Source organism: Streptomyces sp. NBC_00045 (genome assembly GCF_045041095.1).
Lineage (GTDB): Bacteria > Actinomycetota > Actinomycetes > Streptomycetales > Streptomycetaceae > Streptomyces.
Genome location: NZ_CP108272.1, coordinates 515806 through 627106, shown reverse-complemented (window position 1 = coordinate 627106; position 111301 = coordinate 515806). Strand labels below are relative to the sequence as shown.

The 111301-nt window shown below is 69.2% G+C and carries 112 protein-coding genes and 10 pseudogenes (1 of these 122 cut by a window edge); 46 read left to right on the top strand and 76 right to left on the bottom strand.

Going from position 1 to position 111301, the window contains the following annotated elements:
• Nucleotides 1–288 precede the first annotated feature (288 nt).
• From OHA65_RS38690 to OHA65_RS38660, 7 genes are all read right to left on the bottom strand, one after another.
• The gene (locus OHA65_RS38690) at nucleotides 289–459 is read right to left on the bottom strand and encodes a hypothetical protein (RefSeq protein ID WP_405763636.1); all 171 of its coding nucleotides are present in this window, start codon (nucleotides 457–459) and stop codon (nucleotides 289–291) included.
• 194 nt (nucleotides 460–653) lie between these two features.
• Nucleotides 654–1217: a hypothetical protein gene (locus tag OHA65_RS38685; RefSeq protein WP_405763634.1), complete on the bottom strand. Its 564-nt coding sequence runs from the start codon at nucleotides 1215–1217 to the stop codon at nucleotides 654–656.
• A 544-nt stretch (nucleotides 1218–1761) separates the two neighbouring features.
• The gene (locus OHA65_RS38680) at nucleotides 1762–1905 is read right to left on the bottom strand and encodes a hypothetical protein (protein WP_331736583.1); all 144 of its coding nucleotides are present in this window, start codon (nucleotides 1903–1905) and stop codon (nucleotides 1762–1764) included.
• A gap of 193 nt (nucleotides 1906–2098) precedes the next feature.
• On the bottom strand, nucleotides 2099–2488 hold the full coding sequence (locus OHA65_RS38675; RefSeq protein ID WP_405763632.1) for a transposase: 390 nt from the start codon (nucleotides 2486–2488) through the stop codon (nucleotides 2099–2101).
• A complete protein-coding gene (locus OHA65_RS38670; protein WP_405763630.1) occupies nucleotides 2445–2576 on the bottom strand; it encodes a transposase in 132 nt (43 codons plus the stop codon). Before OHA65_RS38670 ends, OHA65_RS38675 begins: the two co-directional genes overlap by 44 nt.
• Before the next feature lie 401 nt (nucleotides 2577–2977).
• Nucleotides 2978–4354: a tetratricopeptide repeat protein gene (locus tag OHA65_RS38665; RefSeq protein WP_405763628.1), complete on the bottom strand. Its 1377-nt coding sequence runs from the start codon at nucleotides 4352–4354 to the stop codon at nucleotides 2978–2980.
• A gap of 127 nt (nucleotides 4355–4481) precedes the next feature.
• The gene (locus OHA65_RS38660; protein ID WP_405763627.1) at nucleotides 4482–4841 is read right to left on the bottom strand and encodes a recombinase family protein; all 360 of its coding nucleotides are present in this window, start codon (nucleotides 4839–4841) and stop codon (nucleotides 4482–4484) included.
• On the opposite strand from OHA65_RS38660, the gene OHA65_RS38655 reads away from it, so the two are divergent.
• Nucleotides 4827–5003, top strand: coding sequence for a hypothetical protein (locus OHA65_RS38655; RefSeq protein ID WP_405763625.1), 177 nt, complete (start codon nucleotides 4827–4829; stop codon nucleotides 5001–5003). The two genes, OHA65_RS38660 and OHA65_RS38655, sit on opposite strands and share 15 nt — an antisense overlap.
• 442 nt (nucleotides 5004–5445) lie before the next feature.
• Here OHA65_RS38655 and OHA65_RS38650 read toward each other — a convergent pair whose 3' ends face one another.
• The 3 genes from OHA65_RS38650 to OHA65_RS38640 all read right to left on the bottom strand — a co-directional run bounded on the left by OHA65_RS38650 (nucleotide 5446) and on the right by OHA65_RS38640 (nucleotide 6691).
• Nucleotides 5446–6012, bottom strand: a complete 567-nt coding sequence (locus tag OHA65_RS38650) for a GntR family transcriptional regulator (protein ID WP_405763622.1) — start codon at nucleotides 6010–6012, stop codon at nucleotides 5446–5448.
• A 9-nt stretch (nucleotides 6013–6021) separates the two neighbouring features.
• On the bottom strand, nucleotides 6022–6201 hold the full coding sequence (locus OHA65_RS38645) for a GntR family transcriptional regulator (protein WP_331736506.1): 180 nt from the start codon (nucleotides 6199–6201) through the stop codon (nucleotides 6022–6024).
• Between the two features lie 97 nt (nucleotides 6202–6298).
• Nucleotides 6299–6691: a hypothetical protein gene (locus OHA65_RS38640; RefSeq protein WP_331736503.1), complete on the bottom strand. Its 393-nt coding sequence runs from the start codon at nucleotides 6689–6691 to the stop codon at nucleotides 6299–6301.
• Between the two features lie 299 nt (nucleotides 6692–6990).
• Between OHA65_RS38640 and OHA65_RS38635 the strand changes: the two genes are divergently transcribed.
• Nucleotides 6991–7350: a hypothetical protein gene (locus OHA65_RS38635; protein ID WP_331736501.1), complete on the top strand. Its 360-nt coding sequence runs from the start codon at nucleotides 6991–6993 to the stop codon at nucleotides 7348–7350.
• A gap of 66 nt (nucleotides 7351–7416) precedes the next feature.
• On the opposite strand, the gene OHA65_RS38630 is transcribed toward OHA65_RS38635, so the two are convergent.
• From OHA65_RS38630 to OHA65_RS38605, 6 genes are all read right to left on the bottom strand, one after another.
• Entirely contained in the window at nucleotides 7417–8142 is a 726-nt protein-coding gene (locus OHA65_RS38630; protein WP_405763618.1) for a restriction endonuclease, read from the bottom strand.
• 36 nt (nucleotides 8143–8178) lie between these two features.
• On the bottom strand, nucleotides 8179–8859 hold the full coding sequence (locus tag OHA65_RS38625; protein ID WP_331736497.1) for a restriction endonuclease: 681 nt from the start codon (nucleotides 8857–8859) through the stop codon (nucleotides 8179–8181).
• On the bottom strand, nucleotides 8859–9071 hold the full coding sequence (locus OHA65_RS38620) for a hypothetical protein (RefSeq protein WP_331736495.1): 213 nt from the start codon (nucleotides 9069–9071) through the stop codon (nucleotides 8859–8861). Before OHA65_RS38620 ends, OHA65_RS38625 begins: the two co-directional genes overlap by 1 nt.
• Before the next feature lie 429 nt (nucleotides 9072–9500).
• Nucleotides 9501–10130: a hypothetical protein gene (locus tag OHA65_RS38615; protein WP_331736493.1), complete on the bottom strand. Its 630-nt coding sequence runs from the start codon at nucleotides 10128–10130 to the stop codon at nucleotides 9501–9503.
• Nucleotides 10127–10996: a hypothetical protein gene (locus tag OHA65_RS38610; RefSeq protein WP_331736491.1), complete on the bottom strand. Its 870-nt coding sequence runs from the start codon at nucleotides 10994–10996 to the stop codon at nucleotides 10127–10129. The genes OHA65_RS38615 and OHA65_RS38610 overlap by 4 nt, the downstream gene beginning before the upstream one ends.
• Nucleotides 10997–11274: 278 nt before the next feature.
• Nucleotides 11275–11817: an SUKH-4 family immunity protein gene (locus OHA65_RS38605; protein WP_331736488.1), complete on the bottom strand. Its 543-nt coding sequence runs from the start codon at nucleotides 11815–11817 to the stop codon at nucleotides 11275–11277.
• A 203-nt stretch (nucleotides 11818–12020) separates the two neighbouring features.
• On the opposite strand from OHA65_RS38605, the gene OHA65_RS38600 reads away from it, so the two are divergent.
• The 3 genes from OHA65_RS38600 to OHA65_RS38590 all read left to right on the top strand — a co-directional run bounded on the left by OHA65_RS38600 (nucleotide 12021) and on the right by OHA65_RS38590 (nucleotide 14878).
• Nucleotides 12021–12605: a DUF6431 domain-containing protein gene (locus OHA65_RS38600; RefSeq protein WP_331736485.1), complete on the top strand. Its 585-nt coding sequence runs from the start codon at nucleotides 12021–12023 to the stop codon at nucleotides 12603–12605.
• Nucleotides 12606–12707: 102 nt separating this feature from the next.
• Nucleotides 12708–14066 carry a DDE-type integrase/transposase/recombinase gene (locus OHA65_RS38595; protein WP_331736482.1) on the top strand — a complete coding sequence of 453 codons (1359 nt, stop codon included), beginning with the start codon at nucleotides 12708–12710 and terminating at the stop codon, nucleotides 14064–14066.
• Nucleotides 14063–14878: an AAA family ATPase gene (locus tag OHA65_RS38590; protein ID WP_331736480.1), complete on the top strand. Its 816-nt coding sequence runs from the start codon at nucleotides 14063–14065 to the stop codon at nucleotides 14876–14878. Before OHA65_RS38595 ends, OHA65_RS38590 begins: the two co-directional genes overlap by 4 nt.
• Nucleotides 14879–14994: 116 nt before the next feature.
• On the opposite strand, the gene OHA65_RS38585 is transcribed toward OHA65_RS38590, so the two are convergent.
• Nucleotides 14995–15213, bottom strand: a complete 219-nt coding sequence (locus OHA65_RS38585; RefSeq protein ID WP_331736478.1) for a hypothetical protein — start codon at nucleotides 15211–15213, stop codon at nucleotides 14995–14997.
• 251 nt (nucleotides 15214–15464) lie between these two features.
• Here OHA65_RS38585 and OHA65_RS38580 point away from each other — a divergent pair, with 251 nt between their 5' ends.
• From OHA65_RS38580 to OHA65_RS38570, 3 genes are all read left to right on the top strand, one after another.
• Complete coding sequence (locus OHA65_RS38580) at nucleotides 15465–15710, top strand: hypothetical protein (protein WP_405763614.1); 246 nt, start codon at nucleotides 15465–15467, stop codon at nucleotides 15708–15710.
• A 214-nt stretch (nucleotides 15711–15924) separates the two neighbouring features.
• Nucleotides 15925–16137 carry a helix-turn-helix domain-containing protein gene (locus tag OHA65_RS38575; RefSeq protein ID WP_331736473.1) on the top strand — a complete coding sequence of 71 codons (213 nt, stop codon included), beginning with the start codon at nucleotides 15925–15927 and terminating at the stop codon, nucleotides 16135–16137.
• Nucleotides 16138–16346: 209 nt separating this feature from the next.
• Complete coding sequence (locus OHA65_RS38570; protein ID WP_331736471.1) at nucleotides 16347–17234, top strand: restriction endonuclease; 888 nt, start codon at nucleotides 16347–16349, stop codon at nucleotides 17232–17234.
• A gap of 116 nt (nucleotides 17235–17350) precedes the next feature.
• On the opposite strand, the gene OHA65_RS38565 is transcribed toward OHA65_RS38570, so the two are convergent.
• Nucleotides 17351–18103, bottom strand: a complete 753-nt coding sequence (locus OHA65_RS38565; protein ID WP_331736580.1) for a hypothetical protein — start codon at nucleotides 18101–18103, stop codon at nucleotides 17351–17353.
• A pseudogene (locus tag OHA65_RS38560) lies at nucleotides 18083–18430 on the bottom strand (transposase); the annotation flags it as partial. The gene OHA65_RS38565 and the pseudogene OHA65_RS38560, both read right to left, overlap by 21 nt.
• Nucleotides 18431–18517: 87 nt before the next feature.
• Here OHA65_RS38560 and OHA65_RS38555 point away from each other — a divergent pair.
• The gene (locus OHA65_RS38555; RefSeq protein ID WP_405763612.1) at nucleotides 18518–18997 is read left to right on the top strand and encodes a helicase associated domain-containing protein; all 480 of its coding nucleotides are present in this window, start codon (nucleotides 18518–18520) and stop codon (nucleotides 18995–18997) included.
• A gap of 151 nt (nucleotides 18998–19148) precedes the next feature.
• Here OHA65_RS38555 and OHA65_RS38550 read toward each other — a convergent pair whose 3' ends face one another.
• Together OHA65_RS38550 and OHA65_RS38545 are read right to left on the bottom strand one after the other, a co-directional pair.
• The gene (locus OHA65_RS38550; protein WP_331736468.1) at nucleotides 19149–19748 is read right to left on the bottom strand and encodes a hypothetical protein; all 600 of its coding nucleotides are present in this window, start codon (nucleotides 19746–19748) and stop codon (nucleotides 19149–19151) included.
• 285 nt (nucleotides 19749–20033) lie between these two features.
• Nucleotides 20034–21101, bottom strand: coding sequence for a hypothetical protein (locus tag OHA65_RS38545; protein ID WP_331736465.1), 1068 nt, complete (start codon nucleotides 21099–21101; stop codon nucleotides 20034–20036).
• Between the two features lie 442 nt (nucleotides 21102–21543).
• On the opposite strand from OHA65_RS38545, the gene OHA65_RS38540 reads away from it, so the two are divergent.
• Complete coding sequence (locus OHA65_RS38540) at nucleotides 21544–22305, top strand: DUF6461 domain-containing protein (protein WP_405763609.1); 762 nt, start codon at nucleotides 21544–21546, stop codon at nucleotides 22303–22305.
• Between the two features lie 685 nt (nucleotides 22306–22990).
• On the opposite strand, the gene OHA65_RS38535 is transcribed toward OHA65_RS38540, so the two are convergent.
• Nucleotides 22991–23644 (bottom strand): hypothetical protein, encoded by a 654-nt coding sequence (locus OHA65_RS38535; protein ID WP_331736461.1) that lies wholly within the window; start codon nucleotides 23642–23644, stop codon nucleotides 22991–22993.
• Complete coding sequence (locus OHA65_RS38530; protein ID WP_331736460.1) at nucleotides 23641–24261, bottom strand: hypothetical protein; 621 nt, start codon at nucleotides 24259–24261, stop codon at nucleotides 23641–23643. Before OHA65_RS38530 ends, OHA65_RS38535 begins: the two co-directional genes overlap by 4 nt.
• 257 nt (nucleotides 24262–24518) lie before the next feature.
• Between OHA65_RS38530 and OHA65_RS38525 the strand changes: the two are divergent.
• Nucleotides 24519–25441, top strand: a pseudogene (locus OHA65_RS38525) (IS5 family transposase).
• Between the two features lie 3 nt (nucleotides 25442–25444).
• Here OHA65_RS38525 and OHA65_RS38520 read toward each other — a convergent pair.
• Both OHA65_RS38520 and OHA65_RS38515 read right to left on the bottom strand, forming a co-directional pair.
• Entirely contained in the window at nucleotides 25445–25756 is a 312-nt protein-coding gene (locus OHA65_RS38520) for a hypothetical protein (protein WP_327286486.1), read from the bottom strand.
• A 491-nt stretch (nucleotides 25757–26247) separates the two neighbouring features.
• Complete coding sequence (locus OHA65_RS38515; RefSeq protein ID WP_329317037.1) at nucleotides 26248–26697, bottom strand: hypothetical protein; 450 nt, start codon at nucleotides 26695–26697, stop codon at nucleotides 26248–26250.
• A 656-nt stretch (nucleotides 26698–27353) separates the two neighbouring features.
• Here OHA65_RS38515 and OHA65_RS38510 point away from each other — a divergent pair.
• The 4 genes from OHA65_RS38510 to OHA65_RS38495 all read left to right on the top strand — a co-directional run bounded on the left by OHA65_RS38510 (nucleotide 27354) and on the right by OHA65_RS38495 (nucleotide 30250).
• Nucleotides 27354–28583: a TIGR03118 family protein gene (locus OHA65_RS38510; protein WP_331736457.1), complete on the top strand. Its 1230-nt coding sequence runs from the start codon at nucleotides 27354–27356 to the stop codon at nucleotides 28581–28583.
• 137 nt (nucleotides 28584–28720) lie between these two features.
• Complete coding sequence (locus OHA65_RS38505; protein WP_405759528.1) at nucleotides 28721–29269, top strand: winged helix-turn-helix domain-containing protein; 549 nt, start codon at nucleotides 28721–28723, stop codon at nucleotides 29267–29269.
• 127 nt (nucleotides 29270–29396) lie between these two features.
• The gene (locus OHA65_RS38500) at nucleotides 29397–29855 is read left to right on the top strand and encodes a transposase (RefSeq protein ID WP_331736454.1); all 459 of its coding nucleotides are present in this window, start codon (nucleotides 29397–29399) and stop codon (nucleotides 29853–29855) included.
• Nucleotides 29856–30043: 188 nt separating this feature from the next.
• A complete protein-coding gene (locus tag OHA65_RS38495; protein WP_327286481.1) occupies nucleotides 30044–30250 on the top strand; it encodes a VCBS repeat-containing protein in 207 nt (68 codons plus the stop codon).
• Nucleotides 30251–30536: 286 nt separating this feature from the next.
• Here OHA65_RS38495 and OHA65_RS38490 read toward each other — a convergent pair.
• The 5 genes and pseudogenes from OHA65_RS38490 to OHA65_RS38470 form a co-directional block, all read right to left on the bottom strand.
• A pseudogene (locus OHA65_RS38490) lies at nucleotides 30537–30890 on the bottom strand (recombinase family protein); the annotation flags it as partial.
• A 139-nt stretch (nucleotides 30891–31029) separates the two neighbouring features.
• Nucleotides 31030–33201, bottom strand: a complete 2172-nt coding sequence (locus OHA65_RS38485; RefSeq protein ID WP_331736451.1) for an NACHT domain-containing protein — start codon at nucleotides 33199–33201, stop codon at nucleotides 31030–31032.
• Nucleotides 33201–33644: a hypothetical protein gene (locus OHA65_RS38480; protein WP_266793840.1), complete on the bottom strand. Its 444-nt coding sequence runs from the start codon at nucleotides 33642–33644 to the stop codon at nucleotides 33201–33203. Before OHA65_RS38480 ends, OHA65_RS38485 begins: the two co-directional genes overlap by 1 nt.
• A gap of 186 nt (nucleotides 33645–33830) precedes the next feature.
• Nucleotides 33831–34208 (bottom strand): annotated as a pseudogene (locus tag OHA65_RS38475) (recombinase family protein); the annotation flags it as partial.
• A gap of 105 nt (nucleotides 34209–34313) precedes the next feature.
• A complete protein-coding gene (locus OHA65_RS38470; protein WP_329317030.1) occupies nucleotides 34314–35183 on the bottom strand; it encodes a recombinase family protein in 870 nt (289 codons plus the stop codon).
• Nucleotides 35184–35383: 200 nt separating this feature from the next.
• On the opposite strand from OHA65_RS38470, the gene OHA65_RS38465 reads away from it, so the two are divergent.
• Nucleotides 35384–36817, top strand: a complete 1434-nt coding sequence (locus tag OHA65_RS38465; RefSeq protein WP_329317028.1) for a competence protein CoiA family protein — start codon at nucleotides 35384–35386, stop codon at nucleotides 36815–36817.
• Nucleotides 36818–37021: 204 nt separating this feature from the next.
• Here the strand turns inward: OHA65_RS38465 and OHA65_RS38460 are convergent, their stop codons facing one another.
• The 4 genes from OHA65_RS38460 to OHA65_RS38445 form a co-directional block, all read right to left on the bottom strand.
• The gene (locus OHA65_RS38460) at nucleotides 37022–37720 is read right to left on the bottom strand and encodes a hypothetical protein (RefSeq protein WP_329317024.1); all 699 of its coding nucleotides are present in this window, start codon (nucleotides 37718–37720) and stop codon (nucleotides 37022–37024) included.
• 146 nt (nucleotides 37721–37866) lie between these two features.
• Nucleotides 37867–38988: an IS630 family transposase gene (locus tag OHA65_RS38455; RefSeq protein WP_327280728.1), complete on the bottom strand. Its 1122-nt coding sequence runs from the start codon at nucleotides 38986–38988 to the stop codon at nucleotides 37867–37869.
• 149 nt (nucleotides 38989–39137) lie between these two features.
• Nucleotides 39138–40403 (bottom strand): IS701 family transposase, encoded by a 1266-nt coding sequence (locus tag OHA65_RS38450; RefSeq protein WP_327281052.1) that lies wholly within the window; start codon nucleotides 40401–40403, stop codon nucleotides 39138–39140.
• Between the two features lie 333 nt (nucleotides 40404–40736).
• The gene (locus OHA65_RS38445; RefSeq protein WP_329317022.1) at nucleotides 40737–41639 is read right to left on the bottom strand and encodes a hypothetical protein; all 903 of its coding nucleotides are present in this window, start codon (nucleotides 41637–41639) and stop codon (nucleotides 40737–40739) included.
• Nucleotides 41640–41813: 174 nt separating this feature from the next.
• On the opposite strand from OHA65_RS38445, the gene OHA65_RS38440 reads away from it, so the two are divergent.
• Complete coding sequence (locus OHA65_RS38440) at nucleotides 41814–42155, top strand: hypothetical protein (protein WP_329317020.1); 342 nt, start codon at nucleotides 41814–41816, stop codon at nucleotides 42153–42155.
• A gap of 16 nt (nucleotides 42156–42171) precedes the next feature.
• On the opposite strand, the gene OHA65_RS38435 is transcribed toward OHA65_RS38440, so the two are convergent.
• Complete coding sequence (locus tag OHA65_RS38435) at nucleotides 42172–42825, bottom strand: hypothetical protein (RefSeq protein WP_331730270.1); 654 nt, start codon at nucleotides 42823–42825, stop codon at nucleotides 42172–42174.
• Between the two features lie 169 nt (nucleotides 42826–42994).
• Here OHA65_RS38435 and OHA65_RS38430 point away from each other — a divergent pair, with 169 nt between their 5' ends.
• Together OHA65_RS38430 and OHA65_RS38425 are read left to right on the top strand one after the other, a co-directional pair.
• A complete protein-coding gene (locus OHA65_RS38430) occupies nucleotides 42995–43546 on the top strand; it encodes a sigma-70 family RNA polymerase sigma factor (RefSeq protein WP_329317017.1) in 552 nt (183 codons plus the stop codon).
• Complete coding sequence (locus OHA65_RS38425; protein ID WP_329317015.1) at nucleotides 43546–44556, top strand: CU044_5270 family protein; 1011 nt, start codon at nucleotides 43546–43548, stop codon at nucleotides 44554–44556. Before OHA65_RS38430 ends, OHA65_RS38425 begins: the two co-directional genes overlap by 1 nt.
• Nucleotides 44557–44598: 42 nt before the next feature.
• Here the strand turns inward: OHA65_RS38425 and OHA65_RS38420 are convergent, their stop codons facing one another.
• Complete coding sequence (locus OHA65_RS38420) at nucleotides 44599–45267, bottom strand: peptidase inhibitor family I36 protein (protein ID WP_405759521.1); 669 nt, start codon at nucleotides 45265–45267, stop codon at nucleotides 44599–44601.
• Nucleotides 45268–45472: 205 nt separating this feature from the next.
• On the opposite strand from OHA65_RS38420, the gene OHA65_RS38415 reads away from it, so the two are divergent.
• The 5 genes from OHA65_RS38415 (at nucleotide 45473) to OHA65_RS38395 (ending at nucleotide 50414) form a co-directional block, all read left to right on the top strand.
• Nucleotides 45473–45781: a transposase gene (locus OHA65_RS38415; protein WP_327280916.1), complete on the top strand. Its 309-nt coding sequence runs from the start codon at nucleotides 45473–45475 to the stop codon at nucleotides 45779–45781.
• Nucleotides 45778–46698 (top strand): IS3 family transposase, encoded by a 921-nt coding sequence (locus OHA65_RS38410; RefSeq protein ID WP_331730260.1) that lies wholly within the window; start codon nucleotides 45778–45780, stop codon nucleotides 46696–46698. Before OHA65_RS38415 ends, OHA65_RS38410 begins: the two co-directional genes overlap by 4 nt.
• A 311-nt stretch (nucleotides 46699–47009) precedes the next feature.
• On the top strand, nucleotides 47010–47834 hold the full coding sequence (locus OHA65_RS38405; RefSeq protein ID WP_329317011.1) for a DUF721 domain-containing protein: 825 nt from the start codon (nucleotides 47010–47012) through the stop codon (nucleotides 47832–47834).
• A gap of 109 nt (nucleotides 47835–47943) precedes the next feature.
• On the top strand, nucleotides 47944–48831 hold the full coding sequence (locus OHA65_RS38400) for a hypothetical protein (RefSeq protein WP_331730255.1): 888 nt from the start codon (nucleotides 47944–47946) through the stop codon (nucleotides 48829–48831).
• 857 nt (nucleotides 48832–49688) lie between these two features.
• Nucleotides 49689–50414, top strand: a complete 726-nt coding sequence (locus OHA65_RS38395; RefSeq protein WP_331736435.1) for a DUF4241 domain-containing protein — start codon at nucleotides 49689–49691, stop codon at nucleotides 50412–50414.
• 213 nt (nucleotides 50415–50627) lie between these two features.
• On the opposite strand, the gene OHA65_RS38390 is transcribed toward OHA65_RS38395, so the two are convergent.
• Nucleotides 50628–51251: a hypothetical protein gene (locus OHA65_RS38390; RefSeq protein ID WP_405763602.1), complete on the bottom strand. Its 624-nt coding sequence runs from the start codon at nucleotides 51249–51251 to the stop codon at nucleotides 50628–50630.
• Nucleotides 51252–51289: 38 nt separating this feature from the next.
• On the opposite strand from OHA65_RS38390, the pseudogene OHA65_RS38385 reads away from it, so the two are divergent.
• A pseudogene (locus OHA65_RS38385) lies at nucleotides 51290–51502 on the top strand (helix-turn-helix domain-containing protein); the annotation flags it as partial.
• 228 nt (nucleotides 51503–51730) lie between these two features.
• Here OHA65_RS38385 and OHA65_RS38380 read toward each other — a convergent pair.
• From OHA65_RS38380 to OHA65_RS38370, 3 genes are read right to left on the bottom strand one after another with little or no spacing between them, the layout of a single operon-like run.
• Nucleotides 51731–53065: a YcaO-like family protein gene (locus OHA65_RS38380; protein ID WP_329316994.1), complete on the bottom strand. Its 1335-nt coding sequence runs from the start codon at nucleotides 53063–53065 to the stop codon at nucleotides 51731–51733.
• Nucleotides 53062–54102, bottom strand: coding sequence for an ABC transporter permease (locus OHA65_RS38375; RefSeq protein WP_331730236.1), 1041 nt, complete (start codon nucleotides 54100–54102; stop codon nucleotides 53062–53064). The genes OHA65_RS38380 and OHA65_RS38375 overlap by 4 nt, the downstream gene beginning before the upstream one ends.
• Nucleotides 54099–55076: an ABC transporter ATP-binding protein gene (locus OHA65_RS38370; protein ID WP_331730234.1), complete on the bottom strand. Its 978-nt coding sequence runs from the start codon at nucleotides 55074–55076 to the stop codon at nucleotides 54099–54101. The genes OHA65_RS38375 and OHA65_RS38370 overlap by 4 nt, the downstream gene beginning before the upstream one ends.
• 697 nt (nucleotides 55077–55773) lie before the next feature.
• Between OHA65_RS38370 and OHA65_RS38365 the strand changes: the two genes are divergently transcribed.
• The gene (locus tag OHA65_RS38365) at nucleotides 55774–56835 is read left to right on the top strand and encodes an IS630 family transposase (RefSeq protein WP_329312110.1); all 1062 of its coding nucleotides are present in this window, start codon (nucleotides 55774–55776) and stop codon (nucleotides 56833–56835) included.
• A 1471-nt stretch (nucleotides 56836–58306) separates the two neighbouring features.
• On the opposite strand, the gene OHA65_RS38360 is transcribed toward OHA65_RS38365, so the two are convergent.
• On the bottom strand, nucleotides 58307–58534 hold the full coding sequence (locus OHA65_RS38360; RefSeq protein ID WP_405759558.1) for a hypothetical protein: 228 nt from the start codon (nucleotides 58532–58534) through the stop codon (nucleotides 58307–58309).
• On the opposite strand from OHA65_RS38360, the pseudogene OHA65_RS38355 reads away from it, so the two are divergent.
• Nucleotides 58517–59096: pseudogene (locus OHA65_RS38355) on the top strand (SLC13 family permease); the annotation flags it as partial. The gene OHA65_RS38360 and the pseudogene OHA65_RS38355 sit on opposite strands and share 18 nt — an antisense overlap.
• Before the next feature lie 46 nt (nucleotides 59097–59142).
• Nucleotides 59143–59358 (top strand): hypothetical protein, encoded by a 216-nt coding sequence (locus OHA65_RS38350; protein WP_329316990.1) that lies wholly within the window; start codon nucleotides 59143–59145, stop codon nucleotides 59356–59358.
• Between the two features lie 9 nt (nucleotides 59359–59367).
• Here OHA65_RS38350 and OHA65_RS38345 read toward each other — a convergent pair whose 3' ends face one another.
• Nucleotides 59368–60429 (bottom strand): helix-turn-helix domain-containing protein, encoded by a 1062-nt coding sequence (locus tag OHA65_RS38345; protein WP_331736431.1) that lies wholly within the window; start codon nucleotides 60427–60429, stop codon nucleotides 59368–59370.
• 346 nt (nucleotides 60430–60775) lie between these two features.
• Between OHA65_RS38345 and OHA65_RS38340 the strand changes: the two genes are divergently transcribed.
• The 4 genes from OHA65_RS38340 to OHA65_RS38325 all read left to right on the top strand — a co-directional run bounded on the left by OHA65_RS38340 (nucleotide 60776) and on the right by OHA65_RS38325 (nucleotide 65385).
• On the top strand, nucleotides 60776–61210 hold the full coding sequence (locus OHA65_RS38340) for a hypothetical protein (RefSeq protein ID WP_405763599.1): 435 nt from the start codon (nucleotides 60776–60778) through the stop codon (nucleotides 61208–61210).
• 13 nt (nucleotides 61211–61223) lie between these two features.
• Entirely contained in the window at nucleotides 61224–63503 is a 2280-nt protein-coding gene (locus OHA65_RS38335) for a hypothetical protein (RefSeq protein WP_331736426.1), read from the top strand.
• A gap of 305 nt (nucleotides 63504–63808) precedes the next feature.
• Nucleotides 63809–64504, top strand: a complete 696-nt coding sequence (locus tag OHA65_RS38330) for a hypothetical protein (RefSeq protein ID WP_329316982.1) — start codon at nucleotides 63809–63811, stop codon at nucleotides 64502–64504.
• Nucleotides 64505–64818: 314 nt separating this feature from the next.
• Entirely contained in the window at nucleotides 64819–65385 is a 567-nt protein-coding gene (locus tag OHA65_RS38325) for a hypothetical protein (RefSeq protein WP_329316980.1), read from the top strand.
• 213 nt (nucleotides 65386–65598) lie between these two features.
• Here the strand turns inward: OHA65_RS38325 and OHA65_RS38320 are convergent, their stop codons facing one another.
• Nucleotides 65599–65754, bottom strand: coding sequence for a hypothetical protein (locus tag OHA65_RS38320; protein ID WP_329316978.1), 156 nt, complete (start codon nucleotides 65752–65754; stop codon nucleotides 65599–65601).
• 160 nt (nucleotides 65755–65914) lie between these two features.
• On the opposite strand from OHA65_RS38320, the gene OHA65_RS38315 reads away from it, so the two are divergent.
• The 4 genes from OHA65_RS38315 to OHA65_RS38300 all read left to right on the top strand — a co-directional run bounded on the left by OHA65_RS38315 (nucleotide 65915) and on the right by OHA65_RS38300 (nucleotide 71833).
• A complete protein-coding gene (locus tag OHA65_RS38315; RefSeq protein WP_405763596.1) occupies nucleotides 65915–66463 on the top strand; it encodes a Tn3 family transposase in 549 nt (182 codons plus the stop codon).
• A 231-nt stretch (nucleotides 66464–66694) separates the two neighbouring features.
• Nucleotides 66695–67144 (top strand): hypothetical protein, encoded by a 450-nt coding sequence (locus OHA65_RS38310; protein ID WP_329316976.1) that lies wholly within the window; start codon nucleotides 66695–66697, stop codon nucleotides 67142–67144.
• 32 nt (nucleotides 67145–67176) lie between these two features.
• Nucleotides 67177–70521 (top strand): tetratricopeptide repeat protein, encoded by a 3345-nt coding sequence (locus tag OHA65_RS38305; protein ID WP_331736425.1) that lies wholly within the window; start codon nucleotides 67177–67179, stop codon nucleotides 70519–70521.
• A gap of 358 nt (nucleotides 70522–70879) precedes the next feature.
• Nucleotides 70880–71833: a MerR family transcriptional regulator gene (locus OHA65_RS38300; RefSeq protein WP_331736423.1), complete on the top strand. Its 954-nt coding sequence runs from the start codon at nucleotides 70880–70882 to the stop codon at nucleotides 71831–71833.
• Between the two features lie 29 nt (nucleotides 71834–71862).
• Here OHA65_RS38300 and OHA65_RS38295 read toward each other — a convergent pair whose 3' ends face one another.
• Genes OHA65_RS38295 through OHA65_RS38280 form a run of 4 tightly spaced genes read right to left on the bottom strand, consistent with a single transcriptional unit; the run spans nucleotide 71863 to nucleotide 75140 of the window.
• A complete protein-coding gene (locus OHA65_RS38295) occupies nucleotides 71863–73116 on the bottom strand; it encodes an IS256 family transposase (RefSeq protein WP_329316970.1) in 1254 nt (417 codons plus the stop codon).
• Between the two features lie 37 nt (nucleotides 73117–73153).
• Nucleotides 73154–73498 (bottom strand): hypothetical protein, encoded by a 345-nt coding sequence (locus OHA65_RS38290; protein WP_331736422.1) that lies wholly within the window; start codon nucleotides 73496–73498, stop codon nucleotides 73154–73156.
• Nucleotides 73456–74295 carry an ABC transporter permease gene (locus OHA65_RS38285; RefSeq protein WP_331736420.1) on the bottom strand — a complete coding sequence of 280 codons (840 nt, stop codon included), beginning with the start codon at nucleotides 74293–74295 and terminating at the stop codon, nucleotides 73456–73458. Before OHA65_RS38285 ends, OHA65_RS38290 begins: the two co-directional genes overlap by 43 nt.
• Nucleotides 74292–75140 (bottom strand): ABC transporter ATP-binding protein, encoded by an 849-nt coding sequence (locus OHA65_RS38280; protein WP_371647335.1) that lies wholly within the window; start codon nucleotides 75138–75140, stop codon nucleotides 74292–74294. The genes OHA65_RS38285 and OHA65_RS38280 overlap by 4 nt, the downstream gene beginning before the upstream one ends.
• 222 nt (nucleotides 75141–75362) lie before the next feature.
• Between OHA65_RS38280 and OHA65_RS38275 the strand changes: the two are divergent.
• The 4 genes and pseudogenes from OHA65_RS38275 to OHA65_RS38260 all read left to right on the top strand — a co-directional run.
• Nucleotides 75363–75750: pseudogene (locus OHA65_RS38275) on the top strand (transposase); the annotation flags it as partial.
• Between the two features lie 239 nt (nucleotides 75751–75989).
• Nucleotides 75990–76397, top strand: a complete 408-nt coding sequence (locus OHA65_RS38270; protein ID WP_327286449.1) for a YciI family protein — start codon at nucleotides 75990–75992, stop codon at nucleotides 76395–76397.
• Nucleotides 76394–77551, top strand: coding sequence for a DUF6596 domain-containing protein (locus OHA65_RS38265; RefSeq protein ID WP_327286448.1), 1158 nt, complete (start codon nucleotides 76394–76396; stop codon nucleotides 77549–77551). The genes OHA65_RS38270 and OHA65_RS38265 overlap by 4 nt, the downstream gene beginning before the upstream one ends.
• Nucleotides 77552–77673: 122 nt before the next feature.
• Nucleotides 77674–77940 carry a hypothetical protein gene (locus OHA65_RS38260; RefSeq protein WP_327286569.1) on the top strand — a complete coding sequence of 89 codons (267 nt, stop codon included), beginning with the start codon at nucleotides 77674–77676 and terminating at the stop codon, nucleotides 77938–77940.
• Nucleotides 77941–77974: 34 nt separating this feature from the next.
• Here OHA65_RS38260 and OHA65_RS38255 read toward each other — a convergent pair.
• The 5 genes and pseudogenes from OHA65_RS38255 to OHA65_RS38235 all read right to left on the bottom strand — a co-directional run.
• Nucleotides 77975–78088 (bottom strand): annotated as a pseudogene (locus tag OHA65_RS38255) (SAM-dependent methyltransferase); the annotation flags it as partial.
• Nucleotides 78089–78171: 83 nt separating this feature from the next.
• A complete protein-coding gene (locus OHA65_RS38250; protein ID WP_405763593.1) occupies nucleotides 78172–79041 on the bottom strand; it encodes a recombinase family protein in 870 nt (289 codons plus the stop codon).
• A gap of 251 nt (nucleotides 79042–79292) precedes the next feature.
• A complete protein-coding gene (locus OHA65_RS38245; protein WP_331736416.1) occupies nucleotides 79293–80162 on the bottom strand; it encodes a PhzF family phenazine biosynthesis isomerase in 870 nt (289 codons plus the stop codon).
• A 109-nt stretch (nucleotides 80163–80271) separates the two neighbouring features.
• Nucleotides 80272–80583, bottom strand: a complete 312-nt coding sequence (locus OHA65_RS38240) for an EthD family reductase (protein ID WP_327286446.1) — start codon at nucleotides 80581–80583, stop codon at nucleotides 80272–80274.
• A gap of 78 nt (nucleotides 80584–80661) precedes the next feature.
• A complete protein-coding gene (locus OHA65_RS38235) occupies nucleotides 80662–80808 on the bottom strand; it encodes a hypothetical protein (protein WP_327286445.1) in 147 nt (48 codons plus the stop codon).
• 206 nt (nucleotides 80809–81014) lie between these two features.
• On the opposite strand from OHA65_RS38235, the gene OHA65_RS38230 reads away from it, so the two are divergent.
• Nucleotides 81015–81917, top strand: coding sequence for a LysR family transcriptional regulator (locus OHA65_RS38230; protein ID WP_331736415.1), 903 nt, complete (start codon nucleotides 81015–81017; stop codon nucleotides 81915–81917).
• 11 nt (nucleotides 81918–81928) lie between these two features.
• Here the strand turns inward: OHA65_RS38230 and OHA65_RS38225 are convergent, their stop codons facing one another.
• Nucleotides 81929–82273, bottom strand: coding sequence for a hypothetical protein (locus OHA65_RS38225; protein ID WP_327286443.1), 345 nt, complete (start codon nucleotides 82271–82273; stop codon nucleotides 81929–81931).
• Nucleotides 82270–82677: a Tn3 family transposase gene (locus tag OHA65_RS38220; RefSeq protein WP_327286442.1), complete on the bottom strand. Its 408-nt coding sequence runs from the start codon at nucleotides 82675–82677 to the stop codon at nucleotides 82270–82272. Before OHA65_RS38220 ends, OHA65_RS38225 begins: the two co-directional genes overlap by 4 nt.
• 287 nt (nucleotides 82678–82964) lie before the next feature.
• Here OHA65_RS38220 and OHA65_RS38215 point away from each other — a divergent pair.
• Nucleotides 82965–83129 (top strand): annotated as a pseudogene (locus OHA65_RS38215) (site-specific integrase); the annotation flags it as partial.
• 223 nt (nucleotides 83130–83352) lie between these two features.
• Here the strand turns inward: OHA65_RS38215 and OHA65_RS38210 are convergent.
• From OHA65_RS38210 to OHA65_RS38190, 5 genes are all read right to left on the bottom strand, one after another.
• Nucleotides 83353–84753, bottom strand: coding sequence for a cytochrome D1 domain-containing protein (locus OHA65_RS38210; protein WP_327286441.1), 1401 nt, complete (start codon nucleotides 84751–84753; stop codon nucleotides 83353–83355).
• 446 nt (nucleotides 84754–85199) lie between these two features.
• A complete protein-coding gene (locus OHA65_RS38205) occupies nucleotides 85200–86072 on the bottom strand; it encodes a hypothetical protein (RefSeq protein ID WP_327286440.1) in 873 nt (290 codons plus the stop codon).
• Between the two features lie 10 nt (nucleotides 86073–86082).
• Nucleotides 86083–86532: a papain-like cysteine protease family protein gene (locus tag OHA65_RS38200; RefSeq protein WP_327286439.1), complete on the bottom strand. Its 450-nt coding sequence runs from the start codon at nucleotides 86530–86532 to the stop codon at nucleotides 86083–86085.
• 489 nt (nucleotides 86533–87021) lie between these two features.
• Nucleotides 87022–87681, bottom strand: a complete 660-nt coding sequence (locus tag OHA65_RS38195) for an NAD(P)-binding domain-containing protein (RefSeq protein ID WP_329316958.1) — start codon at nucleotides 87679–87681, stop codon at nucleotides 87022–87024.
• 57 nt (nucleotides 87682–87738) lie between these two features.
• The gene (locus OHA65_RS38190) at nucleotides 87739–88551 is read right to left on the bottom strand and encodes an inositol monophosphatase family protein (protein ID WP_331735481.1); all 813 of its coding nucleotides are present in this window, start codon (nucleotides 88549–88551) and stop codon (nucleotides 87739–87741) included.
• Between the two features lie 115 nt (nucleotides 88552–88666).
• On the opposite strand from OHA65_RS38190, the gene OHA65_RS38185 reads away from it, so the two are divergent.
• A complete protein-coding gene (locus OHA65_RS38185) occupies nucleotides 88667–89611 on the top strand; it encodes a LysR family transcriptional regulator (RefSeq protein ID WP_331735360.1) in 945 nt (314 codons plus the stop codon).
• Between the two features lie 376 nt (nucleotides 89612–89987).
• Here OHA65_RS38185 and OHA65_RS38180 read toward each other — a convergent pair whose 3' ends face one another.
• Entirely contained in the window at nucleotides 89988–90824 is an 837-nt protein-coding gene (locus OHA65_RS38180) for a helix-turn-helix transcriptional regulator (protein ID WP_329316953.1), read from the bottom strand.
• Between the two features lie 103 nt (nucleotides 90825–90927).
• Here OHA65_RS38180 and OHA65_RS38175 point away from each other — a divergent pair, with 103 nt between their 5' ends.
• Together OHA65_RS38175 and OHA65_RS38170 are read left to right on the top strand one after the other, a co-directional pair.
• Complete coding sequence (locus OHA65_RS38175) at nucleotides 90928–91638, top strand: SDR family NAD(P)-dependent oxidoreductase (protein ID WP_329316951.1); 711 nt, start codon at nucleotides 90928–90930, stop codon at nucleotides 91636–91638.
• 244 nt (nucleotides 91639–91882) lie between these two features.
• Nucleotides 91883–92014: pseudogene (locus OHA65_RS38170) on the top strand (IS630 family transposase); the annotation flags it as partial.
• A 149-nt stretch (nucleotides 92015–92163) separates the two neighbouring features.
• Here the strand turns inward: OHA65_RS38170 and ligA are convergent.
• A complete protein-coding gene (gene ligA, locus OHA65_RS38165) occupies nucleotides 92164–94212 on the bottom strand; it encodes an NAD-dependent DNA ligase LigA (RefSeq protein WP_329316949.1) in 2049 nt (682 codons plus the stop codon).
• A gap of 289 nt (nucleotides 94213–94501) precedes the next feature.
• Here ligA and OHA65_RS38160 point away from each other — a divergent pair, with 289 nt between their 5' ends.
• Nucleotides 94502–94843: a HopJ type III effector protein gene (locus OHA65_RS38160; protein ID WP_327286433.1), complete on the top strand. Its 342-nt coding sequence runs from the start codon at nucleotides 94502–94504 to the stop codon at nucleotides 94841–94843.
• A 207-nt stretch (nucleotides 94844–95050) separates the two neighbouring features.
• Here OHA65_RS38160 and OHA65_RS38155 read toward each other — a convergent pair whose 3' ends face one another.
• The 15 genes from OHA65_RS38155 to OHA65_RS38085 all read right to left on the bottom strand — a co-directional run.
• Nucleotides 95051–96907 carry a transglycosylase domain-containing protein gene (locus OHA65_RS38155; RefSeq protein ID WP_327286432.1) on the bottom strand — a complete coding sequence of 619 codons (1857 nt, stop codon included), beginning with the start codon at nucleotides 96905–96907 and terminating at the stop codon, nucleotides 95051–95053.
• Nucleotides 96908–97453: 546 nt separating this feature from the next.
• On the bottom strand, nucleotides 97454–97822 hold the full coding sequence (locus OHA65_RS38150) for a hypothetical protein (RefSeq protein ID WP_327286431.1): 369 nt from the start codon (nucleotides 97820–97822) through the stop codon (nucleotides 97454–97456).
• Nucleotides 97823–98680: 858 nt separating this feature from the next.
• Nucleotides 98681–99259, bottom strand: a complete 579-nt coding sequence (locus tag OHA65_RS38145) for a flavin reductase family protein (protein ID WP_327286430.1) — start codon at nucleotides 99257–99259, stop codon at nucleotides 98681–98683.
• A gap of 119 nt (nucleotides 99260–99378) precedes the next feature.
• Nucleotides 99379–100119, bottom strand: coding sequence for an amino acid racemase (locus tag OHA65_RS38140; protein ID WP_327286429.1), 741 nt, complete (start codon nucleotides 100117–100119; stop codon nucleotides 99379–99381).
• The gene (locus OHA65_RS38135; RefSeq protein ID WP_327286428.1) at nucleotides 100116–101306 is read right to left on the bottom strand and encodes a DapH/DapD/GlmU-related protein; all 1191 of its coding nucleotides are present in this window, start codon (nucleotides 101304–101306) and stop codon (nucleotides 100116–100118) included. The genes OHA65_RS38140 and OHA65_RS38135 overlap by 4 nt, the downstream gene beginning before the upstream one ends.
• A 1-nt stretch (nucleotide 101307) precedes the next feature.
• Nucleotides 101308–102501: a methyltransferase domain-containing protein gene (locus OHA65_RS38130; protein WP_327286427.1), complete on the bottom strand. Its 1194-nt coding sequence runs from the start codon at nucleotides 102499–102501 to the stop codon at nucleotides 101308–101310.
• Nucleotides 102498–103277: a class I SAM-dependent methyltransferase gene (locus tag OHA65_RS38125; protein WP_327286426.1), complete on the bottom strand. Its 780-nt coding sequence runs from the start codon at nucleotides 103275–103277 to the stop codon at nucleotides 102498–102500. The genes OHA65_RS38130 and OHA65_RS38125 overlap by 4 nt, the downstream gene beginning before the upstream one ends.
• On the bottom strand, nucleotides 103274–104056 hold the full coding sequence (locus OHA65_RS38120; RefSeq protein ID WP_327286561.1) for a YggS family pyridoxal phosphate-dependent enzyme: 783 nt from the start codon (nucleotides 104054–104056) through the stop codon (nucleotides 103274–103276). Before OHA65_RS38120 ends, OHA65_RS38125 begins: the two co-directional genes overlap by 4 nt.
• Nucleotides 104056–105267 (bottom strand): pyridoxal phosphate-dependent aminotransferase, encoded by a 1212-nt coding sequence (locus tag OHA65_RS38115; protein ID WP_327286425.1) that lies wholly within the window; start codon nucleotides 105265–105267, stop codon nucleotides 104056–104058. The genes OHA65_RS38120 and OHA65_RS38115 overlap by 1 nt, the downstream gene beginning before the upstream one ends.
• Nucleotides 105264–106484, bottom strand: a complete 1221-nt coding sequence (locus OHA65_RS38110) for an acyl-CoA dehydrogenase family protein (protein WP_331736409.1) — start codon at nucleotides 106482–106484, stop codon at nucleotides 105264–105266. The genes OHA65_RS38115 and OHA65_RS38110 overlap by 4 nt, the downstream gene beginning before the upstream one ends.
• A complete protein-coding gene (locus OHA65_RS38105) occupies nucleotides 106481–107902 on the bottom strand; it encodes a UDP binding domain-containing protein (protein WP_331730181.1) in 1422 nt (473 codons plus the stop codon). The genes OHA65_RS38110 and OHA65_RS38105 overlap by 4 nt, the downstream gene beginning before the upstream one ends.
• Before the next feature lie 34 nt (nucleotides 107903–107936).
• On the bottom strand, nucleotides 107937–108602 hold the full coding sequence (locus tag OHA65_RS38100) for a PIG-L deacetylase family protein (protein WP_331736408.1): 666 nt from the start codon (nucleotides 108600–108602) through the stop codon (nucleotides 107937–107939).
• Entirely contained in the window at nucleotides 108599–110026 is a 1428-nt protein-coding gene (locus OHA65_RS38095) for a pentapeptide repeat-containing protein (RefSeq protein WP_327286421.1), read from the bottom strand. Before OHA65_RS38095 ends, OHA65_RS38100 begins: the two co-directional genes overlap by 4 nt.
• Nucleotides 110023–110841, bottom strand: a complete 819-nt coding sequence (locus tag OHA65_RS38090; protein WP_327286420.1) for a sugar phosphate isomerase/epimerase family protein — start codon at nucleotides 110839–110841, stop codon at nucleotides 110023–110025. Before OHA65_RS38090 ends, OHA65_RS38095 begins: the two co-directional genes overlap by 4 nt.
• Before the next feature lie 11 nt (nucleotides 110842–110852).
• Nucleotides 110853–111301, bottom strand: the 3' end of a protein-coding gene (locus OHA65_RS38085; protein ID WP_331736406.1) for a long-chain fatty acid--CoA ligase. It continues 1078 nt past the right edge of the window; 449 of the gene's 1527 nt are visible here — the last part of the coding sequence; its start codon lies beyond the right edge, outside the window; the stop codon is at nucleotides 110853–110855.

Genomic DNA, 111301 nt, shown 5'->3' with positions numbered 1-111301 from the left:
CGTGGGGTCCAGAATCAGCCGGATCAGCGGCGCACCCCGTTTGCTGGTGGCTTCGCGGCACAGGAATGCAGCAGCGCTGCGATGACCCCGTGAGCGCCACATGCGACGGGGCCGACCCGCCCACGGCGGGCCGGCCCCGTCGTCAATCCGGTCACCGCCCGCGACGCGCTCCCATTTTGCAAACTGAGCTTCAAGCTGACGTTGTGCACTCCGCGAAAATGTCAGGCATCCGTGCGGAGAGTGCACGACATCGTGCGACGTGCACCGAACGCACCGCACCAGGTGGGCTCAGCGGCCGGCTTCCGGACCGCGGTGTGGGTCAGGACGGGGGCGGTGTGCGCGTTGGTCGTCCTCGCGCACCAGAGGCGGCGCGGTGGCGTCCTTGCGGTCGGCGTACCGGTCCATCCTGTTGCGGGCCTGGTCGGCCGCCTTCGTGAAGACGGCCTGGAGGTGGCGCAACTGCTCGTCGGTGAACTCCAGGCTTCGACGTCGGTGCGCGACTTCTTCAGGGTCCGCACGGCCGTCAGGTCGAGCACCGGCTTGTCGTCCAGGCGGTCCAGCTCGGCATCGGGATCGGCGGCTGGAAACGTTCTGCCTACGGATATGCCGTCGAGCCGATGGATGGCCGAACCTCGCTGCTGTGCCGGGGCAGGTCAGTAGCGCTTGACCAGAACCGAGTTGGAGACCTTGCGTGCACCGTTCGGGAGTTTCAGGAGCGATCCGTCCGAGTTGCGGTTTTCACTCAGCTGCCGGTAGGCGAAGTCATCCGTGAGAACGACGTAGATCGTACGGGCAGAACCTGGATCGGACGGGGACAGGTGGACGTCGAAGGTGTACGGGCCGGGCCGCCCCAAATCATCCTTGGGGTAGTAGTTCGTATGCGGCACGGGCTTGCCGACGCCATCGAGCTGCACCATCCACGTCAGGTGCCATCCCCCTTGAAGGTTGCAGTTGACCTCGGCGGTGAGAGACCCGTCCGATGCGACCGTCAGCTGCTTGGGCTCGACGGTCACGTCCAGTCCCGGCTCGTCGCCGCAACCGGGCAAGGCCTGTCCCGGGCCCACAGTGGGCGCGCCGCCGGTGGAGGGACCTGACTGTGATGCCGAAGGTCCGGGTTTCGGATCGTGGCGGTCGTCCTTGCCGCTGAACACGCCGGACCACAGCCCAAGGCACCCCACGATGATCGAGCCCGCCACAGTGAGGATCGCGGCCTTCATGGTCGCAGGCTGACTGCTCCACCAACTGCCGATCCAGCTCATACAGCCCCCCGATCCGCCGGCACCGAAGTCTTCGCTTACAGCAGCGACTTCGATGCGCCCACACCACAAGCGGAACAATTCCCCCCTACGAAGATAACAACCTTCTGTAATCGCATAGACACAGGAACGGTCTGGTGAGGGGGCCGGCTCCTTCAGCCAGGAACGGGGCATCGTGACCCGTCACACCGTGCCTCGGCCGAGCCCCTCGACGTCCCCGCGCTCGCGCCGCCTCTTCCCGCGCTTTTCGATGGTGGATAAGCGATCCGCCTTGTCCTGCACACGCTCCCGGACGACGCGTTCACGGCCAGGGCCGGACCGCCCGGCGGCTACCACCGCCGGACGCTCACAGAACCCGCCAAGGTCCACATCACCGCAGGTCGTCGGCCGAACGTACTCCGAAGGTAGGCCGAAGGTGTCCTTAGAATGTCCGTAGGTGTCCGCAGGTCACACGGAGATCCGCTACAGAGTCGGCTCGAATCCGCCCTGCTCCCAGCGCTCATCCTCAACCAGCAGCCGCTTCGGTCGGCCCCGCCCCGAACCGCGGAACGTCGTCCACGGTCACGTCCAGGCGTAGCCGTTGGAAGCGCAGCGGGTGGCGGAAGACGCCGCCGCGGTCGATCGCCCGGTCGGCGCTGATCTCCGCCACCAGCTCGGGGCCCTGGGCCTGCTGATCGGATGGAGGCGCCGGAACGACTCTCGGGGGAGCGGGGCCTTCCGGGGCCTACCCGACCCGGTCCGCGGGATGCGGATCTTCTCCAGCACGGGTCTGAACTGGGTGCAGTCCGCCCGCTGTCCTGGGGCGACGATGAGAGACAGAGGGCGGCGTCGGCCGTCGGCATTCAGGTGGAGCTTGGTGGTGAACCCGCCGCGCGAGTGGCCCAGGCCCTCACCTCCTGCACCACCTCCACCAAGCCGGCGACGAGGCTCTGCCACGGCGTCTCGACCTGACGTTCTGGCCGTTCGGCCCCCTTTGCAGCGAGGGCCGGCGGGCGGGTCAGTGCGGGCGCCGGCCGCATGCTGGGGGGCTCGGACGATGGTCGGGTCACCGAGATGTCCCAGTCGATCTCCCCGGCTGCGTCGGCCTCGGCCTGGACCTGTTGCAGCAGACGTTCCCACGTTCCGTCTGCAAACCACAGCCGGTGTCGTTCATATTCGGTCTCCGAGGGGCCGAACCGCTCAGGCAGGTCACGCCACTGAAACGCCGGTTCGCACCCGGAGCAGAATCCCATTGATCACCTGCCGGTGGTCCCGCCACCTGCCACAACGCATGTTGCTGACCGGCAGGAACGGCCACAGCCGTTCCCACTCGGCATCCACTCCTCGATTCTTATGGCCATCCTTCCTAAGGGGGCAGGCTTCCCACAGCACTCAGGATCGAGGGAGACCCATAAAGACAAGCCCCAGCAGGATGAGGACGGCGCTTGCCCCCGCCCCCTTCTTTTGCCCCGAACGCCAGTTGTCCCACCCTCTTTCCCCCGGCTTGAGATGGCAAGTCCAGCCATTCCCGCCAAGAACGTCACTAGACCAATCAATCTCATTCCCTACTCCTTCGGGGAGGAGGACTGCCGGCGGTTGCGCGGCCGGGGTCACTGAACCGGTAGGCGGTCGGCGGTGTCGCGTTCTCGCGAATCCGGGCGCCGGCGCTGGCGGCTGCCTTCCTTGTCGTGCGCAGAGTAGATGTCAGTGGCGCGCAGAGTTGTGTCAGTGGGACGGTCCTCCTAGAAGGGGGGCTCCAAGGAGTACCCGTTCTCGCCCAGCGGGATGGGCCCAGGCTTCGGTTTGGCAGCTCGCTGCTCGGCCGCCGTGGGGTGGACGGCGATCGCCTCGGCCGCCCGCCCTTGCCGAACCAAGACCTTGCACAGTTCCTCACGTGCCTTGATCGTGCCGAGGGCTCGCAGTTCGGCAGCGGCGGCGTCGAGGTGGCCGGCCGTGCTGAGGAGGTCGGCCTTGACGATGCGGGGGTCGGTCCAAGGGCGCGGGTCGGCTTCGGCCAGGGCGATCGCCTCGTCGACGCGCCCAAGGCCGGCGAGGGCCAAGGCTCGCCACCAGTGCTGGAACTCCTCGTGGTCATGGTGGGGTACGACACTGGGGTGCTCCACCAGGTGCAGTAGTTCCTCGGGGCGGTGGAGAAGCGGGTAGACAAGTGGTGCCAGGAGGTTGGAGCAGTCGTACCAGCCGAATCCGGGTTCGGCCACGACGATCGCGTCGTCCAGTCGGCCGTCCTGCAGCAAGGCTGAGGAGAGCCAGGCTCGGTACCCGACCCAGTCGTCGGCGGCGATGGCTTCGCGCATCACGGTCTCGGCTTCCTCGGCCCGGCCGTGGTCGCGAAGGGCACCGGCGTAGACGTCCAGGACGGTGTGCGCGTTCTGTCCGGTGGCCAGCTCGCGCAGCTCGTCGAGCCGACCATGACGCGCCAGAAGCCCGGCGTACGCGGCGAGCGTGTTCTGCGTGAGGTAGTGGCGTCCGGCTATGTCCTGACCCAGGATCCGGATCGCATCGTCGGTATGGCCCGCACGCTCCAGCACCTGGGCCTGGAGCTCCTGCGCGTTGGAGAAGGGGTGGTTCCACCGGCTCTCGCCCCTGGCGTGGCGCGCACTGTCGGCGTGCGGGGCGATGAGCTCCAGCACCTGCTCGTCACGGTCCAGGCCTTCGGTGATCTCCACCAGGACGGACAGGGTCCACCATCCGTCGATGTGCGGGACAAGTAGATCGACGGCCTCGTCGGGGCGTCCTGCCTTGGCAAGCAACCTGGCGAAGTCATGCCACTCGGACTTAGAGGCCCCACCGGCTGCGTCCGGGCGTGCGAGATCCAGTGCTTCCTGCGGCCGTCCCGACCGGAGCAGGATGTCGGCCTTCGCCCACAAGGCAGTCGGCCACCCGATCGCGACGAACGGCTCCATCACCTTCAGTGCCCGCCCGAACTCCCCTGCCCGGCACAACTCCTCCACCGCGCCTTCCGCGCAGAACCACTCGCCGCGTTCGGCCGCCGCCTGGATCACCAGTTCCAGGTGACCGTGCTCCAACAGGAAGTCCACGCTTCTCGGGGCGAGGCCGCCGAAGTTGCTCGCCTGCCAGGCAAGATCATCCATGTGCATGAACGGGAGCGTAGATGTACCCGCTGACACCCGCTGGCCAGGGCTCACGACCGGTCGGCTCGCCTCAGAACCGGAGGGGTGATCCGCAGGTCAACCCAATCGCTTCAGCTGAAGTGATTGGGCACAGTCAGCGACTGGTTGCATCTCGTCCAGCCGTGGTTTCAGCGGCTTCGTCGTACGCGGCGAGTGTGCGGTAGAGGGTGGAGCGGCCGATGCCGAGGTGCCGGGCGATCGAGGTGACGGACTCTTCAGCTTCGCGGCGCCGAAGGGCGACGGCGAGCATGTCGCCGTCGACGGCCGACGGGCGCCCGCCGTGGTTGCCGTTCGCCGCGGCGGTGTCCAGGCCGACCAGGGTCCGTTCGTGGATGAACTCCCGCTCGACCTCCGCCATCGCGGCGAAGACCACGAAGAGGACCTTGCCCGCGCCCTGCGGGTCGTACACCGCGAGGGCCCCCAACGACGCCGCGACTCGGTGCAGAGATCGCACGTCATCAAGCGGCGCCTCCTGGCCGCCGGGATGACCGGCTGGCAGCTTGCCGAACTCCTCGGCGTCCACGAGCACCAGATCGACCTCGAAGAACTCCCGACCTGCCCGTCCGCGTCCTGCTCGAACTCGCCTGCCGCCTCGACATGCACCCCGCCGACCTGATGCCCGGCTCCGACGACCTTTTCGAGCTGCCCCGCCACCGCCAGGTCATCGACCGCCGCCCGGCCGGCGCCGCCCACGACGCGCTCACCGTCATCAGCGCGCTCGCGCACGCGGGCGGTCCCGTCACCGCCGACGCCCTGGCCGCCGCCCTGGCCTGGACCCGCCACCGGCTCGACGCCGCCCTCCACTACGCCCGTGCTCACCCCGACGCCGGCGGCGTACTCGTCCTGCGCCAGGTCCCGCCCGGGCGTACACCGCCACCCCGCGCCTCGACGTCCTCGACTCGTACCAGGTCGACGCCCTCACCGGGCGGAAGAGGCCCCACGCGTCAGTACGCGGCCCGATCCAGCCCGCCGAGGCGGCCCTGTTCTCGTATAGCTACGGCGAGCACCGGATCCGGACTGCCCCGGCTCAGCGATCTCACCGCGCGCCCGGGCGGCCTTCAGGCAGTGCTGGACGACGGTGTCGTGGCCCCGCGCGCAGGGGCCAGCGGAAGCAGTCCGCGGCGGTGTGCCTCGCGCGTGAGGATCTCCACTTCGGCAGCAGCATTGCGGTAGGTATCCGCGGCACGTGCGAGGCGCTGCTCGGCGGCAGCAAGCTGGGCGTCGAGGTCACCGTCGGCGGGGACACCCTGCCCCGCTGAGAGCTTTCCCGTCGTGCCGGCTTGCTCCTCTCCCACAGTAGGGCGGACGAATACGCCACGACCCTTGACCGCGAAAACCAGGCCCTCCCGCTTGAGTACGCGCACTGCGTTCTGCGCGGTCGAGTTGGCGATCGTGAAGCGGTCTTGGAGCTCGCGGGCGGAGGGAACCCGCTCGCCCGGTCCGAGTTCACCGGACCGGATCTCCTCTCGGAGGGTGTCCGCTGTCCTGACGTGCGGGGGCCGGGGGTCGTGCTCGGCTTCCTGGTCCTGGGACATGCCGTGGGAGAACTGCGTGCCGCCTGCAGCAGGTGACCTGAGGCACGTGCGCATCACGTAGCTGCCGCGCCCCAAGACCGAATAGACCAAGGACTCCTGCTACAATACCCGAAGCGCGTTCTGCACCGTCGAGCTGGAGACGCCGAAACGAGCCTGCAGCAGCCGGGCCGACGGCAGTCTGCTGCCCGGGGCCAAATCCCCGACCAGGATCTCGGTGCGCAGCACCTCGGCCGCCTGGAGGTAGGGCGGCCTGGAATCCTCTTCCAGCGGCAACGTCATGCACCGACCCTACGTGGGACCCAGCGCATGAATGGCTCCCGGGTGGCGCGGACCCTCGCCGCCGGTGCTGACCTCCGGAGGACCGCCTCGCTCTCGGTCAGTTCGCGTCATTCGGGCCCGGGTCGACCTGCAGGCCAAGGCCGCCGAGCAGGTCGCGCCGCTCGTGCTCCTCACGTTCTAGGAGGCTGGCGAGAATGTGCGGGTCGTGGTGGGAGGTGATCGCTTCCCGCACGATGGAGGCGAGGATGTTGGGTGGCAAAGCCTCGGCCTGGGTGGTGGAGGTTCGGGTGAACGAGCGGTTGTCGCTGGCCTTGGTCGGGGCGGTCGGGAGCCGGTGTTCCTCGATCTGTTGCTCGGTCACCGCCAGGCGCTCGAAGATGATCTCCGTCCCGTGGGCGTCCACGGCAGCGAACGCGCTGACGTCCTCGGTAAGCGCGGAGAACAGATGGACTCCACTCGGGTCCCAGTCGGAGACGAGAAACACCTTCACGGACCGACGGTCCGCGGCGACGCGCAGCGCCGCTGCCCGTTTCGCCCGTAGACCGCTGAACCCGCTGCCCGAGTAGACCGGCCCGCAACTCGACCATCACACGTGCCCACGCCCCCGTACTGGGTCGCGGAAGAAGACGACCTGACTGCCCTGTCCAAGGACCCCGCCTGTCACCCCTCAACCGTGAGGCGGTCTTCGTCCGCCTCACCGACGTCCAGCGCATCACCCGCGCGCTCGAAGAGGAAGGCACCGCCTGATGCCGGTATCCGCAGCATCGGCCGAGAAGCTGAGAGCGGGCCATGGCCCGGCTGCTCGCTGGCAAGCCCCTGCACACCGACGGTGCCCTCACCAAGGAGAACCTCGCCCGCGAGGCTCAGGTCAGCCACGCGACCGTGCACCAAGCCGAAGACATCCTCGCCGAGTGGGACGTGAAGGTGGACAGGCCCGTCCTGCGTACGCCCGGAGAGGTCCAGCGTGACGAGACGATCGCCACCCTCCGCAAGGAGCTGCGGGAGGCGGGGCGGCAGGCCGCAGAGGCCCAGGGCTTGCTCGACGCCCTTGCCACGGTAACGGCGAACCTCTACGCGGAGAACCTCACTCTGAAGAAGCGGCTCGGCCGCAAGGGCCTGGCGGTACTGCGAGGCCCGGAACGGGAGTAGCCCCCGGCCATGCCGAAATGCGGCGTGAGATTTGGCCCGGTGAGCAGGAAGGGGGTGGGTCTGGGGTCACTGGGTCGTGCTCGGGATGCCCAAGACGTCGTACAGGTGCTGGCCGTGAGCCCATTTCTTGAGTTCGGGAGGGCCCATGAGGATGAGGTCGTGGTGCGCGGCGAAGTCGGTCGCAGGCTGGGTGAAGCCGTTGAGACCGATCATGATCGGGACATCGGCTCCATGGTGAAGGCGGGCCGTTCCGTTGAATTTCTGCAGGTGCCCCGAGCCGACCGGCGCCGCGTACTGCTTGCATTGCAAGATCAGGAGCCGGTCGTCGTGGTCGCGGGCGGTGACGTCCACGCCGAGGTCGCCGGCGCCTCCCACCCGCCGTGTACTGCGGAACCCGTCGCGGGCCAGGAGATCGGCACACGCCTGCTCGAAGCCCGTCGCGCTCATCGCGGCGAGCTGCTTCATCTTGAAGGTCAGCACATCCGGATCTACCGCCTCGCTCGGCGGAGTGCTGGAGGCGTAGTCCTCGTCCTGATCGACGTAGGCGTACGTGTCAGCGCCGAACAGGAACGAGAGCAGTTTCGCGAGGAAGATGAGCGAGACCAGTGCGCCCATGACGATGAAGCCGGTCCACCAGGGGTGATCGGCGATCAGCCCCGACAGATCTACGGTGATCCACCGGCTGACGTCTTCCGTGAGCCACTCCCACAGCATCTTGCCGATCGCCAGCGCGAGGACGGCGTACAACAGGAACTTCAGCAGCGGGTCGAGGGACCCGTCTTCGTCGAACACCACACCTCCGGGAAGTCGATGATGGGGAAGTGCCTGTCAGGCAGCACGCTTGAACCGGCCGCGACGGGCGCGTGCGGACAGCCCGAGGAGCTCGTGCAGCGCGGTACCGGTCTCAGCCCAGCGCCGGAGCTTGTCCCGGTCGACCCAGTGGACGCTGTGCCGATCGCCCCAGGCCATGGCGTCTCGGGTGAAGGTGCCATTGGTGACGACGACAGCGTGGTCGGCTCGGTGGGCCGGCCCGGCCGTCCCCTTCACCGCGTACATGACCGAGGACGCCACTTTCCCGCCGACGCGGGTGTGCTTGGCCTGCACGACGATCCGGCCGCGGTGCATGTGGTCACCGATGACGTCGGCCGCCTGGTCTCCGCCACCGCCCACGCGGCGTGCCGGCCAGCCGTCCCGGACCAGCAGGTCCCGCAGGGCGTGCTCGAACTGCCGGTCGTCCATGGCGTCGAACTCGGCCAGCGTGATCCGCAGCGCGGCCAGCCGCTCGGCGTCACGCCGCCGACGGCCCATGTCTCGCGCGATCCACCAGGCCCCAATGGCCCCTGCTAAGAGAACGAGAGCCAGCAGGAACGGCCACGCGTCCCTGCGCGCCCCGCCGGCCGCCGTGGCCATCCGGACGGCCAGGACCAGGACGGCCAGCGCAACGACAGCCGCCGAGACGACCTCGGAAGCGCCGCGTGGGCGTCGAAGGCGTAGCAGCTTGTGTCCCATTAGCGGGCAGCCGGAGAGGAGAGGGCCGGCTTCGGTTGAGCGGGCGGCGGCGTGCTGGCCGCCTCGCCGAATCCGAACAGCTGCCCCCATAACCAGACGCCGGCCGCAAGGCCGGCGATCATCCAGCCGCTCATCCGCTTCGCGCTCCGCGGCTTCGGATTACGGCGGATGTGTCCGCGGACACGGTGGAACCCGTCCGGCACCTTCGACATGGTGTCCCCTCCCGTCGGCGGGCCGCGGTCGCGGCTCGTCCTTCAAATTGATGTAGCAGCGGACACTGACAGAAACTGATGGATCATCACGGGATCTCGGAGGGCCAGGCCGCCATCAAGCCAGGCGCGTCGAACCGCCCCGCCGCCCATCCACGGTGGAACCGTGGGCTGCTGACCTCAGCGGACGGCCTTGCCGGCCCTTGCTCGGCCGTCGCTGGCCGTCCACCGCAACACTGCGACGATCCCTGACCGGATGCCTCTCACCTGCGGAGAACGGTCGCGGTCACGTCAAGCGGCACCGCGACGGTGAATGGCGGAAAGCAACGGGAGCGCGACGGGCGCTCTGTGCGCCGGTGCCGCCCCGTGCGCTCGGCTCTTTCGACCTTCTGGATTGCTTGTTACCCCTGAACGGAGCCCTTGGGCTCGGGGCTACCGGGACGACAGGGGTGCCGTCGTCAGCCAGGTCTTGATCAGCGAGGCCGGCATCCGGACCGGCTGGTACGGCGCGAGGGCTTCGGCGATGGCTTCGGCGAGCTCGTCCACCGTCTGGACCGTGTGCCGGGGCGGGGTGATCCAGATCCGGGGCTCCGCGTCGGCGCCGTCCTGGTTGGGGATGAGCTGCGCGTACAGGTGCTGGTGCCCGCCGGGGCCTTGCTCGTAGCCCCAGGTGCTGAACTTCTCCCAGCCCGGCAGCCAAAATGGGTGCGGGCCGCCGCGCGTCAGATCCGGCTTGGCTGCTCGCGGCTTCGGGGGCCGGCTGTACGACGGTCCGTAGACGATCTCCCATACGCCGTCGCTGTGCTCCAGGACATCCATCGGGACGTGCTGCTTCATCCCTCGGAGCTGCCGGCGGAACTCTTCGGGCTCGATTCCGGCGCGGGCTGCAAGGCCGGGGATGTCGGAGTCATTGAGGTTCAGGCCCATGATGTCGGGGATGTCCTCGGGACGGTACGGATCGCCTGCGGTCTCGGTGTGCTGTGCCAGGAGGAGGAACACCTGCTTGGCTGTCTCGTCGGCGATGCCAGTCTGGTGGACGTACGCGATGGCCTGCCTGCTCATGTGGAATGCCTTTCCCTGCCGTTGGCGGTGTGGTGGTTGTCCGGGCCGGAGAGGGAGCGCTCGCGAGGAGAGCTCGTGGCTTCCGTGGGGGTGCGGCTGGGTGCCTCCGCCGTCCGCTCGGCGTCGGCCTGCCGGGGCAGCGAGGTGTCGGCGGGGCGGAACTTGGTCAGACACACGCCGCACAGCAACGGCCCCCGGTCGAAAAAGAACGGGGTGACCTGCTGGCGGCGGGGTGGGGAGCACGCGCAGATGATCAGGAAGCGCGTGCCGTTCCGGTCGCTGCGTGGAGGCGCGGTGGCCTGCACGGTGGCTTGAAGCTGGACAGCGGCTGCGGCGTCGAGGGCGGCGATCACGTCGGCCCACTTCGCCGCCTCGGCGTCGGACAGAGGGCAGTGGCCCCTGCCGACCCGGCGGGAGGCACGTGAGGGCGGTGTGAGCCCGACTTCGCGGGCGAGACGGCCGTACTGCTTGTTGTGCCAGCGCTGGTCTCCGCCGCTGATGTCGGTGATGCCCCGGGCGAGGGCCAGGCCGTGCGCGGCCTGGTGCAGCAGTCCTTCCAGCATCGGGCGTCCGCCGTACCCGAGCGTGCCGGACGTGACCTGCAGTTCGATGGTCAGGGTGCCGTCACGGTCGAAGCTGCGGCCGGTGCGCAGCGCGGCGCACGCGGTGGGGTCCTGTGCACCGGCGGTGGGCGGTGTGGTGACGCAGACGTCGGGGACGTCGGCGAAACGGCGGCGGATCTCCTTCCACACGGTCTCGACGGCGCTGATGAGGACCGCGCCGTGCACGACGGGCGCGGTCGCGGGCCGGCCCTCCGTCGGCGTGTGGTTGGCGGCGTTCTCACCGAAAGGGGTTAAGTCATTCAAGGGGTGACGCCTTCGAGCTGGGCAGGCACGGACGGTCAGACGCGGCGAGCGAGGTCTTCGGGCGTAGGCCGGCCGGTGAAGCAGTGCTCGCGGTTGGTGTAGTCGACGGTCACCGTGTACTGCACGACATCGCCGTTGTTAGACGACTCTCTGCGTGGTGATGAAGCGGGGTGACGGCGACACTCCTGTTGCACACGGGCTGTTGTCGTATCCGGGGCCAGGCTGCCGCTTCGTGTGCGACGACACCGTGAACAGGAACGGGGTCGAGGTGGGGCGGGCTACCAGAGCCATCGGTCGAGGAGTTCCGCCCAGATGAAGCCCTTGTACCCGTCGAACGCGGGCGGGTCGATCTGCTTGAGTTCGGCCGCGAGCTGGCTGAGCTCGGCGAGGGCCTTGTCCTCATCCCCGTCCGGGTCATTGAGGACCTCGGACTGGCTTACGTGCCGACCGTAGTGGTGCAGGGATTGGAGCCACAGGTCGATGCTGGAGTTCGCGAACCAGCCGTCGCCGCCGGGAAGGACGTAGTAGACCGTGCCGGTCACGGGCTCGACTCCGAACGTCCACAGCAGGTCGGGGACCAGGCCTCCGTGCCGGTTCTCGGTCAGTTGGTACAGCTGCTTACCGTCTTGGGTCACGAGCTGCGGGGCTGATCCCGTCTGGACCGCCGCTGCCTCGATGAGTTGGTTCGTGTTTGGAATGCCGATGCTCACGAGCAGGGCCGTCTGGTTCTCGGGGACCTGCCAGGACGCGACGGAGGCCGCGTCGGCCCGCGTGACGTTCTCTTCGCCCGCCCATTCGACCAGGTCGTCATAGGTCAGCAATGTGAAGATCCTTCCAACGGCGCCAGCGGTCACCGTGACCCTACTGACCAGGACCGACACCCGGTCCGAGCACCCTCGGCCGGACACATCGCGGGCGCATGCAGGTTCGTCCTGAACAACATGATCCTTTGGCGTTTGGGCAGGCTGGCGGTACTTCGTCGTGCTCGGAGCGGGAGCACATCGTGGTCTGCGGAGGCTGTCGGGTGCTGATCGTCGACAACGACGTCCTGCTGGTGGAACGGCAGCTGCGGCAAGGCCGGCTGAGCTGCCCGTCATGCGGGGCGGCCCTGGCGCCGTGGGGGCATGGCAGGCCCCGGCAGATCCGGGGTGATCTTGGGGCCCGGTTGTTTCTGCGGCCGCGCCGTACTCGTTGCTCGGGCTGCAAGGTCACGCACATGCTGCTGGCGGAGGCGTTTTGGCCGCGGCGGGCGGATGCGGCCGAGGTGATCGGGGCCGGGCTGGAGATAGCCGCGTTGGGCATGGGACACCGCCAGGTCGCCGCCAGTCTGGGCTTGGCCGAGGGCACGGTCCGTGGCTGGTTGCGGGCGTTCGCCGGGCGGGCGGAGGCCGTTCGCCGGCACTTCACCGTTGCCTTGGTCGCGCTCGCCGACGACCCGGTGATGCCGGATGCGGCGCCGTCGGCGCTCGCCGACGCGGTCTCGGCGGTCGCGGCCGCCCATCGGGCGGCCGCGACGAAGTGGCCGGGGATGCTCACGGTGTCGCGGTGGGAGTTCGCCGGACGGGCGATAGGCGGCAGGATCCTGACCTCGTCTTCTACCGCTATTTGATCAACACGGGCCGCCCCTGGGCGGGATCGGAGGCTGCCGGAAGTCTTGACCGTGTCCGCCAGATCGCGGCGGGCTCTGTTCGAGACGCGAGGTGGGTTGCCTATGTCACCGACTGAGGATGAGGACCGTCGCCGGGCGGAGCGGGCCCGGCAGGTGGGCCTGTTCCGCTACGGCCTGATCCAGGACCTGATCGACATGAAGCTCACGACACGCCAGCGCGGGAAACTCGCCCGCGAACTGGCCGCGAAGGAGCACACCGACCCGTTCGGCCGGCAGGTCAAGGTGACCCGCGGCACCCTGGACCGCTGGGCCCGCCACTACCGCGCGGGCGGTTTCCCCGCGCTGGTTCCGGCCCAGCGGCAGGTCACCCCGCGGACGCCGGTGGAGGTGCTGGACCTGGCGACCGCGCTGAAGAAGGAGAACCCGGCCCGCACCGCGGCCCAGATCCAGCGGATCCTGCGAACCACGCAGGGCTGGTCGCCGACCGACCGCACCCTCCAGCGGCACTTCGCCGGTGCCGGTCTGACCGGCGCCGGCGGCGGCGAGAAGAGCGTGTTCGGCCGGTTCGAGGCCACCCGCGGCAACGAGCTGTGGACCGGCGACGCCCTCCACGGACCCAAGATCGGCGGGCGCAAGACGTACTTGTTCGCGTTCATCGACGACCACAGCCGGGCGATCGTGGGCCACCGGTTCGGGTTCGCCGAGGACACCGTCCGCCTGGCCGCCGCCCTGCGGCCAGCACTGTCTGCCCGTGGAGTCCCCGAGTCGATCTATGTCGACAACGGGTCGGCGTTCGTGGACACGTGGCTGCTGCGGGCCTGCGCGTCCCTGGCCGTTCGCCTCACGCACTCCAAGCCCGGCCGGCCTCAGGGCAGGGGAAAGATCGAACGGTTCTTCCGCACCGTCCGTGACCAGTTCCTGGTCGAGCTCGATGACGAACGTGTCGGTCAGATTGAGCATCTCGCTGAGCTGAACAGGCTTTTCACCGCGTGGGTGGAGACGGTTTATCACCGCACGGTGCACTCGGAGACGGGGCAGCCTCCGATTGAGCGTTGGCTGGGTTCGATTCCTCGGCCGCTGCCGCTGCCCAGCCCCGCTGATCTTCGGGAGGCGTTTCTGTGGTCGGAGTTCAGGACCGTGACGAAGACCGCGACGGTCAGCCTGCACGGCAACACCTACGAGGTCGACCCGATCCTGGTCGGGATGAAGGTCGAGCTGGTCTTCGACCCGTTCGACCTGACCGAGATCGAGGTGAGGACCTCGGGCAAGAGCGCGGGCAAGGCCGTCCCGCATCGGGTGGGCCGTCACACTCATCCGAAGGCGAGGCCGGAGACACCGCCGGAGCCGGCCCCGCCGACTGGAATCGACTACCTGAAGATCCTCGACGAGACGCACACAGCGAACACCGCCAAGGGCATCAACTACTCGTCCCTGATGGACGACGGGCGGGGACCGCGATGATCGACCGCGTTCAGGGGTACTTCGGTTTCACCCGTGTCCCCTTCGGCCGGAACCTGGCCCCCTCGATGCTTCATCAGCACCACTCCCACCGGGAAGCCGCCGCCCGCATCGCCTGGTGCATCAACAACCGGGCGATCGGCGTGGTCACCGGCGAAGTCGGATCCGGCAAGACCGTCGCCCTCAAGGGCGCCGTCGCCTCGCTCGACCCGGCCCGGTTCACGGTCATCTACCAGCCCAATCCCGAGGTCGGCATGCGAGGCCTCTACGACCGCATCGTCACCAGCCTGGGCGGGACCCCAAAATTCCACCTGGCCGCTCTCGCCACCCAGGCGTCCGCCGCGCTGGCCGCTGAGGTCGACGAACGGGGCAGGACGCCGGCCGTGGTGATCGACGAGTCGCACCTGCTCGACCACCAGGAGCTGGACGCGATCCGCATGCTCACCAACTACGACATGGACTCCACGACGCCGTTCGCGGTGTTGCTGATCGGCCAACCCACCCTGCGCAAGCGGATGAAGCACGGCGTCCTGGCAGCCCTGGACCAGCGGATCTCGATCAGCTATCAGATGCCCACGATGACGAGGGATGAGACCTCCAGCTACATCAAGCACCACCTCACGATCGCCGGACGAGAGGACACGCTGTTCTCCGACGACGCCGTGGAACTGATCCATCTCACCAGCCGCGGCCTGCCCCGCTCGGTCAACAACATCGCCTGGCAGTCCCTCATCGCCGCCTTCACCGAGGAGAAGGGCATCGTCGACGAGTCCTCCACCCGGACCGCCATCACCGAGACCCACGCGACAGAGTGACCACGAAGCCGACACCGTGTTCACGACGACCCCGGCGGCCTGACGGCCGCCGGGGTCGTTTCATCCCATCCCATCGACAACCAGCACGTCGCCTTCGTGCTCATCTTCAGCGTCGCTCAACAGCCGTCGGCGTCGAGGTAGCCGCGCTCGATCTCCGTGCAGAAGCGGTCGGTGGAAATGCCGAAGTCCTCAGCCTCCTGAGCGCTAACCTCCCGGACACGAGTGCTCACCCCCATCCGTACGGAGCCAGGCGGGACGTCGAGCGGAGCGGGCGGCTGTTCGGCACGGTCCTTCGCGCTGGAGACGACTAGACGCGGTCCGGGTGTCTCGGTCACCGCGGTCCCCCTGCGGCGGCAGGACGCCCACGACCGAGGGGGCCCGCCGAGCCTTTACGCCTATGACGTTGACGGGGGGGTAGGGGCAGCCCGCCGCACCGGGCGGCGCATCCAAGCACGGCGATCAGCATGGTCACGGCCCGATCGTGCCATTGAGAAGTCGACACTTCCCGTGAAACGGCAGACTCGGCGCGACGCCGCGCACATCGTGGCCGACAACCGATGGTCGCCCCCGCGCCGCGCCCCCCGAGGTGAGGCCCACCAGTCACGACGAGCCCGGGATCGGCCCGCCTTGGCCGGCCTGGACGGCCAAGCAGGCCGAGGCGATGGGTCTGCTGTGCGCCGAGTGCCGCTTCGACCTGCGCACGCCCGGCGCCGAGCGGCGGCTCGCCTACAACATCCCCACCCAGCCTGACCGCCGGCGCCTGGTGTGCGGGGACTGCTGCGGCAACGGGCTTGACGAGCTGAAGCGCCTGGTTGCAGCACAGGCGCCGTGACCGCACGGAGCGCCGGACGCCCGGCCGACCCAGCTGCGTATGCGACCCACGCCTACTGGCTTGCTGAGCGGCGGCAACCGGCCCGGTTGCCGCCGTCCTGGCCGGGCGTTCCCTCTCAGTATCTGCGCCTGGCGCCTTCGCCGAACCGGTGGCCGCCGCCAGCACTTCCCGCGATCATGGCAGTACCCGCCGCATTTCAGAGAGGCACCGGCTCATGGACAAGAAGACGCCGGCCCGTCGGCTCACGCCCGGCCCGGACCGCGACAAGCTCGCCTCTGACCTGAAGTCGAAGTACGAGGGTGGGAAGTCGATCAGGGCTCTGGCAGAGGAGACTGGCCGTTCGTACGGCGGCGTGCACCGTCTGCTGGAAGACGCCGGGGCCACCTTCCGATCCCGGGGTGGAGCCCCGCGCCGCACCAAGTCCTAAAAGTCCTACGCTGCGCGCCGCCTCGGTACCTTTCCCAAGACCCGGCGTCCCTCTCTCGATCCCGAGTCGCAAAGCACTCGGGCCCGGAGGAGATGGCGGTTCTCCGACCGGCCCTGACCTGCCGTCGGCCGAAAGATGGCCGCGTGATGTCAGTGCGCCGCGGTGGGATGACCGGTCGACGCGTTACGTCAACCGGCAAAGGAGTACGCGTGGTTCAGGACGCCAGGCACGGCGGCGAACAAGCCGGTGACGGGGAGGACCTCGTCGGCTTAGCCGAGCAGGCCGCCGGCCCGAATGAGAAGCTGAGGACAGAGCGCGTAGCGGATGCTCACATGCCGTGGCACGGTCTGGCCAGAACGGACCGGTCGGTCACGTGGAAGAAGCTGCGGCATGGCCTTCCGATCACCGGCGCTGTGATCGCAGTCGCCTCGTTGATCGGGTTCGGAGTCTGGCTGGGAGCTTGGCTGGACGACCACTGGGGGATCTACGCCGTTCTGCCCCAGGTGGCCTTCATGTTGCTGGCCGTGTGGAGCCTGGCCGGCGAGCAGCGCCGCAAGTGGGAGGAGCGGAGGTCTCGGGGGCTGCAGATGGCGCTGGAGAAGATCGATGCCCTGCACCATCGGGAGTTCGAGTTCGCGGTGCGTGACCTGATGCGCCGCGATGGTTTCGAGGCCGAACGGGTCGGTGGAGCGGGCGACGACGTATGCGACGTACGCGGTATCGATGCTGACGGCCGAATCTGGGTGGTGCAGTGCAAGCACAGGCGGGATGGCTGGGCGGGGAAGCCCATCGGTGTCGACGCCTTGCAGCAGCTCAACGGCACCGCGGAACCCGTCCACGGTGCCCGGTTCGCCCTCATCGTTACCAACGGCCGCTTCACCGGGCCGGCGCTGGAGTGGGGTGAGACGTACGGCGTGCGCTTGATCGACCGAGGACGGCTTGAGCTCTGGGCTGACGAGCGCCGGCCGCTGTGGGAGGTACTGGAAGGGGTCAAGCCTGCCCGAAGGTTGCCCGGGCAACGGCGCCGACGGCAGCCCAAGTCTGTCCGCGCGTCGGTGCCGCTCCCAAGCCGTCAGGGCCGGCCAAGGGCCCGATGAACCCACCCGGCGCCACGACCGTTGTCGGCCTTGCACCCGGCGGGGACTCGTATGCGGGTGCGGTCACGTGGTCGATCCGACGGTCTGCGCAGTCGAACTGTTCATAAGCTTGTCGTTTAACCTGCGGCCTGGGGGCCGGCCTGCTCTCCGGCAGGGATGAAGATGGCTACATAGTCTTCGAACCCCTCGTTGAGTCCCCATTCCTCACGGGTCATTGCGGCTTCGTACCGGGCTCGGGAGTCCTTGCGGCCTCTGGCGTAGACGTGGACCGTGTAGATCGCCGCTGGGTGGAGTGTCAGCGTTGGGGCATACCCCTGGCTCCCCGGAAGCCAGCCCGCGGCCGGCACGGCAGGACCGGTGGTGGGGCCGGAGATTCCCATCCGGCCCCTGTAGACCGGCCGGTACGGCCAGGAACCGAGTGATTGCCACTGCTCCGCCTGCTGCACAGGCTGAGCCTCGGCGAGCATGAGAGTCACCCAGGCCTTGTGCTCCTGGACGCAACTGACGATGGTGAGCTTGCCGGGTGTGACGATCACAGGCTCGTCGGTATGAAAGTCCGGCAGATCGTCGACACTCTCGAACCCCTGCTCGATGTACTCGGCGATGTAGAAGTGTGAGTACGCGATGCTGACGACACCGCTGACTATGTCCATCTCCGGACCGTACGCGCTGATCGCACCGGCTGAGCGCCGAGTCTCTTTAGCTTGTCGTTTCCCGCCGGGACTGGGGTCCGTCTCGTCGTCCATGAGAGGGGTGACTTGACCGGTCCAGGTCCAGGGCTCCCGGCGGGGATCCCAGGTCACTTCCGCCTTGGTGTCGTGGAAGTCGCGCGCGAGGTCCGTCACCATCGTGACGGCAGCGACGTCCACGCCGGGGCTGAGGCGGACGGCGTCCAGGATCGCGGTCCAGGAAAGTGCGACCGGTCTCCAGCGCGGCGACGAACGAGTACGGCCAGCCGGGGATCATCCGGTGCTCGTTCTTCCCCCGTCCGTAGGTGTGGCAGAACGAGCGGTCCGGCGACGTCGCAGCGTCCGGCCGCAGCCACGGACTGACATCGACGGCCAGGACCAGGCGACCGTCCGCGGCCTTCTGCAACGGCAGCCCGGCCAGGGAGCGCCGCAGTCGTGACACATCCAGGCGGCCCCGGTTGAGAGCGCCGCAGAGGGCCCGTGACCACGGCGGTGTCTGATGGCCAACCTCCGGCGCACCGACGGCCTCGACAAAAGCGAAGAGACCGCGACGACCCGGGCAGCGCAGCTCGCCGCGATCGACAAGGACTGGAAATGCCCTGGCCACTGGACTGGCAACGGCACTACCGCGTCCTCGCCGACCTGGCCGACACCGAAGCCGGCGGCATCCTGCCCGCCATCCAGCCCGGTGTCCTCTTCGAAGGCGACGACCTCGGGCGCTGGCTCCAACGCCAGGCAAACTCCTGGAGGGAGCCGTCCGAGGAGCAGCAGAACCGGCTGTCGAAGCTGGGCGTAATGCCCGCCGAGCGGGCCGCCCCGGCCCCGGCGGCCAAGGGCGCCGGGAAGATGTCAGCAGCCTTCGAACGCGGCGCAGCGGCCCTCGCGCAGTACATCGCCCGCGAAGGCCACCACCGGGTCCCCCGGGCCCACGTGGGGGAGATCCCGGTGGCGGGCGAGACCGAAAGGGTGATGGTGAAGCTGGGAATCTGGACCACGAACACCAAGACCCGCCGCGACAAACTCACACCCGGACAACGCTCCGCCCTTGCGGAGCTGGGTATGGAATGGGCCTGACGCCGCATGCGACCGCAGTACGCCGAGTGCGTTCGAAGCAATGAGGAGGGAGGGCCTACAGTCTGGCGACGAGTCAAAATACGGATCCGTCGGCGCAGCAGTCGGCCTCGACCTCGGGCTGGTCAAGGGCCGGGCTCCGTGGGCCATGGCATCAGGTCGTCAGCGTGGCTGTGGCGAGGGAACCCCGAAGGATCTGCTCGCGAGGCAGGGAGAGATCGAAAAGACGGCCCAGGATCCCCAGCAGTGTGCACCGCATCTGCTCTTCGTCTTCTTCGCCTGTGTAGCCTTCCCGGCTGGCAACGGGCAGTCCGGCCTCTGCCATGGCCGCTGTCACCTCCGCCGCCACCGCCGGGTCCCCGTCGATACCGTCATATCCCCACGACCCGTCCAGATGCAGATTGAACGAGCAGGCGAGATGCCCATCGCGGTGGTACTCGAAGAACGGCGGCACGGGCTTGCCGTTGTCCTCTTCGAACATCACCTGGAAGACGTGCGCGCCGCCCGCCGAGACCGGACCCAGCTCGTTGAACTCGCCCCACCACGCGCCGTACATGACCGCAAACGACAGGCCTATGAACTCGCCGTAACGCAGGTGCACGTCTGAGTCGACATCAAAGAGGTCAGGGTTTCCGACCTCCTCGGCCGTGTGCCCGCCAGACGCCCGGTGGACAACGGCGGGCACCCCCCAGAAGGCCGTCGCCGCGAGCCGCTCCACCAACTCGTCCGGGGTCAGCCCCCGGGCCATCACCACGTTGTATCCCCCGAAAGGAATCCAGCGGGGCGCCGCGAGCCAGGCAATCCCGCTCCCGGGTCCGACGGGATTAGTGTCTTGTGTTCGATGAGTCACCCGGACATGATCCAGGACACCACCGACAACCCGGCCCAGTCGGCTTCCCTCGGTGCCGGGCACCCCCTCGGCTGCTCCAGCCCCGAGACAACGCCGCGGCAAAACACCTTGCTGCGCAGCGGTGCATGGAGAAGCTCGGTTCTTGGAGTCCTGGCAAGGGCCCCACCCGGCGCCCGCGCTCGGCTGTGGTCATCCGTTGGTCGGGTAGGCCGTCAAGGCGCGGTCGTCGGAGAGGGCCAGTCCGGTGTACTCGTTGACCTGGTAGGGGGCGATGCCGGGTCGTGTCGGTAGGTCGGCGCCGGTACGTGCGTCCAAGGTGAGGGGGCCGTCGTTGGCCTTTGCGTAGATCAGCCCGTGCCACACTGCGGTCACCTGGGGTGCGATTCGGCCGGCGTTCTTGTCCGGCAGCTGCCAGCGGAGGGCACCGCTGGTGTCGTCGACAGCCCAGACGTAGAACTCGGGGCCGTGACCGGCGCACACGAGGGTGCTTGTGCCGTCGTGCGCGCAGTCGCTGCCGGGGAGGTCATCCGGCAGATCCCGCTTCACTTGGCCGGTGGCGGGGTCGAGGAGCTGGCGGTAGTGGACCCGATAGTCGGTCTTCTTCTGGGCCGTGGCCAGGATGAGGTGGGGCCCTGCGGGCATCACGTCGAGGTTGATGCGGTCCTCGGCGCGCCACTTCTCCGCGGCGGTGGCCAGGTCATATCCGGCTGCGGCCGAGTAGTCGCTGTCGTTCTTGTCCCACTTCTCGCCCGTCACGATGCCGCCCGTGACCGACGCCGCCCGGAACAGGTCTTTGGTCCACAGCACCCGATGGCTGTCGAGATCGACGGCATACGTGGTGGCACCGGATGAAGCCATCGACCGGGCCGTGGCGAGCGTGAGGACGGCGACCTTGCCGGACGCCCCGACGACCGTGGCGGTGACCGGGGACTGGGTTTCCTTCGCCCACTCCGGAGGTTCCAGCGGCAGCCGCCACGGGGCAGCGCCCTTGGCCGTGGGAATCGCCGTGAACTCCATAAAGACACGCGGGGCCTGCGTTCCGGCGCCTGGCTGGTGAACGAAGAACGTGGTGAGGACCAACGGTGAAACAGCTTCGGTGACGAACGGAGCCGGGAGGTTGTTCTCGAGGTTCGGAGTCAGCTTGACCAGCGGCTCGGCCTCGGATGTCGCCGCGGTCATGACCGCGCCGCTGGCCGTGTCGACCGCCAGGACACGATCGGGCAGGGCCACATATGCCGTCTCCTTGTGGAGAGCCACCGGCGTCCCTCCCCCCGGCCATCTCAGCCGACCCGCCCCCGCTTCCTTCGGCATCGGCACCCCCGCACCGGCATCGAAACGCCCCGCCGGATGGTGCGCGGCGCGAGGGGGCTTGCCGGGTGTGCCGGTGGAAGCCGGGGCAGCGCCGCCCGGCGCCGGCGCCGGCGCCTGAGTGCAGCCTGTGGCCGCCGTCGCCAAGACCGCGACTAACACACAAAACCGTTGTACAGACGTGGACTTCACCAACCGCCTCACCTTCTTCGGAGTCAAACGATCACCCTAAGGCAGGGCCCGGACATCCGCGGCGCAGCCGGCCCGTCGCCGCTGTCCTGCCGCTCCGCGCCCGCCGTTGAGTCGGATGGCCTTCCATGGGCCATGGTCTGTCAGTGCTCGTGGCTAGGGTTCCCGCAACGGGCTCATGACGGGTGTTGGGGGTGTGGTCGTGGCTGACGGGCTTCAGTGGCTGGTCGATCTAGAGGGGCAGACGTCCAGCGTGGTGTTCGCTCGCGGCATTTCGGCGGCGGAACTGGCCGTGCGCATGGGTGGTGATCCGGACGCAGCAACCGAGCCGATCACCGATGCCCAGGTGTGGGACCTCAGGATGGAGGTCTACCGACCCGGTGCCAGCGGTGACGGTGTCGTGCGTGTCGGCGAGAGCGCCGGATGGGCCTTCGCGGTGGAGTACGGGGATTCCACCGGCTCCGATCGCCTCGTGGACATCTCCCGCAACGGCGTCGAGGTCATTCAGTACTACCCGATGGCGGACCACCCCCCGGCCACCGTGGACTACGCCCGCGACGGTGCATACCTTTGCGGTTTCGGTCTCGCAGAGGAAGACGATCGGTGGGGACAGCAACCCGACCTGCTGCTGCCCGAACTCGTCGCCGCACGGATCCTCCAACCGGACGGGAGCAAGGACGCCTCCGCTCCGTACGAGCCGTACACGATCACCTACAAGCGCACCCTCTCGGTCATCGAGACCCGGTTCGGTCTCTCGCTCCCCCGTACCTGCCTCGCGGAGGGCCGCCTTCCCGCCTACGCAGTCCGAGGCACCCCTGACATGCGCACCAGGCGAGAGCCCGACTACTACGAAATCCGGGCATGGGCCACCGCCAACGGGATGACGTACACCGACAACGGAACCTGCGTCCCGCCCGAGATACGCAAAGCCTTCCAACGAGCGAGCTACAGCCAAGACCTCTGAGGCGGATCAACGCCCGCCCCCGCAAAGTCCCCGGCCGCCTCCGGCGCCAGGCGGAGTCGGTGAAAGTTCCTCGGCCGAGGGCTCGTCGCACGGCCAGGTTCTCGGCGGGGCCGAGCCGCTGGAGGGCTCTCATCAGCAGCGGGACGGGCAGCGTCCGGCGCGGATCCCCTTCGAGGAGAGGCTCCACGGTCCTGTGCAGGGCAGTCAGGTCATAGCCCCAGGTGGCAACCGCGGCAGCGCCGTCAGCCCGGTCTTTCGTCGGCGACGGTGTTTCCTCCCGCCAGGCGGGCAACTTTCTGTGGCGCCATCCCGTCCCCCGCGAACCGCACTCCCGTCCACGGCTGCCCAGAGCCGGCTGCAGCCAGGTGCTCCCCGACCTGGCGGGCCGCTTCCGGGCGCAGCGGTACCGTCCGCCCGACCGCGTGGAAGCGGCCGCGGTCGTCGTGGCGGCCGAGGACGAGGAGCTGCGGGCGGGTCAGGGTGCCGGTGATCGCCTCCGTGGTGTCCCGACGGCGAAGCCGTCTTTTTGCAGCACGTCGAACGCGGAAGCGCGCGGGTTCCGAGATTCCTGAACGTAGGGAAGCGTGAACCCGCGTGCCCGTTAATGGCTGAGGCGATCCCGCGCGCAGGTTCCGGCGAAGCTGGCGGGATTTGCTTTCCGAGCGTTCGCCGCCGATCCAACTGGCTAGCCCGCAGGCCAATGTGGGTTCGGCATGCCGTCATCGCTCATGTGCGCCCGCTGCCAGATCCCTTTCCAGTTGAACGGGGTCTCCGGGACGAACCGGTGCCGCTGCCCGCACGGACATGGCGCCAGCACCCACGCGCACCCACGGCACAGCTCCACCCAGCCGTGCCCGGTCGAGTTCGACACCAGCGGTCTCTCGTCCCCGCAGGCGGGGCAGCCGGGGAGATCGGCGCCGTCCAGAATCGCGTTCTGTCGCCGGACGTACTCGGGCAGCCGCAGCGACGGATGGCGAAACGGGTCTTCGTACCAGGCGCGGTTGGGGCCCTCCCACCAGCTCCGCAGCCACCACGGTCGCGGGTTCACTACAGTCCGCCGCCCGGCCCGCTTCTCCGCCCGGCGATGCGCGGCGTACTCCTCCGCCCGCGCGAGCCACAGCACCCGCGCCTCATACAGTTCCTCCACCGCCCGCACCAGCGCGTCCGGATCCGCCTCCAGCCGCCGGGGGATCGCGGCGCTCAGCGTGAGGTGGTGGTACGTCGCCCGGAAGCCGTACGGAGCAAAGAGGGTGATGCAGGTCCGCAGCGCACTGTGCCGACGGTGGAGGGGGAGCCCGGCATCGTGCACGTGCGCTCGGTGGGTCAGGAAGCTGGTCATGGTGTGGGTGCCAGGTCCAGTGCCCGTGCCAGGGCGGTAGTGACGGCAGCAGCATGTGCTGGCAGGTGTCGTTCCACCCAGGTTCCGGCAAGGCTGAGGAAGTCCTGCAAATCCTGCTGAGCATCGGCGACGAGCCTGCGTACCTGGTCTACCGACAGCTCGATCACCGGGCTGCCGTCCACCCCGTGAGCATCGAGCGTGAACCGGACAACTTCGTTGACGCGTTCGGCCACCGAGGATGGATCGTGGCCGAAGTATGCGCAGCCGGTACCGTCGAGCACCTCCAGCCAGTCCCGCCAGGACTCCAGTCCGTTGCAGCAGCCTGGCTCAACGAAGACGGTGTCGGTGGCGTTGTCGGTCACCCGGAAGCCGCCGGCGGCGAACAGGTCAGGCATGGTGAGCAGCCCGTGCAGGAAGGCGCTGAGCGGGTCGGTCGGACACGATTCGTGCTCCTCCTGCGGCTCGAAGTCATTGCAGTCGGCGATCCGCATAACGGCCGTGCCGACCTCCGCCGGAGTCAGCCCCCCGTTCAGCACGAGGTAGCCATATGACTCGTGCTCGCCAACGGGCCAGAGCTCGAAGTCGTCGGAAGCGGAGATCTCCAGAACGGGTTGCATAACAATCACATGGGGATGATGCCGGACCCGCTGCTTCGTCGCCACGGGCTTTCGGCTGCCGCGTTGGGCTCGGAGCGGGCCCGCTACCTGGGCAGTTTCGAGGTGCGCTCCGGGTAGGCAGTGCTGACGTAGCGCATGGCGGCCGGAGCGGGTCGGCGCATTCGGCCGCCTCATTAAGGATACGGAACGCCTAGGCAGTGTCTGATGGCTCTTGCCTGGGGTGGTGGATCTGCTGCCGTTGCGGGCATGAGCCGGTCATGGTGCGTCGGCATGAACTGACGAATACTCAGTGGGAGCGCATAGCTCCGCTGCTGCCGGAGACTGGCGGGCCGGGTGGGCGGTGGGCCGATCACCGGACCGTGGTCAACGGAGTGCTCTACCGGACACGGACCGGCATACCCTGGCGTGACCTGCCCGAACGCTACGGATCCTGGCAGACCGTCTACGAACGCCACCGCCGCTGGTCGGCCGACGGCACCTGGTCGAAGTTCCTGCGGGCATTGCAGGCCGGCGCCGATACCACCGCCCCGGACGCGGACGGCTCGTGGGCGGTCAACGCCGATTCCACCACCTGCCGGGCCCACCAGCATGCATCCGGGGCCCGGCATTCTGCCCCGGCCGACCACCCCGAAAAAGGGGCGGCACACGTGTGGATCCAGAGGGCCGCGAGGCCCTGGGACGTTCCCGGGGCGGGCTGACGAGCAAGGTCCATCTGCTGGCGGATGACCGCTGCCGTCCCCTGGTCTGGCTGACCTCGCCCGGCCAGCGCGGGGACAGCCCGATGTTCATCCCGCTCATGAAGGCCTTGAACGTGGCCCGCGCGGGAGCCGGGCGTCCCCGCACCCGGCCGGACCGGGCCCGCGGCGACTAGGCGTACTCCATTCGCGCCAACCGCGTCTACCTGCGCAAACGCGGGATCAAGGCAACGATCGCCCAGCCGGACGACCAGCGCGCGAACCGCCGCCGGCTCGGCCGGGACGGCGGCCGCCCGCCAGCCTTCGACCGCGAGCAATACCGCCGCCGAAACACCGTCGAACGCTGCATCGGGAAACTCAAGCAGCACCGGGCCGTCGCAACCCGGTACGACAAACGCGACTACATCTTCAACGGCACCCTGGCCACCGCAGCCATCGTGATCTGGCTCCGCGACCTCATCAAAGAGCCATCAGACACCGCCTAATGCTCAGCGGATTTTGGGGAAAGCCTTGTCGGGGTGGGCTGCCGCGACGTACTTCATGGCCGTCGACGGGTGAATGCCGAAGAGGCGGATGAGGTGGACGGGGTCGGCGCTCACCCGTGCCTCGTCCAGCACGCGGTCGCTCCAGAGCTGCCTCGGGGTCATGCCGATCTGGTCGAAAGCCGCGCGCAGTCCCAAGTAGCTGACCGGGATGAGCGCGGGATGGTGTGCGGTCTGGCTGGTGATGAAGAGGTGGGGGTTGGGCGCCATGGGCCGGGTACGGCGCCGTTCGTGCAGCCAGTCGGCCGCGAGCCCCATGATGAGGGGTCCAAGTACACGGTGTGGGTGTGGTTGCCGCGGCGGACCGTGAGCGTTCCGCGGACGAGATCGACGGCGGCCAGGGGCAGGCGCCGAACTTCGCTGGCCTTGATCGCGTGCACGGCCACGAGGGCTACTGCGAACCTGCCCCGCGCGCCTTGGATCTGGTGAAGGGCTCCTTGCTGGCGGTCGCTGGGCAGCGGGGTGGGGAGCCGGACGGGGGTGGACAAGGAGAGCCCTGCCATGGGGTCGAGCGGATGTTCCGGGTCGTCCTGGAACAGTCCACGTACCTCTTCCAGGTACCACCACAGCAGGGCCCGCCCCTCTTCGAAGAGGAACGCCTCCCGCTGCCGCGGGCCCGAGCCACGCGCACCTTTGCCCTGGACCAGGAAGCGGCCCCACTGCCCGGCCTCCCAATGCACATCGGCAATCGCCACCGCACACAGCTCGGCCGCCCGGACCCCCGACAGGTAGGCGATCTTCCCCATCACCTAGTCCCGGCAAGCCACCGCCTCCTTGCGCGCGGACGGCAGGGCGTCACGCCAGGCGGCGAAGGACTCCTTCATCGCCCGCTGCGACGGCGGGATCCTCAGCCCGAAGTCACCACGATGGCGGGGACGGTTGAAGGGGTCGACCGGCGACTCGACCGCCGCCCCGAACCGCCTGGCGATCTCGCAGGCGTAGCGCTGCTCCAGGAACGCGAAGTACCCGTCGATCTTGTTGATCTTGGCCCGCACGGTGGAGCGCGCTCTCTTGCCTGCACCGGCGAAGTACTGATCCAAGTGCTTCGGCGCAAGCCTCCACGGAACGGCGTCGTAGAACTCGCACAACTCGATCACTGGCTTGATCAACTGATCGATGGTCCGTGGCATCAGACCAGCGGCATCGCGGGCCCACTGGTACTCCGCAAGCGTGTCGAAGAAGTAGTCCCTCTCCTCCACGGGCCCGGTAGAGGCCGACCGTTGCCCTGCAGCGTGAACACGTCCGCCAGACCGCGATCTGGCCCGGCGCCCAGCGAGTCGAGCCCAGCCGGTCCCGCGGGAACCACTGCCAGACGACGAGTTCGTGAATCGTCCACGGACACGCAGATTACGAGCGTCACTCCTGAAATCTGCGCGTGACCGCAGGAATCTCACACCCATGAGCTACAGCCCGAACGTAGGTGTCTGACCTGCGGGCCTGCGCAGAGTCACCCAGGCAGGGCTCGCCGGAACCCGTCCGTACTCCAGATACGAAGAACGCCGGCCACCGGGCCGCCAGGGCAGGGGTGCTGCGGCCGCGGGCGGCGGCTCGGCGCTGCAACGCCTCGAACGACGGTGTCTCCAACGCCTTTGGCCGCGAGGTGTTCGCCCCCGCCGCCCCTGAACCCTTCCCGGTCAACCCGGACGACGAGCCCTGGCCTCCGGCCGCGAGACCGTTCGTAGGCGATCCCGAGCGCGACAAGCGGCGTTCGTCTGATCGTGTGTTCCCACCAGGGAATGCACCTACTCAAGTCGATGGGTGACGTGTGTCGAGTGGCGTGCGCATGTGCGCTCCACTGTGATGACTCCGACAGTACGTCCGCACCGGACACCAACGCTGGAAGAGGAGCATCACCATGACACCGCAGGCACCGGCCCACCGACCCCGCCACTTCCGGAAGCGGCTGATGGCAGCCGCGCTGACCCTGGGCACTGTCGGCGCCCTCGCCGCCGCGTCGCCGCCCCCGTCAGGGGAGCCAGGCGAGGCGCCGCAGCAGCATCACGGCTTCCGGGAAACCGATCTCGTATCCGACATCCCGGGAAGGGCAGAGGCGACCGATCCCAATCTGGCCAACCCTTGGGGCCTGGTGACCACCCGGTCCGGAAAGCTCTTGGTCGCAGACAACCACACCGACAAGGCCACGGCCTACTCGGGCGGCCAGAAGGGGCAGCCGGTCGAGATCCTGTCCCGGGTCGTGTCGTTCCCGACGGACGGCGCACCGACCGGGGTCGTGCGCAATGACAGCGACGACTTCGAGTTCAGCGGCTTCGGGAAGACCGGTCCCGCCCGCTTCCTCTTCGCGGGGGAGCACGGCGACCTGTTCGCGTACAACCCGGACGTGTCCCGGACGAACGCTGTCCTGGTCGCCCACGAGGACAGCGGCGACGAGACCGCCATCTTCAAGGGGCTGACGCTGCTCGGCGGCAGGCACGGGGCCGAGGAGGACGGAAAGGCCGAGAAGGACGGGGAGCACGGGGAGCACGGGGAGCACGGGAGGGACGGGGAGCACGGGAAGGACGGGGAGCCGAGGGTGCTCGTCGCGAACTTCCGTGACGCGCGCATCGACATCTTCAACGAGGACTTCAGGCTCGTGCCGTCCAATGGCGCGTTCCAGGACTCCAACCTTCCCGCCGGCTTCGCGCCGTTCGACGTCAAGGAAATCGGCTCGAAGGTGTTCGTGACCTACGCCTTGCAGGACGATGAGAAGGAGGACGACACCCCCGGTCCGGGCAACGGCTTCATTGACGTGTTCAGCAAGGACGGGAAGCTGCTGAAGCGCTTCGCGAGCCAGGGCGTGCTCAACTCGCCCTGGGGCCTCGAAGTGGCCCCCAAGGGGTTCGGGAAGTTCTCCGGCGACCTGCTCGTCGGCAACTTCGGAGACGGCCGCATCAACGTCTTCGACCTGCACACCGGCGCGTTCAAGGCGACCGTGGAGGACCGCGACGGGCACCCGATCGAGATCCCCGGGCTGTGGGGGCTGCAGCGCGGCACCGACAAGTCCGGCGGCAAGGAAGCCGTCTGGTTCGCCGCGGGAATCAACGACGAGAACAACGGCCTACTCGGAGTCCTGCGCGCCGAACACTGACCACCCCGCCCCCGCCCCAAGACGAGTACGAGCCCGGGGCGGGGGCACCCACGGCCGCGTCCCTGCGGGCCGATCACCGGCAAGGCCCTGGCCGCCCCTGTTGAGGGCCACTACTGATCTTTTCGTAAGTTCAGTGGGTGTGGTGGCCGTGTGGGTGGGAGGCTGTCGGGGTGGCTTATCAACCTTCACCTTCGGCTGTCGGCTCCTGTCTTCCTCCGTTGTCACGGCCTCAGTTGGCGGAGGCGCGTCGTGTTCGGGCGGTCGAGTTGTTCGAGGAGGGTGTCTCGAATGCGGAGATCGCGCGGGCGGTGGGGGTGTGTGGGGAGAGTGTGCGGCGTTGGCGGCGGGTGTGGGAGGAAGGCGGTGTTTCGGCCCTGCGGCGGCGTGCGGCCACTGGCCGGCCGCCCAAGTTGGACGAGGCCCAGGTCGAGACGGTCCGGGCCGCGTTGGAGCAAGGCGCCCAGGCTCATGGCTTCGACGCCGACCTGTGGACCCTGGAACGAGTCGGAATGGTCGTGGAGCGGGTGACGGGGGTGGTGTTGTCGAGGGCGTCGGTCTGGCGTCTGCTGACCGGCCGGCTCGGATGGAGCCTGCAACGGCCCGAGCGGCGGGCCGTCGAGCGGGACGAGTCGGAGATCGCCCGTTGGATCGCGCACGAGTGGCCGCGCATCAAAAAGGGGCCGTGAACACACGTGCCTGGATCGTGTTCCTCGACGAATCAGGCGTCTCCCTACTCCCTCAGATCCGCCGCACCTACTCGCCCCGAGGCCGGACCCACTGCTGCGGCACCGTCTGGACTGGAAGCGGGCATCGATGGCCGGGGCATTGGGCTACCACTCCACCGACCCCGATCGCGGGGCCCGCCTGTGCTTCCACCTCAAGCCCGGCAGCTACGACACCGCCGGGCTCATCGAGGTCCTGGAGCAGATGAAGGTGTTCTACCGCGGGGAGCGAGTGGTCCTGGTCTGGGACGGCCTGTCCGCCCACTGGAGCCGGGCGATGCGCGCCTGGGTTGCAGAACAGGACTGGCTCACCCTTGAACGATTACCCGCCTACGCTCCCGAGCTGAACCCGGTGGAACTGCTGTGGTCCTCGCTCAAGAAGCGTGAACTCGCCAACCTCGCCGGCGACCACCTCGCCGATGTCGCCGACGCCACAGAGCAAGGCATCCACCGCATCAACGACAACCCCCAACTTCCATGGTCCTTCCTCGCCCACACCGGCCTTGCCATCCACCCACCACACCCACCGAACTTACGAAAAGATCAGTAAGGAGGTTGACCATTTCCCTGTACGCGGGCAGGACGCGTCTCGGGCGGAGCACGCCTGGCGGTTCAGCTCATTGCGTTCAGCCGGCGTACCGAGCTCAGACATCACCAGCACCGGGAAGCCCTCGTCAGAGGTGTCCGTAATACCGTTCAGCTCCCAACACAAGCCGTCAGACCGGTCAGCAGCTTGTCGTGAGCAGTCTGGAGGGGGTCTACCCGCACGCCGGAGGCACCGGCACGCAGACGCTTGGCAGCCGGGTCCTCATCGGCAACGGCTGGCAAACGTACAACACGCTGCGCCTCGCCGACCTCAACGGTGACGGCCGCAGCGACATCGTCGGCCGCTCCCCCCAGGTGAGCTGTACGTCTACGCCAACACGTCCGGCGGAGGCAAGGTGAGTTTCGCCGGCCGTGACTACATGGGCGTGGGCTGAACCCCCTGGACGTCGTCCTCTGACGCCTGATCAGTGCGACCCGGCCCCGGTGTCCTATCCCTGACCCACGGTGCAAAGTAGCCGCTACAGCTCGAATGTCATCTGACCTGCGGCTTCGAGCGCAGTCCGACGGATTTCAGCTCGGGTGCGTGCGTGGTGGTCCCGGTCGTAGTGCAGGTGGCAGCCCTGGCACATGGCGCGGAGGTTGCCCGGGTCGCAGTTCTCCGGCGTGTGGTCGAGGTGTGCCGTGGTCAGGACAACGGTCGGGGTCCAGCCAAGGTGAGCCCAAAAGCGGCAGCGGGATGATCTTGATGGGATGACGGTCGGGGGGTGGCGACGACGGGCCGGCCGCCGACGTTGCCGCGGGCCCGGCCGGCGGCCAGGCCCTCGCGGGTGCCGGAGACGATCAGCTCGCGGATGAACTCGGCGAGCGCGGCGAAGACGTGGAAGATGAGCCGGCCGCCGGGGGTGGTGGTGTCCAGGCGCTCGTGCAGCGAGGTGAAGCCGATCCCGCGGGCGCGAAGCTCGCCGACCATGTTCACCAGGTCCTTCAGCGAGCGCCCGTAGCGGTCGAGCGCGGGCACCACCATGGTGTCGCCGCTCTGGGGGTTGAGCCAAGGTGAGCCCAAAAGCCGCCACGGGATGATCTTGGCTGAGCCGCTGCCAGGGCTGCCCCACCCTGACACTCCGGCCCGGCCGGCTGCGTCCTGGAGGGTTAGTTCTGCAGAACGGGCAGTTCCCGGATCAGGATCGGTCGTCGGCCCCGGCCTCCGCCGGACGTGCGAGGCGCTCCTGGAGCCGGGCGTGGCGGAACTGGAAGACCGCTCCGGCCTGGCGGAGGACGCCCCGCTCCTGGTGGGCGTCCTCCAGGAACGCCATCGCCCGCCAGGGCAGCCGCCCGGTCAGCGGCAGCCAGACGTGTGCCAGGACCACCCACTCGCCCCAGGCCGTCATGGAGAGGGCCGCTCCGAGACCTCCCGCGAGTGCTGTGAGGAGTGCGAACCGGATGGCCCACACCGGATCCGCATGTACCGGGACGCCCCAGAGGGAGCCTCCGAGGAACCCGACGATGAGCCTGCTTCCGACCATCACGGTGACTCCGGCCAGGGGTCCGAGCAGGAGTAGCTGCACGAGCACGTTGTTCCGGTCGGTGGCCAGCAGACCACGGGGCCGAACGGCGGAGTCGGTGTCGATCGGAGTCTCCAGCCAGGCCACGAGCCCGCTCACGAGCCCGAACACGAGCCCGAACTGAGCGCCGAACACCATCACGGCCACCAGCCCGATCTCGAACCAGCGCGAGTCGCCGACCCCCTTTCCCCACAGCCCGAACAACAGCCCGATCCCGGCTCCGCCCGCGAACCCCGCGAGGCTCCCTGTTCTGACCTGTTTGAGGATGTCCCGGACGGACCTAGTGCGCGGCGCTCCGCTCCGGCCGCGGATGCCGATCCGCATCCGCGAGGGCTCCACCGCCGCCCCTACGAACGCCCGACGGGCCCGGTGGGCGAGGCCGAAGAGCAGCGCGGCCGGAGGCCCGTTGATGAGGGCGTCCGCGAGCCCGACCAGGAGTCCTTTCGCGAGCCTGGCGGGGAAGCCCCAGCCGGGACGCGCCGCGAAGACGGTGACGAAGACGGTGTCCACGAGGAAGACGACCGCCCCGACGCATATCCCGGCCGCACAGCCGACCACGGTCATCCGGGCCGACGGGTGCATGGTCGTGCCCAGTTCCCACCATTTGAGGTCGGTCTGCTCGCGCTTCGTGAGGTGCCGGGCGAGATGGCCGAGCCAGCGGGCCGCCCGTTCGGCCTCCCGGGGCCCGTGCCCCCTGGCCCACCTGCGCGGCGCCCTTCGGTCGGGGTGCGGAGAATCCCGCGGATCACTCGGGTAGACCGCCGGCACGAGCGAGTCCAGCAGGTGCTGCTCGATCTTCTCGGGCGTCGGGAAGGCGTTCCGGTTCGCGAGATCGCCGGGATTCCTGTCCTGGTCCGGGTCCTCGTGGACCTTGCCGCACAGCCACAGCAGGAGCGGAACCGACAGGGCCTGGGCCGCGGGGCCGTCCGGGTCCCGGGTCACGGCATCGGTGAGCGGCCGCCAACGGTCCCGCTGTTGCGGGGTGGCGTGGTCGAGCAGATAGCCCGCGACCGCCTCCGCCGTCAGCGGCCGGCCCTCGACCACCGGGGCCGAGCGCAGCACGGGCCCCTTCTTGATCGCCTTGGCGTAGTCGTGGGTCCGACAGGTCAGCACCAGTGGCTCGTGCGCCGGGTAGCCGGAGTTGAGTTTCCGCAGGGCCAGCGGCCGATCGAGGTCGGGCAGTTCGTCCAGGCCGTCGAGCACCGGCAGGATGCGCCTGCGGTTCAGCAGATCCCGGACCGTCCTGGCGCTCAGGAACGGGTACGTATCGACGATCTGACGGATCAGCCAGGACTTCGGGTGTTCTTCGGCAGGTCGCCAGGAGGCCAGTGGCAGCAGGACCGGGACCCGGTCCCCTCCCTTCATCTGCCGCAGCAGTTCGAGGACCAGCAGGACGGCCATGGTCGTCTTGCCGCTGCCGGCCCCGCCCAGGATGGTCAGGCGCTGCGGTTGCCGCTGGGAGAACGACCGAGCGAAGGAGTCCAGATCCGAGGCGCTTCCGGCCATGGGAGCGCCCGTCAGGTGGTCGTGGTCGCCGAGGTTCCCGCCGTCGGTCATGCGCCACAGAACGGGGATCGGCACCGGGAAGAGGTCCCGCAGCTCGGCCTCGTGGTGCCACTGCTCCCACACCAACCCGGCCAGATGCCGCGTCGCCGACTCCACCGGATCGGGGTCCTTGGTGATGAAGTAGTTGTTCTGGACGTTGTGGTCACCCTTCACCACCGCGAGGTTGATGACGGTTCCGGGACCGAAGCCGGGCCACTGGCCTCCGGCTGCCTCAGTCGTCACTAGGACCCGAAGTGGTTGTGCTGCTCGTTGTTGTCGCCGATCTGGACGGCCGCATTCTCGATGGTGTTCCCGCTCACGGTGTACTTGCCCGCCCCCGGACCGGCGGCCGCCTCGGCCATCCGGACCTGCTCGATGGCCTGTCGCAGCGCCGCGGCGAACTCCGCGTCGCGCGAGGCCGTGTACCTCACGGCCAGCTCCAGTTGGTCCCGGGTCTCCGCGGTCGGCTCATCCCGGCCGTCGGTCACCTCCCGCGCCACACTCTCCAGCGCCGGCTCACGGCCCAACCGGGTGGCCACCACCTCGTGCAGCCGGTCCATCCCGGCGTCCAGCGCCTGATCGACCTCCGCATCCGCCCGACCGGACACCCGCCGCGCCTTGCGCACGGCCCACGCGAAGAAGTAGCCCGCTGCCAGCTCCACTCCTACCACGTTCGCTTCCTCCATCGGATACGACCATCACGGCGACCATAACTGCGGGCACCCGGTCGCGGGGTGTGAAGCTCCAAACTGTCAGGGGTAGTTGAGCTGGATGCCGATGCCGGTGTCACCGGTCCTCCGGCCGCGTCGTGCCCGGGTGTGAGTAGTTGAGGTACAGGAAATCCCGGTGAGATCGATCTTGCTGGGGTTCGCCTACTCCGTACGAGCTTTGAGCTGACGGGGGACGGCGTCGGCGCGTAGTTCGCGCAGGTCGGGGATGTGGTTGTAGAGGGTGCCCGGGGAGACGCCGAGGAGCTTGGCGATCGAGGTGATGGAGCGGCCGGGGTCGGGCAGCAGGTCGCGGGCGGCCTTGATGACTTCCTCGGTGGCGACGGTGGGGCGCCCGCCGACGCGGCCGCGGGCGCGGGCGGCGGCCAGGCCCTCGTTGGTGCCGATGACGATGAGTTCGCGGATGAATTCCGCCAGGGCGGCGAAGACGTGGAAGACGAGTCGGCCGCCGGGGGTGGTGGTGTCCAGGTTCTCGTGGAGCGAGGTGAAGCCGATCCCTCGGTCGCGTAGCTCGGCGACCATGTTGGCCCCGGTGTCCTAGCTCAGACACCAGCCGCAAAGTAGCCGGGGAGCAGCGGGCCGAGGCGGTGACGAGCCTGGAGACGCTCGCCGAGTCGCAGGCCACGCTCACTTGCTCACCGCCGTGGCGGCCTGCTCGTCGTGTTCGCGGAGCATCCGCATGACGGTGGCGGGCGACGGATGCTGACCCCTCTTCGCGCCGGTCGAGATGATGAGCCTCTTGGCGATGCCGCGAAGGCTCATCTCCTGGTTGCGCAGGTGAAGGGCCATGGACAGCATGTCGTCGTCCGTGACGCCTGCGCCTCCGATGGTCTTGCCGCGCTTGCGGGCGGACTCGTGGCCTTCGAGGGTGCGGTCGCGGATGTACTCGCGCTCCATGCCGGACATGGCAGCGAGCACGGTGAACACGATCCCGGAGGGGTCGTGCGAGCCCTTCAGTTCCCCGGAGAGGAACTCCAGGCCGACATCGCTCGCCTTCAGCTCTTCGGCGAGCATGGCGAGTTCGATGCCGCGGCCGAGACGCTTGTGCTCGTGGACGACCAGTGTCACAGCGACGCCGGAGGAACGGATCTCCCCGGCGAGCTTCACGGCAGCCTCCAGCTTGGGCCGCTTCGCGGCGCGGGTGGAGATCTTCTCCGAGAAGACCCGCGTCACCCCGGCCTCGGCGAGGGAGTCGAGCTGTGCGTCAAGGGACTGCCGGGAGGTCGAGGCACGGGCATACCCGAGGCGGACGTGACCGACCGTCTCGGCGCCGGCGCTCACCGGCCTGGGCAGCTCCGTCCACACAGACCCCGGCTTGCGTACGGCGGGGGTCGGCACGCTGAGCACCTTGGCGAGTTGGGGCACGAGCCGGAAGCGGGCGGTGTGGTACTGGATCGCCACCTTGCCCTTGCCGGTCCGGCACGGGGAGCCCGCAGGGGCGGCGCAGGTGGACATCGGGCAGTCGTGCGCTTCAACGCGCTTGAAGTCGTTGCTCACGACCCGGACTGTTTCATGAGGGTGTTTCAGACTTCCAGTCGTTTGCAACAACTCATGAAACATGATCGCCGCAGGTGGACCGCTGGGCGGTCGGGTGTTTCACGAGCGACCACCTATGAAACAGCCTGGGCCCACTGTCAGTGGTGCCTGCTATCTGCTGTCCTGTCAGATACGCCGCGAGTACGCCGGATCGCCAGGAGATGCGATTCATGCCTTTCACTGCGCTGCACCCCGACCTGGGCCGCCTCGACGCCACACTTGCCGACCTCGGGCAGAAGCTGGACTGGACGCAGGTTCACAAGGCCCGCCCCCGTATCCCGCTCGCCTGCCCGGAGTGCGACTGGAGTCTTCACCCGAAGGTCTCCAAGTACGGCGTGCGGTTCTTCTGCCACGACCCGGGACGGCCGCCGTCGTGTGAGCTGTCGAATGAGTCGTGGGAGCACCACATGCTCAAGCTGGAGATGGCGGGCGCGATCCGGGCAACCGGGTGGTTCGCCACGCTGGAAGTGCCGGCGGAGGACGGCTCCTGGCGCGCGGACGTCATGGCGGCCTCGCCGGATGGCACCCAGCGGATGGCCTGGGAAGCCCAGCTGTCGCCGATCACCCTGGACGACATCCAGGCGCGCACCGACCGCTACCTCGACGAAGACGTCAGGGTGTGCTGGGTGTCCCCGCACAAACGGCCACCGCGGTGGATCAGCGCGGTGCCCGCGGTCCGGGTGCGCGCCCCGGAAGAACATGAGCCACAGCTCTGGATGGTGGACGACGGCCTCGCTGGCTTCGATTACGCCGCTGGCCGATGGATGTTCCGCGAGGAGGAACTGGTCCAGTTCGTCCGGTGGGCGCTCCACGGGCAGGTCGTTCCGGTCGAGAGCATGCCGCGGTACCGGCGGGTGTACCGCGTCGTCGACGGCGAGCAGCGGCAGTTTCGGCGCGGTCAATGGTGGACGTCTGCGCAGTCAGCCGCGGCCCAGGAGAAGCACAACGCGATGCGCCAGCGCCAAGAGCTGGCGAGGGAGGAACGCGAAGCTCGCCAGAAGCAGTCGGAGGAGGAGGCTGATCGGCAGAGCCGGCTGCGGGCGGAGCAGGAGCAGGCCCGGAGGGCGGAGGAGGCTGAACGGCTTCGGGAAAAGCGGGCGGAGGAGTCCCGCGTCTACTGGGAGAAGGTGCGTCAGCTACGGGAGGTGGAAGATGCCCGGCGGGCCCGAGAGAAGGCGGCGGAAGACGCGCGACTCGCATTGGAGCAAGCCCAGCGGGAGGAAACGCAGCGGTTGGCGCTGGAGACCGCGAGGACGTGGTGGAGCAAACTGTCGCTGCAGCAGCGGACCGAACTGCTCACCGCCGTCGCCGAATACGCATGGCGCGAGTCGAACGTTCGGGTCGACATCCCGGAGAAACTGATGATGTCCTCGGAGTACGCCTACGGAGTGCCGGTGTACACGACGGGGAAGCGACGGCTCTTGTACGGGGTCGTACGCCCCTGCCCCAGCCTGGTCGCCGCCTCACCCGGAATCGTGCGCCTGCACGCCTTCGCGCGCAGTGCCCAGGAGGCCCGGGAACTGGCCGCAGTGATTCCCGAGGGCCGGATCACCGACCTGGACCTGCCCGAGCATGAGCAATTGACCATGTGCTGAGCTGCCGCGGTCTAGCACCAGCGCTTCTGACCCACCCGCGGCTGCCTCTCCCAAGCGGCCGGGCGGAGGCCCTAGTGGGGGCGTGACCGAGATACGCGTCAAAGGGGCATTGAGATGACCTTGACCCCCTGGCGAGGCAAGCGGAGTGCAGCGGAGGCGAGCAAGATCATTTCATTGTGTCAGGCGTGAGCTTCACAGCGGTCATCACTCCTCGGCCTCCTCGGGGGTATGGACGCTGTACCAGTCCAGTTCCTGGTTTGCGAGGCGGTCTACAGCCGAGGCCAATTCGGGAGAGGCGAGTCTTTCGAGGGCCTCGGGGGAGAGCGGCGGTGCCTGGCCTCGTCCGGCCGCTTCGAGGTACGCGCGACGGAGCTGCGACTTGAACAAGTTCGCGTCTCGCAGATCCTCGTTCTCAAGCCTCTGTCGTTCACGTCGCGGGCCCCAGTCTCGAATGATTGCGAGAATTGCGCTCAGCCCTGCCACGCCGCCAAGAGCAGTGATGATTTCCACCGCGAGCGGGTTGCTGTACCTGATCGAGCCGAACCGGTACGGCACATCGGGGAGATGACGCGCCACCTCGCCTGAGCGCAACTGACCCATGAGTCTTGCCAGCGGATCGGAGCGACGCTCTGAGCCAAGCAGGAGCCAGTACAGCGAACGCGAACGACGGAGCGGACCAAAGTGCATCCACTCCTCTAGGTCGCGCTCGAGTAGCGCGAGATCCCTTTCCTCGTCTGATGCGAGTGGGAGCTCTCTCCGGCGAGCTTCCTCCACAAGAGCAGTGACTCCGCCTTCTCTGACGAGCCCCGCCATGTGGGCGTCAGCCTCGGACTCCGCCACATGAGTCGCCACCTCGAAAGCGCCTTGAGTAACCACGTTGAGGTCTGCGACCAATCTAGCCACGAGTGGAACCGGAGCCCTTGATCCCAATTGGATCTTCATATGGAACACGTCTGCCACAGCGAGCGAGCGTTGCACGCCCGACCGTTCGGTCCCTCCCCGACACGCATCGCTCTAGCCTCCCCGTGTCAACGCTGCAGCCGACCGGGCTAGTGTCCTGCGCCGGAGATCCGTTGGCAGAAGCGGGCGAGTGAGTCGAGGATCTCTTCGGCTGTCTTGGTCCAGGTGAACGGGGTCGGGTTTTCGTTCCACTGCTTGACCCAGGCTCGGATGTCGGCTTCCAGGGAGCGCACACTCTTGTGGGCGCCACGGCGGATCTTCTGGTCCGCGAGGAAGCCGAACCATCGCTCAACCTGGTTGATCCAGGAGGAGCCGGTGGGTGTGAAGTGCAGGTGGAACCGTGGGTGTTTGGCCAGCCACGTCTTGATGGCCGGGGTTTTGTGGGTGCCGTAGTTGTCGCAGATCAGGTGGACCTGAAGGTGTTCGGGGACCTCTTTGTCGATCTTGATGAGGAACTTCTTGAACTCCGCGGCCCGGTGGCGACGGTGCAGTGAGGTGATGACTTCACCGGTCGCGACGTCGAAGGCCGCGAACAAGGTGGTCAGCCCGTTGCGAACATAGTCGTGAGTGCGGCGCTCGGGCATGCCGGGCATCATCGGCAGCACTGGCTGAGAGCGGTCAAGAGCCTGGATCTGGGACTTCTCGTCCACCGACAGCACCACCGCTCCTTCGGGCGGGTTGAAATACAGCCCCACCACGTCGTAGAGCTTCTCCACGAACAGCGGGTCCGTCGACAGCTTGAACGTGTCGCTCAAATGGGGCTTGAGCTGGAACTTCCGCCAGATCCGGCCCACTGTCGACTTCGACAGGCCACTGCGGGCGGCCATCGATGAACGCGACCAGTGAGTGGCGTTCTTCGGGATCTCCTCCAGCGTGCCGACCACTACCGCCTCCACCTGATCAACGCTGATGGTGGGTGGCCGGCCAGGCCGGGGCTCGTCGACCAGCCCGTCCAGCCGGGCCGCCAGGAACCGGCGACGCCACTTGCGGACCGTGTCGGCCGCGATATGCAACTCCCGTGCCACCACGACAATCGGCGGCACATCAGCACCGGCACACGCCAACACGATGCGGGCCCGCAAGGCCACCGCCTGCGCAGATGACGCCCTGCGGACCCAACGCTCCAACACCACACGCTCATCGGAAGACAACAACAACGGTTCCAACTTCGGACCACGACGAGGCACCGGCACATCCGCGGAAGCAGTCATACATAAACTAACGACGGATCTCCGGCGCAGGACACTAGTAGTGCTTGGTCAGGTCGGTGTTGGTGTGGGTATGCCGCGGTGGCAGGTGGGGCAGACGCCGGTCCATGTCGCGAGGAGGGTCTGTAGCTCGCGGACGATCCGGTAGAGGCTCAGGCCGGCGCCGTGTCTTTTGGGGCTCTGGCCAGTCGTTGCAAGGTGCAGAAGGCATGCGCGACGGAGACGAGGGTGACGTGGTGGTGCCAGCCGTTCCAGGTGCGGCCCTCGAAGTGGGCAAGTCCCAGGGCCTGTTTCATCTCGCGGTAGTCGTGTTCGATGCGCCAGCGGAGCTTGGCCAGGCGGACCAGTGTGGTCAGTGGGGTGTCGGCGGGCAGGTCGGAGAGCCAGAACTGGACGGGTTCGCCCTGGTCGGCCGGCCACTCGGCCAGGAGCCAGCACTCGGGCAGTTCCGGGCTGTCGGCCGCTTGGCGGACCTCGCGGCCGGCGGGCCGGATCCGCAGGGTCACGAACCGCGAGTACATCCGTTTGAAGCCGCTGCGGCCGGTGCCGGGCCGGGAGCCCTCACGCCATTGCACCGGCTTTGCCGCCTTCCGGCCGGCCGCGATGACCAGCTGTTTCACCGACTGCGGCTTGTCGGGGTACTTCTCCACCGGCCGGCGTCCGATCCCGGAGTACGGCTCGGCGACCGGCACCGCGTGGCCGGGCTGGGCCGAGAGGGTGGTGGAGATTCCCACGACGTAATTGAGGCTGCGGGCCTGCAGGCCGTGCCGGAATGCCGCCGCGTCGCCGTATCCGGCATCCGCGACGGCCACCGGCACTTCGACGCCCCAGGAGCGGGTCTCATCGAGCATGTCGAGTGCGAGTTGCCATTTCTCCACATGCCCGATGTCGTCGGGGATCTGGCAGGCGGTGCGGCGGGCGACCTTGGCCGGGTCCGCCTTCACCGACCCGGGGGCCCAGGTCTCGGGCACGAACAGCCGCCAGTCGACCGCCGCCGAGGCATGATCCGAGGCCAGGTGCAGGGAGACGCCCACCTGGCAGTTGGTGACCTTGCCCGCAGTGCCGGTGTACTGCCGCGACACACACGCCGAGGCATTGCCGTCTTTGAGGAAGCCGGTGTCATCGAAGACCAGCACGGTGGGCCGGATCGCCTTTTCCATCTTCCAGGCCAGCCGGGCCCGCACATGCGCGGGGTCCCACGGGCTGGTGGTGATGAAGTGGGCCAGGGCCTGACGGTTACCGTCCTCGCCCAGCCTGGCGGCCATCGGCTCGACGGACTTGCGCTGCCCGTCCGTGAGCAGGCCCCGCAGGTAAACCCGCCCCCACCGACGCTGATCCTTACGCGCGAACGGCTCGAAAACCTCCGTCGCAAAGTCCTCCAACTCGCCACGTACAGCAGCAATTTCCTCCGGCGTCACACGTCTTGAACGACACACCGAGCCCTTAGGACACGCAACACCAGCCCCAACCTGACCAAGCCCTACTAGGGGACTCGGTAGGAGCGCTACAGGCTCTCGGAGCTTCAAGATCATCCCATTGCCCCTTTGACCCGTACCTCGGTCATACCCCTGCGAGGGCCTGACGGGGGGATGCATGTACCACTCGGACGGTGCCACGGCGGGAACCCTAGAGCGTTCCAGTGGCACGACAGGGCGCGCGACGAGCGCATCACTCACCTGTGGGGGCTCCGTTCACGCCCGGCGTCTGCCGGACTGAGGGGTGAGCCATTGTGCTGATCGGCTCCGAGCAGTTCATGCGGGGCGACGGTGGCGGTTGGCGTGCTGCTCGGTCTGGCGGGCGACGTCCGGGTCGGTGAGGACGAGCGGCCGTACGCGCAGGAGTCCGTCGGTGCCCGGGTCGGGCCCTCCGGGCGGGAGCAGGTCGGCCTCCTGGGCGACGCCGTCGATCCACTGCCCGTCCGAGCCAGGGCGTCCCTGCAGCTGGCGCACGACCGGCGCGGTGCCGAGGTAGACGACCCTGCGCCGGGCTCGCAGGTAGGCGCGCAGGATGCTCCGCAGCTCGCCCCTGGACTTGGGGGTGAGCTCCACCTCGACGGCGACCACGGGGCCACCGGGCGGTACCAGGACCAGGTCCGGCCAGTGCACCGCGTGGGCACCGACCGGGACCGCGAGGGTCTCCCCGCGCCGGGCGCCCTCGGGCACTCCGGAGATGCCGAGGTCCGCGAGGAGTTCCGCCGGTCGCCCGGGCACCGCCTCGGCGGAGCGGACCTCGCGCTCGGTGAGCACCGTGTGCCCGGCCGCTTCCAGGGCGAGGCCGACGTCGGCGAGGGCCAGGCGGTGCAGCAGCCGCTCGCCGGGGCGGGAGGGTGCCGACAGGCCAGTGCCCGCGATGCGCGCTCCGCGCTCGGTGGGCCACACGACGGTGCCCGTCCACCGCATCGCCGCGGAGCGGTGCAGCAGCCCGGCCTCCGTCATCACCCGTATCCGCAGGCGCGCGGTCTCGAGTCTCCCTCCCCAGCACGCGGTGGCCGCCTGCTGCAGGGTCAGCGTCCCGTACCTCGTTGCCAGCGCGAGGAGACGCTCATCCGCCTCCGTGCGCATCCAGCCGTCGCCCCGGGCCTCCCCGCTGCCGCGCACCCTGCGCCGGCGCTCCGCCCGCATCCGGTACGCCCCCGGCGTCTGCTTCATCTCCACTGCCCGCTCCCCTGTCCTTACTTGACACACGCCACCGCCTCGCGCGCCGGCATGACAGGCACTGTGACCTGCGAAGAGGACAGGAAGCCGTACAGGTTTCGTCGAACACGGCCCGGAGCACGACGCGGAGCACCTGGCGGGGGAGTCCGCGGGGCCCGGGCGTACGGTCGAGGGGTGAGCACGACGTTGACGGAGCCGGTGGAGTCCCGGCCATGGCGGCCCGAGGACGGGCCCGCGCCCACGGTCTGGAGCTGGCCTGCAGGCGACCGTCCGGCCCTGTGGGTGTGGTCCTGCGGGGCGTGGCGGTACGGGGCTGTGATGGCGCGGCACGACTGGGCTGACGGCAAGGTGATCTACAAGGTGGCCGTCGACCTGGACGGGTCGACCAGCACGGTGTCCCGGTTCTACCCCTGGCCGCAGCCGGGCCTGCGCCAGGCGCATGGGTCCGGGTCGGAGCCCTCCGCCTCGGGCCCGCCGACGCTGGCCGCCGGTAGGCGGAGCGTCGACTCCGCGTAGATGCGGGGCGGGGCGGCTACAGGTGGGCCAGGTGCTCGCGGACGGGGTCGGCGAGCTCGGCGTAGAAGTCGGTGCGGTCCTGGGCCTGGAGGACCTGGGCGCACACGGTCAGCAGGCCGGTGCGTGCCTCGGGCCGGTCCAGGACCGGGGCCAGCGCGGTCCGGATCTGGGCGGCTGTCTCGGGGGTGAGCAGGGCGTAGACGTACAGGGTGGCGGCGTCGTAGCCGTACGGGGCGCGGCCCCATCCTTCCCAGTCCAGGATGTGCGGGCCGCGGGTGACGTTGCCGTAGTGGAGGTCTCCGTGGGCGGTGGTCCAGGTGACGTCGTCGACCTGGTGGCCGGTGAACTGGGGGATGACGCGGCGCAGGTACTCCTCGCGTACGGCCTCGCGGTCCGCCGGCGGCGGGACGTCGGCGAGGGCGCCCAGGGCGGCGACCATCTCCTTCCACCACATCTCGGGCAGGCCCGGGTCCTCGTCGAGGACGGGGCGCGGGGAGACCATCGGGTCGGGGGCGAAGGCGTACAGCTCGGCTCGGTAGGCGTAGCCGTCGGTGATCCAGTCCCGGATGCGGAACAGGTCGGGGCGCGGCACCGAAGCGGGGAGGGTGCGGGAGGTGGACGGGCCGTTCCACAGGGTGCCGCCCTCGGTGCCGGCCTCGGCGCAGACCACGCGCAGCCAGTGCGGGCCGGCGGCTGCCGATAGGGTCCGGCCCCGGCACCCCCACACCCTGGGGCGGTGGTTCACAGGCCGAACCGGTCGGCGGCAGCGAAAAGAATCTTGGACCCATCTGTAAGTCGCGCGGGCTGCCGGACATATAGGAGTTGGAGGGGACAGGAGGATGATGAACGACGAGCAGCTGTTCACCGAGGCGTACAGACTCAACTTTGCGTCCGTCGAGGGATACGTGCGTAGGCGTGTCCGCGTTGATGCTGTGCCGGACCTGGTCTCCGAGATCTTTGTGGTGGCCTGGCGGCGCTGGCCGGAGGCACCCCGCGACAGATTACTTCCATGGTTGTACGGAGTGGCTCGACTGACGCTTGCTAATGCCTACCGGGACGGGCGGCGCAGGGAAGCCCTGATCACAAGTCTTGCGGAGATGGCGGACGAGCGGGTTGAGGACCATGCGGTGGCCGTCTCGGAACGGCTGGCCATTGCAGCGGCTTTCGACTCGTTGACTCCCGGTGACCAGGAGGTTCTTCGCCTGGATGTGTGGGAGGACCTGGCTGCACGGGACGCCGCAGTGGTTCTTGACTGTTCAGTGGCCGCGTACCACGTCCGCCTGCATCGTGCCCGGAGTCGCTTCAAGAAGTCCGTTTTGTCTACAGGCGCCGGGAAGCAGCGGGTGGCCCACACGGATGAAGGAAGACGCCCGGATTGGGGGACGCGGTGATGGACTCATTCGAGACACTCAAGTCGCTTGACACGGCCTCTGGGTACCAGTGGCGTATGACAGAGGCCGACCGGGAGGAACTGCTTCGGGAGGTACTTCGACGGCCGGCGATGGCGAGCCCATCGCAGCACGGAGTACTGCACAGGTGGCGGTGGCCACTGACTGGGTTGGCGGCGGTTGCATCGGCGGCCGTGCTGGCATTGGCCTTCGTTCTGCTGGGACCTGGTCCTCAACCGGCGTACGCGCTCACCCCCCCGCCCCTGCACTACCAGGAGAGCGGGGAGTCTGCGAAGGCGGTGCTGGAGCGGATCGCTGCGTCCGCGGAGGGGGACAAGTCTCCTGTGCCGCCGGGAGGGACGCAGTACTTCGAGCGGGAAACTTGGTCCCTGTCAACGCGGATCGACGGCATTCAGGTGACGTCGGCCGTGATTCCCGAGGTCCGGCAGGTGTGGAAGAAGCCCGACGGATCGTTGACCTGGAAGGCTCGCACGAAGCGGCCTCAGTTCCAGACCTCCCACGACAGGGAGGTGTGGGAGGATGCCGGCTCGGTCGGCCAGGACCCGAAGTCTTACGGGGATTCTACGGGTCCGGCTGACATGCGGGACGTTCGAAATCAGCCTGCACCGGATGACGTGACCGGCATGGGCACGTGGTTGGCGACTGGCTATGAGGCCGCAGGGCCCGGTGAGATCTTCGACTCCGTGTCCGAGAGAAACCTGAACAGCATGCTGACCGGCCAGCAGCGAGCGTCCCAGCTTCGGTTCCTTGCCACCCTGCCCGGGGTGGAATACCGCGGTTCGGTCCGCGACCGGGCAGGCCGCGTCGGACACGCCTTCTCCGTCGACTCCAAGTACGGAGGGCTACCCAAGAAGCAGACTCTGATCTTCGACGTCTCCAGTGGCAAGCTGCTCGCCTACGAAGAGGAACTCACCACGGATGCCGGAAAACTCAACGTTAAGACGCCCGCAGTGATCATGTATGTGTGCTACCTGACGGCGCGGTTCGACTAAACGGGCGGCCGAGGCCAGAGCCTCGGCCGCCGTCAAGCTGCTTCAGGACGCGTGGAAGCAGTCCGCCTGGTTGTCTGCCACAACCGCAGCGGCCCGACTGTGCGGATCCATGATCCAGAGCGTTCTGTTGCAGGAGTTGTCATCATCAGCGATTTCGCGGCCCCTCACAAAGACCGTCAGGCCGCCTTTGTTCGACCATGACGAGGCCATGTCGTTGAATCCGTAGTCACTGAAGTAAACCGCCGTGTAGGGGTGTGGCTGGTTCCACTGCAACCGCCGTCCCTCGAAATCCTTGTACTGATAGAAGCAGTACCAGTCGTTTCCAGTCCACTCAGTCGGGCACGAGTCACCCTGCGCTACTGCTGGACTTTTTTCGGAGGCAGGCATACCTGCCACGCCAGCCTGCAGTTGCTGCGCCTTCGGGCTGCTCGCAGGAGCCTTGGCCTGGCCAGGGAGGGGCAGTACTAGGACCGGTTCGCCTCCGTTCCAGGAGACCTCGTTCGCGCTGATCTGAACGGCGCCCTTGGTGGAGGCAAGTACCTGATTCACCTCGGACTGCAGCTTCTGACGGTCTCCCGAGCTGAGCGACCTGACCGACATCCGATCGTCTGAGGACGCGACCTGCGGGAGACCGGGAGCGAATGACTCAGCCGAAGCATGAGTCACCGTCGCGGTACTGGCCAGCGCCGCAACTGCCAGAAGGACGGGCACGGCCTTACGGGCTAAGTAGCTGATCAATGATCCTCCAAGGTGTATCTTTCGTCTGGGATCGCTAACCAACCCAATTGGAATAAACGTTTGATTGACTCGCAGGTCAGCGGGGCAGCACTTGGGCCTGATTCTGCAGTGAGGTTCCCCCGAGATGCGGGGATGAGTGACGGATGGTCAGATGGGTCTCGCGAGAGGAGCCCAGACGATGCCCGCACCGAGGAAGTACCCGTTGGAGTTGCGTGAGCGTGCGGTACGGATGTATCGGACCGCCGAGCCGAAGCCCGTGATCCGCCGCATGGCCGAGGATCTCGGCGTGCACCACGAGGCCCTGCGTAACTGGATCCGGCAGGCCGAGGCCGACGCCGGCGAGCGAGGAGACCTGCTCACCACCGCCGAGCGCGAGGAACTGGCCGCCCTGCGGAAGGAGAATGTCCAGCTCAAGCGGGCGAACGAGGTCCTGCGGACGGCCTCGGCTTTTTTCGCGGCCCAGCTCGACCCGACCCGGCCCAGGTGACGGCGCTCGTCGACGAGCACCCGCACCTGGGGGTCGAGCCCGTACTCCGGGAACTGAACATCCCCTCCACCACCTACTACCGTTGGCGCCAGGCCGAGACCGAGCCGTGCGAACGGCACCGTCGGGACGCCGAGCTGACCAGCAAGATCCGTCAGGTCCACGACGAGTCCGGCGGGATCTACGGCTCACCCCGCGTGCACGCCGTCCTCAAGCGCGAGGGCACGCGCGTCGGCCGCAAGCGCGTCGAACGGCTCATGCGCCAGGCCGGCCTCGCCGGGATCAGCCCTCGCCGGAGCAAGAGCTTCACCCGACGCGACCCGGACGCGGATCTGGCCCCTGACCTGGTGCAACGCGACTTCACCGCGAGCGGGCCGAACCGGCTGTGGGTCACCGACCTGACCATGATCACGACGCTGGAGGGCCCGCTGTGGCTCTCCGCGATCCGCGACGCGTTCTCCCGCCGGGTGGTGGCCTGGGAAACCTCTGCCCGCGCGGACGCGGACCTGGTCCTGACCACACTGGAGTACGCCCTGGCCAGCCGCGAAGCCACCCCCGGCGAGCTCATTCACCATGCGGACCACGGCTGTCAATACACATCCGTGAAGCTCACGACACGCCTGGTCAGGGCAGGGATCCAGGCATCCATGGGCTCGGTCGGCGACTCGTTCGACAACGCCCTCGCGGAGAACCTGTGGATGCTGATCAAGACCGAGGGCGTCCGCGGCCGCGTCTTCGCCACCCGGGCCGAAGCGAACCTCGCGCTCTTCGAGTACATCGACGGTTTCTACAACCCCCGCCGCATCCAGAAACGGCTCGGCTACCTCAGCCCGATCGAGTACGAGGAGAAGCACTACGCCGACCAGGCAGCAGCCGAACAAGTGAACCTGACACCACGTCAACCCGCCCTGGCCAGCTAGTCAACCGCTCCCGCACAGCGGGGGAACCTCACAGTGGATCAAGGCAGTGAGTTGATCACCTGCACCGTGACTCCAGCGAACCTGCCAGATACTCCGACCTGTGTTTGGTGCGCAGCCGAGGCGCCTTAGCGGGCCGATTTCTCTCCGGCGTATGACGGAGGCATGCAACGGTGCGGATAGAGCAGCGGTCGGGATCGGCCGTGTTCATCGCATTCACTGGCCACTGCCCCCTTTTTCTTTGGCCCGCACACCTCCCGCCGTGCGGGCCTCTTTTGTTCTCGCTCAAAGAGCGTTTTGTCCCGGCGAGCGGAGTGGACCTCGCGCGCCAGGCCCTGGTCGTGGCCCGGGAGGCGGCGAGGAAGAACGGCGCCACCAGCAAGAAGCCGAAGCGGCGCACCACCACCGTCGTACGACGGGACGGGCGCGAGCCGCTCGGACTGGGCAGCGGGATCGGCGTGATGATGACCGAACGCGGCATGGTCGCCCCGGTCGCCGGCGGAAACATCCTCGCCGACTTCGACGCCGTCCTCACCGCGGCTGTGCCCGAGCTCACCGGGCGCGTCCGGGCCGTCGCGTTCGACGTGGAAAGCGGCCGCCTGGACGTCGTCCCCGACGCCCCGGCCTGCGGTACGCAGCTGCGCTGGAGCGCACCGAAGCTGATCGAGGCTGCCAACGAGACGGTGCCCGGCGCAGACGTCCGCGCCCTGCACATCCTGGCGCCGACGGCTGCGAAGGCCAACTCCGCCACAGCGGCCGTCGAATCGGCCTCGCAGCCGACCATGCCGGTCGTGCCAGTGGAGCGCCGGATGCCGCCGGAGGGCTATCGCCGCGCGATCGAGGCGCACCGCCGGGCCGCGCCGTCGTCCCGAGTGGACCCGGCCATCGCACAGGCAGTGGAGCGACAGAACGCCCTGATGCGCAAGCTCAGCCAGCAGGCGTTCCCCGATCCGGAGGAGCTCGCCGACGAGCAGCCGGAACCGATCGACAGCGCCGTCCTGCAGCGGCGCCGCGAGTTCGCCGTCACCGAGAACGCTGCCCTGCACCGGGCCCGAGCCGAGCGCGCCCAGCGGTCCGGGCCAACAGTCATCCTGCCGCGGTCCGTTCCGCAGGCCGCTCCGCTGCGGTCAACGGCGTGACGGCGCGGCGCACTGGGTCCGGACTGCTCCTGGCGGGCGGGCGCGGATTGATCAGTGCGACTTCTTGAAGGCCGCCACAGCCGGGTTCAGGATGCAGGACAGTAGTCCGATGGCAAGTACGAAGAAGAGCGTGAGCAGCCGCGCCAAGCGGGTGGGCAAGCAGAAGGCCGCAGCTGAGCAGCGGCGCCAGCAGCGCCAGCAGCGCGAGTACGACGGCGTACCGGCTGAGATCGTTGAACTGCTCGAATCCGGGGACATCCTGCCTGAATGGGACAGGTTCTATCGCGCGTTTCCTACCGTGACTGCCGCGGCCGCGGCCGTAGCGCGTGGGGAGGATGTGACGCTGGAGAGCCACGAGCACGAGCTGCTCCTGCTCCAGGTGGTGTTGGAAGACGGTGTGCCGGTCGTGATGACCACCCTCTACGTCCCCTACGGAACCAGGGACGCGCTGTTGAGCGGCCTGTTCAACTCCGAGGCTCCCGACCGTGAGCAGCTGATGGCCAAGCTGGCCGCTCTGCTGCCGGAGCTGCTGCCTGAAGACGCTCGGCTCGAGGGCGTGGAGGCAGTGGTCGAGCCGCCGGCCACTGGCTCTATGGCTCCCCGCTTCGCCTACCGGTTCAAGACCCCCGCGCTCGGGCTGACCACATGGAACTCGTACTACGAGGCCACCCGTCGATTCTCCCCGCTTCAGGAGGCCGTGGGCTGGATGGACACCCGGACAGCCGGCCACGCCGAGGCCGTCGCCATCCTGCGCCGTCACGGCATCCCGGCAGCCAGCTGTGCACAATGCGGGCACGCAGTGACCAACCGGCACCCCGCTTGGCCCGGCCTGTGGGTGGATTTCGTGGCCGAATGCGGCCCGGTCTGTGAGCTCTACGACGACACACCCCTGGCCCGCGAAAACGAGCTCGACAGCCTCGCCATCGGCGGGCCCCACCAAGTCCTGACTCTGGAGGAAGCCGAACAAGCTGGCCTTACCGGCACGCGGAACTGGTAACGCCCGAGGTAGTCGTCGTCCGGATAGCTGCGCTCGAACAGCCCGTGGCGGAGCTACATGTGGGCCAGCCCCTCGCCCACGGGGTGGGCGAGCTCGGCGTCCGTTGCCGCCGCAGGCGCCGTTCCAGCTCATCGCGCCGACTGCCTCGTAGGCCGCACCGTGCAGGCCGGACGTGTCCTTCCGCTGTCGGGTGCCGCCCGACAGACTGGCTCCCTGCAAAAGGCGATCGAGGACCGACACGCCCCGCCACGGCGACACCGGGTACACCCTGCCAGTCGGCTCCCAGCCGGCACGGCGGGACATCCTCAACCGCGGCGGCGGTCGCCGGTAAAGGCACGCGCCCCCGACGTGCGATGCCTGATCGACTGCCCCCGTCATGGCGGGTGACAGGGGACCTCTGGGCTTCCATCCCACTCGAAGGAGTACACGATGATCACTGGACTGCTGTCTCGCGCGCACACCGCGCTCCGCCGGGGCCGCCGCCCAGCTGAGTGCGCCGTCTCGGACGGAGCCACCGCTCGGAAGCGCACCAGCGCCAAGCCCGAAAATTGGGTTCTGGCACAGATCTCGGGGAGCAATCACGAACCGTGACGGTTTCGTTCGATTGCAGGGCACTCGCGAGCTCGAAATATGTGGCTCGTGGTGGAGAAGTTTGATCCCGCCCGTCCTCGCATGGCCTCAGAGTTGCTCATCTCGGCTCCCCAGACCTACCACCACGCTGTCCCGTTGCTCTAGCCGCGCAGCAGGTTGATCGGTCGGGCAGCCTGCGCTCGAGGACGATAGGCGAAGTGCCGATGTCAGCGGGCCCACGTACGTTTCGGTTGACCGCCCGGCCGGGCGGCGAGGAGGGGTGACACATGAAGTGGGTTGGGGACGCGCGGCTGGCAGCTGGGCCTGAGGCTGCCTGGTACCTGGAGACGGCTTTCACCCCCGGTGCTTACCTGGGGACGGTGTACGACGATCCGACAACGCCCATCGTTGTGACAGGGATCGAGGAGGTGACCACTATTCGTGTACCCAGCGGCCGTCTTGTCGTCGATGCTCCGTTCGACGATGACGACGTTTCGAGATACGAACAAGGGCTGCCGACGAGGCCACCGCGGGAGCTGGCGGTGAGCATTCCCCCGGGCGTCCACCGAGTGGAGATCGCATGGACGGCGGGCCCGTACGAGTTTTTCGGCGAGCACTTCGATGGCGTTGAGTGTGCCGCGACGCGCCTGCGCATCAGCGACGACCCTGTGATCGGGTGGGTGATGGGCCTGGGTGTCGAAGACGATGTAGCCCGGCTTCAGCCAGGCGAGGAACCTCGCTTTTACTCCGACGCCAATGTTGGCTGTTTCGCCGACGCAGGTGCGTGGACGACCTTGTCCGCGCCATTTCGCGCATTCAAGGACGGCATTCCGGTGCCGCGCGAAACCGAACGGCTGCCCGGATGGTGCGAGCGGGTACGCGACGAGTCGCAACAAGCCGATCTGGTCATGTTCACGGCCGAATCGGGCGGTGTCGTCTGGTTGGGCCGAACCAAGACCGGCGACGTGGCCACGATCGCCGTCACCAGCGGAATGCCGGGCACCAAAGCCTGATGCAGCTGCTGCCTCTGCTTGTTTTGCCGCCCGGGCCGAGCGCCGCCGGGCGGCTGAAGTGTCCCACGCAGCCGTGCTGCGCCAGGCCCGGGCCGAGAGGGCTGGGATCCTTCCCCGTCAGATTGCTGCTCCGCTGAGCCGGACGGCGTAACCGTTGGTCGGTCACGGCCGCCGTGTGCTGGGTGATCGCCGGCGTTCTCCGGGACGGGCGTGTCAGGCCAGCACGCCGTTCTCTCCGAGATCGCTGGCGGCCGCGCTGAGAAACGCGTTGTACGCGTCGCGCGCCCGTGACTGCAGGACTTTGAGGTCGGGCGCCTCTGGCTCCAGGCCGCCCTCCGTCAACAGCGCGATGTAGCTGGGCAGCGGCGGTTCGATGGGGCCGGTGTCCAGGTCGTGGCCTTTGTGAGCTGCGATGGCGCGACGGGTTGCGTAGCTGAGGAGGGCGAAATTCTTGGCCAGGTCCTGGGCGGCATCAGCCACAGGGCGTGTGGCGTCCAGGGCGAGACACAGACGCTGGCCTTCGACCTCGTTCTGCCGGTGCCGGAGTGCCTTGCTCCATCGCTTGTGTGCGTCCTCGATCCACTGCTCGCGCTCTTCGGGGAACCGTTCGACATTTTCGAGTGGAGTCAACGTGGTGGCGAGCATTTCCAGGTAGCGGCCGGACGTTTCGGCGAAGCTGGTGTAGGTGGCCCGGCGTGACTCTCGCAGGGTCCGCAGGGCTTCAGCTTTGACCTGTCGGCGGGCTGTGCTGTGGGTGAAGAAGGCTGTCGGCAACGGGTGAAATGAGGGCCACGAACGGCGGATCAAAACCGGGCCACTCGGCGTTCTCTTGATCATCCTGACTTCATCGGTACTGGGGTCAGGAGGAAGAGAGGGTGATCCACGTGGAGGACTGGGCTGAGATTCGTCGGCTGCACCGGGCTGAGGGGTTGTCGGCTCGGGCTGTGGCCCGGCAGCTGGGGATCTCCAGGGGCACCGTGTTGAGGGCGCTGGCCTCGGACCGGCCTCCGCAGTACCGGCGTGCGCCCAAGGGTTCGGTGGTGGACGCGGTCGAACCCGCGATCCGTGAGCTGCTGAAACAGACTCCGATCTCGGCCAGTCGCGGCGTCTCCCGCCAGGAGGCGAGAACACGCAGGTCCGCGTCGGGCCAGACCGAGGACAGCTCCAGCGAACCGGTCCGGTCGGTGGAGATCTCGAGGTCGTCACGCTCACGGCCCAGCCGGTCGGCGACGGCCTCACCGAACCCGCCCACGGCGAGCACGTGCACCTTAGTCATTGGCTTCCCGTTCATGTAAATGGACCTGCTCGTCGGCTCGTCAGGCGAAGGGCTGGGGATTCGGATTGATGTCCGCCTCCCCGTGCACGGGGAGGCCCATCCGGGCCGGCGCCTCGTACAGCCGGGGGTGCGCGAGGTAGCGGGCACGATGGGTGAAGGACAGCGGCATGAGCTGCGGAATGATGACGCGCACCACACGGAATCCCACGTCGTGGGCTTCGTCCGTCGTGCACTCCACGGCGATCACGTCGCATCCGGCCTGCTTCAACCGCTGCACGAGGAAGGCCAGGTCCTGCCCGCTGTCGCCAGTGGTGAGCACGGGCAGTTTGCTGAGGGGCCTGCGGGCGCCGCCTTCGAGCAGGAAGTCGAAGTCCTCTCTCCGCTCCGGCCGTCCCATGTAGGCGGCCCCGTGGAAGACGTGCAGGAAGTCGTCCACTGACGGTGGCATCTCGCGCGGCACCTGCATGGCGATGCGTGAGGACGCCGACTCCCGGACGATCTTGGCTACACTGTCGACCGGGTCCAGGCTCGTGTTGCACATGACCATCTGGCCGAGTACCTCGTTGTGCGGCGAGAGGTCGACCGAGTACACCGTCGGGATCCCGAGGTCGGTCGTCGCGTCGAAGAAAGCCGTCTCCACGAGGCTGTTGCATGACTTCTCCAGGAATGGAGCCAGGTTCTCCGGCACCACGTCGAAGTCGATCCGCGGCAGCGCCAGGCGCTGGTACCAGGTCAGTGCGATGGCGTCCCGCTCCACGACCTCGCACACCGCGTTTACGAGGGCCTGCGCCAGGTCGGTGTGCGTGGCACAGCCCGTGGAGATGGGATTCGCGTACCGCTCGGCACGAGACAGGGGCGGGATGTGCATCCACACCCCCACGGCGGGCACCCACTGGGGCTTTTGCGCGGTGAGGGACCAGCCGCGTACCCAGCGCATCGGAGCCTTGGTGTCGACATCGACGGTGATGGCCCTGGGGTGGGCCAGTTCCGCGAGGGAGCAACGGGGCATCGTCGTCAGGTCAAGTGCCTCATCGCCGAGTTCCTCCGCCGTCGCCCAAATCACTCCGTCCGGCTGGACCACGGAGGTGGCGTAGCGCTCCAGTGCCTCGGCGACGCTGAGGCGGGCCGCCCGCTCGGGATCGATGGCACCGCCGGCGCCGTCCATTTCCCCGCGGGCGCTGCGGCCACGGGTGGACTCGGCGATGTTGTCGACGGACTGGGCGAGGTCACCAAGGGATGCAGAGAAAATCGGGAACCGCGGGTCTCCGGGTTGGTTGGGCAGCCGGTGGGTCCGTTCCACCAGACCGTAGGGACCTACGAGGGCGTCGAGGTCGGTGAGCCGGCCGAGGCCGGCCTGCAGGGCGGGTGCGTTCATCGGGCTTCTCCCTGATCCCATCGGAACAAACGGGCGGCGAGCCCACCGAAGACAGCCGTCGCGGCGAGAAGGACCAGCCAGTCGGTGCTGAGGCTGTGCGCGGAGGCGGCCTCGTTGAGGTCGTGGTTGAAGGCGTCCACCAGATACGTGGTGGGCAGCACATCGGAGACCGTCGTGATGACGGACGGCAGCATGCTCAAGGGCAGGAACAGCCCGCTGAAGAAGAGCAACACCGGCATCAGCAGGCCCAATAGCCCGTTGGCCACCTCTGCGTTGCGCAGGCGGGCCGCCATCAGATAGCCGAAGGCGAACAGCATGACGGCACCGAGTAGACCCGTGCCCATCAACCGCAGGGTGTCGGCCAAGGACATGAACTCCATGACGACGGCAACCATGCCCAGGATGATCAGCTGGACGACAACGAGGGCCAGCCGGACCGGGGCCTGGGCCAGTACGAAGGTCAAGCGGCCCAACGGCGTGGTCCCCAGTAGTCGCAGCGTTCCACGCGTCCTCAGAGCTATCAGGGGGGTTGCCGTGCCGAAGAAGGCCGTCGACATGAGTGCCATCAGCAGACCGGTCGGCAGTGCCGCCTTGAGGGGGTCGAAGGGCACACCGCCGTCCGGGGTACGGAAGTCGCTGCGGGAATCGTCGATGCCGCTGTCGGAGAGCGCGGACCGCAAACCCTTCAGTGCGCCGAACCTCGACGCGTCGACGACCACCGACGCCTGTCTGCCGGAGACGGTGACGACCGCGTCGTAACCCCCCAGATCACCGGCCGGGAGCGGTTGCGCCCCCTTCCAGGGTTCAACGTGGAACCCGTCGACCTGCACCAACGCGCTTACGATCGCCGGCTGTTCCGGGGAGTCCACCACGGCGATCCGGTAGGAGCCGCCAGCCGTGAGCGCGCCCAGCCCCAGGAACATCGCGAGGAAGAGGAGGGGAAAGAGAACGGTGAAGAAGGCGGTCTTGCCATCGCGGAACAGTTCCCGCGCGTTGGTCTTGACCATCTCCCGCAGCGCGGAGGGTGCCGCGTTCATTCATTCACCTCCTTCTTGGTTCGGGCTGCCTCCTGGCGGCCTGGGCTGTCCGTGGCGAGGTTGCGAAACACCGTGTCGAGCCCACCCCTACTGATGTCGAGGTCCGAGGCGACCAACTGCTCGTCCGCCGCTATGCGGCGCAGCGTCAGGTCGCCGTCGGTCGTACGCAGCTGGACGGACCGGCGCCCTCCCGATTCCTGAGTGACCTCGACAGCGGTCACTCCGGGCAAGGAGTCGAGCGACCCGAGGTCCGTCCCTGCCGACGTCGTGAAGGTGACCGTGCTGGTGGACGCCAGCGCCGACACGAGTCGAACAGGTGTGTCGCACGCTGCAATGCGCCCGCCGACGAGAACCGCCACCCGATCGCACAGCTCCGTGGCCTCGTTCATGTCGTGTGTCGTGAGCAGCACGGTGCCGCCGGCCTCGCGTTGCTTCCGGATGACGTCCCACAGGTGTTCCTTGGCCTGCGGGTCGAGTCCGGCAGCCGGTTCATCCAGTACGAGAAGGCGCGGCCGGCCAATCACGGTGACGGCCAGGAGTAGACGGCGGGCCTGCCCGCCAGACAGTGCCTTGACGCGCTGGAAGGCCTCACCCGCCAGGCCGACGCTGTCCAGGACTTCGTCGACTCGATCGTGATCCCCGTAGAAGGAAGCCCAAAGGTCGACAGTCTCTCGAACCGACAGTTGCGGAAACAGCGCGGCCTCCTGCGGCTGCACTGCCATGAGTCTTTTCAGATCGGGCGCGCGAGAACCAGGGTCGTGACCCAGGACTCTCACAGAGCCCGAAGTCGGGCGGCGGAGACCCGTCAGGCACTCCAGGAGCGTGGTCTTTCCAGCTCCATTCGGACCGAGTAGCCCGAACACTTCTCCATGACGGATATCGAAGCTGACCGCGTCTAGCGCTTTGCGGCTGCCGTAGCATTTCGAGAGTTCGTTAAGGGATGCGACTATGCCATCGCGAATTCCGGCTTCCATATACTTTCCGACTCTTCAAAAAGGCGGTCTCTGCACACGATTACGCGCGGCCATCGTTCTCTGGGCGCGCCAAGAGCAGACCGGTCCCTGATTCGTGGGTGATGTTCGCCGAAACCCATTGGCCTACGCCTGACAGCAACACGGCGATAGCAGGGCAGGGCAGGGCCTGTAAGCAACGTGACGTCCGCGCACGCACGCCCGTAACTGCACGTCAACACAAGGATACAGGGCGTACCGACGAAGGGCACCAAGAGGCGTTCGCCTTCCGCCTGCTTGGTGAAACTATCAACTACCGACTAGCGGGGAGCCAATTCCACTGAGGCTCGACCCGTCACGAAAGCACATGCCGCAGCGCTGGCGATGTGAATTGGGCCACACTGGTAGTACATTCTTAAATCTCCCCCGTGCACATTTTTGGCGAGCCTGCAGGAGGAGCGCGTTGGTCTTCGCGCCGGGAACGAACCTTTCACACGACACCGATCCAACGCAAGCGATCTTGACGTTGGGTGGCTGAAATCCTTTCATTCCCTACCTGATCCGATGTCCTGCGTGCCACTTCTCCCCGAATACAGGGGGGTGCGGCGCCTACGTATATCTGCAGCCGTTCAAGACTGTGGCTCATTTACATCGATCCCGCACCAGAGTCGGTCCCACTTATTGATCCGAAACGCTTTGAGTTCAGGCTCGTTGATGGTGTGTGAGTGATCTGGTGGGGGATGCGCGGGCCTGGTCGCCGGACGCGCAGGAGGCTGTGCGGTTGCTGGCGGTGTCAGCGCTGGTGGAGGGCCGGGACCGGATTGAGGTTGCCGCCCTGTTCAAGGTGTCGGTCAAGGCCGTGGACAACTGGTGGGTGAAGTGGCAGGCCGGCGGGCGGGACGCACTGCTGTCCCGCCCGCGAGGCCGCCGCGTGGGTGAGCATCAGGTCCTGTCCGAGGCCGAACAGGCCGCGGTCCGGCAGGCCGTCCTCGATCACGTTCCCTCCGACCTGGGACTTTCGGGTCAGCTGTGGACGCGGGGGCAGATAGGCGAGCTGGTCTTCAAGCTGTACCGGGTCCGCTTCACCGAGCCCGGGGTGGGCAAGTACCTCAAGCGTTGGGGGCTGAGCTTCCAGCGTCCGGACAAGCGGGCGGTCGAGCAGGACGCGGAAGCGATCCGCGTCTGGCACGAGGAGACCTGGCCGGCGATCCGGGCCAAGGCGAAGGCGGAGAACGCTGAGGTTCTCTTCGGCGACCAGGTCGGGGTCCGCTCGGACCAGGTCACCGGCCGTACCTGGGGCGCCAAAGGTGCGACTCCCATCGTCCGCCGCACCGGGAACCGGTTCTCCGTGAACGCGATGTCCGCGATCAGTACCCGTGGCCGGATGCACTTCATGGTCTTCACCGAGTCGTTCGACGCGAAGGTCATGTGCCGTTTCCTCGCCCGGATCGTCGGGCACTTCGACCGGAAGGTCCACCTGGTCGTCGACCGGCACTCGGCCCACCGCTCGAAGGCCGTCCGGGCCTGGCTCAACGACCACGGCGACGAGATCGAGCTGCACTTCCTGCCCTCGTACTCACCCGAGCTGAACCCGGACGAGCTGGTCAACGCCGACCTCAAACGCAGCCTGCCCCACACCCACCGGGCCAGGAACCAGGCCGAACTCGCCGCCGAAACCCGCAGGTTCTTCCACAGACGACAGCGTCAACCACACATCGTCCGCGGCTACTTCGGCGGCCCACACGTCCGCTACGTCCTGAACGAGAACCCTTTGAGTTTCTGATCAATAGGTCTGCCGCGGCGGGTCCTGGCGACCTCCGCAACACTTGCAACTCGCCGTCGAGTTTGCGGGTCCGCGATTGAGGGGTTGTCGCTGCCCGCAGTAGGCCGGCGCTACACCACCTCGTATGCGGCGTGCCTGCGGGAACACGCGAGCGCTTCACCCGACGGTTGCGGACTCGCAGAAGTGCAGCGAGCGACCATCCAGGGCACGTTCCAGCAACCGTTGCCGCGCAATGCTGCCTGCGAGACGGTGCAGCCGACCGCGGTTCGGTGCGGCGCTCAGAAACTCCGCGTTCCGGTCATCGACGGGCTCGCTCGACCTCAGGGTCCTCTCCATGGCCACCTGGCTGACCTCACGACGAGCGCCACGTCCGCCGCGCTCCCGACTGCCATCGGCGAAACCGGCGACGGGGCTCGCCGACTCTGGACGGCCCGGCGACACTCTCCGGAAGCAGAGCCGCGCCTCCACTGACAGCTGAAGGGAAGCCCGTGCCACAACGTGCCAGTAGGGGCGGTAAAGAGCGGTCACCAGAGGCTTCGCCCAGTCGGCCGACATAAGGTCGTCAATGACCGTTCTCGCAGGTGAGACAGTATGCGCAGGCCCAAGTATCAGGTGATATAGCGCGGGTTCGATTCCCGTCATTCGTAGGGGCCGAGGCGCCGAGACTCGCACCTGCCCGAGGTGGTGCTGCCGCAGGATGCTGCTGGCACGGGTCAGGTCTCGCGGACGGGGGTTCTCGGCTGATGTCGTGGTTCGAAAAGGGGCCGCCGCGACCTGCCCCAGCCTGTTGTCGCTGCATACGAGAATGGCCGAGAGTCCCCGGTCAGCGGTGTCGAATGCGTGAGCGATGCTTGAGCGGACGTGCTGACGCGGCCTGGTCTGGCATGGATCCGACGACACAGTGCAGCCCTCTGGCCAGGCGCTTCCGGACCTCGGCGGACCGAGCGGGATAGCCCAGCATGATCTTGCCGGGACTTGTGGGAAGATCGGCGGCAGATTCAGCCAACAGTAATGGGCGGGGCGGCGTCGGAGGATCCGTTGGCGCCGCCGCTGGAGGCGATCGAACTGGACGCCTTCCGCCAGCGGCATGAGCACGACACGCTCTGGTGCGGGCTGCTCCTGGGCGGCTGCGGCGCCCGGCTGACGACGAAGCTGTACACCGACCGGGTCTGCCATTTCGCCCACCACCCGGGCTCGGAGGCAGCGGGCCACGAGTGCGGCCGGCGCGCGCGGGGCGTGGCCAGCGCCGACCACCTGTACGTGAAGTCCGCGACCGCTGCCCGGATGCGCGACCGCGGGGAGGAGGCCGAGTTCGATTTCGCCCGGCCGGACGGAGCCGCAGACCGACCAGGGCGAACCACGACAGTGAAGGCTGGCGACGGGGCGGTGTTCATCGTGCTCGGCACGGTGGTCCGCAACGAGACGAAGGCCAGCATGGATCTCACGTGCGGCTATCCCGCACACATCACCGCTATGCGCCAGCACGGCGGCAACGGGTGGCAGGTCTTCTACCCACCAAGGCGACGACGTGCGCCTGCGGATAGCCTCCCTTTCCCTCGCCGCGGCCGCTGCCGGGACGGCCGAACTCGGCGGCGTTCGCCGCGCTGTAGGCCACATCGAAGCGGGTGCCGTCGATGGCCATCAGACGCCAGCTGTTGAACAACACTCCCGGCATCTGCGGGCCGGTTTCGTCTTGCATCCCGTGCTTGCACTACGCGCCCAGTGTCGTCGCCCTCCTGGGCGCCGGTCTGCTGATCGCGATCTCCAAGGTCGCGACCGGGGAGGTGCTCGGCGAGGTCGAGTGGCCGACCCTCGCCTTCTTCGCCGGCCTGTTCGTCATGGTCGGCGCGCTCATCGAGACCGGCGTCATCGCAGAGCTCGCGAGCTCCCTCGCGGACATCATCGACGGAGCCCAACTGGGCGGCACGATGCTCCTGCTGGGCGGCTCGGCCGTGCTGTCGGGGATCGTCGACAACATCCCCTACGTCGCCACCATGGCGCCCATCACCAGCGAACTCGTCACCGACATGGGCGGCGACCCCGACCACGTCATGTGGTGGGCCCTCGCGCTGGGCGCCGACCTCGGCGGCAACGCCACCGCCATCGGCGCCTCCGCCAGCGTCGTCGTCCTCGGCATCGCCGAACGCAACCGCCACCCCATCACCTTGTGACAGTTCACCAAATACGGCCTCATCGTGACCGCCGTCACGATCGCCATCTCCGCCCTCTACCTGTGGCTTCGCTACTTCGCCCTGGCGTGAGAACCGACCGCCCCTCCCCCTGAGGAGGGGAGAAGGGAGCTTCGGCATGGCACGCAGCCGGCGCGCGGAGGCCGTCTCCATCGCCCTGTGGTGGGGTGGGCTCACCGTGCTCTTGTGGGGTGGAGGGCACCTCAGGGACGCACCTGCCTCGCTGGTGGCATGTGCGGCGAGCGCCGCCCTTTTGATCAGCCTCGGCGAAGTGGCCCACTGGCTGCGCTGCCGCATCCGGGACTGGGCGGCCCGCAGGAGCCGCACGCCCTGAGGCGCGGGCTCACCCCTCGGTGTCGGGCCAGTCGAGCAGGCGGGCGCCGATCACCGCGGTCTGGAGGGTGTAGCGGTTGACCGGGTCGGCCGGGTCGGCGCCGGTGAGGCTGTGGATCCGCTCCAGCCGGTAGGTCAGCGCCCGCACGCTCAGCGACAGCCGGCGCGCGGCCTCGGTCGCCACGCAGCCGCTGTCGAAGTACGCGGTCAGGGTGTCGATGAAGGTCTGGGCGCCGCCGCGCCCGTTGCGGAGCGGGCCAAGCACGTTTTCCACCAGGTCGGCCATCGCCTGCCGATCCCGCGTCAGGACCGGGTAGACCAGCAGGTCCGCGGCGTGCAGCACCGGCCCGTCCAGGCCCATCCGTTCCGCCAGATCGAGGGCGTTGAGCGCCTCCTCGTAGGAGTGCACCACGCCGCCGGCGCCGGGATGGGAGCGTCCTATGGCCACTTTGCCGCCGTCGGTGGCGGCGTACGCCTGCTTGGCGAAGAACGCCAGGACGTCCGGCTGGTCGCCGGGGGCCACACAGATCAGCCGCCCGTCCTTGGTGGTGAGCAGGATCTGCCGGCCCGCGAACCGGGTCAGTACCGCCGACTCGATCCCGCGGGCGACCGGATAGCCGTCGCCATACGGCTCCGGGCCGCTCGCCACGGCCACCGCGTGGGCTTGGGAGAGGCGCAGCCCGAAGCGTTCTGCGCGCTCCGCCAGTCTCCCGAGATCGCTGAGACCGTAGAGGAGGTCGTCGATGAACTCGCGACGTGCGGCCTCCTCCTGGCGCACGGCCTGGTGCTGGGCGCGCTCGTAGCCTTCGACGAAGGCGTCTATGGCCTGTTCGGTTACCCCAAGCAGGGAACCTACCTGCTGGGTGGGCACCCGATTGAGCACCTCCTGGGACACGGCCAGGTACTCGCGGATCATCACGCGCAGCGTGAGGCCGAGCTCTGCGGCCCGCTCCCCCTCGGCGCGGCGTGCCTCCAGCTCGGAGCGCGTCATCCGGCGCCCGGTGGTACAGGCGTCGCGCAGGCACTCCGCATACGCCGTCAGCCGGTCTTGCGGTGCTTCCCTCTCCGTCACGCACTCCCCCGTTCTCGTCGCGTCGGCGAACCCGTTGACGCGCAATCAGGTTGCCATAGGCAGCAAACGGTCCTTCACCGGCAGCCAATGGCGGGTGAAGACTGCCGGTCGACGGCAATGCGCTGCCGCGAAGCGGCGGAGAGGATCCAAGAACACCCTGTGTCGAGGAGAGCTGCGCCGTGCCCGGCATCCGGTGGTCGCTGCCGCGCGGCAGTACTGGACGCGGCAGGCATTGACCAGCGCGCACCCGCAGCTCCAACCATCGTCAGCCTGTGGTTCGTCCGCGAGCATGGGCAGTTTGACGGTCTGCAGGGAACAACGCTTTTTGAGTTGAACGGGGGCGGTCGTGTCGGGGGACTTCACGCAGGAGTGGGGCAGCGAGAGCGCAAGGGCCGCTGGGCACGCAGGGATGCGGCTCAACGGTGTTCCGGCAGCCGACGGCGGTGGCGGGGGCGGTGGGACTTTCGCATCGACGCCGGCGCACAAGAGGTCTGCCGCCAACACCATCGAGACCGAGCACGAGCCGAACACCAAGAAGGCCACAGAGCACTCGGACGAGAGCACCAACACCGAGGTCAAGGGGTTCGACGGCTGGGACGCGGCCGCGGGCCTGAAGAAAGTGGCGGACACGTGGGACCAGCAGGTGAGGGTTCTGATGGGCCGGCTGGGTTCTGAGAAGAGTTCGCTGCGCGGCGCTTCGGGCCTGTTCGTACAGAACGACCTCGGCACGGGGAACGGGTTCCGTCCCCCGGGCACCCAGTCGAAGCTCAACGGTCTGTAAGGGGGAGCAGTACATGTTGACGTACCACGAAGTGATGTCGACCGACCTGGGCCTGCTGACGACGGCAGCGGGCAAGTGGGACGAGATGGCGGGCGAGCTCAAGAAGGTCGAAACCCGTTACGGCGACAGTGTCCAGAAGATCACCATGGGGCCCGACTGGAGCGGCGTCAGCGTCGGCGTGGCCCACTCGAGCTTCGCCGCCACGCGGTACGAGTACTCCGCCGCGCAGATCCAGGCCAAGGCTGTCGCGAGCCTGCTGCGCGATGCCCACACCCAGTTCGCCGACCTGAAGAAGCGCGTCGAGTCCGCGCGCGACGACGCGATCAAGGCGGGCATGACCGTCTCCGAGCAGGGCAACGTCGCGTTCGACTACGCCAAGCTGACTCCCGCGGAGCGCAGGGCTTACCACAACGATCCCGACGGCCAGACCACCATCCGTGACGCGGTCAACAAGTGGCAGCAGCACATCAACGACCAGGTCAAGGCCGTCTCCGAAGCCGACCAGGGCGTCAAGATCGCCCTTGAGGCGGTCGTGGTGGACAGCAACAAGGACGCCTTCGGCAAGGGTAACGACGGGACCCTCAACGGCTTCAACGCCGACGCACAGGGCGACATCGAGGTCTACGAGGCCCGCAACGCCGAGGACATCGCCACCCGCATCAACAGCGGCGACAAGGTGTCGGCAGCTGACTACGCCGAGCTGGACCGCTCCTTCCGCGACAACGCCAAGAGCACCGAGTTCAACCAGACCTTCCTCAACGGGATGGGCGCCCAGAACACCCTCAAGTTCACCAACCGGCTCAACGACCTCGCCTACCAGGACGACAAGAAGGGCAAGCAGACCTACCTGGACCTGGAAAAGGGTCTCGCCAACTCCCTGTCCAACGCCATGCAGGACCCGAAGTCGAAGTTCTACAAGGACTTCCGGGAGCAGCTGAAGAAAGCTGGTGTCGAGAAGTTCGACCTCGCGGTAGCCGCCGACGCTCCCAATGTCATCAGTCGTCGCCACGGGCAGCAGCAGGTCCGGGGTTATCAGAGTCTGATCACTCTCATGCAGAACGGCGACGGATACTCGGCGCCGTTCATGCACGACCTCGCTGACGACATCCGCTCGGCGGAGGACAAGAAGCGCGGCGGCGACCCGAACATCTGGGACCTGCAGGGAGACTTCAGCGGCAAGAACGGCGGATGGTTCGCCAACGACCCGCTCGACGGCCTGCTCGGCATCATGTCCAAGGACCCGGCCGCTGCCACCTCCTACCTCGACCCCGGTGCAGACCACAAGAACGACAACCTCCAGTACCTGCTGAAGGAACGCGACTGGAAGTTCGACGACACTCCGATCTGGCACGGGAACATCGAGACACGCAGCGACATAGAGAGTGAGGGCAAGGACGCCCGCACCGGTCTCGGTCTCCTGCTCGAATCCTCGACGACCGGCCATACGCCGCTCGGCCCGAACCAAGACCCCTGGCCGGCGACCCCTCACACCGAGGGACAGGCACGCATCATGCACGACGTGATCGGCGGGCTCGGCCCCGACCAGAGCGTGCACGAGAACATGCGTGAGCCCCTGGCCCGCGCCCTGGCCACCTACACCGCCGACACCCACGAAATCCTCGGAGGCCTGGACTCCAAATACATCTCCGCTGCCGGGACCGGCTACTTCCAGGACGGCGACAAGACCCACATGGCGGTCAGCCAGAAGGACCTGGTGCAGTTCATGCGCGGCCTCTCCGAGGACCCGGAAGCCTACGGAACTCTCCACAAAGCGGAATCCCGCTACATCGACCTCTCCCTGGAACAGATTCCCAAGGGGGCACAGGGACCGGACGTCACCAACCCGATCAACAAGGCGGGCACCGCTCTGGGCGTCATGAGTTCCATCCGGGAAGACGTGATCAACGACGGCCGGATGGCCGGCTACAGCGAGGCCGACTGGAAGTCGAAGCTCGCCTACCACGTCATCGGCGGCGCGGTGACTCCCATGTACTTCACCACGGCCGGCGGCGTCTCGCTCGCCTTCGGCGACTCGATCCAGCGCGGCGTCGACACCTGGGCCTGGGAGTGGGGCAACCGTATGAAGGGCGAGATCGACGCCAAGGTCAACCCCCAGATCGCGGACGAGTACCTTGAGGTCAACAATCAACTGCCGATCATGATCCGTGAGTGGGCCAAGGATAGGCCGGACATCCAAGAGAGCTTCATTCAGGACTACAGCCGCGACGTCCTCGAAGGGCGTAACCGCGGTACTGAAACAGCACATAAGTACCTGACCGACACGACCAACTGATCGGGCAGCGAGAGAGTGAAGTGGGGACGTCGATGACGGGGAGCACGGGACGCCGAGGCGCTCCAGTGAAAGCGTGGGTCGGGGCAGGAATATGCCTGGCCCTGCTCGGCGCATTCGGGACCTGGTTCCTCCTCGGGCGTGAGACGTCCCCACCCTGCAATGGCCTGGCCGAAAACGCGAGCGTACAGAAATCAGTGGGGGCTGCTGTCCACCCCGGCATCAGCTGCGCGGCACTCGGGGAGGCGATCGTAAAGGCGACTGCGGGCAGCCAACCGGGGCGTCACACCCAGGCGCAGGCGCAGGCGATGAAGGACGTCATCTTTGCGCTCGGCTGGGTCCAGTCGCAGAAGATCGAGCTCGACCCCGCATTGAGGGTGCCCCTTGCCACCGCCCTGGCCGGCTACGCCCCCGACGTACATGAGATGCTCGCCGGCCTTGACAACGAGTACGTAGTGAACGCAGGCGACAACAAGTCGCCCTGGGAAGCCGAGGGTACCTATCACCTGTCGGTCTGGAATAACGTGCTCACAAAAACCCTGCGCGCGGTGGCGGTGAACCCCCAGGCATATGCCCTGCTGCGCATGGCAGAGACCCACACCGCAGCTGGGCAGCTTGCAGCCGTCCCTGCGGACGCGACCGGCGTAGATCTCTCGTTGCAGCCGACGAAGAACGCCCGCGCTCTCGGCATCCTGGACGGCATCGCCGACGCAGCCGTAGGCCAGGACGCCCAAGAGGCCCGGAAATGGCACACTACGGTCTTCGACTGCCTGCTCACCGAACAGGCAGACCAGGCGGAGCCGGCCGGCCGCCTCACCGCCACGTGGCTCCAGGCACTGCGAAACACCCCCGAAGGGCAACGCCCGGAGCGCCTGCGGGCCCAGGGCCTTGACATGGCCCGCACCTGGGCACAGACCCGCTCCATGGACGAGCCCACCCGGCAGGACCTGCTCACCAAAGTGGAAAACAGCGCCCGCAACGCCCACGAGGAAGTGAAGCACTGAGCCCTCAGGCTTCACTGCGAGAAGGCCCAGCCTTCGCCGCCGCCACGAAGCAGACCCTTGCGGCGGCAGCCGTCCGACCCGTGGCCGCCGACCGGACATAGCAGAACCGTGTCGCACCGCCGCCAACACCACCCGCGTGCCGGGGGACCTCGACGGCGAGGCAGTGCCTTCCCCCGTGAACCACCCCGCTCAAGCGGGTGCACTGCCCCACCACAGGATTTCGCCGACAACGGCAGAACACTACGAACCGGTCCGTCGTCGACAGCGTGATGCGGGGTACCGCAGCGACCGCCGTCGTCCTCCGAGGGGTACCGATGTACAGGAAGTACCTGGCCCTGCCAGCCGTGCTCGTGGTCTCGGTGGCAGTCGTCGCCGCCATCCAGCTGTGGCCCAGCACGCTGAAGGACCTGCGTGCGCAGAACCTCTGCCTCGGCATGCTCACCGAGAAGACCGCAGGGCTGCTGTCCGACGGCAAGGGCGGCCGGCTCACGGTCGACGAGAGCGGCGGGTCCGGGGCGGACCCCGTCTTCTCCACCACCTGCTTCGTCATCCGGGTCCCGGAAAAGGCCACCGAGGGCCCGCTCCAGTACGCCCTCGCCGTCCGTCCCGCCAACACCCTGAACAGCCCGGCCAACGGTGCCACCGGGCTTCCCGACGGCCGTTCGGGATGGGTGGGCCCCCGGCAGAGCGAGGTCCAGCTCCCCGCCGGGTGCCTGAAGAAGATGAAGGCGGACGCCGAGTACGTCACCGTCTCGCTAGAGGTCGCACCCGGCGTCGTCGTGGCGGAGAAGTGGGACGAGGCGGCCCTCACCGCGGCCTCCCGCACCGTGATCCTGGAGGCCGTCGACAATCTCGCCAAACAGTACAACTGCGAGGCGTAAGGCCGATGGCAGCGGAGTCAGCCGTCGGCCTCGGGCCCCGCTCCACGCGGGCACTGATGGCTGGCCTGACGGAATACTGCTTCCACCTTCGGTGGCGAAGAATCCAGCTGGCCCGAGCAGAGGACTTCGCCACCACCCTCGGCGCCCGCCTGCACCAGACAGCGCCCTTGCCATCCTGACCTACGGCGCGTAGGTGAGCACCGAAGGCGGAGTTCAGCTGTCCGGGGCCAACCTGCGGTTGGTGCCGGACCGGCCGATGTCCAGGGCCAGGAGCGCCGTCAGGGTCGTGCCGCTGTTCCAGAATCCGAGCAGGTCGACGTCATTAGGGAGTACGCGAACGTCAGCGTCGGCGCTGACCTGCGGTGACACGTCGCGTATGTGTCCGGGACGTGTCACCGCGCCTGAACGGCCACCACGGCGGTCACGTGCTCTTTCCGCCCCCCGTGATGAGGATCTGCGAAAACGGCTCTGACCGGAGTTCCGTGAAATCCCAGGTCAGGAGCCGAGTGAGGGAACGTTCCGGCAGGGCATGTCTCGCTGGTGGGGGTCTGCTCGCTGGACGATGTGCTGTTTTCCGAACGTCGATGTGCGGCTGGAGGCGGTGGAGTTCACCGCGGAGGTCCTGATCGTGGTGGCCGCCGCGTGCGGCCCACCGCCCAGATGCCCAGGGTGCCGCGCCCGCGCCCGAAGGGTCGGTGTTTGCGTGATCTTCCATACGGCCCTGGACCTGATGAACGTGATTCGTGAACTCAAGTCGGAGGGATGGCAGATCACCGGGGAGGACCTGGCCCTGATCAGCTCGTACCTGACCGGCCACATCATGCGGTTCGGCACCTACACCACGGAGTTGACCGTGTGCCCGGACGTGTTCGCCCCGCACCTGGACGTCGAGTTCGAGGTGGAGGAAGCAGCCAGCCGCGGCGTGAGAAGCTCGCATCCGGGACTGCCAGGCCTGGCGCCTGGTACGTCGGCGAAGCGCCCCGGGCGATTCAGCTTAGGACGATCGGCCACTCGGCCCCACTGCCCCCCTTGCATGAGGTATTGCAACGAACATGTCACGAGACCTTCAACCGGGTGAGCGTGCTTTGCAGGTTCGGCCATTGTGCTCAGGCATGGTTCAGCAGGATTTTGCTGCCAAGGGGGCAGCGGCTGGGGGGTATGGATGGGCCGGTCGGGCACTGGACGGTGCCTGAGGGTGATCAGGAACGCGAAGCGGGACGCGGTGACGCTGCCGGTGGAGCGGGAACTGTTCCGGCCTGCCCTTTGTGCGTCCGCCGGCATCGGGACTTGAGGGTTGGGGAGGACCTTGATGACACAGCAGGAGATTGCGGAGTTGGCCATGACCGGTGCGACAACGATCGTGGCCGCGATGGCCACGGACGCCTGGACCACTGTCCGTGGCGGATTCTCGGCATTCATCCGCCGCCGCAGCCCTGACCTGCATGCCGGTCTTGAGGCGCGGCTGGACGACGGTGCGGCTCTAGTTGCCCGGAGCCCGGATGCCGGGACTGCCCGCGGGGTGCTGGTCGGGCTGTGGCAGGGGGAGCTGGAAAGGTTCCTGGCCGCGCATCCCGACGCAGCTGAGGAACTGGAGGTGCAAACGGCCGGGATGCGGGCAGCACTGCCAGCGGTGCAGCAGCAGTGGGTACAGCACAACACCGCCCGTGACCACGGCGTGGTCAACGCCGTGCAAGACGGCACCCAGCACAACCACTACATGGACTCCCCCGGTACCCAGCCTCCCGCGTCCGGCGCGTAAGAAGAAGGGGAGGGGGAGAGGAGGACTGAAGCGTGGACACGCCGGTAGGCCCCCAGGAGGGCGCGGGGTACATACAGATCATCACGGCCACCGCCAGTGGCCGGGTCAATGCCGTGCAGCACGGGGACCAGTACAACTACATCTACCGCGGTACCCCGCCGTACCGGGTGGAGCCCTTCCCCCTCACCGTGTCGGCCGCAGTGCCCGCCGGGCTGGCCCGGGTGCCCAGCCGACTCCTGACAGCCCGCCACCAGATCGTTCCCTTCATCCCCCGGCCGGAGCTGGCATTATTGGAGTCCTGGCGCGACGGCGAGCCGCCGGGCCTGTCGGTGCGCCTGGTGCACGCCGAGGGCGGGTCAGGCAAGACCCGGCTGGCCGCCGAGTTCGCCGCACGCTCGGCCGGAGCCGGATGGGCCGTCGCGCTCGCGCGGCACCGCAGTGAGGCCGCCTCGGCTGGGGACGGTGACCAGACTCTGACCGTGCGGGCCCCGGGCCTGGTCCTGATTGTGGACTACGCCGAACGCTGGCCCTTGGAAGACTTGATCACGCTGGTACACCAGCACCGTGACGCCGCCCGCGACAAGCTGCGCATTCTGCTGCTGGCCCGCCCCGCCGGTACCTGGTGGCAGGGCCTGGCACACCAGTTCACGAAACTCGACATTCTCGACGTCGATGCCCTCCGCCTCGAAGGACTCCCGGACACCCCGGGGGTACGCGCCGACATGTACGTCGCGGCTCGCGACCGGTTCGCCGAGATCTTCACCCACACCCACCCAGCCAGAATCGGCGTACCCGGCAATCTCGATGACCCGGTGTTCGCCCTGCCTCTGACCGTCCACATGCGTGCCCTGGTCGACGTGGACGCCGCCAGCCGCGGGAAGACGCCCCCGACCGGCAGCGGCCAGGCGAGCCTTTCCTCCTACCTGCTGGACCGTGAACACGACCACTGGCGCTCCTTCCACGACCAGGGCCACGGTCCGCTGCGCGCCACCGAGCAGACCATGGGCCGGGCCGTGTACGTGGCCACCCTCACAGGCGCCCTGCCCCCCGCCGATGCCGCAGCAGCCCTCACCCGTACCGGCGCCGCCGATACCCCAGCCGCCGGCGGGCAACTGGCCGAAGACCACACCCGCTGCTACCCGCCCACCGAGCTCGGCCTGGTCCTGGACCCGCTCTCCCCCGACCGCCTCGGCGAGGACTACCTCGCACTGACCCTGCCTGGCCACGAGGATGAGTTCGGCTACCACGCCACCGACCCCTGGACCCTCACCACACCCGCCGCGCTGCTCGCCCCCGACCACCAGGACAGCGGACCTTCCCCCTACACCCGCCAGGCCCTGTCGGTCATGATCGAGGCAGCCCGCCGCTGGCCTCACCTGACCACCCAGCACCTAGACCCGCTTCTGCGCCGCCACCCCGAACTTGCCCTGGCCGCCGGCAGCGCCGCCCTGACCCGCCTGGCCGACCTCACTACCCTGGACATCACCGTCCTGGAAATCATCGAACCCCACTTCCCCGAAATCAATCACACCGACCTCAACATCGGAATTGCCGCCCTCACCACGCGCCTGGCACACCACCGCCTGGCCGCCACCCGCGACCCCGCCACCCGCGTCCGCATCCACGTCACCCTTGCGGTACGCCAGCACTTAGCCGGCCTTTACAACGAGGCCCTCGCCAACGCCCAGCAAGCCGTGCAAGTCTTGCGTGACCTCACCCCCACCTACCCCGGACACGAGATCGACCTCGCCACCTCGCTGTCCACCCTCGGCAGTCTGCTGGCGGAGGTGGGGCGTGTGGGCGAGGCCCTGACCCCCACCGAGCAGGCGGTAGAGATCCGGCGTCGGCTGGCTGCCGCCAATCCCGCCGTCCATGAGCCCTACCTTGCCATCTCGCTGTCTGAGCTCGGCAATAGGCTGGGCGAGGTGGGGCGTCGGGGCGAGGCCCTGGCCGCCGAGCACGAGGCCGTGGAGATCCGGCGTCGGCTGGCTGCCGCCAATCCCGCCGTCTACGAACCCCACCTCGCCATCTCGTTGGGCAACCTCGGCAATAGGCTGGCGGAGGTAGGGCGTGTGGGCGAGGCCCTGACCCCCACCGAGCAGGCGGTGGAGATCTACCGTCGGCTGGCTGCCGGCAACCCCGCCGCCCACGAACCCCTCCTCGCCATCTCGCTGTCCAACCTCGGCAATAGGCTGGCGGAGGTAGGGCGTGTGGGCGAGGCCCTGACCGCCGAGCAGGAGGCCGTGGAGATTTGGCGTCGGCTGGCTGCCGCCAATCCCGCCGCCCACGAACCCGGCCTCGCTGCCTCGCTGTCCAACCTCGGCAATAGGCTGGGCGAGGTAGGGCGTCGGGGCGAGGCCCTGACCGCCGAGCAGGAGGCCGTGGAGATCCGGCGTCGGTTGGCTGCCGACAATCCCGCCGTCCACGAACCCGGCCTCGCTGTCTCGCTGGTCAACCTCGGCAGCCTGCTGGCGGGGATGGGGCGTGTGGGCGAGGCCCTGACCGCCACCGAGCAGGCATTCGCGTTCCACCGTCGGCTGGCTGCCGGCAACCCCGCCGTCCACGAACCCCACGTCGCTATCTCGCTGTCCAACCTCGGCAGCCTGCTTGCGGGGATGGGGCGTGTGGGCGAGGCCCTGACCGCCGAGCAGGAGGCGGTGGAGATCTACCGTCGGTTGGCTGCCGCCAATCCCGCCGTCTACGAACCCGACCTCGCTGTCTCGCTGGTCAGCCTCGGTGTTTGGCTGGCGGAGGTGGGGCGTCGGGGCGAGGCCCTGACCGCCACCGAGCAGGCGGTGGCGGTCTACCGTCGGCTGGCTGCCGACAATCCCACCGTTCATGGGCCCCACCTCGCCACCTCGCTGTCCAACCTCCGAGCCTTCCTAGCGGGGATGGGGCGTATGGGCGAGGCCCTGACCGCCGAGCAGGAGGCGGTAGAGATCCGGCGTCGGCTGGCTGCCGACAATCCCGCCGTCCACGAAGCCGACCTCGCTGTCTCGCTGTCCAAGCTCGGCGGCCTGCTGGTGGAGGTGGGGCGTGGGAGTGAAGCCCTGGCCCCCATGGAGCAGGCGGTGGAGATCTACCGTCGGCTGGCTGATGGCGATCCTGTTGCCCAGGAACCTCTCGCTAAATCGCTGTCCGTTTGGGCATGGGTGCGTTACGAGGTACAAGAGGACCTGCCTGGGGCACTGCGGACGGCAGGGGAAGCGGTGGAGATCTACCGCGGGCTTGTGGAAGCTGTACCCGAGCGGTTCCTTTCACCGCTCTGTGGAGTGCTGGACCTGCAGGCAGACCTGCTTGCCAGCCTCGGACGTCTGAGGGAGGCGCAAGCTATCCGGGCCTGGCTCGCGGCGAACGGTCCGGGTTCGCAGAAATGAGTAGTTCACGCTTGGTGTACAGATCCCAGTACTCGAACGGGGGGAGGTGGGCTGCGACAGTGATGCCGATCCCGAATTTTTTGGCTCTGGCCGGAGTTCCGTGAAATCCCAGGTCAGGATGACTGCGGGGTCGGCCACGGCTGGCCGTCAGGTGCGATGGCTGGGCGGCCGACCAGCACGTAGTCGTAGTACTCGTCGCCTGCCATGGATTGGTTGACCCAGCGTTCGCGTACTGCTCGAGCGGCAGCGTCCAAGGGAGCAATTGTCAAGACCTGTGGATGAGGCAGCTGTCTCGGTCCCGTGGGGCGGAGGGAAGATGACTTGAGTCTCCAGTAAGGGGAGACACAAGGGTGGGGGCATGGACGGCGACGGACTCTTCACGATCGGGGCTCTGGCCCGTAGGACCGGGCTGACGGTCAAGACCATACGGTTCTACTCCGACACCGGGATCGTGCCGTCGACCAACCGAAGCCCGGCTGGCTACCGGCTCTACGACATCACCGCGCTTGCACGCCTGGATCTGGTGCGCACTCTTCGCGACCTGGGCCTGGAACTTGCCGTCATCCGGCAGGTGCTGGACCGGCAGATCTCGGTGCCCGAGGTCGCGGCGGCACACGCCGACGCACTGGAGGTGCAGATCCGCACCCTTCGACTGCGACGCGCGGTGCTGCGGGAGGTGGCCAAACGGGGCTCTACTCCCAAGGAGATGGACCTCATGCACAAGCTCGCGAAACTCTCCGACGACGACCGCCGACGCCTCGTCAACGATTTCATCGACGACACCTTCGGCGGTCTCGAAGCCAACCCCGACTTCGTGGCCCTGATGCGTTCGGCCATGCCCGAGCTGCCCGACGACCCCGAACCCGAGCAGGTCGAAGCCTGGGTCGAGCTCGCCGAACTCACCCAGGACCCGGCCTTCCGCGCCTCCGTGCGACGGATGGCCGAGCACCAGGCGAACGAGCGTGCCCAGGGCGACACCACCGGCCTGCACCAGGAGCTCACCGAAGCCGTCCGCGACCGGGTCGGCGACGCCCTCGCCGCCGGCATCGCCCCGGCCTCCGCCGAGTCCGTGCCCGTCGTCCGTGACCTGACCGCGCGCTACGCCCGAGCCTTCAACCGTGCGGACGACGGCGAGCTGCGCGAGTGGTTGTTGACGCGCCTGGAGACCGCCAACGACCCGCGCGCGGAACGCTACTGGCACCTCCTTGCCGTGATCAACGCCTGGCCCCTCCCGCCGAGCCTTGCGCCCGTGTTCGCCTGGCTCATCGCGGCCCTGCGCGCCGGGACCAGCAGCAGCCCCACCACCGCGTAACCCCCTTGCCCGGCCCTCGCAGCCCCTGATCAGGCTGCGAGGGCCTCGGCACGCTCGACGAGCAGGCCGCGTTCGAAGCAGGCGCCGGCACGGACGAGCGCGACCAGGTGGGCGCCGTTGACGGCACGCCAGCGGGCCTGGGCGGACTCGACCAGCTTGAACACCATCGCGAGTCCGGCTGCGCGGGACCCGGCGCCCTTGGTGACCTTGGTCCGAAGCCGCACGGTGGCGAAGGTCGACTCGATCGGGTTGGTCGTGCGCAGGTGGATCCAGTGCTCGGCGGGATAGTCGTAGAAGGCCAGCAGCTCGTCCTGGTCGCCAGTGACCTTGGTGACGGCCTTGGGGAACTTCGCCTGGTAGAGCTTGGTGAACACCTCGATGGCCTGCTCGGCGTGTTCGCGGTCCTCGGCGTTGTAGACGTCCTGCAGGGCCTTCTTCGCCGCGGGCTGTGCGGACTTCGGCATGGAGTCGAGGATGTTGGCGGTTTTGTGGACCCAGCACCTCTGTTCGCGAGTTTCGGGGAAGACCTCGCGCAGGGCCTTCCAGAACCCGAGAGCGCCGTCGCCGACGGCCAGGACCGGGGCGCGCATGCCCCGGCGTGCGCAGTCGCGCAGCAGGCCAGCCCACGCCTCGGCCGATTCGCGGTAGCCGTCGGCCATGGCCACCAGCTCCTTGGTGCCGTCCGCGCGCACCCCGAGCACGACCAGGACTGCGGCTTTGGCCTGGTCCAGGCGTATGCGCAGGTGGATACCGTCGACCCAGATGTAGACGTAGTCGGTCTGGGACAAATCGCGATCCTGGAAGGCGGCGTGGTCGTCCTGCCACTGGGCCGTCAGCCGGGTGACCGTGGCCGGGGACAGTCCGGCGGAGCTGCCCAAGAACTGTTCCATCGCGGGCACGAAGTCGCCGGTCGACAGGCCGTGCAGGTAGAGCAGGGGCAGTACTTCGGCGATCCTCGGGGACTTGCGGCACCACGGCGGCAAGATCGCCGAGGAGAACCGGCGGCGCTCGCCCGTCGCCTCATCCACGCGCCTGTCGTTCACCCGCGGGGCCTGGACCTCCACCGATCCGGCCGAAGTGGTGACCTTCCGAGGCTGGTGGTGACCGTTACGGACGACCAGGCGGCGGCCGCGCTCATCGCGATCCCCGGCCAACTCGGCGATATAGGCGTCGACTTCCGCCTCAAGAGCCGCGGCGAGCATGCGCCGGGCGCCCTCACGGACGATGTCGTCGATCAAGGAGCCGTCTCGTGTGGAGGCGTCGTCATTCACTACGGTGAGCACGGGGCGTGCCTTCCCGACCGGCGCTCGCAACGCCGGCCTACTCGGTGACCATCACAGGATCAATCGGGAAGGTACGCCCTCCGCATGCCCTCCGAGGTTGATCCACAGGTACTGAGCATTGCTCGGCGGCGAGGCCGTAGAGGACGAGGTGGGCGAACCAGGGTGCGCCGTCGGTCCACAGCAGCAGCTCCAGCACGATGCCCATCAGGGTGAAGGAGGCGTGCCAGCCCAGGAGGATCCGCAGCAGCCAGCCCTGGCCGTTGTCCCCGGGTTCGGCGGCCGAGGGCTCCGGAGCGGGGGCGGCCGCCTTGTGCTCCGGAGCCGTGGCCGTGGCCGTGTTCAGCCGTCGTTGCGGCCCTTCCAGCGAAATGTCTTCAGGCATACGATCAATCCCACTACGGCGTAGGCGCCGAGCGCCAGCGCGGTCTGTCCATGGCCCCATGAGTGGCCCGGCTCGTACGGCTGGAAGGTGTCGGGCAGGAACACCGAGCGCATGCCCTGACAGATCCACTTCATGGGGAAGAACGAGGCTATCGTCCGCAGCGGGTGGGGCAGGTCGTTGAAGGGGACGAAGACGCCGGAGTTGAACTGCAGCACGATGACGGGCAGGAAGACCATGGCGCCGGCACTCTGCGGGGCGACGAAGCTGCTGTAGGCGAGGCCGAGGAGAGTGCAGCTGACGATGCCCAGGAGGTAGACCCAGGCGAAGGTGGCCCAGCGGGCGGGGTCGGTGGGCAGTTGGAGACCGAAGAACGCGGTGCCCAGTCCCAGGAGGACGACGGCCTGTCCGATGCTGGACACCATCACCACGGCGAGCTTGCCGGTGAAGTAGGCGCTCTTGGGCATCGGTGTGGTGCGCAGGCGCTTGAGGGTGCCGTTGGAACGTTCGCCGACGACCTGCAGGACCATGCTCTGGAAGCTGGTGGACATGATGCCCACGCCGAGCATGCCGGTGACGTAGATCTGCTGGGCGTCGACGCCGGTGTCGCCGATGCGCTGCTTGAAGATCGAGGCCAGCAGGACGAGCATGAGCAGGGGCATAGCGAACGTGAAGATCACCTGCCCCTTCTCCCGGAAGAACTGCTTGATTTCCAGGGCGCTGCGCGCGGCCGCGACCTTCCACAGCGGCAGGGCGAGCCGCGGGGCGTGCGTGCGGCGGAGGGTCGGGGGCGCGCTCACGTGTTGTCTCCGATCATGTGCAGGTATACGTCTTCCAGGCTGGGGCGCGCCACGGTCAGCTGGGGGATGCTGCCGCCGTAGCGTCCGGCGAGGTCGACCACCGCGGCGGTGGGGTCGTCGGTCTCGACGCGGTGCGGGCCGTGCTCGTCGGTCCAGCCGACGACGGCCTTGGTCAGGTGGCGGCCGCCGAGGCGGCCGGGGGTGTCCACGTCGAGGACGCGTCCGTCGGCGATGACCGCCACACGGTCGGCCAGGTACTCGGCCTCGTCCAGGTAGTGGGTGGTGAGCACGATCGTGGTGCCATCGGCCCGCAGCCTCTTGACCAGCTCCCAGAACTGGCGGCGTGCTTCGGGGTCGAACCCGGTGGTGGGCTCGTCGAGGAACAGCAGCTCGGGGTTGCCGATGAGGCCCAACGCCACGTCCAGGCGGCGGCGCTGACCGCCGGACAGCCGGCTGGCGCGCCGGCCCTGCTGCTCTCGCAGGCCGACCGCCTCCAGCAGTTCCGTGACGTCGCGTGCGTGGGCGTGGAGCGAGGCGAAGTGGGCGAGGATCTCGCGGACGGTCAGCTGGGGGTAGTCGTGGGAGTCCTGCAGCACGACACCGACGTTGGTGCGCCAGGCCGCGTTGGCGGTCCCCGGGTCCTCGCCGAGCACGGTGATCTCACCGCTGTCGCGTTCGCGCAGGCCCTCCAGGATCTCGGTGAAGGTGGTCTTGCCGGCGCCGTTGGGACCGAGCAGCGCGAAGATCTCGCCCTTGTCCACGCTCAGCTCGCCCACATCCAGGACCAGGCGCCCGCCATAGTTCTTTCGCACGTTGCGTGCGTGAATCACTCGATCTGTCAACACATCTTGGACTCTAGGCAGGGCCGGTGCCCCGGCACAGCGTGCTGTCGAAGGAGCGCCGGGGTCCTTCGATCGATGGACCCGCAGCGGCCGGAAGGCGGTCACGGGGCAGGGGGGACGGGCCGGGGACGTCCCAACCGGCTTGGACGGGACCTCGAACGCGACCGGCCAGCATGCGGCTCAGCGCATGCCCGCGCGGCGGCGCCTTCCGTCGTTGACGTCGGTATGGGGCGGGGTACGTGGAGTTGGATTGTTCCGGACGGGTTATGGGAGATCGCGGAGCCGCTGATCCCGCCGTCGAGAGGGTGAGGCTGCAGGGCGGCGGGACGCAGGACACGCCTGATGAGACGCTGTTCGCGGCGATCATCTACGTCCTCGTCAGCGGGTGCGCCTGGCGGTCGTTGCCGCCCTGTTTCGGGATATCGAAGTCGACGGCCCACCGCCGGTTTCTGATCTGGTCGAGGGCCGGAGTGTGGGGCCGGCTGCACGAGGAGATCCTGTACCGGCTCGACGACGCCAGCCTCCTCGACCTCTCCCGAGCCGTCCTCGACTCCGCCCACGTCCGCGCTAAAAAAGGGGCGAACTCACAGGTCCGAGCCCCGTGGACCGGGGTAACGGTCATCGTCCACAGCCTTGCCGCCAGATGTCACAGCCATCCCCCACTCGCCGACCACACGATCCGTGAACACCTTCGTCAGTGCGAGTGCGCGACGCGGACACGCTGCTGCGCACACCACGGACCCGCGCCCGACCGAAAAGATATGGGACGGGAGTGTCGAGAAGTCGTGGGCGGCTCCGTCCTCGGAGTGAAGGCAGCCAGAATGGGTCGCACCAGTACCGAGGAGAACCACCATGGCCAAGTACCTGCTGCTCAAGCACTACCGTGGCGCCCCGGCTCCGGTCAACGACGTGCCCATGGACCAGTGGACGCCCGAGGAGATCTCGGCGCACATGCAGTACATGCGCGACTTCGCGGCCCGGCTTGAGGGGACCGGCGAGTTCGTCGACGGGCAGGCGCTCGCCCCCGAGGGGACGTTCGTCCGGTACGACGGTGAGGGGCGCCCGCCGGTCACCGACGGGCCGTTCGCCGAGACCAAGGACTTGATCGCCGGGTGGATGGTGATCGACGTCGACAGCTACGAGCGCGCCGTCGAGCTGGCCGGGGAGCTGTCGGCCGCCCCCGGGGCGGGCGGGAAGCCGATCCACGAGTGGGTCGAGCTGCGCCCGTTCCTGGCTGCGCCCCCCACCATCACCGAATGACCCCGTCCATGGACGAGGCACTGCTCCGGAGCCTCACACCGGGCGTCCTCGCGGTCCTCGTCCGCCGCGGAGCAGACTTCGCGGCGGCCGAGGACGCCGTACAGGACGCCTTGGTCGAGGCGGTCCGTGTCTGGCCGGCCGACCCGCCGCGGGATGCGAAGGGCTGGCTGGTCACCGTGGCCTGGCGCCGGTTCCTCGACGCGACCCGGTCGGACGCCTCACGGCGCAGGCGTGAGGACCGCGTCGAGGAGGAGCCGGCGCCCGGGCCCTCGCCCGCTGTGGACGACACGCTCCAGCTGTACTTCCTGTGCGCCCACCCCTCGCTGACGCCGTCGTCGGCGGTCGCGCTCACCCTGCGCGCCGTCGGCGGTCTCACCACCCGCCAGATCGCCCAGGCGTACCTGGTGCCCGAGGCGACCATGGCGCAGAGGATCAGCCGGGCGAAGCGGACCCTCTCCGGCGTGCGCTTCGATCAGCCCGGCGACGTCGCCACCGTGTTGCGCGTCCTCTACCTGGTCTTCAACGAGGGCTACTCCGGCGACGTGGACCTCGCCGCCGAGGCGATCCGGCTGACCCGGCAGCTCGCCGGCGCGATCGACCACCCTGAAGTGGCGGGGCTGCTCGCCCTCATGCTGCTCCACCATGCCCGGCGCGCCACCCGGACCGCCCCCGACGGCAGCCTCGTACCGCTCGCCGAGCAGGACCGGGGCCGGTGGGACACGGCGTCGATCGCCGAGGGCGTCCGCGTCCTGCAGGCAGCCCTCGCCCGCAACCGGTTGGGCGAGTTCCAGGCCCAGGCCGCCATCGCGGCGCTCCACGCCGACGCGCGCACCGCCGAGGAGACCGACTGGGTGCAGATCGTGGAGTGGTACGACGAGCTCGCGCGCCTGACGGAGAGCCCGGTCGTACGCCTCAACCGCGCGGTCGCCATCGGCGAGGCGGACGGACCGCGCGCCGGCCTGGCGGCGCTCGCGGCGCTGGACGACTCACTGCCCCGCCACGCCGCAGTGGCCGCGTACCTCCACGAGCGCGACGGCGACCTGACGACCGCGGCCCGGCTGTACGCCGAGGCGGCCCACAAGGCACCCAACCTCGCCGAGCGCGACCACCTGACGCGCCAGGCCGCCCGGCTCAACGCCCATCGGCGTCCGTGACGGGTTCGTGCCGTCAGAGACTTTCGGGTCGGGACTCGGAGGCTTTTCGCGACGAAAGTCGCGCGCCCGGTCATCCTTCGTACGGACGAAGGCCGCACCCGCCGTCCCCTAGTGTTGTGCGCATGACCAGTGACACGGGGGACGGTGCCGGCGGACGCCAATGGCCGCGGGCCGCAATGGGTGTCGTGGCGGGACTGCTCGCCGCGGCGGGCGTGTGCGCGATCTTTTGGTGGCTGGGGCTGAACCTGGGCGTCGGCGCGGCCTGGCTGTCCGGGAAGGCCGCGGTCAAGGCGGGCTTCTTCGTCGCCGCCGGAGGTCTCGCCGGTGTGAGCATGTGGTGGCAGGGGCGTCGTGCGTCGCGCACCACGCCGCCCGAGGGGACGGACTGAGGCGCCTCCGGTAGCGCCTTGCGGGTGGCGGGTGGCGGGCCAGCAAGTGGGCGTCCAGGAGGCCCCGTTCGGAGTCCGGGTCGTGGACCAGCCGGGCGAAGGGTGCGAGGCCGGCTTCGGCCAGCAGCTCGGCGAAGCGGTCCACCGGCGGTTTCGCCGACTCCTCAAGGAGGCCCCGAAGTCCTAGCCCAGACACCAGGGAAAAAGTAACCCGCCGGTAGCTTTGGCGGCTCAGGCATTCGCGGCCGCGGCAACTTGTTCATCATGTTTGCGCAGCATGCGCAGGACGGTGGCGGGCGAGGGGTGCTGACCCTTCTTCGTGCCCTTGGAGATGACGAGCCGGACCGCGATGTCGCGCAGGCTCAACTCCTCGTCACGTAGGCGCAGGGCGGTGAACAGCATGTCGTCGTCGGTGACGCCGGCGCCGCCAATGGTCTTGCCGCGCTTGCGGGCGGACTCGTGGCCTTCGAGGGTGCGGTCCCGGATGTACTCGCGTTCCATGCCGGACATCGCAGCGAGCACGGTGAAGACGATCCCGGAGGGGTCGTGTGAGCCCTTGAGCTCCCCAGTGAGGAACTCCAGGCCGACATCGCTCGACTTCAGCTCCTCGGCGAGCATGGCCAGTTCGATGCCGCGGCCGAGCCGCTTGTGCTCGTGCACGACGAGCGTGACGGCAACGCCGGAGGCCCGGATCTTCACGGCGAGCTTCACGGCGGCGTCCAGCTCGGGGCGCACGGTGGCGCGGGTGGAGATCTTCTCCGAGAAAACCCGGGTGACCCCGGCCTCGGCGAGCGAGTCCAGCTGCGCGTCCAGGGACTGCCGGGCCGTCGAGGCGCGTGCGTAGCCGAGGCGGACGTGCCCGACTGGGGTGATGCCGGCGCTTACGGGCCGGGGCAGTTCGGTCCAGGCCGAGCCGGGCTTGCGCACCGCGGGGGTCTGCACGCTGAGCACCTTGGCGAGTTGGGGCACGAGGCGGAAGCGGGCGGTCTGGTACTGGATCGCCACCTTGGCCGTGCCGGTCCGGCACGGGGAGCCCGCGGGGGCGGCGCAGGTGGACATCGGGCAGTCGTGCGATTCCACGCGCTTGAAATCGTCGCTCACACCCCGAACTGTTTCATGAGGATGTTTCAGGAGCCCAGTCGTTTGCAACAACTCATGAAACATGATCACTGCAGGTGGGATGCGGCACGGGCGGGTGTTTCATGAGCGATTGCGCGCCTCCCGATGGACACTCAGCCGCGCCCTCGGCACCGCGTCCCGCTGACGCCCGCCACCGGGTGCCAACGCTTGACCGCAGCGGACAGCCCCAGCCCCATGCGCGGATCGCAGAAGAGGACGGTCCAGTCGTCGCCTCAGTGTCCGTCGCGGACCACCGCTAACCCGCCGACCCGGGTCGTGATGCCCGCCGGCCCGCGTCGGGCCGAAGCGAGCACGCTGGCCTGTCGACCGAGGGTGTCGCCCTGCTCCACCTCGATCGCGACCGTCTGCGCCCCTGTCGTGTCGAGCAGGTGGGCGGCCAGGCAGCCGGTGCTGTTGGCGTTGGCGACGTCCTCGTCGACACCGATCGCCGGCGCGAACATCCGCGCCGCACCCGGTCGGTCGCCCACCGGCGGTACGTACACGAAACAGCCGAGGAGCCCGTACCGCTGGCACGCCGCTGTCAGCCTGCCGAGGTGTGGGTGGACTCGGAGCAGCGCCGACCGGTCGTGGACCGGTACCAGCATGCGTGGTGCGCCGGGCGCGGCGATCCGTGGCGCGTCGGTCGGATGCGGGTCGTCCGCGGTGAGCCCGAGCGCGGCGACGATCGCGGCGCGCTCGTCCGGTGCCGGGTGACGCAGCGCGACGAGGCCCTGGTCGAACCACACCTCGATGCCGGCGGGGCGGCGGATCGCGACGGTGTCGAACGTGCGCCCGCCGGTGTGTTGGCGGTCGTTCAGCTCGCCCAGCGCGGTGCGGGTCAACCGGACGGCCTGCGCGGCAACCGTGCCGTGGCCGCAGCCGGACAGTTCGGCGGTGGCGGTGAAGAACCGGACCGGCCAGCCACCGTCCGGCGTCCGTCCCGGGCCGAGGAACGCCGCGTGCGAGGTGCCGGCCGCAGCAGCGACCGCACGCCGGTCCGCGTCCGTCGCCGCCGGGTCGTCGTCGGTGACGGACGTGGGGCTACCGCCCCGGCCGTCGCGCCGCACGCACGCATCAACCACCGTGACATCCGGCCAGGACATCGGCCCACCTTTGACGCTCAACGAACCGGCACCCGCGAACGGCGTCCGCCGATAGCCGGACCTGGCCGCAACGGCCGACCGAACGCGTCCCGGAGCGTACCGGCCTGCCTCAGCCGGTGCCGTCCTGCACCGGATAGTGGATGACGACCGCACCGCCGGTGGCGTAGTTGGCGACATCGGCGGCCAACCGCTGGCCTTGCGGCGACGCCTGCGCCGCGGCCATGGCGGCGGCGTCAGCGAACTCGCCTTCGAAGACCGCGAAATACGGCGCTTCTCCCTTGGTCGCCGCCACGTCGAAGCTGTAGCGCCACGCAAGCAGGCCGGGCCAATTCATGACCAGTGGAAGGTGGTTGGTCACGTAGTAGTCGCGGAAGTGGTCAGGGTCTGCGGGCTTGGAATACAGGACCACCAACTTATGCATGACGACCTCCGTCCAGAGACGAGGCCGTAACACTCCGGGTGACCTGGGAGCTCCTGCTAAGAACTGCCGCCGACCTCGCTAGGTGCGGAGCATCGGGATCTGGGTGAGGACGGAGGTGGTTTCGAGGAGCGCGTGGGAGTCGGTGGCCAGCCACAGCGGGAGGTCGCCGACGAAGGCTACGACATCGGGGAGGGCCCGGGTGGGTCGGGTCGCGCCAGAATCCATGGTCGAGCACACCGGGCTCGGTGGCCGCGGCCTTCGCGAGAGCCGTGAGGGCGGACTCGAAATCGGCGGTGTGCGTGAGTGCGATGTCCAGTACTGCGGTCAGTTGGATCGTCATATGCGCAGGTTAGGGCTTGATGTGCGGGCGAGGGAAAGACCGGTACGGGATAGGCTCAGAACGGATCGTTATCAATCGGCAGGGAGGGCACGTGGCGCCGGATACGGTGAGCCTGCGGTACTTCCTGGTGCTGGCGCAGGATTTGAACTTCACCCGCGCGGCCGCACGGATCGGTATCGCACAGCCCGCACTCAGCGCCCGGATGCGCCGATTGGAGGCGGAACTCGGTACGGCCCTGCTGGTCCGCAACACGCGTAGCGTCGTATTGACCACGGCCGGTGCGGCTTTGGCGGAGTCCGCGCCGCCCGCGCTGGCGGCGCTGGACCGGGCGTGGGACACCGCCCGGAGCGCGGCGGCCGGTGAACTGGGCACGCTGCGCATCGGATACAGCCTCAGCGCCGGGGCCGAGACGGCACCGGCCCTGGTGGACGGGCTGATTCGCGGCAACAGCGGACTGCAGGTCGGCGCGGTCCCGATGGCGACGCCGGAGATCTCCCCCGCGGTCGCCGACGGCCGCATCGATGCCGGGATCACCCGCGGTGAACAGCCGGGCCGTGGCGTGCGCCGGTTCCTGCTGCGGCGTGCGCGCATCGGGGTCCAGCTGGCGCAGCACCATCCGCTGGCCGAACACCCGGAGATCGAGATCGCCGACGCGGCCGCGTATCCGCTGCGACTCCCGGACCGTGCGGCCAACCCCGTGGTCCACGATCAGCTGTCCGCACTGTTCCGAGACACCCGACCACACCCCAGATTCCACACGCCCGCAGTCTCTTTCGACATGTCTCAGCGCGACCTGCGCGACGGGGTCACCCTCGCCCCGGCCGGAGAAGCCGCGGTCACGGCATCACCGGCCGGTCTCACCTGGCGACCGCTGCGGGGCGCGCCCAGCCTGACGTTCCACCTGGTCCTCCCACGCGAGCAGTCGCCACTACACCGCCGCATCCGTGCCGTCGCCAAAACCCTGGCGCACGAGCTGCACTGGCTGCCGGACTGACGCGCAAGGGGTCAAGCGAGACGGACGTCTGCGGTGGCGAGGCCGAAGACCTTGCGCCGGGCGGCCGTGGTGACGGCGAACTCGTGTTCGGTCGGCGTGAACCGGGCCACCGCGTCGACCGCGCGCACCACGGTCGCCGGATTGTGCGGGCGCCCGGTGTTCCGCAGGACCTCGCGGATGTCGTTGTACATCGTGATGAGCACGCCTCCGGCGAACGTCAGCTGGTCCTCCTCCAGGTCCGCGAGGTGCTCGACGATCGCGGTGCGGTCGCGTGCGACGTAGGCGCGCGTCAGGTCGAGGGCGCGCCGTGCGGCCTCGTTCATCCGGGGGTCAGTGCGGTCGGCGAAGTCCTTCATCGTGGCTCCGTGGTCGGTCGAGCGGAGGGGGTAGTGCGGGGGCGGGGCACGGCAGTGGGCAGCCCCACGTCGAGGCACTTGTCCATGTCGAGGCGGAACGTTCCGTACGGGTTGACGTTGGACCAGAACAGGGCGGTCAGGCCGCGCCGGTCCTCGCCGGTGAGCTTCTTCGCCCACGCTGGCTCGGCCAGGACCTGCTGCACCAGCAGGGTGTTGACGTGCACGAGCGCGGACTGGAGCAGGTGCAGGTGCAGGGCGAGCATCGACGTCTCGGCGTGCTCCTTGTCCGGGCCGGTCAGGGCGCCGACCTTGCCGTAGTGGAGCACCGTGTTCGCGCTGTTCCAGTTCTCCTCGACCTGGAGCCCGCCGTGGATCTCGCTTGCCCGGCCTTCAGCGCCCCCCACAGCGGTCGTGCCTCGTCGGTTTCGCCGCCGTGCGCACAGCGTCCCGGGCGGGGATCCCGGGCTTGCCGGGCTCGAATGCGTCGCTATCGCTTCGGTGGTGTCCCGCCGCCTCCCCGAGGCCCTCCTTCCCACGCGCACGGCCCCCATTACTGAGGTTTTCAGGGTGGGGTCGGTGGGTCGATGGTCAGGTTGGTGGCGGTGAGGCAGCCGTCGATCAGGTGGGGCCGGAGTTGGATCCTGCGTAACTCGCGGCGGAGTTTGCGGTCGAGGTCGTCGGGTGTGTCGAAATGGGACTGATGGGGTGGTCCACCACGGCCATGGCCGCGCGGTACCAACACATGGTCGACTCGGTCCGGAACGACGTGGCCCGACAGGTCGACGGACTGATCTGGGAGCGGAACGGAGACGGGCCCGGCGACGGAGCCGCCGGCGGGCTCCCATCGGTCAGGTGAGCGATGGGGGCAGGTTGGTGGACCTGCCCCCAGTCGATCAAGTCGCGACCTGGCACTGATCGATGAGCCGCGCAACCACGCTGAATGTGCCTAGCCGGCAGGGTTTCGGAGCGCGAAGTAGGCCCCCTGACGGGCTGTGTGGCGGAGCGTCGAAAACGGGCCCCGGGCGTCGGTCGCCGCTGCGGCGAGGGACGTGCCGGGGCCCGTTTCTGGTGATCGTTGATCAGGTGTTGCAGCCGGTTCCGGTGGTCGGGCTGGTGCAGCTGTTGTGGCCGGCTCCGCCGTCGTTGGTGTTGGTACCGGCACCGCCGTTGAGAGCGTCGTTGCCGGGGCCGCCATCGTTGGCGTCGTTGCCCGCGCCGCCGGCCAGGGAGTCGTTTCCGTTGCCGCCGATGAGGGTGTCGTTGCCGTTGCCGCCGGTGAGGGAGTCGTTGCCGTTGCCGCCCTCGACGCGGTCGTTGCCGTCGCCGCCGGACAGCACGTCGTTGCCGTCGCCGCCGCAGATCAGGTCGTTGCCGCCGCGGCCGTCGACCACGTCGTTCCCGGCCAGAGCGAAGATCACGTCGTCGCCGGGGGTGCCGGTCAGGACGTCGTTGCGATTGGTGCCGGTGATGGTGGCCGTGGCGGTCGCGCAGGTCAGCGCCGGCGCTGGCACGACCCCGATCGCCACCCCGAACGGGAGGTCACCGACGGGGACAGTGGCCACGACGGTGTTGGTGGCGGTGTTGATCACGGACACCGTGTCGTCGTTGGCGTTGGTGACGTAGGCGCGGGTGTCGTCCGGCGACACCGCCACCTCGCGAGGCGCATCGCCGACGGGGACGGTGGCCACGACCGTGTTCGTCGCCGTGTTGATCACGGACACCGTGTCGGCGTCGGCGTTGACGACATAGGCGCGGGTGCCGTCCCGCGACACCGCCACCCCCTGGGGCACGTCGCCGACGGGGACGGTGGCCACGACCGTGTTCGTCGCCGTGTTGATCACGGACACCGTGTCGGCGTTGGAATTGGTGACGTAGGCGCGGGTGCTGTCCGGCGACACCGCCACCCCGAACGGGTAGTCGCCGACGGGGATGGTGGCGACGACGGTGTTGGTGGCGGTGTTGATCACGGACACCGTGTTGGCGTCGGAATTGGTGATGTAGGCGCGGGTGCCGTTCGGCGACACTGCCACCCCGATGGGAGCATCGCCGACGGGGATGGTGGCGACGACCGTGTTCGTCGCGGTGTTGATCACGGACACCGTGTCGGCGCTGAAGTTGGTGACGTAGGCGCGGGTGCTGTCCGGCGACACCGCCACCCCCAGGGGCTCAAGGCCGACGGGGACGGTGGCGACGACCGTGTCGGTCGCGGTGTCGATCACGGACACCGTGCCATCGGTGCGGTTGGTGACGTAGGCGCGGGTGCCGTCCGGCGACACCGCCACTTCCCACGGCTCATTGCCGACGGGAACCGTGACCACCACCGTGTTCGTCGCTGTGTTGATCACCGACACCGTGTCATCTTGGAAGTTGACGACGTAGGCGTAGGTGCCGGGCGGCACGGCCTGGGCGGGCTGCGGGGCCACCATGGGCAGGGCCAGGCCGGCCACTAGGACGAGACCTGCCACCAGCGCCCGCAGCAACCCACCCCACCACGAGCAACGCACTCGAAGACCAGGCGGCGCCGACGACGGTAGGGCCTCCTGCGCGCCCACCCCTCTCACGGTTTGACAGATAGTCACAGCAATCCTCCCGACCGGACTGACAGAACGGGACGAATTATGATAGCTCATCATATTTAGTATGGTGGGGACACGCGACCGCCCCGACCACGGGCCGGGGCGGTCGCCTGGACGTTCGTGCGCCCCACCGAGACCGCACCCGGTCCGGTGCCGCGACCGAACCGGAGGATCCGGGCACGGAGGCGGGCGACTGGACGCCAGGCACGGTGAGCCGCCCGTCCGCGCTGAACGGGGAAACCCCCTGGCACGCCGACACGCCGGTCCGTGGACCGCGGTGCAGGACATGGTCCGGCCGGAGTGGGGTCCGGCCGGACCGGGATGGAGGCAGGGGGCGTACCGGATCGGCTTCAGCGGGTGCTTACGCGCCAGCGTCGGCGGAGGAAGACGGCCCCGCCTGCGAGGGCGAGTGCCGCACTGGACGCGCCAGCGAGTAGCAGGGTGGAGTCCGCGGCATCGTCCGCCTTGCGCTGGGGACTGTAGCCGCTGGAGTAGCCGTTGGTGTCGTACTCCGAGCCGGGCAACTTATCGGCGTAGCGGGCCTTGACCAGCTTCTGGTAGTCGCTGAGCGACATCGACGCCTGTCCGCCCAAGCCTTGCCGGGCCTCGTCGTTGAGTGGCTCGACGGTGGTGAGCTTGAGCTGGTACCAGCCGCGGATCTGCGGCTCGGTGAAGACCAGCGTCCCCAGGGTGGCCTTGCCCGCGTACGTGGCGTCGCTGTCGCCGTCACGAACGGCCGCCAGGTGCCAGCCGCCGCCCTGGGTGGGGGCGAGCATGACCGTTGCGTTGCGGCCGTTGACGGTGATGCTTAGCGAGGAGACCAGCTGGGTCAGCTTGATCGCCTCGGTGGGCAGTGGCTTGGCGGTGCCCGCGACGAACCCGGGGGTGATCTCGTTCCGTGCCACCGGGTCCTTGATCGTGAAGGCGGGGAGGTCCTGGCACGGTTCGGCCGTTTCGGGCAACGTCTGCACCTGCCCGCCGGTACCGCCGGTGGGCACCGGAGTGAGCAAGAAGCGGCAGACGGCGTTGCGGACATCGATGGACTTCACCGCGTTGAGGGCGGCCTGATAGTCGGGGATGTCGGCCGGGAGCGGGTCCTTGACCGGAGCCGCATGGGCCGGGCCGACGACGGACAGCAGTGCGGACGCACTCAGTGCGATGACGATGGACAGGCGGGAGAAGCGGGAATCCCCCCGCTTGCCGGACATTTCAGTGTCGCGCATGTCGCCTGCCTTAGCGGGAGATGCCGATGCGGGAGTGTGTCCACTTGGACGAGCTGTTGCTCACGTAGTCGTTGTAGTTCCACCACGTATACGTGGTGGTATCCGGCCACGGGTCGGCCACGGCGATCGTGCTGTTCGACGTGTCGAAGCCGTAGACCACGTTCATGTGGCCGCCGCCGGACGTCCACCCGATGCGGGCGCCGATCGGACGGGCCGCCTTCACATCGGTGTACACCTGGTTGAACGTGGCCGCACTGCTCAGGCCCGAGCCGGTGTGGGCCATGCCGAGACTGCTCCAGCCCTTGGCCATGTCGTCGAGCGTGGCGGGCTGGTTGTTGCAGCCGTAGTAGGGCTGGGCCCGATTGCAAAAGTCAGCCTGTGTGGAGCCGAAGCCCTGGAACTTCGCGATGGTCAGCCCGGAGGCGACCCAGCACCACTGGGTCTTCTCCTGCTTCAGCATACTGATGGTGTCCTGACCCGCTTCCGCGTGAGCTGTGCCTCCTGCGGCCGCGAGCGATCCCAAGGCGGCCAGCACAATGGCCGACGCCGCAGTTCCGCACCTGAATTTGCCCATGTTCCTGCCTTCCCCCTGACGGGTGCAACGAGATGAGCGGGAAATCTGGCACGAATATGACAGTGCAGCATGTCGAAGTCATAGGGGATGCGCATCGATTCAACCCCTACTGATTAATTATCGTTTCATCATGCTGTAAAGGCTGTTCCGGTTGAGGCGGGCGTTGCCCCGTGATAAACGGTCGTGCAGTCGGGCGCCACCGAACGCGGCTCGATCGACACCGTTGTCCCTCGGTGTGCCGCAGGATCCGTCTCGGATCCTTGGGACGACGGCTGGGTGAGAGCCTCTTGAGCGCACGGAGGCGTAGTCGAAGCCCGGGCCGCCGAGGTGGGCAGCGAACACAGGCCACGGGCCCGCTGCCGGCCATGTGGTAATTCATCGGGCGAGGGAGACGGCGAAGGGCTTGAAGCCGTTTCGGCGCAGGATGTGCGGCACGACCAGGATCATGGCCTCAGTGGCGCGGGCTGTGGTGACGTCCCCCAGGTCCTCGATCCATGCAGGTCGCCAGCCCAAGTCGCCGAGCAGGCCGGTGACGGTCTCCTTCGCCTCCTCGTCGTCGCCCGAGACATAAACGGTCGGTGGCGTGGCCAGGAGGTCGGGGGCGGTCATCACCATGAACAGCATGGTGTTCAGCGTCTTGACCACGCGGGTGTCGGGCAGGGCGGCCTGGAGCCGCTCGGCGAGGCTGCTGCCTGGGTAGCACAGGTCGCCGGGCAAACCATCGACGTCGTGGGTGGCGTTGGCGACGTCGATGAGGATCTTCCCGGCGAGCTCAGTGCGCAGGCCGGTGAGACGGTCCAGAGCACTGTCGCCGGGCGTCGCGTTGATCACGATTTCCGATGTGCGGGCGGCGGTGCGCTGGTCAGCGTGGGAGATGCGGGAGTCGACGTCGCGGGTGGGTCCGGCGAGTCGCTCCGGGGCGGACTGCTCCGCCTGGCTGCGGTGGCCGAGGATGACGTGGTGCCCGGTCGCGGCGAGCTTGGCGGCGAGGTTGGTGCCGACGCGGCCGGTGCCCAGGATGCCGATGCTGGTCATGAGGTGGTGCTCCTTGCGGGGTAGGGCGGGAGGAAGGGAAACGGGGTCGCCGCGCGGTCAGGCGATCGGCGACAGGATGTCGAGGGCGGCGGCGTGGATGCCGGGGGCGGCGGCCAGGAAGTCGCGGCTGCCCGTGTTCCAGGGCTCGCCCGCCAGGTCGGTGACGGTGCCTCCGGCTTCGGACACCAGCAGCGCGCCGGCCACCAGGCCGGAGCGGACGTCGGAGAACTGGTAGAAGGCGTCCGTGCGTCCGGCGGCGACGTGGATGAGCTGCATCGTGGCGGGAACGGACAGCCGCACGACGAGTCCGCCCGTGAGCATGGCGGTGACCGACTCGCCGATCTTCCGGTAGGTGTCCGTGTCCTCGCCGGGCTTGGCCTGGCCGGTGCCGACGAGCGCGGCGCCCATATCGGTCTTGGCGGACGCCTTCAGGGGCCGGCCGCCCAGGCGGGCACCGCCGCCGGCGACAGCGGTGTAGGTGTCGCCGGTCAACGGCAGATGGACGACGGTGAGCACCGGCTGGTTGTCGCGGACCAGCGTGGCGGTGACCGCCCAGTCCTCCATGCCGTGGACGTGGTTGATGTTGCCCTCGGCGGGGTCGACGACCCACCACTCCCCGGGCGGGAGCGCGCCGCCGGCCAGCTCGTCCTCGGCCCAACGCGATCCGGCCCGGGCCCGCAACAGGGGTTCCCGCAGTACGTCCAGCACCGCGCCGTCGTTCGCGTGGATCTCGGCGACGACCTCGTCCAGGCTCACGCCCCGGGCGTGCGGGCTGTAGCGCTCGCGCAGGGTGACGCCGGCGGTCTCCACCGCGGCTGTCACGTCGCCCAAGAGCGTCGTGCCGGCGGCAAAAGGCATGGCTGTGCTCATGGTGGGCTCCCTGGGTTCGATGTCTGCGTGCGGCTTGTCCCGCGCCCGCACTTCGAAGGTAGATCTCCAGATCATTAACAACAAGTGCATGCTATTCACTTATAGACTTACTGCCATGCAACTGGATCTGAACCTGCTCACGGCCCTGGACGCCCTGCTGGAAGAGGGCAGCGTCGCCGGCGCCGCAGCACGCCTCCACGTGACCGCACCGGCGATGAGCCGCTCCCTGGGCCGCATCCGCAAAGCCACCGGTGACCAGATCCTGGTCCGCACCGGCCGCAGCATGGTCCCCACCACCCGCGCGCTGGCCATGCGCGCCCAGGTCCACGCCCTCGTACAGCAGGCCCACCACCTTCTGTCCGCGCAGCAGGAACTCGACCTGGCGGCTCTGGACCGGGTGTTCACCGTGCGCTGGCACGACGCCCTGACCGCAGCCTGCGGCACCGCCCTGATCACCGCCGTCCACCGCCGGGCCCCCGGCGTCCGGCTGCGCCTGTCGGCCGAACCCGGGACGGACGACGCCGAGCTGCGCCGGGGTGAGGTCGACCTCGAATCGAGCTCCAGCGCTCCGACGCTCCCCGACATCCGCCACCGCCACGTCGGCAGCGACCGACTGGTCGTCGCCGTCCGACCAGGCCACCCCCTCACCGAAGGCCCGCTGAGCATCGAGCGCTACGCAGCCGCCGAACACCTCACCGTTTCGCGACGCGGAAGCCTGCGCGACGCGATCGACGACGCCCTGACCACCCGCGGCCTCGAACGACGCGTCGTCGCCGCCGGTCCCACCGCCGCCTTCGCACTGCAACTCGCCCTCGACACGGACCTGGTCGTCACCCTCCCCGACGCGGTCACCCGCACAGCCCGGGAACAACTCGGCCTCGCCACACTGCCGCCGCCACTCCCACTGCCCGACGTCCCCCTGTACCTGGTGTGGCACCAGCGCTACGACGACGACCGCGCCCACACCTGGCTGCGAGACCTGGCCACCGAAACCGTCCAGGCACTCTTCGCACCACCGACCGCCTCACCACAGCCCCTCACCAACCGGACCGGGCCGTGACCGATACGCCCGGGGAAAGGCCCCGCGGCAGCTGACTCCCGTTTCGGCCAGTCGCCGCGAATGGCCGAAACGGCACCTCACCACCCCGGGAAGCCAACGCCTGCACCACCCCCGGCCGTTGCGCAGCGGAGCGACACCTGCCGACGCCTCACACCCGGCCTGTCGGCCCCACCGCCATGGACAGCCGGCAGGGCTCCCCTTCACGGGCGGTTGTAGTGCACGAGGAGACTGCGGACCGCCGAACCACCGCCGAACCACTGGTGCCCAAGGCGGCCGCCGCCTTCTGCACCGACACCAGGCTGCCCAACTCATCCGACAAAGGGCCGTTCCCAGCCGCCGCGACGGTCCCTACACGACGGCAAAACACGACCGACCGTCAGGCCTGGCTGCCCATGGCGGAGAGGAGGTCGAACTGGGCAGCCGTTCCGGTTCCCGCCGGCGCGGAGAGGACGGCGATGCGCAGGTCGTTTCCGGGGGTGGTGAGGGTGTCGCAGTCGACGGTGACGGGCCCGAGGTCGGGATGGTGGACGGTCTTGCTGTCAGAGGTGTGGAAGCCGACGGTGTGGGAGTCCCACCCGTCGTTGAAGCGGACGCTGGCGCGGCGCAGGTCGGTGATCAGTGATCTGAGCGGCTTGTCCTCGGGGTAGCGGGCGGCGGTGGAGCGCAGGTCGGAGACGAGTGCGGTCTCGAAGCGCATCTGCTGGTCGTGGGTGTGGGTGACGCGGGTGGCCCGGTCGGTGAAGTGCCGCCAGGCGATGTTGGCCTCGCGGCCGCGCCACGGGGAGGGGTCGCCGACGAGGGCGGCCCACAGCGGGTTCCAGGAGATGAGGTTCCAGGCGGCGTCGTGGACGCTGAGCGGGGTGGCGCGCAGCTGGTCGAGGAGGCGCTGGACGCTGGGCGGGATGTGGGCGGAGATCTGGCCGGTGGCGGTCGGAGCCTGGCCAGCGAGCAGATGGAGGTGGTCGCGTTCGGTGCCTGTCAGGCGCAAGGCGCGGGAGAGGGCGGCCAGCACTTGAGGGGAGGGTGAGGTGGCGCGGCCTCGTTCGAGGCGGGTGACGTAGTCGACGGAGAGGCCGGCGAGCTGTGCGAGTTCTTCGCGCCGCAGCCCAGGTGCGCGGCGGACACCGCCGAGTGGGAGGCCGAGGTCCTGGGGGCTGGTGCGGTCGCGCCAGTGGCGCAGGGCCTGACCTAGGCCTGCGGGGTCGTCGTTCACGCATCCATTGTCCGTCGTGTCTGCGGGAACAGCCTGGTACTGGCCGACCCCCTGCTGGAGAGGGCTCTCCCTCGGTGTCTCCGTATGGCGCAGGCTGACTGCCATGACAACAGTCACTGTGATCACCGGGGCCAACAAGGGCCTCGGGTACGAAACGGCCCGCCGTCTGATCGAGCAGGGTCACACCGTCTATGCCGGCGCCCGAGACGCTCATCGCTGCGAGCGGGCCGCCAAGGCCCTCGGAGCCCGGCCGCTGCTGATCGACATCACCGACGACGCGTCCGTGGCCGCTGCCGCTGCCCTGGTCCAGGCCGAGGCGGGGCGGGTAGACGTGCTCGTCAATAACGCGGGCATCGCCGGACCGCCCGCGCCCGTTGGCGAGCTGACCGCGGCCGACCTGCAGCGGGTGTTCGACACCAACGTCTTCGGCGCGGTGCGCACCACACGCGCGTTCCTGCCCCTGTTGCAGGAGGCTGCCCGGCCCGCGATCGTGAACGTCTCCAGCAGCCTGGGCTCACTGGCGATCAACGCCGCCCCGGCCGCCCACACCGGCATCCTCACCGCGTGGGCACCGCTGCTGGCCTACAACTCCTCCAAGGCCGCCCTGAACATGCTGACAGTCGTTTATGCGCAGGCGTTCCCACAGATCAGCGTCACCTCCGTCGACCCCGGCTTCACCGCGACCGACCTCAACGGCCACCAGGGCACCCAGAGCGTAGAAGAAGGCGCCGCTGTGATCGTCACGGCTGCCACCGCCGGCTCCGGCGCGCCGAGCCCTGCCTTCACCGGCGCCACCGGCCCGGTGCCCTGGTGACCCGTCAGGGAAGCACAGGAACGCCTCGGCGGTGCGGTGGTCCGTCCCCTGGCCAGCACCGTGCGGCTGGTCCCTCCGGGTCCGGGTGGGGCCGGTACGGCTCGGCGGCATCGTCGAGCAGGTGCAGGCACGCTTCGTAGAGCGGGGTCTCCTTCCAACGCACGAAGACCTGGAAGGAGTCCCCCGACCCGGACTTCGACGCCAAACTGGCCAGGATCGAGTACGCGATCAACCAGCGGCCGGACCGCACGTTCGCGTCCAGACCCGGGCCCTGCACGCCTACCTGCGCTGGCGCAACCAGAATGCCCGCCACCCCGACGTCCTGGCCGCCCAACGACGTGAACGAGTCCGCGTCCGCAGTTCTTCCGTGACCAGATCGTCAAGCGTTCGCTGCCCTGACCCCAGTTCGCCCTCAAGCAATCCCACGGCCATGTCCATCGACAGTCTCCGCGTCATGCCCGACCTCCTCGTCCACCGCAGCCGGGCTCAGCGTACTGACCTCGGTGAACCTTCCCGGTCAGAGCACTAGCTGGTGGGGAGGAGGTCGGCGACGAGGACGGCGAATTCCTCGGGGTCGAGGATGCGGATGCCCAGTTCTTCGGCCTTGGTGCGCTTGGAGCCGGCCTTCTCGCCCGCCACCAGGAGGGTGGTGCGCTTGGACACCGACGAGGCTGCCTTTCCGCCGGCCCGCTCGATCAGCTCGTTCATCTCGTTCCGGGACAACACGGCAAGGGGGCCGGTCATGGAGCCGGTTACCACGACGGCCTGTCCGGCCAGCGGTCCGCCCGCCGGGTCCTCGCCGTCGTTCGCCTCGGTCGCGGGCTTTTGCGGCTCGGTGACCTGCGTGCCGACCTGCTGGGCCTGGAGCTTGTCGAGGAGCGGGGCGAGTTCGACGAGTTCGGCCACGATGACCCGGGCCTTCTCCGTGCCGATGCCGTCGACCCCGGCCAGCGTGTCCGCGTCGGCGGCCCGGATCGCGGCCATCGAGCCGAAGTGCGCGGCGATCCGGCGGGACATCGTGCGCCCGGTGCCGCGGACACCGAGGGCGCAGAACACGCGGCTCAATGCGGCTCCGCGGGCGGTCTCGATCGCGGCCAGGAGGTTGGTGGCGCTGGTCTCGCCCATCCGCTCCAGACCGAGGAGCTGCTCGCGGGTCAGCGTGAACAGGTCGGCGACGTCCTTGACCAGACCGGCCTCCACCAGCTGGATCGCGCGCGTGCCGCCGAGACCTTCGATGTCGAGCTGGTCCCGGCCAGCCGCGTAGATCACCGAGGCCACGACCTGACAGCTCCGGCCGCGCACGCACCGCCACCGCTGCTCGGAGGTGTCGATCGCGTCGCCACAGCGGGGGCAGGCCTCGGGGAAGACGATCGGGCTCTCGGCGCCGGTGCGCTGGTCGTCCAGCGGTGCCTCGACCCGGGGGATCACGTCGCCGGCCCGGTACACGAACACCTGGTCGCCGATCATGAGCCCGCGACGTGTGATATCGGACGGATTGTGAAGCGTGGCGTAGGTGACCGTCACCCCGTCGATGACCACGGGCTCCAGGACAGCGCGCGGGGCGATGATCCCGGTCCGGCCGACGTTCCACTCCACCGCCAGAAGGCGCGTCACCTTGTGTTCGGCCGCCAGTTTTCGGGCCACCGCCCACCTCGGGGCGCGCGAGCCGTTGCCGGCCTGCCGCTGGTCCTCGGCCGTGTCGGCCTTGACGACGACACCGTCGATCCCGAACGGCAGGTCTCCGCGCAGGCCTGCGATCACGTCGATGCGTTGCTGCACCTGCTCCACGGTCTCGCACCGCATCGGGGCGGCGGCCGTGCTGGCGGCCGTGTTCGCGCCGAGCGCGGCCAGGTTCTCCAGCAGAGCGACGTGGCCGAGGTCGTCCAGGCCGATCGCGCTGTAGGCGAAGAAGGTCAACTCGATCCGGTAGGGGCGGTCCTTGGCCCGCAGGGTGCCGGCCGCTCCGCTGCGCGGGTGCGCGAAGGGCGTGGCCTCGTGGGCGAGCCGGATCCGGTTGGCCTCCTCGAACTGCGCGGTCGTCAGCAGCACCTCGCCGCGCAACTCGACGTCGATCGGCCCGGTGAGTACCGGCGGCAGACCGAGGACGGCGTCGGCGGCGTGGGTGATGTCCTCGCCGGCCAAGCCGTCGCCGCGGGTGAGGACCTGAACGAGCCGACCACCCCGGTACCGGGCGGCCACCGCGAGGCCGTCGAGCTTCGGCTCCACACACCACCCGGCAACGGGGTGCCCGAGACGCCGTTCCAGCCCTGCGGCCCACTCGGCGAGCTCATCGGCGTCGAAGACGTTGTCGAGGGAGAGCATCGGCACCGAGTGCGGCACGTCACCCTGCACAGCTCCGCCCGCCACCTTCCCGGTCGGCGACTCGGCAAGCACCTCGTCCGGGTGGGCCTCCTCGTAGGCCGCGATGGCGCGCAGCAGCCCGTCGTACTCGTCGTCACCGAGCGGGGTGGTCCCGTCGCCGTAGTATGCGGCCGACGCCGCCACGGCGGTGGTCACGGCCTCCACGTAGGCAGCAGGAGAGAGCAGGGCACTGTTTTCGGTCATGAAGGTCATCATCCCGCCCCGCACTGACAACGCCCCCGCCCGACCCCGCCTTGCCACCGCAACCGAGCCGCCCTGACACCGGGCGGGACCGGCAACGGCCTGCTGATCAGCACCGTCCTCCCGGTCGATCGCCCGGACCGAAACGGGTCTCGGGCGGGTCTCACAGTCGCGCATCGTGACCTGCGGAGATGCCGCTCGTTCCGACATGTGGCGCGATTCTTACGGCTGGCCTCAAGGGGGCTATCGTCGTCCGGTCACGGGCGGCAATCGGATCGTCTGTCCAACCCAGGGGAACCGCATGACTGATCTGAACCCGCTGCGGGCAAGCCTTGCGTCAGGTGAGCACGAGTTCGCCGACACCTTGGCCTTCGTCGCCGCCCATTACGAGTACCAGCCGCAGGCGTTCCGCAACGGGGAACTGGCAAATGCCGCAGGTGAGAACGAGGGCTCCTGCAAGACGCTGGGACTGGCCCTGCTGGAAGGGCTGAGCGATCAGGAAGTGTTGCTGGCGTTCGGTGAGCACTATCGCAATGTGCTGGCAACGCCGAACGACACTGATCACGGCAACATTCGCAACCTCATGGCCCATGGCCTGGCAGGGGTGAGCTTCGCCGGGCCACCGCTGGCCCGCAAGGGCTGAACAGCCACGGCACCGGCAGCGGGGTGCGTCCGGCCTTCTCGGCGCGCGCCCGGGCTACGGCGAGCGCGTACGACGAGCTGCTCGCACGCTGCCGCCCCACCTCCTCGCGAAGGCGGAGCGTCTCGGCCTGCCCGCGCACAGGCGGTGCGGGTCGCCGCCGGTGTGCCTCATCGTTCTTCTGCACGCGCGTCCCGCACTACGAGACCGTCACGGGCGGTTCTGGGGGACGTCCGCCGGGTGCGGCGCAGGTACCGCCGCCGCGTCGTAGGCCTTCCAGATCAGCGGCGGGAAGGCGCTGCCCCGCTCGGAATCGGGGCCGCCCACACCCTGCATGGGCAGCAGTTGCGGGACGTCGGGCTTCGTACGGAACATCGCGACCGAAGTGCTCAGGCCCGGCGTCGCACCGATGAACCAGGCCGAGTTCATACGGTCGTTCGGACCGGTCTTTCCCGCCCAGGACGGGGCGGTCGGCTGCCCGTTCGGCGGTCCGACGGTGCTCCCGCTCACCTGGCGGAGCGCGTCGCCGACGATCGAGGCCACCTCGGAGCTCATGGCCCGCCGCGGTTTGGGTCGGCCCAAGCCGTCCACCGCGACGCCGCTGCGCTCGACCTTGGACACCGAGTAGGGTTCGGTGGCCCGGCCCTCGTTGACGAAGGTCGTATAGGCGCTCGCCAGCCGGACGGCGCTGGGGGTGGAGGTACCGATGGAGAAGGTCGGCTCCAGCTTGGCCATGCTCTCCTCACGCAGTCCCGACGCGACCGCGAGTTCTTTGACCTTCTTCAACCCGATCTTCTTGCCGACCTCCACGAACGGCGTGTGGTCCGAGTCCACCAGGGCCGAGTGGAGGTTCGCGGATGCCATGGGCGCCCGTACCGGCGTGGGCTTCAGGGGCTCCGGGGCAGGGCTCTGGGCGGAGTGATCCCTGCCTTCGCGCTCCTCCTCCAGAGCGGCGGCGTACACGAAGGGTTTGAACGCCGAGGCCGCAGGGACGCCTGAGGTGTCCGCGTTGTTGGTGAAGTGCTCGATCGCATCGGAGCCACCGTAGACCGCGACGATCGCTCCGTCCTCGGGGCGTACCGAGGCGGCGCCGACCTGCACGTATTCGTCGTCCGCGCGCTTCTTCGGGTCCAGTCGGTCCGCCCGTACCTGCTCGACGGCCTTGGTCAGCGCGAGCACCTTGTCCTTCTCGAAGGTGGTGTGAACGCTGTAGCCGCCACTGGCCAGATCCTTGCCCGTGATCCCGCTACGGCTTTTGAGGTACTTGTTGGCGATGTCGACGAGGTAGCCGATCTGCCCGGCCTGGCTGGTCGGCTTGACGGGAGGCTTCGGCTCGGGGAATTCCGTGTACTTCGCGCGTTCCTCGGCGCTCATCGAACCCGTGTCGACCTGACGGTCCAGAATCCAGCTCCAGCGGTCCTCCGCGCGTTGATGGTTGTCGGCGCTGAGGGACGGGTCAAAGCTCTCCGCGCCTTTGAGGACAGCGGCCAGGAGCGCGCCCTGACTGGGGTTCAGCTCCTTGGCGGGGATGCCGTAGTACGCGTACGAGGCTGCCTGGACGCCGTACGCGTCGCGGCCGAACCAGGACGTGTTGAGGTACCCCTCAAGAATCTCCGTCTTGGGCCGCTGGTTGCTGACCTTCAGGGAGAGGAAGAGTTCCTTGATCTTTCGCTGGACGGTTTGGTCCTGGCTCAGATAGGTGTTCTTCACGTACTGCTGGGTGATCGTCGAGCCGCCCTGGGTCTCCTCGCCCATGACGATGTTGACAGCCGCGCGGCCGATGCCCGTCACGGAGACGCCCGAGTCCCCGTAGAAATCCGCGTTCTCCGCCGCGATGACGGCGCGCTGGACGGAATCGGGCACCTGGGCGAGCTTCACGTCCTGCCGGTTCACATCGCCGACGCTCACCATCCGGCTGCCGTCCGCCCAGTAGTAGACGGTGGCCTGCCGGCGCGCGGAGTCGTGCGGGTCCGGGATCTGGACCTGCACGTAGACGGCGGCCAAGAGGCCGGCGAAGGCGCCGGCGAAGAGCAGGAACAAGCCGGAGGTCAGTTTCCAGGAGGGCATCCAGCGCCGCCAGCCCCGCCGGCCGTGCCTGGGGAAGTCGACGAGGCGGCGACGGGCCTTGCGGGCGGCCCTCCTACCGCTCTTCGCTCGGCCCGCACGGCGCCTTGTGCGCTTCGGACCTTCCGCCTGCTCCGGGCACTCCATGTCGTCCGGACTTCCGGCGCGATCCGCGCGGCGTTTGCGGGGCAGCCTCATGGGGGATGCCAACCTCCTCGATCGCGAGCCGTCACCTCGGGGGCGGTGACGGACTCGGCGGGGAAGATGATCAGATCGCGTTCGAGGTTGGGCGACTCATGAAATCTTCATACGCGCACGGGGGTTGGGGTGTCATGTCGTGCGGCGAGCCCGAGGTGGCGGATGGGCGACGGTCTGGCGGTCAAGCTCGGAGCGCAACGGGCGTCACCCCTGCTCGTCGGGCGGGTCGACGATCGGTTTGGCGGACCTGCGCCCAGCCTCTTCCCCGCACTCCGGGGTACGTTCGAAAGTGCGGGGTGCCGCCCGGCGCTCGGAGCGGTATCCGTACTCTGAGCGTCCGCCGCACTCCGGCTACTGGCTGTTGCCGGGGCCGGGAGTGCCCGGGACTGTCAGCCGGGCAGCGGCCGTATCCGGGGCGCCGAGCATGTGCAGGGCCCGGTGTTCGGCGCCGACCTGCGCGATCCCGGCACCGAGCAGCCCTGCGGCCGCCGCTTGCCTCATCGCCTCGCTGAGCTCATCGCAGCGGGCGCAGCCCGCAACCCATCCCGGCAGGAGATCGAGGTGGCGGGTGGCCACATGGCGCGCCAGCCTCGTCATTGCCGGACCGGGTGCGCCACGGCGGGGGTCGGGTTCCCCGGCACGGGCAGGCTGGTGCGCGCTCTGGCGCAGCCGGACGCATTCCGGACAGGTCACCGCCACGGCGGCCGGGTGGGCAGTCATACCTGTGAAGGTAGCGCCCGCAGGTCTCCGATGCCCGGCTCGGCACGGTTTCGGGGGCTGTCGGCTGCGCTGACACACACGTCGCCACTGCCGACGTGGACTGGTCGGCCGGTCGCCGGGCACCGGCCGTGCCGCAGGTGCTCGGTTCAGCCGGCGTGCAGGAGGTGCTGGGCACCGGCCGGCGGCGGCGCGGGCCCTCCGGCTGCGGTGTGCCGCGATGCCGTACTCGGCAGGGGCGCTCGCGGTCTTCCCCACGGCAGTTCTGGATGGCCCGGTCGAGGCGAGGGCGATGCGCGGGCGCGGGCGCGGATCACGGCGATGGTGTGGGTGCTCGTGCCCGGCCGGCTCGCCAGGAAGCCGGGACCGGCCCCCTCCGCACGTTCCTTCAGGCACCTGGCGCTTGTGCCGGACGGGACCAGCCCAGATGGCAGCGCCGTCTGGACAGACCGGTGAGGGGCACCCCCAGGATCGCCTCGGCAGTGGTGCGGTGGACCGGCGGCTGCCGGTCCACGGACAGGCACCACAGGAGACGACGCACGAGGGTGGCCGAAACCCCTGAGACCGCTGGGGTGTCACCGGCCGACAGCCCGGCATCGCGCAGCACGAAGGCACGCGCCACGGCCTCGGAAGCCGGGATCCTGTCGGGACGCCCCGCCCGGAGGTCCCGGTCACGCCCGGCCCGGTCACGCCTGGCCCGGTCACGCCGGGCCGCAGCCCTGCACTCGGGGCCGCGTGCATCCGTGCCTGCGCAGGAAGGGCTGCCGTGGTGGACGCGTGGGCCTACCGGCCGCGCACCCGCGCCCTTGGACACCGTTCGGGGGCCGGCCGCGTGCGCAGCCCACTCCAGCCCGTCATCTCTTACGGTCCGGCGCACGCTGTGGTGTGCAGGCGTCCGGCGAAGCTGAGCATGGGGGTGTCGCGGGCGTGCGCACCGGCGGTGACTTCGGCGAGCAGGAGGTCGTGGTCCCCCACCTGGTGGCGGTCGAGCAGCCGGCAGGACAGGTGCGAGAGGGAGCCGTCGAGGAGCGGGGCGCCGCTGAGCGGGTCGGTGGTCCATGCGAGTCCCGCGAATTGGGCGTCGCCCGACGGGCGTTCGGGGTCCGCGAACCGGCCGGCGACGTCGCCCTGGCCGGCGGCGAGCACGCTGACGGAGAACGTGCCGGCGGCGAGCGCCAGTCGGGTGAACGTGGACGTGCGGCGCAGGCACACGCCGAGGATCAGCGGCTCGCGGGAGACGGCGACCATGGAGCTGGCGGTGGTGCCGTGCCGGGCACCCGCACCGCCGTCGACGGTCAGAACGGTCACGCCGGAGGCGAGCCGGCGCAGCGCCTTGCGGGCCGCGTCCGGGTCCTCGTAGCGCGGCTGGCCCCACCGGCCGGTGTGCTGGGGCCGGACGCTGAGGGTGGCCGGCGATGCGGCCGGGTTCTCGATGTTCATGTGCCTTCCGGTGACTGTGCTGTTTCGGCGACAGGCGCCCGTGTACGAAGGGCGAACCGGGGCGCCGGGCCGGTCCGACCGTGGAGTCCACCGGAGCGCGGGATCCGGGGCCTGCACGTTCAGGGGGTGGCGGCCGGTGCGCCGGGGCGTCCCGTCAGGGAAGCCGTGACCAGTGCCTGGACGTGCACGTCCACGGTGTCGACGATCTCCGGTGAGACGCGTTCGGAGGGCGGGACGAGCAGGCCGAGTTCGGTGCAGGCGAGGATGAAGCCGTCCACTCCGTCGCGCCGCAGCCGCTCCCGCAGCTGCGTGAACGCGGACGCCGCCGCGTCGCTCACGGTGCCCCGGCACAGTTCGTCGTAGATGATGCGGTCGACGAGCCGCTGGTCCCCGGGGGCGGGCAGGACCGGTTCGACTCCCCGGGCTGCCAGCGCGCCGGTGAACAGCCCTCCCTGTGAGGTGAACCGGGTGCCGAGGACCGCCGCCCGGGTCATGCCGCGGCTGCGGGTGGCCTCCGCCGTGACCTCGACGATGTCGATCAGGGGCAGGTCGCAGGCGACGCGCACGGCGCCGGAGACGCGGTGCATGGTGTTGCAGGCGATGGCCAGCATGTCCGCGCCCGCTGCCGCGAGCCGCCGGGCTCCCTCGGCGAGCAGCTCGCCGGCTCCCTCCCAGTCCTCGGCCAGTTGCCGGCGCTCCACCTCGGCGTAGTCCTGCGACCAGATGACCATGCGGGCCGAGTGGGACCCGCCGAGGACCTTCCCGACGCCTTCGTTGACGGCCCGGTAGTAGGTGAGGGTGGACGGCCAGCTCATTCCGCCGAGCAGGCCGATGACCGCCGGTTCGTCGGCAGGGGTCATGCCGCGGCCCTCCTGAGCCTGGCGAAGGCCTCGGGCTCGATCGAGCTGAAGGACCGGTCGTCCCCGCACGGCACGGCATGGCGCCGCAACTGGTCGCGGAGGTCCTCGATGACGGGTGAGGTGTGGCCGCGCAGACGTCCCGAGCGCACCTCGAACACGGCGACGGAGCCCTGGGGCCGGTGCTCGGCCGCGCGGTCGCCGAGGACGAGGACCGCGAGTGCCTCGCCGGGCGGCGGGGTTGCCGGCCAGGGGTCGTCCGGCGCGAGGAGGACGACCCGGGTGCGGTGCGAGCCGTCCGCGAGGCTGACGGTCAGCGGGCCCGGGGCCCCGGGCCGCTCCTGCCACTCGACCGGGCAGCCCTTCCAGACGAGTTCGGTGCGCCAGCCCCGCAGTACGCCGAGGACAGCTTCACGGGCCCGGTCGTCGCCGACGGGCCGCAAGTCGAGGGACTTCTTCACCCGGGCGGGGACGCCGCCGGCGAGGACACCGGCGGGGAGGGGTGCGGTGACGACGGACCCCGCGGCGACGACGGTCGCCTCGCCGACGTGGGCGCCGGGAAGCACGGTCACGTGGTAGCCGAGCCATGCGTCGCGTGCGATGCGGACGGGGGCGTAGGCGGGCTCGGTGCCGTTGAGCGGGCCGTGCCCGAAGTGGTAGCCGTGGGTCCATATGGCCAGGTAGGAGCCGGTGCCGACACCGTCGCCCAGGGTGATCTCGTGGTTCGCGTTGAGGATGGTGTGCTGGCCGATCGTGACCCGGTCTCCGATGCGGACCCGGGCCGTCGAGGTCGTGGTCCCGCCGTAGCCGACGCGCGCGCCGTCGCCGAAGTAGAACAGCCGGCCCGCCGTGAAGTCCCGGCACAGCACCTGCACGTCGGGGGCGATGCGGGCGGCGCCGCCCACCGCGAACCGCTCCGCGACGAGCACGCGTACGCGGGGGCCGATCTCGGTGCCGGTGCCCAGACGCAGTGTGGCGGCCCGCAAGTCGCAGTCGGGGCCGATGACCGTGCCGTCGCCGATCACGACGTCGTCGCCCACGATGGTGGTGCCGGCGCCGATCCTCACGCCCTCGCCGACGGTCAGCCGCCCGGCGTGGATGCGTACGCCCGGACCCGTGCGGCAGGAGTCCGGCAGCCGCTCGGCGTCCACGAGGGGCAGGGCGGGGGACGGCAAGATGGTGGAGGTCATGTCAGAGCCAGCTTTCGGGGAGGTCCAGGAGTACGCGTCGGCGGGCGAACGAGTCGACGTCGGGATCGGAACCGGCGAGTCCCGCGCGGCCCGCGGCCAGGGTCGCCCGGGGAGGCCGCGTCAGATCGCGCAGATAGGGCCAGCCGTCGGTGAACTCGCGGGCGAACTTCTCGTCGGGCCAACGGGGCCCGGTGTCGGTCAGCAGCGGATTGAGTCTGAGCGGGCGCCCCGGCACGACCCCCGTGAGCCGTCCGGGGACCGCAGCGTCCCCGGACGTGCGGCAGGCGAAGGCCAGCGCGGCCGCGTCGCGCAGTTCCTCACCGCGCACCGGCGCCGGCGTACGTTCCTGCAGCGCCGCGTCAGTGAGGACCTCGTCGTCGTAGCAGCGGTCGGGGGAGAGCGCGGCCAGGTACGCGTCGGTGGGCAGCGGGTGGCCCGCGGAGTAGTTGTCGCGCGAGGCGTTGTGGACGTGGCCCAGCAGTACCGGACCGGTGCCGCTGACGCGGAGCAGCTCCGCCAGGACGTGCTGCTTGTCGCGGAAGTAGTGGAAGCTGTCGTGGCTGAGGGCCGCTCCGGCGGCGCCGTCCGCGAGCGGGAAGGCGCCTTCGGCGTCGAAGCAGACCAGGTGCGCGGTGGGGGCGCAGAAGGTCCGGGCGAGCCACAGGTGGGAGAAGACCAGGTCGGAGCCGATGGCGGGGCCCGAGCGGTCCGTCCAGGTGCGCAGGAGGTGCCCGGCCCCGCAGCCGATCTCGAAGAGGGTGGCGCCGGTCGGGACGTGCGCGTCCAGCAGGGCGAGGCCGCTCAGGTACGTCGGCTGGCACCAGCGGTGCAGGAAGTAGGGGGCCAGGCCTCCGTAACCGAGCCCGTCCATGGCCGCCTTGGCGGTCGTGGCGCCGGCGGCCACGGCGAGCGCCGAGACGGGATCGGCCGCCGGAACCGTGTCGTCCTTGCGGTCGCACAGCAGCAGGGCGAGGGCCCGGTCGAGGTCGCCCGCTCGGATGGCGTCGATCGTGCGTGCGCGCAGCAGGTCGCGTCCGGTGCGCAGGTACGGGATGCCGTCCAGGCAGGGCCACAGCGATTCGCCGTCGGTGAGGACGTACGGCTCGGCCCAGGTGAGCGGGCCCCCCGTCGTGGGGCTGCGCAGCAGTGCGAGGAACGGCTCGGCCGGGGAAGCGGCTGGCCGGCGGGGGCTCATACGGTGATCTCCAGCAGGGCGAAGGGGAGGAGCAGGCCGCCTCCGTTGGTCAGCACGGGTGCGCCGTCCAAGGTCGCGCGGCGTGTGCTGAGCGGGTCGTTCGGGGACCGCGGGACGCTCGTCGGCGGCTGGTAGTCGTGGAAGCGGTGGCGCAGTCCCCGTGCGGCGAGGTGGTCCGCGAACGCGGCGCGGGAGTGCACGTTCCAGCCGGGGAGCCAGGCGCCGTCCCCCTCTCCGTCGGCTTGGCGCAGGCGGACCAGGACATCGACGGGGTGCGGGTTGAACGGGCCGAACAGCATGGCGCGTCCGCCGGGTTCGACCAGGTCGAGGACGTGGTCGAGCCACGGGTCGAGGGAGTCGAAGTGGCTGTGCAGGGTGAGGAGGGTGACCGCGCTGTACCGCTGCGCGGGCAGGGTCTCGGCCCGGCCGACGTCGCCCAGGGCGAAGGAAGCCCGCGGAACGTGGCGTGCTGCGTGCTCGACGAGGGCGGGCAGTACGTCGATTCCGGTGAGGCGGGCGCGCGGGTACCGGCCCGCCAGATGGTGCAGGAAGGCGCCGTTGGCGCATCCGATGTCCAGGACGGAGGCGCCCGGGCGGTCCAGGACCTCGCGCAGGTGGTGCGCGACGAAGGGGAAGTAGGGCCGTTGGTGTTCGGCGGGCGGGCGTTCCAGGTACCGCAGGTCCAGGGCCCGGGTTCCGGTGCCCGCGGGCGGCAGCGCGGTGTCCAGGGGTGGCAGCGCGGGGGCGGGGGGCACCGGGTTCAGGGGACGGTTCATGCGGCACCGTCCTGCGGCGTGCCCGGTGTACGGGGAGTCGCCGGGTAGGTGCGGGCCCCGAGGAGGGCGGAGCCCACCCGCAGGTGGGTCGCTCCGGCCGCGACGGCCGCTTCCAGATCGCCGCTCATGCCGGCCGAGATGACGGTGGCCCGCGGATGGTCCGCCCGCAGCCGGGTGGCGAGCGAGGCCAGCCGGGCGAACGCCTGCGGGGCCGGCACGGCGAGCGGGGCGACCGCCATGACTCCGGCCAGCCGCAGGCCCGGGGCATCGGCGACCGCGTCGGCGAGGGCGGCGAGCCCCTCGGCCGGCACGCCGCCGCGCCGCGGGTCTGCGTCGAGGCTCACCTGGAGCAGGCACGACACGGTCCGGCCGGCGTTCACGGCTCCCCGGGAGAGGGCCGTCACCAGCGTGGGACGGTCCACCGAGTGGACGAAGTCGGCGTAACGGGCCACCGACGCCGCCTTGTTGCGCTGCAGCGTGCCGACGAAGTGCCACTGCGGCGGCACCGCGAGGTCGGCCAGGTCGGCGAGGTCGGCGGCCTTGGCGGCCGCCTCACGGTCGTGGTTCTCGCCCAGGTGCCCGACACCGAGCCCGCACAGCAAGCGGGCGTCCGAGGCGGGCCGGGTCTTGGTGACGGCCACCAGGGTGATGTCACGCGGATCGCGGCCGGATTCGGCCGCCGCGGCCTCGATGCGGGCGGTCACGGCCCTCAGGGCGGCTTCCAGTTCGGCCCGGCGCAGGGCGGCGGGGATGGCGGTGGGCCGGTCGGCCGTTGTGATCACGCGATCTTCTCTTCCGTACGGAGGGTGGATGCAGGGCGGCTGCCGGGCAGGACGCTGAGCCTTCTCACCGCCTCGTCGAGCACGGCCCGCTGTTTGCAGAAGGTGAACCGGACGTAGGGACGGCCCGCGTCGGGATCGGTGTAGAAGACCTGGTTCGGAATGGCTGCGACACCGCAGCGGGCGGGCAGGGAGCGGCAGAATTCCAAGCCGTCCCGCTCGCCCAGCGGCCGGATGTCGGCCGTCACGAAGTAGGTGCCGCGCGGGGCGTGCGCGGTGAAGCCGGCGTCGTTCAGCCCGGCGACCAGGAGGTCCCGGCGGCGCCTCAGTGAGTCGCGCAGCTGGGTGAAGTGGGCGGAGGGCAGGCGCAGGGCATCGGCGACCGCGTGCTGGAAGGGGGTTCCGGAGCCGAACGACAGGTACTGCTTGACCGCGGTGACCGCTTCGACGAGATCCCGTGGGCCGGTGGCCCAGCCGACCTTCCACCCGGTGACGGAAAAGGTCTTGCCGGCCGATCCGATGGTCAGGGTCCGCTCCGCCATGCCGGGCAGGGCGGCGAGGGGCAGGTGCGGCGGCCCCTCGTACACGAGGTGTTCGTAGACCTCGTCGGAGATGACCAGCAGGTCGTGGGCCCGGGCCGTTTCCCCGATCTGCCGCAGGCTCTCGGGGGGTAGCACCGTTCCGGTGGGATTGTGCGGGGTGTTGAGGAGCAGGACCTTCGTCCGCGGGGTCACGGCGCGGCGCAGCGCGGCCGGGTCCAGCGTGAAGGCGGGCGGGTCGAGGCGGACGGGCACCAGCGTGGCCCCGGCCAGCGCGACGCATGCCGCGTAGGCGTCGTAGTACGGCTCCAGGACGACGACTTCGTCTCCCGGGCCGGTCAGCGCCAGTAGGGCCGCCGCCAGTGCTTCGGACGCTCCGGTGGTCACGACGACCTGCCGGGCGGGGTCCAGCTCGATCCCGTACCGGGCCCGCTGGTGGTCGGCGATGGCTTTGCGTAGTTCCGGCAGTCCGGGGACCGGCGGGTACTGGTGGTGTCCGGCCCGCAGGGCGGCGATCGCGGAGTCGACGACCGGCGCGGGTCCCGGGGTGTCCGGGAAGCCCTGGCCGAGGTTGATCGCACCGTGCAGGGCGGCGCGTTCGGACATTTCGGTGAAGACGGTGGGGCCGGTGTCCGCGAGGCGGACCCTGCGGCGCCGCCCGGGGCCCGTCACCGGGTACTCCGGGCGGCGTTCGTGGCGGCGTTGGTGGCGGCGTTGGTGACGGCGAGCATCCGTGCCCCCGTGGCGGCGCGGCTTTCCCCGGTCTGTGCCTGTACGAGGTGGAAGGAGGCCTCCGCCAGCAGCCGGGCCGGCAGTGAGCCGGCGGTGGTGCTCGCCCCGCCGCCGGCCGCGACGCAGGCGGTGGCGGCCCGGCCGGCCAGATCCAGGGCCGCCGCCCTGACGGCGAGCCGCTCGGTCGTCGCCTCGTGCGCCGGTACCTCGTCCATCAGCTGGTAGGCGGTGGTGCGCAGGGTGCTCGCCTCGGCGGCGATGCGCAGGCCCAGTTCGCCGTATTCGGGACCGCTCCCGGCCCCGGTCAGGCAGGCGGTGGCGGCGGCGATCGTGCCGAACACGCCGGGATTGACGTTCGGCCGGCGTGCGGCGTCGGCGCGCCGCCAGTCGGCTCCCGGGTGCAGGGCGACCAGCCGGTCGGGCGCGACGGCGACGCCGTCCAGGCGCGCCGACACCGTGCTGGTCGCCTCCATGCTCCACAGCCGGTGCGGGCGCACGTCGGTGAGCCCGGCCCGTTCGTCGCAGTCCAGCAGGGCGAACAGGATCCGGTCGTCGGGGGTGACCGCGCCCACGAGGACGACGTCGGCGAGCCCCCAGCCGGTCAGCCAGGCGAGGCGGCCGTGCAGCCGCCAGCCCTGCCCGTCACGGACGGCGGTGACGGCCGGCGGCCCGGGCCGGCGCAGGTGCGAGGTCGCCACGGCGGCGAGGACCCGGCCGTGGGTCATGGGTTCGAGCCAGCGCTCCCGGGTCGCCGGGACGGGTGAGGCCGCCACCTCGCGCAGCGGGTGGTGGTGCTGGGCGAAGACGCACCAGGTCGCGCCGTCCGCTGCGGCGATCGTTTCGGACACCGCACGCTGCACCTGCGCCGGGGTGTGCGGTCCGGCGGGCCGGTACACCGCGGTGCCCAGGGCGCCCGCCGCACCGAGGGCGTCCAGGTGGGAGCGCGGAACCCGGGACCGTGCGGTCGCGGCGGCGTCCGGGGCCAGCAGCGATCCGGCCAGCGCCCGGGTGCGGACGACCACGGGGTCGGTGAACGCGTCGGACGGCGGGCGCGCGGACTGCGGCAGTACGCCCGGCCGCGCGGGTGCGGCGTCCGGCCGCGCGGGTGCCGCGGGTGCCGCGGGTGCCGCGGGTGCCGTGGGGGTGGCGCCGGTCATCGGGGGTCCGCCGGTCCGCCGTCGCGGGCGGCCAGCCAGCCGCTGCCGCCGGCCCTGCTGTAGGAGATGTGGGCCGGCCACTCCCGGTCCGCCCAGACTCCGTGGTTGTCCAGCACCAGAAGGGGCTGCTCCCGGCGCTCGTCGAGCAGCGAGAGGTACGGCTCCCCGCGGAATTCCGGATGGTCGGGCACGACGAGGACGGTGGACGCCTCCCGGAAGGCCAGGGCCAGATCGGTGGCGGCCGTGCCGGGTCCGAGCAGGGTGTCGATCTCCTCGGCGCTGTACATCGGGTCGTGCACGCTGAACTCGGTTTCCAGCCGCCGCAGTTCCTCGGTGATCCGCACGGTGGGGCTGAGCGTGGCCACCTTGATGCCGCCCTTGTAGGCGACCCCGAGGACCAGTACCCGGCCCCGGGGCGCGACCGCCTCGGCGACGAGTCCGCGCATCCGCATGTCGGTGTCCACCGCCTCGCTGAGTAGGGACAGTGGTGTGGTGTCGGCCGCGCCCCGCAGGAGGTACCGGCTGGAGAGCGGGATGCAGTAGCCGCCGGTGCCGAAGCTCGGGTGGAAGGTCCCGATGTTCCACTTGGTGCCGGCGAGGCGCAGCACCTCCACCATGTCGACGTGCGGGTAGGCCAGGGTGAGCTGGTTGGCGAGGGTGATCTCCACGTGGCGGTAGGCGTTCTCGACGCACTTGACGAGTTCGCCCTCGATGTGGCTGGGCGCGCGGTGCAGGGTGTCGCACATCAGGCCCAGCACGTCACGGGCGGCGTCGGCGGAGCGCGCCGCGACGCCGCAGTAGATCCGGTCGAGGTCGCGCAGGCCGTACCCCTCGGCGAGGAACCAGTCGCGGCGCGGGGCCAGGGCAAGCAGCAGGTCGGTGTCGGGTTCGAGACCGGCCGAGGTGACGAGGGGGAGCAGCAGGTCCTCGACCGTGCCCGGGGTCAGCGTCGACTCGACGATCACCAGCGGCGGGCGGCCCGGTCGCCGGGCCGCGGTGTCGGCGACGATGGCGGCGAACACCTCGACCAGCGCCCCGGCGAAGGGTTCCGCCTCGCGTTCGGTGGGCACGGCGACGAAGTGCACGGCGACGTCGTCGGCCAGTGCGCGGGCCCGGTCCGAGGTCACCTGGGCGGCGGGGCCAGCCGGTCCGGACGCGACGGCGCGCCGCTCCTCGGCCCGGGCGGGGTCGATGTCGTACCCGACGACGGCGACGCCCTCGGCGCGGAGCGCTTCGACGGTGGACCATCCGATGTGGCCGAGGCCCCAGACACAGGCCGCGGTGTGCTGGGCCAGCAGGTCGGCCCGGTAATCGGGGCCAGGTGCGGGGACGATGGGCGCGGCCGTCCGCACGGGGACGGTGGGCGCGGCGGACGGTGCGGGCGGGGCCCAGGACGTCTCGGTGGTCAGTGCTGTCATGGCGGTGACTCCCTCGGTGTGGAGGGCCGTGCTCTCAGAGGAGCGGACGGCCGGGGGTGAAGCGATGACGTACGAGGCGCAGCCCCTCGGCCGCGTCCAGCCCCACGGCGGCCCCCCGCGCCCGGTCGAACAGCTCGACCGCGTCGGTGTCCAGGGCCCGGAATCCCTGCCCGGGGTAGCGGTGGCAGGCCAGGGCCCGCGCCTTGCGCGCAAGTTGGCCGGCGGTGGGGACGTAGAGATTGGGGACGAACTCCGCGTGGCGCACGGTGCGGTGCTCGTTGGGGCCGAACTGCGCCAGTGCGGCGTGCGGCCAGCGCCGGGACGAGGCGATGACCGCGCGGGCGACGCGGACGTGGTCGCCGTGCGAGTCGCCGTCCCAGTGGCTGATGACGGTGTCGGGTCCGGTCCGCGCCACCAGGTCGTCGACGAACCCGACCGCCCGGTACTCGGGGACGTCCTCGACCTGGTCGCAGTGGCCGTCGCCCAGCCAGTGCAGCCGGTGCCCGAGGATTCCGGCGGCTGCCTCGGCGGCCTCGATGCGCCGGGCGCGGCGTCCGGGGTCTGCGTTGCCCGCCGTCTCGGAGACGGTGAACAGGGCGACGGTCACCTCGGTGCCGTGGTCGGTGAGATGGGCGATGGTCCCGCCGAGCGCCAGTTCGGCGTCGTCGGGGTGGGCCGCGACGATGAGGACGTGTGTCACGTGGAGCCCTTGCGGCCGGTGGCGAGGGCGGCGTCGAACCCCTTCAGGAAGGCGGTGAACTCCGCCGCGGCGGGACCCCCCGCCCGTTGCAGTGCTTCGGGCAGGCCGGGGCAGCGGTTGGCGAACACCGGGGCGCGCACCCCGGTGAGCACGGCGCCCCGCACCGGGACCTTGATCCAGGTGGACTGGTACATGTTCGCGCCGTCCAGACGGGCGCCGCTGAGGTCCGACTGGCTGAAGCGGCTGTAGGCGCAGTTGGCGCCCCGCAGGTCGGCCTCCCGCAGGTCCGCGGCGATGTAGGCCTGGACCAGGGTGGCGCCCTCCAGCACGGCGCCGCGCAGGCTCATGGCGCGCGGCGGGTCGCCGGTGATCATGGCGCGGTAGAGGTTCGCGTTCCGCAGGTTCGCGCCGGTGAGCCGGACGTCGCGGGCCGTCAGGCAGCGCCCGGTGAAGCCGCACAGGTCCGCTTCGGTCAGGTCGCTCTCCACCACGTGCAGGTTCTCGCCGTGCCCGCCGCGCAGTACGGCGCCGCGCAGACTGCTGGTGGCGATCGATCCGCCGGTCAGGTGCGCCTCGGTGAGCAGCGCGCCGGGCAGGTCGCAGCGGCTGATCCGGACGCCACTGAGGTCGGCGCGCGTCAGGTCGGCCCCGGTCAGCACGGTCTCGGTGAAGTCGGCGTCGCGGGCGGCGAGCCCCGCGGCGTCCACCCGGTCGGCCCGGACTTCGGACAGGCGCAGACTCGGCAGGGCGGCGTCGGCGAGCACCAGTCCGTCCGCGGAGGTGAGGCGCTGCAGCACCAGCCCCTTCCCGCTCGCGCCGCGCAGCGAGGTCTCGTGCAGGGCGGACTTGGTGATCGTGAGCTGGTCGACCAGAGCGCCGTCGAGGACGGCGTTGTCCAGCAGGCACTCGTTGATGAGCGCGCCCTGGAGATTGGCCGCGCGGACGGATCCGTCCGACAGGTCGCACTGGTAGAAGAACGAACCTGCCAGGTGGGCGCCGTCCAGCTCGGTGCCGCGCATGCTGCATCCGTGGAACAGGGTGCCGGTGGCGTCCCGCAGACCGGAGAGGTCGGCTCCGTCGAAGGTGCAGGTCTGCGCGGCGAGCGCGTGCACGTAGGCCGAGCGCAGGCTGGCGCCCTGGAGGTTGGTGCGTTCCATGCCGGGACAGACCATGGAGACTTCGGAGAGGTCCGCCGAGACCAGCTGGGTGCTGTGCAGGACGGCCCGGTTCAGTGTGGCGCGGCGCAGATCGGCTTCGCTCAGGTCGAGGCCGGTGAGGTCGGCCTCGGTCAGGTCGAGGCCGCGGCCGGTCGTGTCGATCAGGTGCTGGGTGGTCTCGGACAGTTCCTTCAGCAGTGTGGTGCGGTCCGTGCCCCGTGCCCCGGCGAGGCGGGTCACCAGGCCCAGGTGAGTGCTGTTGCTCATGCGATCGCTCCTGCGTCGTGGTGGTGGATCAGTTCTCTGAGCCAGTCGGCCGCGGCCGGCTCCGTGCCGGTTCGGACCGGCTCGTGCTCCATGACCAGCGCCGCCGGCCGGGTGCGGCGCAGGAGGTCGGGGAGCAGTTCGGACAAGCCCATGAAGCCCTCGGCCGGGGTGCCGCCGCGGTCGGCGCTCTCGTGCCCGTACCGCGGGTAGCGCTCGGCGGTGGTCTCGTAGACGTGCATGCTGCGGATGCGGGGCCCGAAGAGGGCGGCGAAGCCGGCAGGTGCCCCGCTGTCCGCACCGAGCAGGTGGGCGTGGCCGAGGTCGAGGCAGAGGCCGAGCTCGCCATGGGCGGCCAAGCTGCGGTGGTACTGCTCGGGAGTCCGCAGCAGCGGGTGGGCGGACAGGTTCTCGATGAGTACGGCGACGCCGTGCTCGCGGGCGAGTGCAGCCGTGGCGGACAGGAAGTCCTGGGACGCCTCCTCGAACCCCGCCTCCTCGTAGGGCGGATAGGGGCTCGGGAAGTGCACCACCACGTGGAGCGCGCCCAGGTCGGCCGCGGTGCGCACGGTGGCCTCGGTCAGCCGCAGGGCCGCCGCCGCTTCGCGGCGGTCCGGGCCGGTGGGCGCGAAGCGCCGGGGCGGGGTGCCGTCGTGGGGAACGGGGGTGTGCAGGGCCGGGCGTATCCCGTGGTCCGCGCAGAACCGTGCGATGCGGGGCAGCGCCGTCGCGGGATACCCGTAGAACTCGACCACGTCGGGCCGGTAGGCGAGCAGCGCCTCGAAGTCGTCCGGGTCGGCCAGCGCCGCGGTGGACACGCCGAGCAGGGTCACCGGGACGCCCCCGTCTCGGCCCCGGCCCCGGCCCCGGCCGTGGCGGCGACGGCCAGCCGGGCGGCGGCGGCGCGGTCGGTCTTGCCGGTCCTGCCCAGCGGGAGTTCCGTCACGAAATGGACGCGCTCGGGCACCTGGTACGGCTCCAGGTGGCGGCGGCCGTGGGCGCGCAGTTCCTCCTCGGTGGGGCTGGTGCCGGGGGCGGCGACGAACAGCAGGTGGACGCGCTCCCCGAGCATCGGGTCCGGGACGCCGACGGCCAGGCAGCCGGCGCCGGCCGGGTGCTGTGTGTACGGGCGCTCCACCTCAAGCGGCGCGATCTTGGCGCCGCCGCGGGAGATCAGCTGCTTCTTCCGGCCGACCAGTTCCACCATGCCGTCGGCGGGACGGACGGTGGCGAGATCACCCGTGCGCAGCCAGTCTCCGTCCATCGCGGCACGGGTGG

What these genes read in the sequence shown, in the direction of transcription:
- OHA65_RS38155 (WP_327286432.1), bottom strand. Translation starts at nt 96,907, where the DNA reads ATGCCCTCCTGGAAACTGACCTCCGGCTTGTTCCTGCTCTTCGCCGGC.
- OHA65_RS38530 (WP_331736460.1), bottom strand. Translation starts at nt 24,261, where the DNA reads ATGCAACCCGTTCTGGAGATCTCCGCTTCCGACGACTTCGAGCTCTGG.
- OHA65_RS38325 (WP_329316980.1), top strand. Translation starts at nt 64,819, where the DNA reads ATGTACAGGAAGTACCTGGCCCTGCCAGCCGTGCTCGTGGTCTCGGTG.
- OHA65_RS38415 (WP_327280916.1), top strand. Translation starts at nt 45,473, where the DNA reads ATGCCCGCACCGAGGAAGTACCCGTTGGAGTTGCGTGAGCGTGCGGTA.
- OHA65_RS38575 (WP_331736473.1), top strand. Translation starts at nt 15,925, where the DNA reads ATGGACAAGAAGACGCCGGCCCGTCGGCTCACGCCCGGCCCGGACCGC.
- OHA65_RS38595 (WP_331736482.1), top strand. Translation starts at nt 12,708, where the DNA reads ATGTCACCGACTGAGGATGAGGACCGTCGCCGGGCGGAGCGGGCCCGG.
- OHA65_RS38290 (WP_331736422.1), bottom strand. Translation starts at nt 73,498, where the DNA reads ATGCCTGAAGACATTTCGCTGGAAGGGCCGCAACGACGGCTGAACACG.
- OHA65_RS38140 (WP_327286429.1), bottom strand. Translation starts at nt 100,119, where the DNA reads ATGACCCCTGCCGACGAACCGGCGGTCATCGGCCTGCTCGGCGGAATG.
- OHA65_RS38400 (WP_331730255.1), top strand. Translation starts at nt 47,944, where the DNA reads ATGGCAAGTACGAAGAAGAGCGTGAGCAGCCGCGCCAAGCGGGTGGGC.
- OHA65_RS38685 (WP_405763634.1), bottom strand. Translation starts at nt 1,217, where the DNA reads ATGAAGGCCGCGATCCTCACTGTGGCGGGCTCGATCATCGTGGGGTGC.
- OHA65_RS38635 (WP_331736501.1), top strand. Translation starts at nt 6,991, where the DNA reads ATGGCCCGGCTGCTCGCTGGCAAGCCCCTGCACACCGACGGTGCCCTC.
- OHA65_RS38260 (WP_327286569.1), top strand. Translation starts at nt 77,674, where the DNA reads ATGACCAGTGACACGGGGGACGGTGCCGGCGGACGCCAATGGCCGCGG.
- OHA65_RS38465 (WP_329317028.1), top strand. Translation starts at nt 35,384, where the DNA reads ATGCGATTCATGCCTTTCACTGCGCTGCACCCCGACCTGGGCCGCCTC.
- OHA65_RS38645 (WP_331736506.1), bottom strand. Translation starts at nt 6,201, where the DNA reads ATGACGTTGCCGCTGGAAGAGGATTCCAGGCCGCCCTACCTCCAGGCG.
- OHA65_RS38310 (WP_329316976.1), top strand. Translation starts at nt 66,695, where the DNA reads ATGACACAGCAGGAGATTGCGGAGTTGGCCATGACCGGTGCGACAACG.
- OHA65_RS38265 (WP_327286448.1), top strand. Translation starts at nt 76,394, where the DNA reads ATGACCCCGTCCATGGACGAGGCACTGCTCCGGAGCCTCACACCGGGC.
- OHA65_RS38520 (WP_327286486.1), bottom strand. Translation starts at nt 25,756, where the DNA reads ATGGGGCTCGCGGCCGACTGGCTGCACGAACGGCGCCGTACCCGGCCC.
- OHA65_RS38350 (WP_329316990.1), top strand. Translation starts at nt 59,143, where the DNA reads ATGGCACGCAGCCGGCGCGCGGAGGCCGTCTCCATCGCCCTGTGGTGG.
- OHA65_RS38160 (WP_327286433.1), top strand. Translation starts at nt 94,502, where the DNA reads ATGACTGATCTGAACCCGCTGCGGGCAAGCCTTGCGTCAGGTGAGCAC.
- OHA65_RS38315 (WP_405763596.1), top strand. Translation starts at nt 65,915, where the DNA reads ATGTCTCGCTGGTGGGGGTCTGCTCGCTGGACGATGTGCTGTTTTCCG.
- OHA65_RS38225 (WP_327286443.1), bottom strand. Translation starts at nt 82,273, where the DNA reads ATGAAGGACTTCGCCGACCGCACTGACCCCCGGATGAACGAGGCCGCA.
- OHA65_RS38300 (WP_331736423.1), top strand. Translation starts at nt 70,880, where the DNA reads ATGGACGGCGACGGACTCTTCACGATCGGGGCTCTGGCCCGTAGGACC.
- OHA65_RS38095 (WP_327286421.1), bottom strand. Translation starts at nt 110,026, where the DNA reads ATGAGCAACAGCACTCACCTGGGCCTGGTGACCCGCCTCGCCGGGGCA.
- OHA65_RS38150 (WP_327286431.1), bottom strand. Translation starts at nt 97,822, where the DNA reads ATGACTGCCCACCCGGCCGCCGTGGCGGTGACCTGTCCGGAATGCGTC.
- OHA65_RS38590 (WP_331736480.1), top strand. Translation starts at nt 14,063, where the DNA reads ATGATCGACCGCGTTCAGGGGTACTTCGGTTTCACCCGTGTCCCCTTC.
- OHA65_RS38535 (WP_331736461.1), bottom strand. Translation starts at nt 23,644, where the DNA reads ATGACCAGCTTCCTGACCCACCGAGCGCACGTGCACGATGCCGGGCTC.
- OHA65_RS38615 (WP_331736493.1), bottom strand. Translation starts at nt 10,130, where the DNA reads ATGAGCAGGCAGGCCATCGCGTACGTCCACCAGACTGGCATCGCCGAC.
- OHA65_RS38370 (WP_331730234.1), bottom strand. Translation starts at nt 55,076, where the DNA reads ATGGAAGCCGGAATTCGCGATGGCATAGTCGCATCCCTTAACGAACTC.
- OHA65_RS38455 (WP_327280728.1), bottom strand. Translation starts at nt 38,988, where the DNA reads ATGACTGCTTCCGCGGATGTGCCGGTGCCTCGTCGTGGTCCGAAGTTG.
- OHA65_RS38555 (WP_405763612.1), top strand. Translation starts at nt 18,518, where the DNA reads ATGCCCTGGCCACTGGACTGGCAACGGCACTACCGCGTCCTCGCCGAC.
- OHA65_RS38510 (WP_331736457.1), top strand. Translation starts at nt 27,354, where the DNA reads ATGACACCGCAGGCACCGGCCCACCGACCCCGCCACTTCCGGAAGCGG.
- OHA65_RS38625 (WP_331736497.1), bottom strand. Translation starts at nt 8,859, where the DNA reads ATGGGACACAAGCTGCTACGCCTTCGACGCCCACGCGGCGCTTCCGAG.
- OHA65_RS38430 (WP_329317017.1), top strand. Translation starts at nt 42,995, where the DNA reads ATGATGAACGACGAGCAGCTGTTCACCGAGGCGTACAGACTCAACTTT.
- OHA65_RS38200 (WP_327286439.1), bottom strand. Translation starts at nt 86,532, where the DNA reads ATGCTGAAGCAGGAGAAGACCCAGTGGTGCTGGGTCGCCTCCGGGCTG.
- OHA65_RS38245 (WP_331736416.1), bottom strand. Translation starts at nt 80,162, where the DNA reads ATGTCCTGGCCGGATGTCACGGTGGTTGATGCGTGCGTGCGGCGCGAC.
- OHA65_RS38195 (WP_329316958.1), bottom strand. Translation starts at nt 87,681, where the DNA reads ATGACCAGCATCGGCATCCTGGGCACCGGCCGCGTCGGCACCAACCTC.
- OHA65_RS38110 (WP_331736409.1), bottom strand. Translation starts at nt 106,484, where the DNA reads ATGACCGGCGCCACCCCCACGGCACCCGCGGCACCCGCGGCACCCGCG.
- OHA65_RS38235 (WP_327286445.1), bottom strand. Translation starts at nt 80,808, where the DNA reads ATGGATTCTGGCGCGACCCGACCCACCCGGGCCCTCCCCGATGTCGTA.
- OHA65_RS38135 (WP_327286428.1), bottom strand. Translation starts at nt 101,306, where the DNA reads ATGACCTCCACCATCTTGCCGTCCCCCGCCCTGCCCCTCGTGGACGCC.
- ligA (WP_329316949.1), bottom strand. Translation starts at nt 94,212, where the DNA reads ATGACCTTCATGACCGAAAACAGTGCCCTGCTCTCTCCTGCTGCCTAC.
- OHA65_RS38675 (WP_405763632.1), bottom strand. Translation starts at nt 2,488, where the DNA reads ATGGGATTCTGCTCCGGGTGCGAACCGGCGTTTCAGTGGCGTGACCTG.
- OHA65_RS38240 (WP_327286446.1), bottom strand. Translation starts at nt 80,583, where the DNA reads ATGCATAAGTTGGTGGTCCTGTATTCCAAGCCCGCAGACCCTGACCAC.
- OHA65_RS38480 (WP_266793840.1), bottom strand. Translation starts at nt 33,644, where the DNA reads ATGGAGGAAGCGAACGTGGTAGGAGTGGAGCTGGCAGCGGGCTACTTC.
- OHA65_RS38360 (WP_405759558.1), bottom strand. Translation starts at nt 58,534, where the DNA reads ATGCAAGACGAAACCGGCCCGCAGATGCCGGGAGTGTTGTTCAACAGC.
- OHA65_RS38125 (WP_327286426.1), bottom strand. Translation starts at nt 103,277, where the DNA reads ATGAACCGTCCCCTGAACCCGGTGCCCCCCGCCCCCGCGCTGCCACCC.
- OHA65_RS38205 (WP_327286440.1), bottom strand. Translation starts at nt 86,072, where the DNA reads ATGCGCGACACTGAAATGTCCGGCAAGCGGGGGGATTCCCGCTTCTCC.
- OHA65_RS38620 (WP_331736495.1), bottom strand. Translation starts at nt 9,071, where the DNA reads ATGTCGAAGGTGCCGGACGGGTTCCACCGTGTCCGCGGACACATCCGC.
- OHA65_RS38130 (WP_327286427.1), bottom strand. Translation starts at nt 102,501, where the DNA reads ATGAGCCCCCGCCGGCCAGCCGCTTCCCCGGCCGAGCCGTTCCTCGCA.
- OHA65_RS38335 (WP_331736426.1), top strand. Translation starts at nt 61,224, where the DNA reads ATGTTGACGTACCACGAAGTGATGTCGACCGACCTGGGCCTGCTGACG.
- OHA65_RS38380 (WP_329316994.1), bottom strand. Translation starts at nt 53,065, where the DNA reads ATGAACGCACCCGCCCTGCAGGCCGGCCTCGGCCGGCTCACCGACCTC.
- OHA65_RS38330 (WP_329316982.1), top strand. Translation starts at nt 63,809, where the DNA reads ATGAAGGACGTCATCTTTGCGCTCGGCTGGGTCCAGTCGCAGAAGATC.
- OHA65_RS38665 (WP_405763628.1), bottom strand. Translation starts at nt 4,354, where the DNA reads ATGCACATGGATGATCTTGCCTGGCAGGCGAGCAACTTCGGCGGCCTC.
- OHA65_RS38390 (WP_405763602.1), bottom strand. Translation starts at nt 51,251, where the DNA reads ATGATCAAGAGAACGCCGAGTGGCCCGGTTTTGATCCGCCGTTCGTGG.
- OHA65_RS38425 (WP_329317015.1), top strand. Translation starts at nt 43,546, where the DNA reads ATGGACTCATTCGAGACACTCAAGTCGCTTGACACGGCCTCTGGGTAC.
- OHA65_RS38190 (WP_331735481.1), bottom strand. Translation starts at nt 88,551, where the DNA reads ATGAGCACAGCCATGCCTTTTGCCGCCGGCACGACGCTCTTGGGCGAC.
- OHA65_RS38145 (WP_327286430.1), bottom strand. Translation starts at nt 99,259, where the DNA reads ATGAACATCGAGAACCCGGCCGCATCGCCGGCCACCCTCAGCGTCCGG.
- OHA65_RS38185 (WP_331735360.1), top strand. Translation starts at nt 88,667, where the DNA reads ATGCAACTGGATCTGAACCTGCTCACGGCCCTGGACGCCCTGCTGGAA.
- OHA65_RS38270 (WP_327286449.1), top strand. Translation starts at nt 75,990, where the DNA reads ATGGCCAAGTACCTGCTGCTCAAGCACTACCGTGGCGCCCCGGCTCCG.
- OHA65_RS38500 (WP_331736454.1), top strand. Translation starts at nt 29,397, where the DNA reads ATGGCCGGGGCATTGGGCTACCACTCCACCGACCCCGATCGCGGGGCC.
- OHA65_RS38105 (WP_331730181.1), bottom strand. Translation starts at nt 107,902, where the DNA reads ATGACAGCACTGACCACCGAGACGTCCTGGGCCCCGCCCGCACCGTCC.
- OHA65_RS38375 (WP_331730236.1), bottom strand. Translation starts at nt 54,102, where the DNA reads ATGAACGCGGCACCCTCCGCGCTGCGGGAGATGGTCAAGACCAACGCG.
- OHA65_RS38395 (WP_331736435.1), top strand. Translation starts at nt 49,689, where the DNA reads ATGAAGTGGGTTGGGGACGCGCGGCTGGCAGCTGGGCCTGAGGCTGCC.
- OHA65_RS38175 (WP_329316951.1), top strand. Translation starts at nt 90,928, where the DNA reads ATGACAACAGTCACTGTGATCACCGGGGCCAACAAGGGCCTCGGGTAC.